This window comes from Brevundimonas sediminis (genome assembly GCF_048799765.1).
Taxonomy (GTDB): Bacteria; Pseudomonadota; Alphaproteobacteria; order Caulobacterales; family Caulobacteraceae; genus Brevundimonas.
In genome coordinates this window covers 1-108,293 of record NZ_JBLYQK010000002.1, presented here as the reverse complement: position 1 = coordinate 108,293, position 108,293 = coordinate 1, and the positions used below count along the sequence as shown (strand labels likewise).

Annotated in this window: 114 protein-coding genes and 1 tRNA gene (1 of these 115 running past the window's edge); 61 read left to right on the top strand and 54 right to left on the bottom strand. The window is 68.0% G+C overall.

Features of this window, described 5'->3' with window-relative positions; genetic code table 11:
• The 3 genes in view from ACLQ7T_RS02040 to ACLQ7T_RS02030 are tightly spaced (at most 55 nt apart) and all read right to left on the bottom strand, a layout consistent with a single transcriptional unit that may run on beyond the window.
• Positions 1-307: the start of a hypothetical protein gene (locus tag ACLQ7T_RS02040; protein ID WP_420477899.1), read on the bottom strand. 728 nt of this gene lie to the left of the window's left edge; the window shows 307 of its 1,035 coding nt (coding positions 1-307); it begins with the start codon at positions 305-307; the stop codon falls past the left edge of the window.
• Positions 308-362: 55 nt separating this feature from the next.
• The gene (locus ACLQ7T_RS02035; RefSeq protein WP_420477898.1) at positions 363-1,130 is read right to left on the bottom strand and encodes an ABC transporter permease; all 768 of its coding nucleotides are present in this window, start codon (positions 1,128-1,130) and stop codon (positions 363-365) included.
• Positions 1,130-2,068 (bottom strand): ABC transporter ATP-binding protein, encoded by a 939-nt coding sequence (locus ACLQ7T_RS02030; protein WP_420477897.1) that lies wholly within the window; start codon positions 2,066-2,068, stop codon positions 1,130-1,132. The genes ACLQ7T_RS02035 and ACLQ7T_RS02030 overlap by 1 nt, the downstream gene beginning before the upstream one ends.
• Before the next feature lie 107 nt (positions 2,069-2,175).
• On the opposite strand from ACLQ7T_RS02030, the gene ACLQ7T_RS02025 reads away from it, so the two are divergent.
• On the top strand, positions 2,176-2,724 hold the full coding sequence (locus ACLQ7T_RS02025; RefSeq protein WP_420477896.1) for a lipocalin family protein: 549 nt from the start codon (positions 2,176-2,178) through the stop codon (positions 2,722-2,724).
• A 10-nt stretch (positions 2,725-2,734) separates the two neighbouring features.
• Entirely contained in the window at positions 2,735-4,054 is a 1,320-nt protein-coding gene (locus ACLQ7T_RS02020; protein ID WP_420477895.1) for a PQQ-dependent sugar dehydrogenase, read from the top strand.
• Positions 4,055-4,101: 47 nt separating this feature from the next.
• On the opposite strand, the gene ACLQ7T_RS02015 is transcribed toward ACLQ7T_RS02020, so the two are convergent.
• Positions 4,102-4,632: a hypothetical protein gene (locus ACLQ7T_RS02015; protein WP_420477894.1), complete on the bottom strand. Its 531-nt coding sequence runs from the start codon at positions 4,630-4,632 to the stop codon at positions 4,102-4,104.
• Positions 4,633-4,936: 304 nt separating this feature from the next.
• On the opposite strand from ACLQ7T_RS02015, the gene ACLQ7T_RS02010 reads away from it, so the two are divergent.
• The 6 genes from ACLQ7T_RS02010 (at position 4,937) to ACLQ7T_RS01985 (ending at position 11,178) form a co-directional block, all read left to right on the top strand.
• Positions 4,937-6,736 (top strand): long-chain-acyl-CoA synthetase, encoded by a 1,800-nt coding sequence (locus ACLQ7T_RS02010; protein ID WP_420477893.1) that lies wholly within the window; start codon positions 4,937-4,939, stop codon positions 6,734-6,736.
• Between the two features lie 80 nt (positions 6,737-6,816).
• Positions 6,817-7,683 carry a flagellar motor stator protein MotA gene (gene motA, locus ACLQ7T_RS02005; protein ID WP_420470468.1) on the top strand — a complete coding sequence of 289 codons (867 nt, stop codon included), beginning with the start codon at positions 6,817-6,819 and terminating at the stop codon, positions 7,681-7,683.
• 112 nt (positions 7,684-7,795) lie between these two features.
• Positions 7,796-8,086, top strand: coding sequence for a hypothetical protein (locus ACLQ7T_RS02000; RefSeq protein ID WP_420477892.1), 291 nt, complete (start codon positions 7,796-7,798; stop codon positions 8,084-8,086).
• Positions 8,087-8,132: 46 nt separating this feature from the next.
• Positions 8,133-9,947, top strand: a complete 1,815-nt coding sequence (gene mnmC2 / locus ACLQ7T_RS01995) for a tRNA (5-methylaminomethyl-2-thiouridine)(34)-methyltransferase MnmC2 (RefSeq protein ID WP_420477891.1) — start codon at positions 8,133-8,135, stop codon at positions 9,945-9,947.
• Between the two features lie 25 nt (positions 9,948-9,972).
• On the top strand, positions 9,973-10,389 hold the full coding sequence (locus ACLQ7T_RS01990; RefSeq protein WP_420477890.1) for a DUF6491 family protein: 417 nt from the start codon (positions 9,973-9,975) through the stop codon (positions 10,387-10,389).
• An 84-nt stretch (positions 10,390-10,473) separates the two neighbouring features.
• The gene (locus ACLQ7T_RS01985) at positions 10,474-11,178 is read left to right on the top strand and encodes a glutathione S-transferase N-terminal domain-containing protein (protein WP_420477889.1); all 705 of its coding nucleotides are present in this window, start codon (positions 10,474-10,476) and stop codon (positions 11,176-11,178) included.
• A gap of 127 nt (positions 11,179-11,305) precedes the next feature.
• Here the strand turns inward: ACLQ7T_RS01985 and ACLQ7T_RS01980 are convergent, their stop codons facing one another.
• A complete protein-coding gene (locus tag ACLQ7T_RS01980; RefSeq protein WP_420477888.1) occupies positions 11,306-12,004 on the bottom strand; it encodes a pirin family protein in 699 nt (232 codons plus the stop codon).
• A 111-nt stretch (positions 12,005-12,115) separates the two neighbouring features.
• On the opposite strand from ACLQ7T_RS01980, the gene ACLQ7T_RS01975 reads away from it, so the two are divergent.
• The 3 genes from ACLQ7T_RS01975 to ACLQ7T_RS01965 all read left to right on the top strand — a co-directional run bounded on the left by ACLQ7T_RS01975 (position 12,116) and on the right by ACLQ7T_RS01965 (position 14,977).
• Entirely contained in the window at positions 12,116-13,045 is a 930-nt protein-coding gene (locus ACLQ7T_RS01975) for a LysR family transcriptional regulator (protein WP_420477887.1), read from the top strand.
• 207 nt (positions 13,046-13,252) lie between these two features.
• The gene (locus ACLQ7T_RS01970) at positions 13,253-14,035 is read left to right on the top strand and encodes an alpha/beta hydrolase (RefSeq protein WP_420477886.1); all 783 of its coding nucleotides are present in this window, start codon (positions 13,253-13,255) and stop codon (positions 14,033-14,035) included.
• A 120-nt stretch (positions 14,036-14,155) separates the two neighbouring features.
• Positions 14,156-14,977, top strand: a complete 822-nt coding sequence (locus ACLQ7T_RS01965; protein WP_420477885.1) for an alpha/beta fold hydrolase — start codon at positions 14,156-14,158, stop codon at positions 14,975-14,977.
• A 33-nt stretch (positions 14,978-15,010) separates the two neighbouring features.
• On the opposite strand, the gene ACLQ7T_RS01960 is transcribed toward ACLQ7T_RS01965, so the two are convergent.
• The 3 genes from ACLQ7T_RS01960 to ACLQ7T_RS01950 all read right to left on the bottom strand — a co-directional run bounded on the left by ACLQ7T_RS01960 (position 15,011) and on the right by ACLQ7T_RS01950 (position 17,053).
• Positions 15,011-15,484 (bottom strand): hypothetical protein, encoded by a 474-nt coding sequence (locus ACLQ7T_RS01960; protein WP_420477884.1) that lies wholly within the window; start codon positions 15,482-15,484, stop codon positions 15,011-15,013.
• Positions 15,485-15,898: 414 nt separating this feature from the next.
• Positions 15,899-16,267, bottom strand: coding sequence for a hypothetical protein (locus tag ACLQ7T_RS01955; protein ID WP_420477883.1), 369 nt, complete (start codon positions 16,265-16,267; stop codon positions 15,899-15,901).
• A 201-nt stretch (positions 16,268-16,468) separates the two neighbouring features.
• On the bottom strand, positions 16,469-17,053 hold the full coding sequence (locus ACLQ7T_RS01950; RefSeq protein ID WP_420477882.1) for a hypothetical protein: 585 nt from the start codon (positions 17,051-17,053) through the stop codon (positions 16,469-16,471).
• Positions 17,054-17,106: 53 nt separating this feature from the next.
• On the opposite strand from ACLQ7T_RS01950, the gene ACLQ7T_RS01945 reads away from it, so the two are divergent.
• Positions 17,107-18,195, top strand: a complete 1,089-nt coding sequence (locus ACLQ7T_RS01945) for a Fic family protein (protein WP_420477881.1) — start codon at positions 17,107-17,109, stop codon at positions 18,193-18,195.
• Positions 18,196-18,723: 528 nt separating this feature from the next.
• Here ACLQ7T_RS01945 and ACLQ7T_RS01940 read toward each other — a convergent pair.
• Complete coding sequence (locus tag ACLQ7T_RS01940) at positions 18,724-19,062, bottom strand: immunity protein Imm33 domain-containing protein (protein WP_420477880.1); 339 nt, start codon at positions 19,060-19,062, stop codon at positions 18,724-18,726.
• Positions 19,055-23,167, bottom strand: coding sequence for an RHS repeat domain-containing protein (locus ACLQ7T_RS01935; protein ID WP_420477879.1), 4,113 nt, complete (start codon positions 23,165-23,167; stop codon positions 19,055-19,057). Before ACLQ7T_RS01935 ends, ACLQ7T_RS01940 begins: the two co-directional genes overlap by 8 nt.
• A 101-nt stretch (positions 23,168-23,268) precedes the next feature.
• On the opposite strand from ACLQ7T_RS01935, the gene ACLQ7T_RS01930 reads away from it, so the two are divergent.
• Positions 23,269-23,793, top strand: a complete 525-nt coding sequence (locus ACLQ7T_RS01930; protein ID WP_420477878.1) for an RHS repeat domain-containing protein — start codon at positions 23,269-23,271, stop codon at positions 23,791-23,793.
• Between the two features lie 299 nt (positions 23,794-24,092).
• Here the strand turns inward: ACLQ7T_RS01930 and ACLQ7T_RS01925 are convergent.
• From ACLQ7T_RS01925 to cpdR, 3 genes are all read right to left on the bottom strand, one after another.
• Positions 24,093-24,167 (bottom strand) — tRNA-Val (locus ACLQ7T_RS01925).
• Between the two features lie 105 nt (positions 24,168-24,272).
• Positions 24,273-24,680 carry a hypothetical protein gene (locus ACLQ7T_RS01920; RefSeq protein WP_420477877.1) on the bottom strand — a complete coding sequence of 136 codons (408 nt, stop codon included), beginning with the start codon at positions 24,678-24,680 and terminating at the stop codon, positions 24,273-24,275.
• Complete coding sequence (cpdR, locus tag ACLQ7T_RS01915) at positions 24,677-25,033, bottom strand: cell cycle two-component system response regulator CpdR (protein WP_420470479.1); 357 nt, start codon at positions 25,031-25,033, stop codon at positions 24,677-24,679. The genes ACLQ7T_RS01920 and cpdR overlap by 4 nt, the downstream gene beginning before the upstream one ends.
• Positions 25,034-25,189: 156 nt before the next feature.
• Between cpdR and ACLQ7T_RS01910 the strand changes: the two genes are divergently transcribed.
• Positions 25,190-26,026, top strand: a complete 837-nt coding sequence (locus ACLQ7T_RS01910) for an N-formylglutamate amidohydrolase (RefSeq protein ID WP_420477876.1) — start codon at positions 25,190-25,192, stop codon at positions 26,024-26,026.
• A 252-nt stretch (positions 26,027-26,278) separates the two neighbouring features.
• Here ACLQ7T_RS01910 and ACLQ7T_RS01905 read toward each other — a convergent pair whose 3' ends face one another.
• Positions 26,279-26,962 carry a DUF599 domain-containing protein gene (locus ACLQ7T_RS01905; protein ID WP_420477875.1) on the bottom strand — a complete coding sequence of 228 codons (684 nt, stop codon included), beginning with the start codon at positions 26,960-26,962 and terminating at the stop codon, positions 26,279-26,281.
• Between the two features lie 166 nt (positions 26,963-27,128).
• Between ACLQ7T_RS01905 and ppa the strand changes: the two genes are divergently transcribed.
• The 3 genes from ppa to ACLQ7T_RS01890 all read left to right on the top strand — a co-directional run bounded on the left by ppa (position 27,129) and on the right by ACLQ7T_RS01890 (position 30,644).
• A complete protein-coding gene (ppa, locus tag ACLQ7T_RS01900) occupies positions 27,129-27,686 on the top strand; it encodes an inorganic diphosphatase (RefSeq protein ID WP_420470482.1) in 558 nt (185 codons plus the stop codon).
• A gap of 106 nt (positions 27,687-27,792) precedes the next feature.
• On the top strand, positions 27,793-29,667 hold the full coding sequence (gene cobT / locus ACLQ7T_RS01895) for a cobaltochelatase subunit CobT (RefSeq protein ID WP_420477874.1): 1,875 nt from the start codon (positions 27,793-27,795) through the stop codon (positions 29,665-29,667).
• Positions 29,664-30,644 (top strand): esterase-like activity of phytase family protein, encoded by a 981-nt coding sequence (locus ACLQ7T_RS01890; RefSeq protein WP_420477873.1) that lies wholly within the window; start codon positions 29,664-29,666, stop codon positions 30,642-30,644. The genes cobT and ACLQ7T_RS01890 overlap by 4 nt, the downstream gene beginning before the upstream one ends.
• A gap of 3 nt (positions 30,645-30,647) precedes the next feature.
• Here the strand turns inward: ACLQ7T_RS01890 and ACLQ7T_RS01885 are convergent, their stop codons facing one another.
• The 3 genes from ACLQ7T_RS01885 to ACLQ7T_RS01875 are packed head-to-tail and all read right to left on the bottom strand — an operon-like array spanning position 30,648 to position 32,401.
• A complete protein-coding gene (locus ACLQ7T_RS01885; RefSeq protein ID WP_420477872.1) occupies positions 30,648-31,265 on the bottom strand; it encodes a demethoxyubiquinone hydroxylase family protein in 618 nt (205 codons plus the stop codon).
• Positions 31,243-31,779, bottom strand: a complete 537-nt coding sequence (locus tag ACLQ7T_RS01880) for a disulfide bond formation protein B (RefSeq protein WP_420477871.1) — start codon at positions 31,777-31,779, stop codon at positions 31,243-31,245. The genes ACLQ7T_RS01885 and ACLQ7T_RS01880 overlap by 23 nt, the downstream gene beginning before the upstream one ends.
• 43 nt (positions 31,780-31,822) lie before the next feature.
• Entirely contained in the window at positions 31,823-32,401 is a 579-nt protein-coding gene (locus tag ACLQ7T_RS01875) for a YqaA family protein (protein ID WP_420477870.1), read from the bottom strand.
• A gap of 145 nt (positions 32,402-32,546) precedes the next feature.
• On the opposite strand from ACLQ7T_RS01875, the gene ACLQ7T_RS01870 reads away from it, so the two are divergent.
• The 3 genes from ACLQ7T_RS01870 to ACLQ7T_RS01860 all read left to right on the top strand — a co-directional run bounded on the left by ACLQ7T_RS01870 (position 32,547) and on the right by ACLQ7T_RS01860 (position 35,526).
• Positions 32,547-32,987 (top strand): VOC family protein, encoded by a 441-nt coding sequence (locus tag ACLQ7T_RS01870; RefSeq protein WP_420477869.1) that lies wholly within the window; start codon positions 32,547-32,549, stop codon positions 32,985-32,987.
• 2 nt (positions 32,988-32,989) lie between these two features.
• Positions 32,990-33,601: a DUF6655 family protein gene (locus ACLQ7T_RS01865; protein ID WP_420477868.1), complete on the top strand. Its 612-nt coding sequence runs from the start codon at positions 32,990-32,992 to the stop codon at positions 33,599-33,601.
• Positions 33,602-33,678: 77 nt separating this feature from the next.
• Positions 33,679-35,526 carry a DUF885 domain-containing protein gene (locus tag ACLQ7T_RS01860; protein ID WP_420477867.1) on the top strand — a complete coding sequence of 616 codons (1,848 nt, stop codon included), beginning with the start codon at positions 33,679-33,681 and terminating at the stop codon, positions 35,524-35,526.
• A gap of 3 nt (positions 35,527-35,529) precedes the next feature.
• Here the strand turns inward: ACLQ7T_RS01860 and ACLQ7T_RS01855 are convergent, their stop codons facing one another.
• Positions 35,530-35,769 (bottom strand): zinc-finger domain-containing protein, encoded by a 240-nt coding sequence (locus ACLQ7T_RS01855; RefSeq protein WP_420477866.1) that lies wholly within the window; start codon positions 35,767-35,769, stop codon positions 35,530-35,532.
• 101 nt (positions 35,770-35,870) lie between these two features.
• Here ACLQ7T_RS01855 and ACLQ7T_RS01850 point away from each other — a divergent pair, with 101 nt between their 5' ends.
• Positions 35,871-36,845 carry an ATP-binding cassette domain-containing protein gene (locus ACLQ7T_RS01850; RefSeq protein ID WP_420477865.1) on the top strand — a complete coding sequence of 325 codons (975 nt, stop codon included), beginning with the start codon at positions 35,871-35,873 and terminating at the stop codon, positions 36,843-36,845.
• Between the two features lie 99 nt (positions 36,846-36,944).
• Here ACLQ7T_RS01850 and ACLQ7T_RS01845 read toward each other — a convergent pair whose 3' ends face one another.
• Both ACLQ7T_RS01845 and ACLQ7T_RS01840 read right to left on the bottom strand, forming a co-directional pair.
• A complete protein-coding gene (locus ACLQ7T_RS01845; protein WP_420477864.1) occupies positions 36,945-37,346 on the bottom strand; it encodes a Tat pathway signal protein in 402 nt (133 codons plus the stop codon).
• A 35-nt stretch (positions 37,347-37,381) separates the two neighbouring features.
• The gene (locus tag ACLQ7T_RS01840; RefSeq protein ID WP_420477863.1) at positions 37,382-38,005 is read right to left on the bottom strand and encodes a YncE family protein; all 624 of its coding nucleotides are present in this window, start codon (positions 38,003-38,005) and stop codon (positions 37,382-37,384) included.
• A 79-nt stretch (positions 38,006-38,084) separates the two neighbouring features.
• On the opposite strand from ACLQ7T_RS01840, the gene ACLQ7T_RS01835 reads away from it, so the two are divergent.
• Both ACLQ7T_RS01835 and ACLQ7T_RS01830 read left to right on the top strand, forming a co-directional pair.
• Positions 38,085-38,720 (top strand): alpha-ketoglutarate-dependent dioxygenase AlkB family protein, encoded by a 636-nt coding sequence (locus ACLQ7T_RS01835; RefSeq protein WP_420477862.1) that lies wholly within the window; start codon positions 38,085-38,087, stop codon positions 38,718-38,720.
• 57 nt (positions 38,721-38,777) lie between these two features.
• Entirely contained in the window at positions 38,778-39,680 is a 903-nt protein-coding gene (locus tag ACLQ7T_RS01830) for a dienelactone hydrolase family protein (RefSeq protein WP_420477861.1), read from the top strand.
• Between the two features lie 81 nt (positions 39,681-39,761).
• On the opposite strand, the gene grpE is transcribed toward ACLQ7T_RS01830, so the two are convergent.
• From grpE to ACLQ7T_RS01815, 3 genes are read right to left on the bottom strand one after another with little or no spacing between them, the layout of a single operon-like run.
• Positions 39,762-40,358: a nucleotide exchange factor GrpE gene (gene grpE, locus ACLQ7T_RS01825; protein ID WP_420478003.1), complete on the bottom strand. Its 597-nt coding sequence runs from the start codon at positions 40,356-40,358 to the stop codon at positions 39,762-39,764.
• A 32-nt stretch (positions 40,359-40,390) separates the two neighbouring features.
• Positions 40,391-41,479 carry a heat-inducible transcriptional repressor HrcA gene (gene hrcA, locus ACLQ7T_RS01820; protein WP_420477860.1) on the bottom strand — a complete coding sequence of 363 codons (1,089 nt, stop codon included), beginning with the start codon at positions 41,477-41,479 and terminating at the stop codon, positions 40,391-40,393.
• Positions 41,476-42,141 carry a DUF1287 domain-containing protein gene (locus ACLQ7T_RS01815; protein WP_420477859.1) on the bottom strand — a complete coding sequence of 222 codons (666 nt, stop codon included), beginning with the start codon at positions 42,139-42,141 and terminating at the stop codon, positions 41,476-41,478. Before ACLQ7T_RS01815 ends, hrcA begins: the two co-directional genes overlap by 4 nt.
• 46 nt (positions 42,142-42,187) lie before the next feature.
• Between ACLQ7T_RS01815 and rph the strand changes: the two genes are divergently transcribed.
• The 5 genes from rph to ACLQ7T_RS01790 all read left to right on the top strand — a co-directional run bounded on the left by rph (position 42,188) and on the right by ACLQ7T_RS01790 (position 45,711).
• Positions 42,188-42,913, top strand: a complete 726-nt coding sequence (rph, locus tag ACLQ7T_RS01810) for a ribonuclease PH (protein WP_420477858.1) — start codon at positions 42,188-42,190, stop codon at positions 42,911-42,913.
• A 96-nt stretch (positions 42,914-43,009) separates the two neighbouring features.
• Positions 43,010-43,375, top strand: coding sequence for a hypothetical protein (locus tag ACLQ7T_RS01805; protein ID WP_420477857.1), 366 nt, complete (start codon positions 43,010-43,012; stop codon positions 43,373-43,375).
• A 36-nt stretch (positions 43,376-43,411) separates the two neighbouring features.
• Positions 43,412-44,521 carry an acyltransferase family protein gene (locus ACLQ7T_RS01800; protein ID WP_420477856.1) on the top strand — a complete coding sequence of 370 codons (1,110 nt, stop codon included), beginning with the start codon at positions 43,412-43,414 and terminating at the stop codon, positions 44,519-44,521.
• Positions 44,522-44,635: 114 nt separating this feature from the next.
• On the top strand, positions 44,636-45,118 hold the full coding sequence (locus ACLQ7T_RS01795) for a CHAP domain-containing protein (RefSeq protein WP_420477855.1): 483 nt from the start codon (positions 44,636-44,638) through the stop codon (positions 45,116-45,118).
• A 77-nt stretch (positions 45,119-45,195) separates the two neighbouring features.
• Positions 45,196-45,711: a COG3650 family protein gene (locus ACLQ7T_RS01790; RefSeq protein ID WP_420477854.1), complete on the top strand. Its 516-nt coding sequence runs from the start codon at positions 45,196-45,198 to the stop codon at positions 45,709-45,711.
• On the opposite strand, the gene mmcB is transcribed toward ACLQ7T_RS01790, so the two are convergent.
• Positions 45,712-46,170, bottom strand: a complete 459-nt coding sequence (mmcB, locus tag ACLQ7T_RS01785; protein WP_420478002.1) for a DNA repair putative endonuclease MmcB — start codon at positions 46,168-46,170, stop codon at positions 45,712-45,714.
• A gap of 391 nt (positions 46,171-46,561) precedes the next feature.
• On the opposite strand from mmcB, the gene ACLQ7T_RS01780 reads away from it, so the two are divergent.
• Positions 46,562-46,732, top strand: a complete 171-nt coding sequence (locus tag ACLQ7T_RS01780; protein ID WP_420477853.1) for a hypothetical protein — start codon at positions 46,562-46,564, stop codon at positions 46,730-46,732.
• On the opposite strand, the gene ACLQ7T_RS01775 is transcribed toward ACLQ7T_RS01780, so the two are convergent.
• The 3 genes from ACLQ7T_RS01775 to hslV form a co-directional block, all read right to left on the bottom strand.
• Positions 46,726-47,247, bottom strand: a complete 522-nt coding sequence (locus tag ACLQ7T_RS01775; RefSeq protein ID WP_420477852.1) for a lipocalin family protein — start codon at positions 47,245-47,247, stop codon at positions 46,726-46,728. The genes ACLQ7T_RS01780 and ACLQ7T_RS01775 overlap by 7 nt on opposite strands.
• A 62-nt stretch (positions 47,248-47,309) precedes the next feature.
• Positions 47,310-48,611, bottom strand: coding sequence for an ATP-dependent protease ATPase subunit HslU (gene hslU, locus ACLQ7T_RS01770; RefSeq protein WP_420477851.1), 1,302 nt, complete (start codon positions 48,609-48,611; stop codon positions 47,310-47,312).
• 119 nt (positions 48,612-48,730) lie between these two features.
• Positions 48,731-49,291: an ATP-dependent protease subunit HslV gene (hslV, locus tag ACLQ7T_RS01765; protein WP_420477850.1), complete on the bottom strand. Its 561-nt coding sequence runs from the start codon at positions 49,289-49,291 to the stop codon at positions 48,731-48,733.
• 141 nt (positions 49,292-49,432) lie between these two features.
• On the opposite strand from hslV, the gene ACLQ7T_RS01760 reads away from it, so the two are divergent.
• Positions 49,433-49,822 carry a BLUF domain-containing protein gene (locus ACLQ7T_RS01760; RefSeq protein WP_420477849.1) on the top strand — a complete coding sequence of 130 codons (390 nt, stop codon included), beginning with the start codon at positions 49,433-49,435 and terminating at the stop codon, positions 49,820-49,822.
• Between the two features lie 44 nt (positions 49,823-49,866).
• Positions 49,867-50,628: a HesA/MoeB/ThiF family protein gene (locus ACLQ7T_RS01755; protein ID WP_420477848.1), complete on the top strand. Its 762-nt coding sequence runs from the start codon at positions 49,867-49,869 to the stop codon at positions 50,626-50,628.
• A gap of 39 nt (positions 50,629-50,667) precedes the next feature.
• On the opposite strand, the gene ACLQ7T_RS01750 is transcribed toward ACLQ7T_RS01755, so the two are convergent.
• Positions 50,668-52,701: an alpha/beta hydrolase family protein gene (locus tag ACLQ7T_RS01750; RefSeq protein ID WP_420477847.1), complete on the bottom strand. Its 2,034-nt coding sequence runs from the start codon at positions 52,699-52,701 to the stop codon at positions 50,668-50,670.
• Between the two features lie 65 nt (positions 52,702-52,766).
• Complete coding sequence (locus ACLQ7T_RS01745; protein WP_420477846.1) at positions 52,767-53,753, bottom strand: 2-hydroxyacid dehydrogenase; 987 nt, start codon at positions 53,751-53,753, stop codon at positions 52,767-52,769.
• A gap of 68 nt (positions 53,754-53,821) precedes the next feature.
• Here ACLQ7T_RS01745 and ACLQ7T_RS01740 point away from each other — a divergent pair, with 68 nt between their 5' ends.
• The 6 genes from ACLQ7T_RS01740 (at position 53,822) to ACLQ7T_RS01715 (ending at position 58,663) form a co-directional block, all read left to right on the top strand.
• On the top strand, positions 53,822-54,385 hold the full coding sequence (locus tag ACLQ7T_RS01740) for an SH3 domain-containing protein (RefSeq protein WP_420477845.1): 564 nt from the start codon (positions 53,822-53,824) through the stop codon (positions 54,383-54,385).
• Between the two features lie 118 nt (positions 54,386-54,503).
• The gene (gene fabA / locus ACLQ7T_RS01735) at positions 54,504-55,025 is read left to right on the top strand and encodes a 3-hydroxyacyl-[acyl-carrier-protein] dehydratase FabA (RefSeq protein WP_420478001.1); all 522 of its coding nucleotides are present in this window, start codon (positions 54,504-54,506) and stop codon (positions 55,023-55,025) included.
• 62 nt (positions 55,026-55,087) lie between these two features.
• Positions 55,088-56,323, top strand: coding sequence for a beta-ketoacyl-ACP synthase I (fabB, locus tag ACLQ7T_RS01730; RefSeq protein ID WP_420477844.1), 1,236 nt, complete (start codon positions 55,088-55,090; stop codon positions 56,321-56,323).
• A gap of 93 nt (positions 56,324-56,416) precedes the next feature.
• Positions 56,417-57,214, top strand: a complete 798-nt coding sequence (locus tag ACLQ7T_RS01725) for an enoyl-ACP reductase FabI (protein ID WP_420470589.1) — start codon at positions 56,417-56,419, stop codon at positions 57,212-57,214.
• Between the two features lie 17 nt (positions 57,215-57,231).
• Positions 57,232-58,392 (top strand): benzoate/H(+) symporter BenE family transporter, encoded by a 1,161-nt coding sequence (locus tag ACLQ7T_RS01720; RefSeq protein WP_420477843.1) that lies wholly within the window; start codon positions 57,232-57,234, stop codon positions 58,390-58,392.
• Positions 58,393-58,486: 94 nt separating this feature from the next.
• Positions 58,487-58,663 carry a YegP family protein gene (locus ACLQ7T_RS01715; protein WP_420477842.1) on the top strand — a complete coding sequence of 59 codons (177 nt, stop codon included), beginning with the start codon at positions 58,487-58,489 and terminating at the stop codon, positions 58,661-58,663.
• On the opposite strand, the gene rimM is transcribed toward ACLQ7T_RS01715, so the two are convergent.
• The 4 genes from rimM to ACLQ7T_RS01695 form a co-directional block, all read right to left on the bottom strand.
• Complete coding sequence (gene rimM, locus ACLQ7T_RS01710) at positions 58,660-59,184, bottom strand: ribosome maturation factor RimM (protein ID WP_420477841.1); 525 nt, start codon at positions 59,182-59,184, stop codon at positions 58,660-58,662. The two genes, ACLQ7T_RS01715 and rimM, sit on opposite strands and share 4 nt — an antisense overlap.
• Before the next feature lie 122 nt (positions 59,185-59,306).
• The gene (gene rpsP, locus ACLQ7T_RS01705; RefSeq protein ID WP_420477840.1) at positions 59,307-59,852 is read right to left on the bottom strand and encodes a 30S ribosomal protein S16; all 546 of its coding nucleotides are present in this window, start codon (positions 59,850-59,852) and stop codon (positions 59,307-59,309) included.
• 24 nt (positions 59,853-59,876) lie between these two features.
• Positions 59,877-61,400, bottom strand: coding sequence for a signal recognition particle protein (gene ffh / locus ACLQ7T_RS01700; protein WP_420477839.1), 1,524 nt, complete (start codon positions 61,398-61,400; stop codon positions 59,877-59,879).
• A gap of 201 nt (positions 61,401-61,601) precedes the next feature.
• Positions 61,602-61,991 carry a hypothetical protein gene (locus tag ACLQ7T_RS01695; RefSeq protein WP_420477838.1) on the bottom strand — a complete coding sequence of 130 codons (390 nt, stop codon included), beginning with the start codon at positions 61,989-61,991 and terminating at the stop codon, positions 61,602-61,604.
• Between the two features lie 161 nt (positions 61,992-62,152).
• Here ACLQ7T_RS01695 and ppc point away from each other — a divergent pair, with 161 nt between their 5' ends.
• The gene (gene ppc / locus ACLQ7T_RS01690) at positions 62,153-64,849 is read left to right on the top strand and encodes a phosphoenolpyruvate carboxylase (protein ID WP_420477837.1); all 2,697 of its coding nucleotides are present in this window, start codon (positions 62,153-62,155) and stop codon (positions 64,847-64,849) included.
• Between the two features lie 135 nt (positions 64,850-64,984).
• Positions 64,985-65,284: a UrcA family protein gene (locus ACLQ7T_RS01685; RefSeq protein WP_420477836.1), complete on the top strand. Its 300-nt coding sequence runs from the start codon at positions 64,985-64,987 to the stop codon at positions 65,282-65,284.
• A 60-nt stretch (positions 65,285-65,344) separates the two neighbouring features.
• Here ACLQ7T_RS01685 and ACLQ7T_RS01680 read toward each other — a convergent pair whose 3' ends face one another.
• Positions 65,345-67,480, bottom strand: a complete 2,136-nt coding sequence (locus ACLQ7T_RS01680) for a M3 family metallopeptidase (protein WP_420477835.1) — start codon at positions 67,478-67,480, stop codon at positions 65,345-65,347.
• Between the two features lie 162 nt (positions 67,481-67,642).
• On the opposite strand from ACLQ7T_RS01680, the gene ACLQ7T_RS01675 reads away from it, so the two are divergent.
• Complete coding sequence (locus tag ACLQ7T_RS01675; RefSeq protein WP_420477834.1) at positions 67,643-68,500, top strand: glutamate racemase; 858 nt, start codon at positions 67,643-67,645, stop codon at positions 68,498-68,500.
• A gap of 49 nt (positions 68,501-68,549) precedes the next feature.
• Complete coding sequence (locus ACLQ7T_RS01670; protein WP_420477833.1) at positions 68,550-69,077, top strand: SRPBCC family protein; 528 nt, start codon at positions 68,550-68,552, stop codon at positions 69,075-69,077.
• On the opposite strand, the gene ACLQ7T_RS01665 is transcribed toward ACLQ7T_RS01670, so the two are convergent.
• Both ACLQ7T_RS01665 and ahpD read right to left on the bottom strand, forming a co-directional pair.
• Complete coding sequence (locus ACLQ7T_RS01665) at positions 69,037-69,693, bottom strand: DUF2306 domain-containing protein (protein ID WP_420477832.1); 657 nt, start codon at positions 69,691-69,693, stop codon at positions 69,037-69,039. The genes ACLQ7T_RS01670 and ACLQ7T_RS01665 overlap by 41 nt on opposite strands.
• Positions 69,694-69,812: 119 nt before the next feature.
• A complete protein-coding gene (ahpD, locus tag ACLQ7T_RS01660; RefSeq protein WP_420477831.1) occupies positions 69,813-70,346 on the bottom strand; it encodes an alkylhydroperoxidase, AhpD family in 534 nt (177 codons plus the stop codon).
• A 186-nt stretch (positions 70,347-70,532) separates the two neighbouring features.
• On the opposite strand from ahpD, the gene ACLQ7T_RS01655 reads away from it, so the two are divergent.
• Both ACLQ7T_RS01655 and ACLQ7T_RS01650 read left to right on the top strand, forming a co-directional pair.
• Positions 70,533-71,444: an SIMPL domain-containing protein gene (locus ACLQ7T_RS01655; RefSeq protein ID WP_420477830.1), complete on the top strand. Its 912-nt coding sequence runs from the start codon at positions 70,533-70,535 to the stop codon at positions 71,442-71,444.
• A gap of 44 nt (positions 71,445-71,488) precedes the next feature.
• Complete coding sequence (locus ACLQ7T_RS01650; RefSeq protein ID WP_420477829.1) at positions 71,489-71,917, top strand: HIT domain-containing protein; 429 nt, start codon at positions 71,489-71,491, stop codon at positions 71,915-71,917.
• On the opposite strand, the gene ACLQ7T_RS01645 is transcribed toward ACLQ7T_RS01650, so the two are convergent.
• Complete coding sequence (locus tag ACLQ7T_RS01645; protein ID WP_420470525.1) at positions 71,914-72,465, bottom strand: hypothetical protein; 552 nt, start codon at positions 72,463-72,465, stop codon at positions 71,914-71,916. The two genes, ACLQ7T_RS01650 and ACLQ7T_RS01645, sit on opposite strands and share 4 nt — an antisense overlap.
• Before the next feature lie 36 nt (positions 72,466-72,501).
• Positions 72,502-72,666 (bottom strand): hypothetical protein, encoded by a 165-nt coding sequence (locus ACLQ7T_RS01640; RefSeq protein ID WP_420477828.1) that lies wholly within the window; start codon positions 72,664-72,666, stop codon positions 72,502-72,504.
• A 6-nt stretch (positions 72,667-72,672) separates the two neighbouring features.
• Between ACLQ7T_RS01640 and sdhC the strand changes: the two genes are divergently transcribed.
• The 7 genes from sdhC to ACLQ7T_RS01605 are packed head-to-tail and all read left to right on the top strand — an operon-like array spanning position 72,673 to position 77,563.
• Positions 72,673-73,134 (top strand): succinate dehydrogenase, cytochrome b556 subunit, encoded by a 462-nt coding sequence (gene sdhC, locus ACLQ7T_RS01635; RefSeq protein WP_420477827.1) that lies wholly within the window; start codon positions 72,673-72,675, stop codon positions 73,132-73,134.
• Positions 73,131-73,535: a succinate dehydrogenase, hydrophobic membrane anchor protein gene (gene sdhD / locus ACLQ7T_RS01630; RefSeq protein WP_420477826.1), complete on the top strand. Its 405-nt coding sequence runs from the start codon at positions 73,131-73,133 to the stop codon at positions 73,533-73,535. Before sdhC ends, sdhD begins: the two co-directional genes overlap by 4 nt.
• A gap of 3 nt (positions 73,536-73,538) precedes the next feature.
• A complete protein-coding gene (gene sdhA, locus ACLQ7T_RS01625; RefSeq protein WP_420477825.1) occupies positions 73,539-75,323 on the top strand; it encodes a succinate dehydrogenase flavoprotein subunit in 1,785 nt (594 codons plus the stop codon).
• A complete protein-coding gene (locus ACLQ7T_RS01620) occupies positions 75,323-76,126 on the top strand; it encodes a succinate dehydrogenase iron-sulfur subunit (protein WP_420470530.1) in 804 nt (267 codons plus the stop codon). The genes sdhA and ACLQ7T_RS01620 overlap by 1 nt, the downstream gene beginning before the upstream one ends.
• Positions 76,127-76,143: 17 nt before the next feature.
• Positions 76,144-76,464, top strand: a complete 321-nt coding sequence (locus ACLQ7T_RS01615; RefSeq protein WP_420477824.1) for a 2Fe-2S iron-sulfur cluster-binding protein — start codon at positions 76,144-76,146, stop codon at positions 76,462-76,464.
• Positions 76,461-77,243: a kinase gene (locus tag ACLQ7T_RS01610; protein WP_420478000.1), complete on the top strand. Its 783-nt coding sequence runs from the start codon at positions 76,461-76,463 to the stop codon at positions 77,241-77,243. The genes ACLQ7T_RS01615 and ACLQ7T_RS01610 overlap by 4 nt, the downstream gene beginning before the upstream one ends.
• Positions 77,240-77,563 (top strand): PilZ domain-containing protein, encoded by a 324-nt coding sequence (locus ACLQ7T_RS01605; protein ID WP_420477823.1) that lies wholly within the window; start codon positions 77,240-77,242, stop codon positions 77,561-77,563. Before ACLQ7T_RS01610 ends, ACLQ7T_RS01605 begins: the two co-directional genes overlap by 4 nt.
• 76 nt (positions 77,564-77,639) lie before the next feature.
• Here the strand turns inward: ACLQ7T_RS01605 and ACLQ7T_RS01600 are convergent, their stop codons facing one another.
• From ACLQ7T_RS01600 to ACLQ7T_RS01590, 3 genes are all read right to left on the bottom strand, one after another.
• Positions 77,640-78,614, bottom strand: coding sequence for a dienelactone hydrolase family protein (locus ACLQ7T_RS01600; protein WP_420477822.1), 975 nt, complete (start codon positions 78,612-78,614; stop codon positions 77,640-77,642).
• Between the two features lie 70 nt (positions 78,615-78,684).
• Positions 78,685-79,542 carry an HAD family hydrolase gene (locus tag ACLQ7T_RS01595; protein ID WP_420470534.1) on the bottom strand — a complete coding sequence of 286 codons (858 nt, stop codon included), beginning with the start codon at positions 79,540-79,542 and terminating at the stop codon, positions 78,685-78,687.
• Between the two features lie 37 nt (positions 79,543-79,579).
• The gene (locus ACLQ7T_RS01590) at positions 79,580-81,901 is read right to left on the bottom strand and encodes an ATP-binding protein (protein WP_420477821.1); all 2,322 of its coding nucleotides are present in this window, start codon (positions 81,899-81,901) and stop codon (positions 79,580-79,582) included.
• 155 nt (positions 81,902-82,056) lie between these two features.
• Between ACLQ7T_RS01590 and ACLQ7T_RS01585 the strand changes: the two genes are divergently transcribed.
• The 5 genes from ACLQ7T_RS01585 to ACLQ7T_RS01565 all read left to right on the top strand — a co-directional run bounded on the left by ACLQ7T_RS01585 (position 82,057) and on the right by ACLQ7T_RS01565 (position 85,741).
• Positions 82,057-82,461 (top strand): metallopeptidase family protein, encoded by a 405-nt coding sequence (locus ACLQ7T_RS01585; protein WP_420477999.1) that lies wholly within the window; start codon positions 82,057-82,059, stop codon positions 82,459-82,461.
• Between the two features lies 1 nt (position 82,462).
• A complete protein-coding gene (locus ACLQ7T_RS01580; RefSeq protein WP_420477820.1) occupies positions 82,463-83,032 on the top strand; it encodes a tyrosine phosphatase family protein in 570 nt (189 codons plus the stop codon).
• Positions 83,033-83,086: 54 nt separating this feature from the next.
• Positions 83,087-84,238: a dual-specificity RNA methyltransferase RlmN gene (gene rlmN / locus ACLQ7T_RS01575; RefSeq protein ID WP_420477819.1), complete on the top strand. Its 1,152-nt coding sequence runs from the start codon at positions 83,087-83,089 to the stop codon at positions 84,236-84,238.
• A 233-nt stretch (positions 84,239-84,471) separates the two neighbouring features.
• Positions 84,472-84,915, top strand: a complete 444-nt coding sequence (locus ACLQ7T_RS01570) for a DUF350 domain-containing protein (RefSeq protein WP_420477818.1) — start codon at positions 84,472-84,474, stop codon at positions 84,913-84,915.
• Positions 84,916-84,919: 4 nt separating this feature from the next.
• Positions 84,920-85,741 (top strand): S1 family peptidase, encoded by an 822-nt coding sequence (locus tag ACLQ7T_RS01565; protein WP_420477817.1) that lies wholly within the window; start codon positions 84,920-84,922, stop codon positions 85,739-85,741.
• Positions 85,742-85,749: 8 nt separating this feature from the next.
• On the opposite strand, the gene ACLQ7T_RS01560 is transcribed toward ACLQ7T_RS01565, so the two are convergent.
• The 5 genes from ACLQ7T_RS01560 to ACLQ7T_RS01540 form a co-directional block, all read right to left on the bottom strand.
• Positions 85,750-86,790, bottom strand: a complete 1,041-nt coding sequence (locus tag ACLQ7T_RS01560; protein WP_420477816.1) for a tetratricopeptide repeat protein — start codon at positions 86,788-86,790, stop codon at positions 85,750-85,752.
• A gap of 52 nt (positions 86,791-86,842) precedes the next feature.
• Positions 86,843-89,686 carry a M16 family metallopeptidase gene (locus ACLQ7T_RS01555; RefSeq protein WP_420477815.1) on the bottom strand — a complete coding sequence of 948 codons (2,844 nt, stop codon included), beginning with the start codon at positions 89,684-89,686 and terminating at the stop codon, positions 86,843-86,845.
• Between the two features lie 85 nt (positions 89,687-89,771).
• Positions 89,772-90,659 carry a hydrogen peroxide-inducible genes activator gene (locus ACLQ7T_RS01550; RefSeq protein ID WP_420477814.1) on the bottom strand — a complete coding sequence of 296 codons (888 nt, stop codon included), beginning with the start codon at positions 90,657-90,659 and terminating at the stop codon, positions 89,772-89,774.
• A gap of 205 nt (positions 90,660-90,864) precedes the next feature.
• Entirely contained in the window at positions 90,865-93,075 is a 2,211-nt protein-coding gene (gene katG / locus ACLQ7T_RS01545) for a catalase/peroxidase HPI (RefSeq protein ID WP_420477813.1), read from the bottom strand.
• Positions 93,076-93,167: 92 nt separating this feature from the next.
• On the bottom strand, positions 93,168-93,959 hold the full coding sequence (locus ACLQ7T_RS01540; protein ID WP_420477812.1) for an EcsC family protein: 792 nt from the start codon (positions 93,957-93,959) through the stop codon (positions 93,168-93,170).
• A 107-nt stretch (positions 93,960-94,066) separates the two neighbouring features.
• Here ACLQ7T_RS01540 and mdh point away from each other — a divergent pair, with 107 nt between their 5' ends.
• Positions 94,067-95,029: a malate dehydrogenase gene (gene mdh / locus ACLQ7T_RS01535; RefSeq protein ID WP_141625442.1), complete on the top strand. Its 963-nt coding sequence runs from the start codon at positions 94,067-94,069 to the stop codon at positions 95,027-95,029.
• Between the two features lie 125 nt (positions 95,030-95,154).
• Here mdh and ACLQ7T_RS01530 read toward each other — a convergent pair whose 3' ends face one another.
• The gene (locus ACLQ7T_RS01530) at positions 95,155-95,715 is read right to left on the bottom strand and encodes a type III secretion system chaperone family protein (protein ID WP_420477811.1); all 561 of its coding nucleotides are present in this window, start codon (positions 95,713-95,715) and stop codon (positions 95,155-95,157) included.
• 59 nt (positions 95,716-95,774) lie between these two features.
• Positions 95,775-96,869, bottom strand: coding sequence for a cell division protein ZapE (gene zapE, locus ACLQ7T_RS01525; protein ID WP_420477810.1), 1,095 nt, complete (start codon positions 96,867-96,869; stop codon positions 95,775-95,777).
• A gap of 212 nt (positions 96,870-97,081) precedes the next feature.
• Between zapE and ACLQ7T_RS01520 the strand changes: the two genes are divergently transcribed.
• Both ACLQ7T_RS01520 and rarD read left to right on the top strand, forming a co-directional pair.
• Positions 97,082-98,128, top strand: coding sequence for an aspartate-semialdehyde dehydrogenase (locus ACLQ7T_RS01520; protein WP_420470547.1), 1,047 nt, complete (start codon positions 97,082-97,084; stop codon positions 98,126-98,128).
• A 41-nt stretch (positions 98,129-98,169) separates the two neighbouring features.
• Positions 98,170-99,108, top strand: a complete 939-nt coding sequence (gene rarD, locus ACLQ7T_RS01515) for an EamA family transporter RarD (RefSeq protein ID WP_420477809.1) — start codon at positions 98,170-98,172, stop codon at positions 99,106-99,108.
• On the opposite strand, the gene ACLQ7T_RS01510 is transcribed toward rarD, so the two are convergent.
• The 6 genes from ACLQ7T_RS01510 to ACLQ7T_RS01485 are packed head-to-tail and all read right to left on the bottom strand — an operon-like array spanning position 99,105 to position 105,399.
• Positions 99,105-100,241, bottom strand: a complete 1,137-nt coding sequence (locus ACLQ7T_RS01510) for a serine hydrolase domain-containing protein (RefSeq protein ID WP_420477808.1) — start codon at positions 100,239-100,241, stop codon at positions 99,105-99,107. The genes rarD and ACLQ7T_RS01510 overlap by 4 nt on opposite strands.
• Before the next feature lie 31 nt (positions 100,242-100,272).
• On the bottom strand, positions 100,273-101,904 hold the full coding sequence (locus ACLQ7T_RS01505) for a M20/M25/M40 family metallo-hydrolase (protein WP_420477807.1): 1,632 nt from the start codon (positions 101,902-101,904) through the stop codon (positions 100,273-100,275).
• 17 nt (positions 101,905-101,921) lie between these two features.
• Positions 101,922-103,145, bottom strand: coding sequence for a BaiN/RdsA family NAD(P)/FAD-dependent oxidoreductase (locus tag ACLQ7T_RS01500; RefSeq protein ID WP_420477806.1), 1,224 nt, complete (start codon positions 103,143-103,145; stop codon positions 101,922-101,924).
• A gap of 38 nt (positions 103,146-103,183) precedes the next feature.
• On the bottom strand, positions 103,184-104,035 hold the full coding sequence (locus ACLQ7T_RS01495; RefSeq protein ID WP_420477805.1) for a metallophosphoesterase family protein: 852 nt from the start codon (positions 104,033-104,035) through the stop codon (positions 103,184-103,186).
• Positions 104,035-105,006 (bottom strand): diacylglycerol/lipid kinase family protein, encoded by a 972-nt coding sequence (locus tag ACLQ7T_RS01490; protein ID WP_420477804.1) that lies wholly within the window; start codon positions 105,004-105,006, stop codon positions 104,035-104,037. The genes ACLQ7T_RS01495 and ACLQ7T_RS01490 overlap by 1 nt, the downstream gene beginning before the upstream one ends.
• A 54-nt stretch (positions 105,007-105,060) precedes the next feature.
• Complete coding sequence (locus ACLQ7T_RS01485) at positions 105,061-105,399, bottom strand: hypothetical protein (RefSeq protein ID WP_420470554.1); 339 nt, start codon at positions 105,397-105,399, stop codon at positions 105,061-105,063.
• Between the two features lie 137 nt (positions 105,400-105,536).
• Here ACLQ7T_RS01485 and ACLQ7T_RS01480 point away from each other — a divergent pair, with 137 nt between their 5' ends.
• From ACLQ7T_RS01480 to ACLQ7T_RS01470, 3 genes are all read left to right on the top strand, one after another.
• Complete coding sequence (locus ACLQ7T_RS01480; protein WP_420477803.1) at positions 105,537-105,893, top strand: YMGG-like glycine zipper-containing protein; 357 nt, start codon at positions 105,537-105,539, stop codon at positions 105,891-105,893.
• A gap of 91 nt (positions 105,894-105,984) precedes the next feature.
• A complete protein-coding gene (locus ACLQ7T_RS01475) occupies positions 105,985-106,434 on the top strand; it encodes an OmpA family protein (RefSeq protein WP_420477802.1) in 450 nt (149 codons plus the stop codon).
• A 95-nt stretch (positions 106,435-106,529) separates the two neighbouring features.
• Positions 106,530-108,293: protein-disulfide reductase DsbD domain-containing protein (locus tag ACLQ7T_RS01470; RefSeq protein ID WP_420477801.1), on the top strand; the 1,764-nt coding region annotated here is incomplete at its 3' end.

Below are 108,293 nucleotides of genomic sequence, written 5' to 3'. Positions count from 1 at the left end.
GCGCCCGGGGCGGCGTCGGTTCCGCCGGCGCAACGCGCGGGATCAGCGAGCCTGTCAGGATGGACCCCGTCGGTCCCGGCGGGATCGGACGGGGCGGGCGGGGCGCAGGCGGGACGGGATGCGGCGCCGCGGACGAGCCGCGGCCGGACGGCAGGCTGCCGGCCCGGAAGACGGCGGCCGGCGGCCGCCCCCAGGTCACGGCGCGCCGGAACGGTTCCGGCCGAACCTCGCCGATCACCGGAGTTCCGTTCGCTTCCGGGGTCTTCCGCTCGCTCAATATCGCCTCCCGCACCTGCTGGCGCGCCATCCAAACGTTCCGGGACGCGGAAGGTGGCGGGTGATCTGGCCGGTTTCGTGACGCCCTAGTTCTTCAGGCGGTAACCGGTGCGGAACATCCAGAAGACGATCGCCAGGCAGGTCAGGAAGAAGCCCAGCGTCGCGCCCAGACTGACGAGGATGGACACATCGCCGATACCGAAGAAGGCCCAGCGGAACCCGGAGATCAGATACACCACCGGATTGAACAGGCTGACCAGCCGCCAGCCGTCCGGCAGCCAGATCGTCGGGTAAAAGGCCCCGCCGAGGAAGGTCAGCGGCGTGACGATCAGCATCGGGATGAAGTTCAGCTGTTCGAAGCTCTGGGCCCAGACGCCGATGATGAAACCGAACAGGCTGAAGGTGGCCGAGATCAGCACCAGGAAGGCCAGCATCGCGAACGGATGCAGGATCTGCAGCGGCACAAAGAACGCCGCCGTGCCCAGGATGATGAGCCCCAGAATGACCGACTTGGTCGCTGCCGCGCCGACGTAGCCGAGCACCGTCTCGAAGGGCGATACCGGCGCCGACAGCAGCTCATAGATCGTCCCGGTGAATTTCGGGAAGTAGATGCCGAACGATCCGTTGAAGATCGAGTTGGTGAACAGGCTCAGCATGATCAGGCCGGGAACGATGAACGCCCCGTACGGCACACCGAACACCTCCTCGATCCGGCCGCCAATGGCCGTGCCGAAGACCACGAAATAGAGCGCCGTCGTCACCACGGGCGTGATGATCGATTGCCAGAAGGTGCGCAGGGCGCGCGCCATCTCGAACCGGTAGATGGCCCAGACGCCGTAACCGTTGAACGCCATTACGCCGCCTCCGTCCGCGACTGGTGGACGAGGCCCACGAAGATGTCTTCCAGAGAGCTCTGCTTCGTGGACAGGTCCTTGAAGCCGACCCCGGACGCCTCGAGCCTTCGCAGCAGGCCGGGCACGCCGGTCTCCTCCGCATTGGCGTCAAAGACGTACTCGAGCTCGGAGCCGTCATTCTTCAGCTCGACCTTCCAGTCGGCCAGTTCGGACGGGATCGCCGCCAGCGGTTCCTGCAACTGCAGGGTCAGAGTCTTGCGACCGAGCTTCTTCATCAGGGCGGTCTTCTCCTCGACGAGGATCAGCTGCCCCTTCAGGATCACCCCGACCCGATCGGCCATCTCCTCGGCCTCCTCGATGTAGTGGGTGGTCAGGATGATGGTCACGCCGCGCTCTCGCAGCTTGCGGACCATCTCCCACATGTCCTTGCGCAGTTCGACGTCCACGCCGGCGGTGGGCTCGTCGAGGAAGAGAATATCGGGTTCATGGCTCAGGGCCTTGGCGATCATCACCCGGCGCTTCATCCCGCCGGACAAGGTCATGATCCTGGCGTCCTTCTTGTCCCACAGGCTCAGATCCCGGAGAATCTGCTCGATGTAGGCGGGATTGGGGGATTTCCCGAACAGTCCCCGGCTGAAGGTCACCGTCGCCAGCACGGTCTCAAACGCGTCTGTGGTCAGTTCCTGCGGCACCAGGCCGATGGCCTGCCGGGCCTTCCGGTAATCCTTGCGGATATCATGACCGTCGGCCAGGACCGTTCCGGTCGAGGCCGTGACGATGCCGCAGATGATCGAGATCATCGTCGTCTTGCCGGCTCCGTTCGGACCCAGAAGCGCGAAAATCTCACCCTTGCCGATGGTCAGATCGACAGGCTGAAGGGCGTGCACGCCCGATTTGTAGGTCTTTGTCAGACCCTTGATAACGATTGCCGGCTGCATGCGCCCTCTCCCGTGGCGCCCGCAGATATGTGCGCGCCCGGGCCCCCACAAGTCCAGGCGGGGAACAGCGACGTATCAGTGATGTTCAAGTCGCTCCGGAGGTTTCCATGTCCCTGCGCCCCCTCGTCCTCACCCTTGTCCTGGGCTCCGCCCTCTCGGCCTGCGTGACCGCGCCCTCGCCCTCCGACTATCGCGCGCCGCAGCCGGCACGACCGGTCGACGCCGATCGGTTGTGGTCCGGCCGATGGCTTGAGGTCGCCCGCCTCCCCGATCGTCTGACAGACGGCTGCGTGGCCGGCGCGTCGAACTATGTGCTCGTTTCGCCCGACCGGGTGGATGTTCGCGACACCTGCGAGGAAGGTCAGCCGGGTGGTCGCGAGAAATCCATCGGCGGCCGGGGCGAGATCCTTGACCCCGGTACGAACACCAAGCTGAGGGTCCGCTATTTCGGCGGACTGGTCACCTGGGACTACTGGGTTCTGGATCACGACGACGCCTATACCTGGTTTATCTCGGCCGATCCGACCTTCGAACGACTGTTCATCTTCACACGCGACGTGCCGACCCCCGCGCAGGTCGAGACGCTGACTGGCCGGGCGCGCGGCCTCGGGTATGATGTCAGCCGTCTGGAGTTCCCTGCCCTGCCCCCTCGCTGAAGGAGCCCGAATGCGCCCGGCCGCCCTCGTCGTTCTGACCGTTCTGGCCCTCGCCGCCTGCAGCACGGACTCGACACTCGATCCGGCGGAGGGCTTCGGCCCGACCCCGACCCTGCCCGGTCCTCGCACGACCCTGCTGCCGACGGTGAACATCGCAGACGCCACCCATTGGCCCGAGGGACGTACGCCGACGCCCGCACCGGGCTTCCGGGTGCAGGCTTTCGCCTCAGGCCTGGACCACCCGCGCTGGCTGTATCGTCTGCCCAACGGCGACATTCTTGTCGCCGAGAGCAACGCGCCGCCCAAGCCCGAGGGGCTGGACAACGGCGCGGGCGGCGGGTTCCGGGCCTGGGCGCAGAAGCTGATCATGAGGCGCGCCGGCGCACGGGCGGAAAGCGCGGACCGCATCACCCTGCTGCGCGACGCCGACGGCGACGGCGTCGCCGAGACCCGCACGGCCCTGCTGGAAAATCTGACCTCGCCCTTCGGCATGGCCCTGGTGGGTGAGACCCTGTACGTCGCCAACGCCGACGCTGTCGTCGCCTTCCCCTACCGGACCGGCGACACGCGGATCACGGCCGCGCCGCGAAAGGTGGCGGATCTTCCGGCCGGCCGGAACCATCACTGGACCAAGAGCCTGGTCGCCAGTCCCGACGGTTCAAGGCTCTACGTGGGGGTCGGCTCCAACTCGAACATCGGCGAGAACGGGATGGACGAGGAGGTCGAACGCGCCGCCATTCTCGAGATCGATCCCGCGACAGGCGCCCGGCGCGTCCATGCTTCGGGACTGAGAAATCCGGTGGGCCTGGCCTGGCAGCCCGATAGCGGCAAGCTCTGGGTCGCCGTCAACGAACGGGACGAACTGGGCAATGACCTCGTCCCCGACTACATGACCTCGGTCACCCCGGGAGGCTTCTACGGGTGGCCCTACAGCTACTATGGCCAGATCGTCGATGAGCGCGTCGAGCCCCGGAACCCCGCGCTCGTCGCCCGCGCGCTCAGGCCGGACTACGCCTTGGGGGCCCACACCGCATCGCTCGGGCTGACCTTCGGGGAAGGCGATCTGTTTCCGGCCCGGTATCGGGGCGGAGCCTTCATCGGCCAGCACGGCTCCTGGAACCGGAGACCCCGCAACGGCTACAAGGTCATCTTCGTCCCCTTCGCCCGAGGCGTTCCGGACGGAGCGCCGCAAGATATCCTGACCGGGTTCCTGAATGACGAGGGACAGGCCATGGGTCGCCCGGTCGGCGTCCAGTTCGACGCCCGCGGCGGTCTGCTTGTCGCGGACGACGTCGGGAATGTGATCTGGCGGGTTTCGCCTGCGGCCTGACACAGCAAAAGCCCCGGCGCCGGCCGGAGCTTTCACCTGTGTTCCGATCAGTCCAGCGGCTGGACCACGATCGACGGCGGCGGGGTCGTCGGCGTGGTGGTGACCGACTCCTCGGGACCGGTCCGAACCGGGGCCGCATTCAACGCCGAGGTTTCCGGCGATGAGGGGGCCACGGTCACCCGCGCGGCCGGCTCCGCCGGGATCTGCGGTCGGGCCGTCGGCGATCGACGAACCGGCGCTGCCTCACGACGGACGGGAGCCGGAGTCGCCGCAGGTTCAATCGACGGCGCGGCCTCGACCGGCGTCATGGCGTCCGCAGCCGGCGCGGTCAGGGGTGTGGAGGCGGCCGGAACCACCGGGGCGGTCGCGGCGGGCTCGACCAGCGGCGCCGTGTCCTCGCCGCCGCCCATCATCATGGCCGCAGCCGCGCCCCCGACGAGCAGGACGCCGACCGGCGCCAGGATCATCCAGGTCTTCACGCCGCCCTTGCTGCGGCCGCTCGAGCGCTTGCGGGCGTAGACGGGGACAAAGGCGTCCTCACGCACTTCAGCGCGATCTTCGGTATAGGTCACGGACATCGTGTTCCTCCTCTTTGCGTGGCGTCCAGAACCCGACGCAGAGATCGCGGTTCCGCCAACCGTCGCAATGTCCTGAAGAAACACCGTTCCCGACACAGTTGCGGCGGAAGCGGCGCCGGACAAGGGCGGTCCCATGACCGGGACGTGACCCTGCGTCACCGCCGCAAAGGCGCCACGCACGGTCGCAAATCGCTCGCAAACTGTTCGCAAGCCTTCAAAAACACGCTCCGGATTCCCCCGCCGGTTGACCCGGCTCTCTGGCTTGTTCATCACCACAGGGGGCTTCTGACGAGTGGACGTGACTATGGGTCTGGTAGCGAACATCCGACGCGACATGCGGTTCGTGAAGAGCCTGCGCCTGCTGCTCGGACGCATCAAGCCGATCACCATGGACAGCCCCGATCTGGTCTGTGACGACTGGGAAGAGGCCGTCGATCGGTTCGCCGACAACATCGCCGTCCAGGACGACCGTCGCAGCGTCAGCTATCGCGAGCTGGACGCCATGGCGAACCGCTTCGGCCACTGGGCCGTCAGCCGACGGCTGAAGCGGGGCGATACGGTCGCCCTGGTGATGCAGAACCGGGCCGAGTACATCGCCGCCTGGATGGGGTTCGCCAAGGTCGGGGTCGGCACGGCCCTGATCAACACCAATCTGACCGGCCACGCGCTGGCCCACTGTCTGGCCATCTCGAACGCCTCGCAGGTGGTCACGGACGAGGACTGCTGGCGGGCGGTCGAGGACGCCCGGCCGCTGGTCGAGCGCAACATGATGCTGTGGGTCCTCGGCCTGGCTGACGCGGATGAGGCCGACGAACGCCGCGGCCTCGACAAGCCGGTGCGGGGCGGCTCCTCGGTGCGTCCGGCCCGGTCGATCCGCTCGGGGCTGACGAACCGGGACACAGCCCTGTACATCTATACCTCGGGCACCACCGGCCTGCCCAAGGCGGCCAAGATCACCCACGCCCGGGCCCGGACCTACATGCGCGCCTTCGCCGGCGCCACGGCCAGCGGCGAGAAGGATGTGACCTTCAACGTCCTGCCCCTCTACCACTCGACCGGCGGCCTGGTCGGCATCGGTCCGGCCCTGCTGAACGGCGGCAAGCTGGTGCTGCGCAAGCGGTTCTCCGCCTCCAGCTTCTGGCCGGACGTGAAGGCCTCGGGCGCCACCCTGTTTGTCTACATCGGCGAGCTGTGCCGCTATCTCGTCAACTGCCCTGAAAGCCCTGATGAGCGCGCCCACAAGCTGCGCCTCGCCTTCGGCAACGGCCTGCGGCCGGATGTCTGGGAGGATTTCCAGAAGCGGTTCGCCGTGCCGAACATCATGGAGTTCTACGGCTCGACCGAGGGCAACGTCTCCCTGTTCAACTTCGACGGAAAGCCGGGCGCCATCGGTCGGGTCCCGGGCTTCCTGAAGAAGCAGATCAACTGCAAGCTGGTACGCTTCGACCTCGACACCGAACTGCCGGTACGCGGGTCGGATGGCCTGTGCCAGCTGGCCAGGCCCGGCGAGGTCGGCGAGGCGATCGGCCAGATCGGCGACGACACCCGTCACGCCTTCTCGGGTTACGCTGACAAGGCGGCGTCCGAAAAGAAGATCCTGCGCGACGTCTTCGTTCGGGGCGATCGCTGGTTCCGCACCGGCGACCTGATGAAGCAGGATTCCGACGGCTATCTCTATTTCATCGACCGGATCGGCGACACCTATCGCTGGAAGGGCGAGAATGTCTCGACCGCGGAGGTCGAGCAGCGCCTGGCCGACGCACCGGGGATCAAGGAGGTCATCGCCTACGGCGTGCCGGTGCCCGGACAGGAAGGCAAGGCCGGGATGGTGGCGCTGGTCGTCGACGGCCGCTTCTCGGCCAAGGCCTTCGCGGAGTGGGTCGACCAGGAGCTGCCCTCCTACGCCCGCCCGGCCTTCATCCGGCTGATCAAGGCGGCCGAGACGACCGGCACCTTCAAGTACCGGAAGGTCGACCTGGTCGCCGACGGCTTTGATCCGGACAAGGTCGACGGCGCCCTTTACGTCAGGGGTGGCAAGAGCGGCTACACCAAGCTGACCGACACCGGGCGCGCCGCCATCCTGAGTGGTGAAACCCGCCTCTAGCCGCGCCCCCGGCAATCGCCGGTTAATCATTAACCACGAAGATCAGGGCCTCTCGCGCGCGTTGGGGCTTACCGTCTTCCATGTTCCAGATCATCGGCATCGTCCTGCTGTTCGGCCTCGTGTTCGGCAGCTACGCCATCTCGGGCGGCAAGTTCGAGGTGATCATGCACGCCGCGCCGCACGAGCTTATGGCGATCGGCGGCGCGGGCATTGCGGCCTTTCTGATTTCCAACAGCGTGCCGGTGATCAAGGCGTCGCTGGGCGGACTGGGCAAGACCTTCGCCGGCCCGAAGTGGAAGAAGCAGGATTACAAGGACCTGCTGTCCCTACTGTTCCAGTTGACCAAGACGATGAAGTCCAAGGGCGTCATCGCGCTTGAGAGCCATATCGAAAAGCCGGCCGAGAGCACCATCTTCCAGAAATATCCGAAGGTGCTGAAGGACCACTTCGCCACGGACTTCATCTGCGACACCCTGCGCATGATGACCATGAACCTCGAGGATCCGCATCAGATCGAGGACGCCATGGAGAAGCAGCTGGAGAAGCACCACCACGAACACCTCGGCGCCCCGCACGCCCTGCAGAACCTCGCCGACGCCCTCCCGGCCCTCGGTATCGTCGCGGCCGTGCTGGGCGTGATCAAGACCATGGGATCGATCACCGAACCGCCGGAAATCCTCGGCACCATGATCGGCGGCGCCCTGGTCGGCACCTTCATGGGCGTGTTCCTGGCCTATGGCCTGGTCGGTCCGCTGGCCGCACGTCTGAAGTCGATCGTCGACGAGGAAGCCGCCTACTACAAGATCATCCAGTCGGTGCTGGTCGCCCACCTGCACGGCAACGCGGCCCAGATTTCGGTTGAAATCGGTCGCGGCGACATTCCCTCGCCCGCCCAGCCGTCCTTCGCCGAAATGGAAGAAACGCTCGCCGCCGCACCGACCGAGTAAGGTCCCTCGCCGGCGGGCGACATGGCCGGGTTTTAACTTGCGCGGCTTCTCCCGCTCCCTTTAGCTCGAGTCCTGCCGGGGCTCGCCCCGAACGTATTGGAAGGATCGCCCCATGCGCATCATCCCCCTGATCGCCGTCGCCACGACCGCGCTGTCCCTCGCCGCCTGCGGCGCCGCCGAAACCGAGGCGCCCGCCCATTCCTCGGATGCCGAGGCGGCGTCCGAAGCCTCCCTCGAGGCCGCGACGGTCTCGACTGAACAGGCTGCGGCCGACGCCCGCGCCGCCGCCGATTCCGCCGCCACAACCGTGATGGCGCAGCAGGCCGGAGCCGAAGCCGCCGCGCCTTCAGAGACCGCCGCTCCGGCTCCCGCCGAAGAGCATCACGAAGACGCAGGCCACTAGGCAGGGCGCCGTTTGATCGCCCCGCCACCGCGTGTAGGGGAGGGCGATGACCGACGATCGTTCGCCCCGCCTGCTCTGGACCGATGACGGTGCGCCCCGTTCGGGCCGTTTCGACGACGTCTACTTCTCCCGCGAGGATGGTCTGGCCGAAAGCCGCGCCGTCTTCCTCTCGGGATGCGGTCTTCCCGACATCTGGCGGGAACGCCGGCGTTTCACCGTCGCCGAACTGGGCTTCGGGACCGGGCTGAACATCGCCGCCCTCCTGGACCTGTGGCGACAGGAACGACCGCAGGGCGGCCGTCTGCACATCTTCTCCGTCGAGGGGTTTCCGCTCTCCCGCGACGAGGCGGCCCGCGCGCTGGCCGCCTGGCCGGAGATCGCCGACGCCGCGCAAGCGCTGCTGGCGGCCTGGCCCCGGGCCACCCCGGGCCTGCACCGGCTGGACCTGCCCGCCTTTGATGCGGTGCTGGACCTTTACGTAGGCCCCGTCGAGACCGCTCTGGCCCAGTGGGCCGGACAGGCCGACGCCTGGTTCCTGGACGGCTTCGCCCCCTCGACCAATCCGGACATGTGGTCGGACACCGTGATGGACCTGATCGCCGCCCGGTCCGCGCCGGGCGCCCGGATCGCAACCTTCACGGTCGCCGGGCAGGTCCGGCGAGGCCTCGCGGCCCGGGGCTTCCGGGTCGAGAAACGGCCGGGTCACGGCCGCAAGCGGGAACGGCTGGAGGCGTGGCGGGAAGACGTCGACGTCGAACGGGCCCCGCCCTCCGTCGCCATCATCGGCGCGGGCATCGCCGGGGCGGCCCTGGCCCGCGCGTTCGGGGCCCTCGGCCTCCATCCGACCGTGGTCGAGGCCGATCGGCCCGGCGCGGGCGCCTCAGGGTTCGACGCCTCGCTGGTGACCCCCCGACTGGATGCGGGCGATCGGGAGATCGCGGCCCTCTACGCCACCGCGCTGGAGCGGGCCGGCGCGCTTTACGCCGCCACGCCCGGCGCCGTCCTCGCCGGAGGCGTTCTGCAACTCGAGCAGATGCCGCGTGATGTGAAACGGCACCTCAAGATCGCCGCGCAGGATGTCTGGAGTGACGGCGGCATGACGGTGCTCGACGCCGACGCCTGCGCCGGCCATCTCGCCGAGCCCTGCGAGACCGGCGGGTTGCTGATGCGCGATGCCCTCGCAATTCGCCCGCAAGCCGTACTGGACGACTGGCTTTCAGCGGTCGATGTGAAATCCGCGACCGTTGTCGACCTCCAGCCTGGCGAAGACGGGTGGCGGTTGATCGACGGGTCAGGCGGCACGATCCTGAAGGCCGATGTGGTCGTGCTCGCAGCGGGTTGGGGCAATGCGGCGCTCCGGACGAGCATGCCCCTGGCGCCGGTGGCCGGGCAGGCGGATGTCGCGGCGGGCGTCGACAGCCCTCCCGTCGCCTGGGGAGGGTATGCCGTCCCTACCGGAAGCGGACTTCTGTTCGGGGCGACCCACGACCGCGGCGTCACCACCCCGACACCGTCCGGAGACGCGACCGCCCGCAATCGCGCCACCCTTGCCGGGCGCCTGCCGGAACTGGGCCGTCGGGTCGACGCTTCCGGTCAGACCCGCTCCCGCGTCGCGGTGAGGGCGACGACTCCCGATCGGCTGCCGGTGGCCGGTCCGCTGGGCGACGGACTGTTCATTCTGGGGGGGCTGGGGTCGAGAGGGTTCTGTGTCGCCCCCCTGCTCGCGGAGCACATCGTCGCGCTCGCGTGCGCCGCCCCGTCCCCGCTCACCCGGGATCTGGCGGCGCGGATCGCGCCGCAGCGCTTCATTTCACGCGAGGGACTTGCGCAACCCGACGGGACGTCCGACGCTGATCTCTGACGGGGGTCAGAGAGGGAAGATTGTCATGCGTATGCCTGTCCTCGCCTGTGTCGGCGCCTCTGCCGCCCTGATGATCGCATCCTGCGCGCCCACCGCTTCAACGGACGGCGCGTCCGCCACGCCGCGGGCCCGTGAATGCTTCAGCGTCCAGCAGGTCACCAATTTCCGTCAGGGCCGCTCGAACGAGGTCTACCTGCGCGTCGGCCGGGACGACGTCTACGAGCTGAGCGCCGCCGGCGGATGTCGCGATCTGGATTTCGCCAACCGGATGGCCATTCTTCCGGACTTCGGCGGCGTCGGCGGTTCAAGATTGTGCACGACCGACTGGGCGCGTCTGGTGGTGCCCGGCTCCACGTCCGCCGCCGAGGTCTGCCGCGTCCGGATCAGCCGCAAGCTGACCGCGGAGGAAATCGCCGCCCTCCCCGGCGCGTACAGGCCCTGACCCCGGGGCACGGGCTCTCCCTCCGTTGTCTTTCGGGGCAGACGTCACAACATGGGCGAGATCACTCCAACCGGAATCCCGCCCATGGCCGACCTTTCCAGCTTCCCGATCACCCGACGCTGGCCTGCCGCGCACCCTGACCGGCTGCAGCTCTATTCGCTCAACACGCCCAACGGGGTGAAGGTCTCCATCATGCTTGAGGAGATCGGCCTGCCGTATGAGCCGCATCTGATCGACATCACGAAGAACGAGACCTGGGGCCCGGAATTCCTGTCGCTGAACCCCAACGGCAAGATTCCGGCGATCATCGATCCGGACGGGCCGGACGGAAAGCCGATCGCCCTGTTCGAGTCCGGCGCCATCCTCGTCTATCTGGCCGAGAAGACCGGCCAGCTGATCCCGGCCGATCCGGCGGGCCGCTACGAGACCCTGCAGTGGGTCATGTTCCAGATGGCGGCCATCGGGCCGATGTTCGGGCAGGTGGGCTTCTTCCACAAATTCGCCGGCAAAGCCTATGAGGACAAGCGTCCGCTTGAGCGCTACGTCGGTGAGGCGACCCGCCTGCTGAAGGTGCTGGACGACCGACTGGAGGGCCGCGACTGGATCATGGGCGACGCCTACACCATCGCCGACGTCGCCACCCTCGGCTGGGTCCGCAATCTGGTCGGCTTCTACGAGGCGGGCGAACTGGTGAAGTTCGATGAACTCAAGAACGTCCCGGCATGGCTGGAGCGCGGTCTGGCCCGTCCTGCGGTGCAACGCGGGTTGAACATTCCGTCGAAAGGCTGAGGCCGGAAGACAGCATGAAAGAAGGGGCGGTCCGGAGGGACCGCCCCTTTTCAGTTTCGGGGAAGATATGCGAGCCCGCGGCGTCGGGGGGAGGACAGGGCGCCGCGGGCCCGATCCGGCCGGAGGCTTACGCCGCGTCGACCAGAACCAGTTCGGCGTCGGTCAGGGCCGTCACGGTGATCGTTTCGACCTCGGCGATGGCCACGCCGTCGCGGGCCTTCGCCTTGACGCCATTGACCTCGATCTCGCCGACCGCCGGAACCAGATAACCGCGACGGGTCGCGCCCAGCGGGTATTCGGCGGTTTCACCAGCCTTCAGGGTCGCGGCGACCACACGGCCTTCCGTGCGGATCGGCAGAGCGTCGCCGTCGCCATCGAAGCCGGAGGCCAGAACCACGAACTGGCCGGCGCGATCACCCTTCGGGAAGGGGCGCGAACCCCAGGACGGCTTCTCGCCGCGGCGGGTCGGCTCGATCCAGATCTGGAAGATCCGGGTCAGCTCCGGCTCGGCGTTGTACTCGGCGTGACGGATGCCCGTGCCGGCGCTCATGACCTGCACATCGCCCGCTTCAGTGCGGCCCTTGTTGCCCAGGCTGTCCTCGTGGGTGATGGCCCCTTCGCGGACATAGGTGATGATCTCCATGTCCGCATGGGGGTGGGGCGGGAAGCCGGTGCCCGGTGCGATCTCATCGTCGTTCCAGACGCGCAGTCCGCCCCAGCTCATCCGCTTCGGGTCATAGTAGTTGGCGAAGGAGAAGTGGTGCTTCGCGTTGAGCCAGCCGTGGTTGGCGCCACCCAGGCTCTCGAACGGTCGCAGCTCGATCATGGTCTTGTCTCCGCGCCCCGCCGTCGGGGCGCTCTTGCTTGACGCCAAGATAGCGATCGGCTTCGGATCCAAAATAGAAACAGCTGAAACTCATCGTTTCGCGGAGCGTCCATGCCGAAATTGCCGGATCTTGAGGCCCTGGCCATCTTCTCCAAGGTCGCCGAGACCCAGTCCTTCTCGCGTGCGGCCGAGGCCCTGGCCCTGTCCAAGGCGACGGTCTCAAAGGCGGTCAGCCGCCTGGAGCTGCGGCTGGGCACGACGCTCCTGCACCGGACGTCGCGGCGTTTCTCCCTCACCGACGCCGGGCGGACCCTGGCTGCGCGGGCGAGCCAGATGCTGTCGGAGGCCGAGGCCGCCGAGGGCGAGATGCTGGATCAGGCCTTGAAGCCTCGCGGTCTGGTGCGCCTCGCCGCGCCCATGTCCTTCGGCATGGCCTATGTCGCGCCCGCCCTGCCGGAGTTTCTGGCCACCCATCCCGATGTGTCGGTGGACCTGCATCTGTCCGACGAGGTGACGGACCTTGTCGGAGGCGGCTTCGATTGCGCGCTTCGCATCGCCGCGCTTCCGGATTCGTCCCTGACCGCGCGGAAGCTGCGCCCCATCCGACGGCATCTGGTGGCGGCGCCGGACTATCTCGAACAGCGGGGCCGGCCGGAGCACCCCTCCGATCTCGTTCGCCATGCCTGCCTCGGCTACGCCTACCTGCCCAATGCCGAGCTCTGGCGGTTTGTGAACAGCAAGGGCGACGAAGTCGCCGTCCGCCCTCTGGGCCCCATGCGGGCCAATAACGCCGATGCCCTCACCGCGGCCCTGTGCGCCGGCCTCGGCCTCGCGCCGCAGCCGGACTTCATCTACTGGCGGGACGTGGCGGCCGGGAAGCTGGTCACCGTCATGACGGACTGGACCCCGCCGCCGATCGACCTGCATCTGGTTGCGCCGGGCGGCGGTCCGCGCCCGGCCCGGGTTTCAGCGCTCATGAGCTATCTGACGGCGAAATTCTCGGCGCCGCTCTGGCCGGGGGACACGGTGGGGCGAGGTTAGAGCGCCCGTTCACCACGAATGACACCGGTAACATCTTTCACAGAACAACGATCCATGTCTTGATAGCGACCAGCGCACCGGCGTCGCCTCCCCCACGTCCCTGCTGTTCCTGATCCAGTCCTTGCGTCCGCGTTCGCCGTGCCGTCCACGACGATGACCCCGTTTGAACGCGCGGCCGAGACGTCGCGCCCGAACCTGAGGCCGACCATGACCCGGACCATCATGCTGATCCACGGCGCCTGGCTGAACTCGGCCAGCTGGTCCGGCTTCAGATCCCGCTACGAAGCCCGGGGCTATACCGTCGCCGCCCCGGACTGGCCCCACGACGATCGCAGCCCTGCCGAGTTGAGGGAATTTCCGGAGAAAGCCCTCGCGAAAATCGGCCAGATGGATTTGTTCAACCATTATGACCGACTGATCCGGGCCCTGCCCGAGCCCCCCATACTGATCGGTCACTCGCTGGGCGGGGTCGTGGTCCAGCATCTTCTGGACCGGGGCCTCGGCGTGGCGGGCGTCGCCATTGATCCGGCCCCGACGCCGGGCGTTCCGCTTGGTCCCCACGCCATCGCCTCGGCCCTGCCGGTCTTTCTGGATCTTCTCAGTTGGAGGAAGGCCAAGACCATGTCGCGGGCCTTCTTCGCCAGCCGCTTCGCCCAGACCGCGCCGCGCGACAAGGTCACCGCCCTCTACGACGCCTACATCGTACCGACCCCGGGCAAGGTCTATTGGGACGGCGTGACCGGAGCCTCGGGCCGGATCAACTGGAAGAACCCCGGCCGCGCGCCCCTGCTGCTGATCGGTGGCGAGCTGGACCTGATCGCCGACGCCTCCATGACGGCAGCGATCTACAAGCGGCAGAAGAAGGCCCCCTCCCGCACAGGCCTCAAGATCTTTGAGGGCCGGTCACACTGGACCTGTCTGGACGCCGGTTGGGAGACCGTCGCCGACTACGCCCTGGACTGGGCCGTCGAACATCAGATCGCACGCTGACGTCTATCAATTCCGGAAAGGTTGAGTTTCGATCGTTTCCATTTTTGTTCGATCAATCCGGAGCGATGATCCTCCCGTCAAACACACGCCGGCGCCGCCGGTCCCCCAGGAGAGACGACAATGGCCTTCATCACGGCGAACGACGGCGCCCGGATTTTCTACAAGGACTGGGGCAGGGGGCAGCCGGTTCTGTTCAGCCACGGCTGGCCGCTGAGCGGCGACGCCTGGGACGCCCAGATGCAGTTCCTCGGCACGAACGGCTACCGGGTTATCGCCCATGACCGCCGCAGCCACGGTCGCTCGGACCAGACCTGGGACGGCAACCACATGGACCAGTATGCCGATGACCTGCACGCCCTGATCGAAGAGCTGGACCTCAAGGACCTGGTCCTGATCGGCCACTCGACCGGCGGCGGCGAGGTCGCCCACTACATCGGCCGTCACGGCACCGGCCGGGTCGCCAGGGTGGTGCTGATCGGCGCCGTGCCGCCGCTGATGCTGAAGACCGAGGCGAATCCGGGCGGCCTGCCGATCGACGTCTTCGACGGCATCCGCGCGGGGACCTATGCGGACCGCAGCCAGTTCTACAAGGACCTGACCATCCCCTTCTACGGCTACAACCGGCCGGGGGCGAAGGTCTCGGAGGGCGTCCGCGAGAGCTTCTGGCTGCAGGGCATGATGGGCGGCATCAAGGGCCAGCTGGACTGCATCCGCGAGTTCTCGGAGGTCGACTACGGCCCGGATCTCGAGAAGTTCGACAGGCCGACCCTGATCATCCACGGCGACGACGACCAGATCGTTCCGATAGACGCCTCGGCCCGCAGGTCGCACGAGATCATCAAGGGCTCGATCCTGAAGATCTACGAAGGCTCCTCCCATGGTCTGGCGACGGTCGAGCAGGACCGGTTGAACGCCGACCTGCTGGCCTTCATCCGCGGCTGATTTCCGGCTTTCCGCCGACCAGGGCGTTCCGTTCTACTGCGGAGCGCCCTGCCCCCGGCCGTCAACGCAGAGCGCGCCATGCTCCCGCGATATACCCGGCCCCTCGGGAGACCAGCGCAGTTCCCGAAGCTGGCCGGGCTCGAAACAGGCCTTGCCGGTCCGGAGGTTGAAGCCGGTCATGGCGCGGACCAACGGCTCCTTGCCTGGCCGGTTCTCGACCACCAGCGCCAGACGATAGGGTCGGATCCACGGCGAGCCCATTTCGACCCGTGCGGCGAACGCTTCCGCCAGCCGCGGCCCGGCCACCGTCACGGCCTCACCATAGCGGCCCAGGAACAGGGAGGTGCAGTTCGGTCGATCGCACAGCGGCTGCGGATCTGTCTCGGACACGGTCGTCGCGATCACCAGGCTCAGACGCTCGGGAACCGGCGCCGGCAGGGCGCCCGGCGGCGAATAGGCGGGCACGCTGAGGGCCTGTACCGCCAGAAGAGCCAGAAATCCGTTCATTGCCGCCTCCCGCCGCAAATGCTCCGCACCCAGCCTCTCACAGCTTGGGGCATCGAACCAGAGCAGCCGGGATCGCGCCGCAAATGCGGCTCCCGATCAGCTGGACTGTCAGGAGGGAATGGTGGGGCAAACGGCGCAAAACTCGTCGAAACGGGGCGAGACATTTCGTCGTGTTTCACCGCAGTTTGCCGTGCGGCCAGGCGCTGATCCAGGCTCCTGAGGAGTCTGGCGGCCGAACTCGCCGAACTACGTCGCCCGCGCAAGAATGAGATCGCGCACCTGCGCTGGCGGGAGGTGGCCCTACTCGTCGGGTATTTGCCAGGGGGAGATCGGCCGCAGGTCGTCCTCGTTGTAGTCCAGCCCCGACACCGGGGTCGGCGTAAGCGGGTCGATGCGGTCGGCATGGCGCTGTGCCTATTCGATCCAGAGGACGTCCGCCGGGGCGAGCTCGCCTCGCTCATCGCGCCTGGTGGTCGCGTAGGCGGAGATGAATGCCCTTATCGCTTGCGCCCGGCTCCATGCGGCGCTCTGGAGCTCGAGGGTCTCAAGCTGCTTCAGGGCCGAGGCCCTTTCCGCCCTTAGTTCGGCTCTCCGAGCGTTCTCCTCGTCCGCGCGGTGTTGCCGCAGTTCGCCCCTGCGGCGCGCAACGGCGGCCGCATGGGACGCCCGGTACAGGCCGACCATGATGTCATTGAGGTTATCCTCCACGGGCCTGGTCTTGCCGTCCTTCCAGACGCTGCGGACGCCATCCCGGTAGGTGGCGGTGGAGATCTGCACGGTCATGACGCCGCTGGGCAGGAAGTCGTACAGGGGGGCGGAGGAGTATCCGAACCGGCGTGTGTGGGCCTTCTCGCCGTCTGTCGAGCGATGGATCGTCCTGCGGGACGCTTCTTCAATGGTCAGCCTTTCGGCTTCTCAGGCGATGATAATTCCCGGTTTGATCCCGGATGCATCACCGGTTCTTATTTCCAGCCCGCGGCGGTCTCAGGCCTGCGCGAGAGCCTCCACCAGACGAATGGCGCGGCTGATGGACGCCGGTGGTACGCGGACCCTGAACGGCTCGGGACCGTCGTAGACGACGGCGCCGTACTTGTCCGGGGTACAGGCTTTCAGAACCTTGGCGATCCGCCTTGCGACTGGGTGCCTCGGATCCTGATCCTCCGACACCTTGATCCGCCGGTCAGGTCGGTCCTCCGCTTCGATGAGAGGATCGTAGACGTCCCGCATCAGGTCAGTGGCGAATTGCGGCGCGACAGGCAGCGCGGGAAACTCGATCGTCACCGGTTCGCTCTCATGCGGCAACGGTGTCGGGTTGGGCCTGCGGCCTGAGTGAATCCTCTGCCGATAGCCTTGGGGTGGCAGGGGAATGTCGTGCCGCTGACAGATCTTTCTCAGCCCGACATCCGAAATGCCGAAGGATTTGGCCGACCGGGTCAGCGGTTCCGCCCACACCCGCGCGTAAAGTTCGGCCCTGCTGATCGTCCGGTTTGGCGGGTTCACGTTTCTTCGCCTTTCGCCATGTTTCAGTCCTGTGCGCAGGGTTCCGCCCGGCCGGACCGGATTTAACATGTCGATCCGGACGTGTTAAAAACAACGAAAATAACGAACACGTCTGGTCGGTCATGTTAAAGCCTACCTATCGCATTCCCCGTCTTCCGCCGGACTGCGAGCTGGAGACGGCCGCCGTGCTTCGCGAAGCGGCGCGTGCTCACCGTCATCTGGCGGAGTTGAAGGGGCGCGCCCGGAGCATGCCCAACCAGGCCATTCTCATCGACACGCTCGCGCTTCAGGAGGCGAAGGCCAGCTCGGAGTTGGAGAATATCGTCACGACCCAGGACGAGCTGTTTCAGGCGAGCCTGCACTGGGATGGCGCGGGGTCGGCCGCCGCCAAGGAAGTGGCCAGCTATCGCGACGCCCTCAAGAGAGGGTGGGACCAGCTTCACGTCAACCAGGGGCTCCTGACCAATAACGTCATCGTCGAGATGTTCCAGGTGCTCAAGCGGACGGACGAAGGCTTCCGCGCGCCCCCCGGGACGGCGCTGCGCCACCAGGCGACAGGGGAACTCGTCTACGTGCCGCCGCAGGATCGGCGGGAGATCGAAATCCAGATGACGGCGCTTGAAGCCTTCATCAACGACGATGCGGCCAGCGACCTGGATCCGCTCGTGAAGATGGCGCTCATCCATCATCAGTTCGAAAGCATCCACCCCTTTTCGGACGGCAACGGCCGGATCGGTCGGATCCTGAACGTCCTCTATCTGACGCGGACCGGATTGCTGGACATCCCGGTGCTCTATCTCAGCCGCTATGTGACGGCCAACAAGGCGGACTACTACCGGATGCTGCAGAGCGTCCGGGACGACGGCGACTGGGAGCCCTGGCTGGTCTACATGCTCCGCGCCGTGTCTACGACCTCCCGCCAGACGTTGGCCCTGATCGACGGCATGAGCGCCCTGATGGCCGACTACAAGCACAGGCTCCGGGCGCATGCGACAATCCGCTATTCGCAGGACCTGCTGAACAACCTGTTCCGGCACCCCTACACGCGCATCGAGTTCCTCCAGAACGATCTGGACGTCACGCGCCAGACCGCCGCGAAATACCTCGACCAGCTGGCGCTCGCCGGCTTCGTCGAGAAGCATCAGGCGGGGCGCAACAACTACTACATCAACCGGCCCCTCGTGGACCTGCTGATGCGGGCGTCGAAATGATCGGCGAGCCTCGGCCCCTCGCCTTCGCGCTCAAGGGTGTCTGCGACTTCGCCGATCCCGTAAAAAGGTGACGACGCTCGGGAACACGTCGCCCCTATGATCACCGGCGTCCTCAAACTTCTTCTCGAAACCCATGGCTCCTTGCTCATGCCCCGATCGGCCGGCACTAGGGCGCGACGACAAAACAGCTCAGCGATGCCAAGGTTAGGATTGGGCTCTCGAATGCGGTCATCACGAACCGCCGCTTTGCGTCACAGGCGGACCTAGACCTCCGCGCCAACGCTTAAACCAAGCGAGGCTCAGGGGCGACACCGATGCGGGCCCGCCCGCGTTGCGCCCGCCCTCGCGGCCTTACGGCTGCTAACTGACACCCGGGGCGACCTGAAGCACCGCGCAAATGACGCTTCCGAACCAGCAAGTCACCAGTCGATCGGGTTCATCTGTAAAATGACCCAAAAAATGAAGCAAATAGGCGTCGATCTGTTTCATTTTCTTGCCGTATGCCGACATCCGTCAAAATTTTCTGGATCAGTTTTGAGCGACATTGGCGTCAAACCAAACGTCTACGTAATCAGGTGCTAGCAACCATCTCCAACCCGGCTCCAAGGAAAGATATTGGCGGAAATTTACGCCAATGAATTCGACATGATTTAGATGAATAGGTTTAAAAAAATCACTCTCTCCAGGCAGATTTTCCCCCCACCATATATACCAGCCTGAGTAACCTTTGGACGGTTGATGTCTGAGGCCGTTAAGGGGCCAAAGTCCCGACTTTATTGATGAGTACCCAATTATATCTCGCTCAGATACAGGCGAAAAACCTGATCCATACGTACGACAGATTTCTTGGTTTTGGCTTTTAATCATCGGGGAGTTGCGCTCGCTGTTGTCTAGAATAGTGACTCAAACGTCCACCTTCTGCTGCTGAACAGGTCGGACATTCCGGGCGGACAGCTTCGATCGACCGCATACGCTGAGTGTCAATGCTCCCCGTTTCAAAGTGCTCGCGTACCAAAGGATCTCGGTGCCCGGCAACTTGTCTCGGTGTCGTAACGCCGCAGATTTCACAAGGTCGACCTTGCACGCTAGCCCTTTGTTGAGGAGTCGTAGCATTGGACGGGCGGCGGTACGGAGCAGTGGCGACAGGTCCCTGCCTGGTCGGAGTAACCGGGACCGATGTTGTTAAGGGCCGATCTACGCCGGACATTTGTCGCAGAGGACGGGTGAATATAGATGAACGCCCTCTAGTTACTAAATTAAGGCCCTGCTCAGCGACATTGGCCATGAACCTGACAATTGCTCGCTGCGCTCGAATATCGGCCGCCGAGATTTGTCTCGATCCACACTGGCTCGGCCCATACATGCATGCGGCCTCTTCGCCCGTCGGATCAATCATATTGGCCGGATCGTTTCCGGCATATGCATACAGATTCAGCCCCTGCTCGTATCCGACCGGGTCCGTCTGCATGAACCGGCCCAGCTCCGCGTGGTACCCCCGCGCCTTGTAGTGCTGCAGGCTGAAGTCCGGCAGCATCATCTGGCCAGTGTACTGGAAGCGGCCGAGGTTGCCCGCGCGGGGGCGGCCGTATTCGTCATAGGCCAGGGTGGCGGTCGCGGCGCCCGTGGCGTCGGTCAGGGCGATGATCGATGCCTGGTGGTTCTGCAGCGGCCACTGCGGCGTCGCGGTCGTCGCGCCAGTGTAGATCACGGCCCATTCGTCCGGGGACGGCCCGCCGACGTAGCGTTCGGTGACCCCGCCCGCGCCGTTGTAAACCGTGGCCAGTTGGGCGCCGTCATACTGGAAGCGACCGCCGTCGGTTCCCGTCTTCTCGAGCAAACGATCCAGGGCGTCATAGGTCAGGATCGAGCCGGTCGTTCCCGTCAGGCGATTGGCGGCGTCATAGGTGAAGGTGTGCGTCCCGTCCGAGGTCAGATTGCCCTGAGCGCTCCAGGTCAGGCTCGCCCCTGCCACCGTGGTGGACTGGTTCAGGCCGTTGTTGACGTAGGCGGCGGCGAGGGCTGCGGGGACGTAGTCATAAGCCGGGTTGGAGGCGGTGCGACCGACCATCTGGCCGGCCGGACTCCAGCTGAAGCCGAGAGCCAAATCATGGGCGGTCCCGGTCGGGTTCTGATCCAGCGCCGTCAACTGAGAGGCGTCATCCCAGCCGTAGGTGGTGGCCGCGCCGTTGCCGCGGGTGATGCCGGTTCGGCGACCCAGATCGTCATAGGTATAGGCGGTGACCGGATTGGCGGCGGCACCCTCGGTGATCGACCGCATCTGGTTGTCCAGGTCCCAGGCATAGCTGACGTAGACCGCGTCCGGCCAGGTCAGGCGGGTGCGGCGCCCCGCGAGATCGTACTGCATGCTCATGGCGCCCAGGACGCTGGTCTCGGACGTCTGACGCCCGAGAGCGTCCCAGGTTGTGGAGATCGTGCTGCCGGCGATGCCGGGCCGCCACGCGGCGGTGCGGCGATCCAGATTGTCGTAGGCGAACGCTCGCTCGATATCCACGCCCGGGGCGTCGATGACGAAGATGCGATTCAGCCGGTCGAAGGTGGTGACGAAGCTGAGGCCCGCGCGGCTGATCTTGCCGGTCGGATTATCGGCGGCGTCATACTCATAGTATTCGTAGTCCGCCGGGTTTGCCGCATGGGCGCCCACTGTCGGCATGGGGAAGTAGAGCCGCTGAAGCCGGTCAAAGCCGTCGTAGGCGTAGTCCGAGCGGTTGCCGAGCGCGTCCTCGACCCAATCGACCTTGCCATTGGCCGTCCAGGCCTGGGTCAGGGCGGTGCGCTGGACCGGGGTCCCCAGCGCCTCGATGGTCGAGGTCAGCTGATCGGCGGCGTCATAGGCGTTCTGACTGATGCGGTCCGGGCCGAAGGTGCCCGTGCTGGCGGGCGCACAGGCGGAGGGTGGCAGGGCGCCGAAGGTGGTGGGGTTCATCCGCACGGCGGTGCAGATCAGACGCCCCTCGGCGTCGTAGGCGTACTGGGTGATGCGCGGGGCGACCGAACCGGCCGCCGCCGTCTCCCGGGTGACACGGCCTTGTGCATCATAGGCCGTGGTCGCGGTTTGCAACGTTGAGAAGGCCGCCCAGGCGGGATCCGTCTGGGCCGTGGTCGTCCCCTGCTCGACCACGGTCGGCTGGCCCTCGGCGTTGTAGGTGGTGCGCGTCGCCGGATAGAGGCGGCCGCCCGCCCCGTCGGGGTCCGGACCGATGACGCCGACAGTCTGGCGCATGGCGTCATAGAGGGTCCGAGTGGTGTCGGCGGCGCCCGGCAGCGGGCCGTCGACGTACTCGGCGTCCCCGTTGGCGGTCCAGCTGGTGGTGGTGGTGGCGGTCAGCAGGCCGTCGCCCGACCCGCCCGACTGGACAACCGGCAACAGGTTGCTGAAGGCGCTCGTGCTGCCCGCCTGATAGCTGGTGGAAGTGACGACCTCGTTCGCCGCCCCGGCGCATGTGGTTCCGGTGGTGCAGGCCGAGGTCCCGGTAAGACGCCAGACGGGCGCCGGCGCCTGAACAATGCCGGTGGCGTCGCGATACCAGGCGTAGAACTGGCCATAGGTGGAGCGGGTCTGGGGGCGAACCCCGCCAGCCGCGGGCGCGGGCCGGGTCACGGTCAGCACGCCGCCATGCGAGGCGTAGGTGTAGTCGGTCACATATCCGCGCGCATCGGTGACCGCCGTGGGACGGCCACACAGGATGGGAGTGGAGCAGTCGCCATAGGTGGCGGTGACCACCGTATCGGCCAAAGGCGAGCCGGGCTTGGCGCTGCGGGTGATCGTCTCGATGTCGCCGCGCGTGTTGCGGAAGACGACGACGCCATTGCCCTCGGGGTAGGTAACCTGACGCAGGCCGCCGCCGTCCTGGACCACCTGTGTGGTGCGGTTCAGCGCATCCTTGATCCAGCGCAGCTCCGGCAAGGGCGGACCGGCGTCCGGAACCTGCCAGGCGAAGTGGTACTGGGTGTCGTCGTTGTTGGGATCGGTGATGGTTGTGGTCGCCTCTTTCGTCACCGGGTCACGCGGCGGCACATGGTACTGCCAGGTTCCGACGCCGTCAGAGACCGAGGATCGGGTCGGATCGCCGCCGATGTTGCGGACGACGCTGTAGCTCCAGCCCGTGGTTTGGGCAGGAGTGGCCCAGGACGAGACCTTGCCGTTGGTCAGGCCGATCCGGAGCGTGCGGCCCAGAGCGTCGGTCGCATGCCGTTCGTTAGCGGTGGGCTGGGTGAAGGTCAGGGACGGCCAGGACCGGCTGAACGCGCAGGTCGCCGCCGTAGGCGCACAGGCGTCCACACCGTTGTTCAGGGCCGTGACGGTGAAGCTCGAGGCGGAGGTCCAGTCGAAATGGATCTGGTAACCTAGGGTGTTGCTGACCGACAGCGGGCGCAGGTCGGAGCGGGTTCCTGTGTAGGTGAAGGTGATCCGCTCGCCGTCAGGCCGGACGATTTCCTGGATCACGCCCTCATTGGCCAGATTAGGGAAGTCGGTCGACTGGCTCTTGAGGAAGGTCGCGACCGTGCCGTCCAGGGCCGTGAAGGTATAGACCCCGGCCGAGAAGGTCAGCGCGCCGTAGCCGTCCACGGCCTGGAAGGCGCCCGAGGTCCCCAACCGTTCGAACGCCACGGACTGGCCCATGACGGTGACGGTGAAGGACGGGAGGGGGGCGGTGGGGTCGTTCGCCGGCTCGCGCTGGATTCCGCCCCAAGTGCTGTGCCGCCAGCCGAACGCGCCGGTGTCATAGGTGGCGCTGTAGAACAGGCCGCCGGCGCCCTTCTGGCCCAAGCCGATCTCGACGGTGGAGACGGTGACGCCACCGGTGGCGAGGTTCACGCCGTGGGCGTCGGTCGGCTGATAGGGGGCGGGCGGCTCAAGCGCCTGGCCGTCAGCCGCAGTCGCAAACAGCGACAGATCTAGGGCGATAAGCGGGGCGCACCAGACCTTCACACTCCAAAAGCTGCACCTCATGCCTCACCTCCGGGTTGCGGCCGCGACCATGATCCACCTGCCTCGCCTTGACAACACTGAAGAGAATACCCCTGATAACACCCTCTAAGCGAGATTGGCGAATGACCCCCAAAGGCGTAATCCGCACGGCCTGCGTATTGGCCACCGTCGGCGCGCTTGTGACGCCATCACTGGGTTTGGCGCAATCGATCACCTACGGCTATGACGCTCTGGGCCGTTTGACCGCCGCCGCCTACCCCGGCGGTCAGTTGGTGACATACAGCTATGACGCCGCCGGCAACCGGACCGAGGTGACGACGAGCGCACCACCGCCTCCGGTGCCGCTGTCGGCTTCCGTGACCGCGACGAGCTACACCCGGACAGCCGGCTCCGTGCCCTCACTAATCACCTGTAAGGGCAACGGCGGGACGGTGCCGTATACCTACTGGTGGCAGTTTGTTAGCGGCGTCTCCGTCACTAAGCTGACCACGGATGGCTCGGCGGTCGCGACCGGTTGGTATCATACCGTCCCCTCCACCAGCTTCCGCATTTCGACCTGGCGTTGCCGGGCGACGGACCCCACGTCGGCTACGGCTACGGCTACGGCGACCAGCCCGACCGTAGCGGTTTCGATCCGGACAAATTGAGCCAGCGCGCTTCAGGCCGACTTCCCTTGAAAGACAGATCGTTCGTCGTGGCAGGCCTCCGCGGCTGAAGCGACGTCAAGGGCGTACGCAAAGCCCGGGTCGCCCCCCGCAGACAGGTCCCAAGCCGGTACCTTGGTGTAGCAGGTTGGTGTAGCAGTCCGGGCCGGCTGAAGCCGTTGATCCAGAACTGTTTTTCGACCTTTCCAGATGCTGCTGGTGTAGCAAGCTGGTGTAGCAAACAGGCGTTTTCGACCGCCCGAGAGCGGTTTCCTCAACGCTTGCAATGTGTTGGGAAGAAATGGTGGACGCGACAGGGATTGAACCTGTGACCCCTACGATGTCAACGTAGTGCTCTCCCGCTGAGCTACGCGTCCGCCTTGACGGCCCTGGAGACAAGCCCCGGGGCGGGAAGGCGCGGTCTATAACCCGGGGGCCTCGCAAACCGCAAGGGCCAAAGAACGGGTTTTGCCGCACAAATGTCAGAGGCCGCCCAGGAGCTCGGCGATGCGGACCTCAAACTGCGCATCCGTATCCGCGGCCCGGGCCAGGAAGGAGGGCAGATCGCGTGCGGTCGCGTTACACGCCTCACGCAGCGAGGTCTTGAGGGCGGCGGCGTCGCGACTGGCCCGGAACGCCGCGAGCATGCCGTCGATCTCGGCGTTGGCCGCCTCGACGCCCCCGCTGATCAGGACCTGGACCTGGGCGTCCGTCTGCTCGGGGTGGCTGTCGAGATAGATCTGGGCCTGGGCGACGATCTGATCCTGGCTGCTGACCCACCCCAGACTCGAGCAAAGGCCCGCATAGACCGAGGCATGCCCCATCTGCCGGGCGGTCGGACCGGACTGGGGCGCGGCGACCAGAGCGACCGTCGCGAGGAGTGTGATCACGCGGCGACCATGCGTTCGACCTCACCCACCAGATCACGCAGGTGAACGGGCTTGGACAGCACCTTCGCCTGGGGGCTGGCCTGGGCGGCCGACAGGGCGACGGCGGCGAAACCGGTGATGAACATGATGCGGATGCCCGGCTGGCGAGCGGCCGCGATACGCGCCACCTCGATGCCGTCCGCGCCCGGCATGACGATGTCGGTCAGCAGCAGGTCCCAGGGGCCCTGGTCGAGGGCGTCGATGGCGTCGTCGCCGTTCTCGCAATCGACCACGGAATGGCCGGCGCGCTCGAGCGCCCGGGTAAGGAAGCCGCGAAGCGAGGTGTCGTCTTCGGCCAGAAGAATGCGCGCCATAGGTCCTTCGTCGTCCGCCCGGGGTCGTCCTGAAACGCGACGCTACGCCGCCACTGGTAAACCCGCCATGAAAAACGCTGTACGGGCGATCCCCGCCCCTGTGGATGGGACAGCGAAACAGGTTATGCCGTCGCCATGGACACTGCAGGCGACACGATGACGGGAGCGACCGGGGCCGTCCTGATCCTGCGACCCGCCACGCCCGGCCGCCTGATCTTCGCCTCGCCCCACTCCGGCGTCCTCTATCCGGACGACATGGCCCCGGACCCCGGCCTGGACCAAACCAGCCTGCGCAGCGCCGAGGACGCCCTGGTCGATCAACTGATCGCCGCGGGGCCGTCGCAGGGCGCGACGACCCTGCTGGCCCGCTATGGTCGGGCCTACGTCGATCTGAACCGGGACCCGGCGGATCTTGACCCGGGCCTGATCGAAGGACTGGACCATCCCGCCTCGCCCCGCTCCGCGGCCGGCTACGGCGTCATTCCGCGTCTGGCCGGCGACGGCCGGCCGCTCTACGCCAGGCGCCTGTCGCTTGAGGAGGCCCACGCGCGTCTCGCCCGGGTCCATGCCCCCTGGAATGCAGCCCTCGACGCGGCCGTGACCGGGGCGCTGGACCATCATGGCCAGGCGCTTCTGGTTGACTGGCACTCCATGCCCGAACGGGCGACCCGGGCGCCGGGCGGACCGCGCGGCCCCGATGTGGTGCTGGGCGACCGGCACGGCTCCTCCTGTTCGCCGGAATTGACCCGGGCCCTGCGCACGGCCTTTGAAGCGCTGGGCTGGCGCGTGGCGCTGAACCATCCCTACGCCGGCGGCTGGACCACCCAGAACCGGGGACATCCGGACAAGGGGGTGCACGCGATCCAGATCGAACTGAACCGCGCCCTGTATTTCGATGAGGCCGCCCGTACCCCGTCCCGGGGCTGGTCCCGCACGCTGAAGGGCGTCAGCCGCGTGATTGCGATGCTCGGCGCCCTGCGCCTCGGCACATAAAAAAAGCCGCGCCCGAGGGCGCGGCATGAAAAGTCTATAGGGAGGAAACGCCCAGGAAGGGCATGACGCCTCGCGGCGTCGAAAATGAAGCTAGTGTGCACTGCACAAATGGTCAAGCAGGTATTTCGCGCCTGCGTTCACGCCGTGTAACGGCATGCGTCTGCCACGTTCAGGCAAGGTAACCGTTTCCAGAGAAAAAATTCACCCTGAGCACAACGCGACTGCGAACGGACTTGGCCGTGAGGCGGGGATTCAGGGCTCCAGAAGGCGGCGGGCGCTCCGGATGGCGCGTGCGGCCGGAGAGCCGGACTGCCGCCAGATCAGCAAGCAGACGGAGGCCGTGACTCCCGCCGCAAGCCACCCGGGCCCGAAAAGCCAGGCCGCTGCGGCCAGGGCGAAATAGTAGCCGCGAACCCCCTGGCTGAAGGCGCCCAGGGCCGGATTCAGCAGATTGGTCGCCGCCTCGCCGAGCGCCACGCGATCCGCCTCGGTATGGACTTCCGGGGCCGCACCGATGAGGGCGAGGGCGTAGTTCATCTGGCGCAGGGCCCAGATGAAATCCAGAAGACCGCGGACGAGGCAGATCAGGATCAGCGCCAGCTTGGCTTCCAGAACGCGGATCGGCACCGCCTCGGCGCCCACCGAGGCAAACCCTTCCAGAGCCGCCTGGCCGCCGAACAGGATGCCGCCGACCGCCGCGATCAGCAGCAGGTTGGTGGAGGCGAAGAAGCTGGCCGAGTTGATCGAATGCCCCATCAGCTGGCTGTCCACCAGCCGGATTTCGCGATGGGTCATGGCCGTCATCCAGACCCGCCGGATCAGGCTCATGTCATCGTTCAGCGTGCCCAGACGATGCGCCAACAGCCTCAGCAGCGGGTCGTATCCCAGCCAGCAGACGAAGAAGAGGCCCAGCGCCACATAGTCCAGGGTCGTCATTCGTGCTCCTCGGCTTCTTCATCCATGGTCGCCCGCATCGCCCGCCGGCTCAAGCCATGACCCGCCGGGCGGTCGATCTTAACGACGCCCCCGCCTTGCTTCGGGCGCCGTGCAGGCTTATCACCCCGGCCTCTCCGTTCGCAGTTGCAACATAGCCGAGCCCGTCATGAACCTCGACGCCATCCCCGTCGGCCCGAACCCGCCCTGGGACATCAACGTCGTCATCGAGATCCCGCAGGGCGGCCTGCCGGTGAAGTACGAAATGGACAAGGAGTCGGGCGCGCTGTTCGTCGACCGCTTCCTGCACACCGCCATGTACTACCCGGGCAACTACGGCTTCGTGCCCCACACCCTGTCGGACGACGGCGATCCCTGCGACGTGATCGTGCTGAACCCGACCCCGGTCGTTCCGGGCTGCGTCATCCGCTGCCGCCCGATCGGCGTGCTGAAGATGGTCGATGAAGCCGGCGGCGACGAAAAGATCCTGGCCGTGCCGGTCGACAAGCTGAACCCGTATTACACGGACATCGCCAGCTACCGTCAGCTGCCCGCCATCCTGGTCGAACAGATCGAGCACTTCTTCACCCGCTACAAGGATCTGGAGAAGGGCAAGTCGGTCACGGTCAAGGGCTGGGGCGACGCCGGTGAAGCCGCCGAGCTGATCGCCGCCGGCATCAAGGCCGCCGACGAAAAGAAGAAGGCCAAGGCCGCCAACGCGGCCTGATCGTTCAGATCAGATATTGCGAGGCCCCGGCGGAGACGCCGGGGCCTTTTGCATTCCCGATGCGCCACGCCTTCTCCCGAACGGCCTGACGGGTTATCTGCCTCAGATGGCCGCCGCCGAGACCCCCACGGAATTGTTCAAACGCGCCCTGGCGCACGCCGCCCGCGCGCTGGCCGAGCAATCGGAGCTGGAAGTCGTGTTCGGCTCGGACGGACCGAAGCTGTCGAACGGCGTCCTGACGCTGCCGCACCCCCCGCGCGATCCGGGGGCGCCTGAAAGCGCCAGCCTGCGTGGACAGGCCGACCGGCTGGCCCTCCGCCTCGCCAATCACGACGAGGGCGTCAGCGCCCGCCTGCGGCCCATCGACAGCAAGGCGGCCGAGGTGTTCGACGCGGTCGAGCAGGCGCGGGTCGAAGCGGTCGGCTCGCAATCGCTGGCCGGCGTGCGCGCCAATATGAACTCGGCCCTGCTGACCCGGCTGGAGAAGTCGGGCGCACTGCGCATCACAGACCCCGAACGCGTGCCGGTGGCCGAGGCGGTGGCCCTGCTGGTGCGCGAGCGGCTGACGGGTCTCCGCGCCCCTGACGGGGCCGGAACCCTGCTGGACCTCGTGCGGACCGAGCTGGAGAACAAGGCAGGACGCAAGCTCGACGCCCTGACAGATGTAGCCCACGATCAGGCGGCCTTCGGCGAACGGCTGAGGGATGTGCTCAAGGCCCTGGACATGGACCCGGGCGATGGGCGTGGCGACGACGTGTCGGAAGATCCCGGCGAGGAGGAGCCTGACCCACAGGATCCGGACGCCGCCGACGAGGAGGATCAGGAAGACGAGGAGGACGCCGGCGGCGGCGAGGGCCAGTCGATGGACGGCTCCACCGACGACCAGACCGCCAGCGACGAACGGGACGCCCGCCCCGACGGCTCGCCCGCCGATCCGAACGGCGAGGCCACCGAGGACGGCCCGGAACTGAACGAGGGCGCCCAGCCCAATCGCCAGCAGACCACGGACGACGGCCGCGCCATCGACGCCTATCGCGTCTTCACCACCGCCTATGACGAGATCGTTGATGCGGCGGACCTGTGCGACCCCAATGAACTGGAGCGGCTGCGCGGCCTGCTGGACCAACAACTGACCGCCCTGTCGTCCGTCGTGGCCCGACTGGCCAACAAGCTGCAACGCCGCCTGATGGCCCAGCAGAACCGCAGCTGGCATTTCGATCTGGAAGAAGGGGTGCTGGACACCGCCCGCCTGACCCGGATCGTCACCGACCCGACCAGTCCTCTCAGTTTCAAGGCCGAGAGCGAGAGTCCGTTCCGCGATACGGTCGTGACCCTGCTGCTGGACAACTCCGGCTCCATGCGCGGCCGCCCGATCATGGTCGCGGCCGTCTGCGCCGACATCCTGGCCCGTACGCTGGAGCGCTGCGGGGTGAAGGTCGAAATCCTCGGCTTCACCACCCGGGCGTGGAAGGGCGGCCTGTCGCGCGAGGCATGGATTACCGCCGGAAAGCCCGCCAACCCGGGCCGCCTGAACGACCTGCGCCACATCATCTACAAGGCGGCCGACGCGCCCTGGCGCCGGGCCAAGAAAAACCTCGGCCTGATGATGCGCGAGGGCCTGCTGAAGGAAAACATCGACGGCGAGGCCCTGCTTTGGGCGCACGACCGGCTGATGGCCCGACCCGAGCAACGTCGCATCCTGATGGTCATCTCGGACGGCTCGCCGGTTGACGACTCGACCCAGTCGGCCAATGCGGCCCTCTATCTGGACAAACATCTGCGGCAGGTGATCGAGCAGCTGGAGACGAAATCCTCCGTCGAGCTGCTGGCTATCGGCATCGGCCACGACGTCACCCGCTGGTACCGCCGCGCCCTCACCATTGTGGACGTCGAACAGCTGGGCGGGGCCATGATCGAAAAGCTGGCCGAACTGTTCGACGCCCAGGACAGCGCACCCCGACGCCGGAGGAAGGCCGCATGATCGCCCTGCGCCGCGGCATCGCCGCCCTCGCCCTGCTCGCCCTGTCGGCGTGCGCCACCGTCACCACCCTGCCGCCGACGCCCGCGCCCCTGCCGGGCTGGACAGCCGCCGCGGCGGGAACCCGGCCGATCAATCTGGGCCTGCCGGGCGGAGCGGTTCTGGCTGACGGCGTCCGCTTCGCGGGGGGGATCGAGATCGTTCTGGACGATGCCTCTCCCCTGCACAGCCTGTCGGACCTCAAACTCATTGATGACACGAACGGCTTCGTCAGCGTCAGCGATGCGGGCGACCTGGTGCGCGGTCGGCTTGTGCTGGACCGACGCGGCCGCCTGACGGGCGTGGAAGGATTGCAGTATCGCCGCCTGACCCTGCTGGACGGCGCTCCGATCGCCGAGAAATTCGACGGTGACGCCGAAGGACTGCTCATCACCCGTCAAGGCGATCTGTTCGTCAGCTTCGAACGCCATCACCGCATCTGGAACTACGGCGCGCCGGACGCCCTGCGGACACAGCCCACGCCGGCGCGTCACCCGGCGGTCGAGTTCCCGCTGAACGACGGCATGGAAGGCATTTCGGCCGGGCACGACGGCGAGTGGCGCGTAACGGGCGAGAACGGCGGGGTCTGGGACTGCCGTCCTGACGCCTGCGCCGTCGTGATCCCGGTCCCGGACATTCCCGCCACCGATGAAGACTTCCGCGTCACGGGGCTCGATCGCGACCCCGGCGGCCCCGGCTACTATGTGCTCCAGCGGATGTTCCGACAGCCCGCCGACGTCCGCGCCCATGTGCGCCATATGGCGGCCGACGGCACACTCGGCCCGGTGCTGGTCGAACTGAAATTTCCCGGCGCCACCGACAATTTCGAAGGACTGGCGGCGATCGCCCACAACGGCGGGACCCGCCTCTATCTCCTGTCGGACGACAACAGCTCGAAGAAGCAGCGCACGCTGCTGCTGGCGTTCGACGTCAGCCGATAGGGCTCAGACCCGCTCCGACACCTTGATCGCGACCTTGCAGCCCGCCTTGATGACCGCGCTCAGCAACCCGTACCCCGGGGCCTCGCGACTGCCGTGTTCGACCGCGTGGTCGTGGTGGGCCAGCTCCTCGTCGCGAAAGACGGTCAGCTCGGCGGCCAGGGCCGGGTCCTGATCCCGGAGCTCGGCGATCTGGTCGGCGTAATGTTCCTCGATCACGGCCTCGACCGCCTCGGTGCAGGCGTGGGCGGCCTTTTCCCCGAGCAGGGCCGTGCCGGCGCCCAGGGTCAGGGCGGCCAGGCGCCAGATCGGCGTCATGACGGTCGGCCGCACGCCCTCAGCGTTCAACAAGGCATTGAAGCGGTCCAGATGCACCTGCTCCTGGCGGCCCATCTCGGCCATATCGGCCGCGATGGCCTCCTTGCCCTTGCGGCCTTCAAACACCGCCTGCTGGGCGCGATAGATGTGAACGGCGGCATATTCGCCGGCGTGGTCGACACGCAGAATCTCACCCCGACGTCGCCGGCTCGCGCCCCGGCCCGGCCTGGGCAACGGAATACGGCGGGTGTCCCCGGTCAGGGCGTCGACGGGCGGAACGGGATCAGGGTCGCGGAGCGCGGGCATCCTTGGGCCTCTTTGCGGCGAGCAGGCTGAACACCGCCAGCACGGCGGCGATCAGGGCGTTCCATCCTGCCATGCTGAGGCCCAGGAAGCTCCACGTCACCGCGTCGCACATGGCCACGCGCTGGACGGGGCCGGTCCCCATGGCGAGGGAGGCCATGCTGGCGAGGTCCACGCCGCCGCCTCCGGCCACGCAGGTCGCCGGCAGGGCCCACCACTTCAACTCTCCGCCCATGTGGAAGAAGGAGGTGACGGCGCCGGTGGCGAAGATCACGGCCAGCAGGAAGGCGGCGATGCGGGGCGTGCCGCGGCTGCCACGGCTCAACAGGTGCCACAGGGTTGCGACGAGGGCGACCGCAGCCGCGCCCCAGTAAACCTCGCGCGCCTTGAGGCACAGGTTGCAGGGCGCGATGTCCCAGATCACCTCTGACGCATGGGCAAAGCCCAGCAGGGCCAGAGACGCCAGCAGGGCGAAAGCGGTCCACCACCGCGTCAGGAGTCGATACAGGCCTTTCATCGGACGATGTTCATAGCCCGGCCCGAGCCGTCCGTCGATGCGTTCAGAGCACGACCTTCAGCAGGACGATCGCCCCGATCAGGACGGCCAGTCCGATCAGGGTCCAGAGGGCCAGGCGCTTCTCGACCCGTTCCCAGACCGCAGGCCCCCAACGCTTGATGACATAGGCCACGGCGAAGAAGCGGCCGCCCCGGGTGATCACCGAGGCGATCAGGAAGACCGGGAAGCTGAACTGGGCCAGGCCGGAAGCGATGGTCACCAGCTTGTAGGGGAAGGGGGTCAGCCCCTTGATCAGGATCACCCAGAGACCGAACCGGTCATACCAGTGCTGGAAATGCTCCTGGGCGTCGGCGCTGCCGATGAAGCCGAGGATCGCCTCGCCGACGCCGGTCAGAAAGTAGCCGATGGCGTAGCCCAGAATACCGCCCAGCACGGAGGAGACCGTGCAGACGGTGGCGTAGAAATAGGCGCGGTCGGGACGCGTCAGCACCATCGGAGCCAGCATGACGTCCGGCGGGATCGGGAAGACCGAGCTTTCGGCGAAGGACACGGCGGCCAGGGCCGGCGTGGCGTGCTTGCTGCGGGCCAGAGAGAAGACCCAGTCGTAAAGCTTGCGAAGCATCAATCCTCCGGCGGAACGGCCGAACCCACGCCTCTAGCCGATCCCGACCGCCGACGCACCCGCCGAAACGCCTGTTGAGTCGCCGTCGCGGCGATCCGCCGCTATAAGGCCCGCCTCCGCCCTACTCCCCACGGATCGGAACGCCATGCGCTATCTGCACACCATGGTCCGCGTGACGGATCTCGACGCCTCCCTGCGCTTCTGGTGCGACCTGCTCGGTCTGCAGGAGATGCGGCGCATGGAGAATGAGAAGGGGCGCTTCACCCTGATCTTCCTCGCCGCCCCGAAAGACGCAGCACGGTCCGGGGCCGAGCGCTCCCCGGAAGTCGAACTGACCTGGAACTGGGACCCCGAGACCTATACCGGCGGCCGCAATTTCGGCCATCTGGCCTACAAGGTCGACGACATCTACGCCGCCTGCCGGACGCTGGCCGACGGCGGCGTGACGATCAATCGCCCGCCCCGGGACGGCCATATGGCCTTCGTGCGGTCGCCGGACGGCATCTCCATCGAACTGCTGCAGGAAGGCGAGCCGCTCGCCCCCGCCGAACCCTGGGCCTCGATGCCCAACACCGGGAGCTGGTGAATTTGAAAGCCCTCGCCCTACTGCCTGTCGCCCTGCTGGGCCTCGCGGCCTGCGCCTCGACCACCGAGACCAATCCGTCGCGGTCGGCGACCGAACAGCTGCTGATCGCCCGCGCCGCCGACCGGGCGGTCGAGGGCCTGACCCTGCCGATCCCGGCCGGCTCGCGCGTCTTCGTGGACGACACCTATTTCCGCGCCGAAAGCAGCCCCTACGCCATCAGCGCGATCCGGAACGCCCTGTCGGACGCCGGGTACGCCCTCGCGCCGAACAAGGCCGAGGCTGACGCCGTCTTCGAACTGCGCGTCGGCGCCCTGTCGCTGGAACAGATGCGCCGGGTCTTCGGCCTGCCGGACATGCGCGTGCCGATCAACGAGACCTTCAACGTCGTCTCGATCCCCGAACTTTCGGTCTACAGCCGCCGCGACCGGATCGGCGTGGCCGAATTCTCGGGCTTCCTCTACGAACCCCGGACCGGCGCCCCGCTGGGCGGCGTCCTGCCGATGACCGGTCAGTTCCGCATCCGCAGCCACAAGCTGTTCATGATCCTGACCTTCGGCCAGCAGAGCGTCGACCCCGGTGAACGCGACCCCGGCGACAGCTGGCGGCAGTTCTAGAACATCTGACGCTTCCGTAACTTGCGTCCCTCCGCCGGAGCGTCGAAGGTCCGGGCCGCACGTTCCGGGAGGGTTTCATGCGTCGCCTGCTCATCTCCACCGCCGTTGTCGCCCTGCTGGCCGGCAGCCCCGCCCTGGCCTTCGCCCAGTCTCCCGCGACGGCTGAAGCCCCCGCGCAGAGCGAGGACGCCCGGCTGAACGCCTTCTTCGAGGCGGCCTTCCAGCAGTCGATCGCCCTCAGCCCGGAATCGATGACCTCGCTGGGTCTGAAGACCGACTACGACAAGCTGGACGACTATACCGACGCGGGCGCCGAGCAGGCGCAGGCGCTGGGCGAGGCGCAGCTGGCGCGGATGAAGACGGAGTTCGACTTCGACGCCCTGAGCCCGCAGAGCCAGGTCAGCTGGCGGCTGTTCGAGCACGCGGTGGTCGAGGGCCGACTGCAGCAGCAGTGGCGCGGGTGGGGCTATCAGTTCGCCGCCAACCGCAATCCGACTACCGGCCTGCCGGTCTTCCTGATCAATGAACACGCGGTCGACAGCGTCTCGGACGCCGAAGCCTATGTGGCGCGCATCCGCGAGGGTGAGCGTGTCATGGGCGAAATCGCCGCCGAGTTGCGCGAACGCGCCGCCGCGGGCGTGGTCTCACCGAATTTCGTCTTCGCTCCCTCCATCGCCAACACCCGGCGGGTCATCTCGGGCGCCCCGTTCGATGACGGCGACGACAACCCGGTCTGGGCCGACTTCAAGGAGAAGGTCGGCGAACTGGACGCCGATCAGGCAACGAAGGATCGGCTGCTGGCCGAGGGCTCGGCGGCCCTGACCGGGGAATGGAAGCGCGGCTATGAGACCGTGCTGGCCGCCCTGGCCGAGGTGCAGCAGCAGGCGGCGGCCATGCCGGACCGCGACGGCGGCGTGTGGCGGCTGCCGGAGGGCGAGGCCTACTACAACGCCCGCCTGAGGCTCTCGACCACCACCGACCTGACCGCCGACCAGATCCACCGGATCGGGCTGGACGAGGTGGAGCGCATCCACGGCCTGATGCAGGGCATCATGGATCGGGTGGGCTTCACCGGCACGCTGCAGGAGTTCTTCGTCCTGCTGAAGACCGATCCGCGCTTCCAGTATCCGAACACGGACGAAGGCAAGGCGCAGTATCTGGCCGACGCCCGGACCTACATCGCCCAGGTGATGGAGGTCGCGCCGCGCTGGTTCAGCGACCTGCCGGAGGCCGCCCTGGAAGTGCGGGCCGTCGAGGCCTGGCGTGAATCCACCGCCAGCATCGCCTTCTACAACGCCCCGGCGCCGGACGGCTCACGTCCCGGCATCTTCTACGTGAACCTGTCTGACATGACCCAAGTGCTGAAGCCCCAGATCGAGGGTATCACCTACCACGAGGGCGCGCCGGGCCATCACTTCCAGATCGCCTATGCGCAGGAGATGCAGGGCCTGCCGTCCTTCCGCCGCTTCGGCGGTTACGGCGCCTACGCCGAGGGCTGGGGTCTGTACGCCGAGCAGCTGGGCAAGGAGATGGGCTTCTATCAGGACCCTTATTCCGACTTCGGCCGCCTCTCGACCGAGCTGTGGCGCGCGGTGCGTCTGGTGACCGACACCGGCCTGCACGCCAAACGCTGGAGCCGGGAACAGGCGATGGACTATTTCCGCCAGAACTCCCTGCTGAGCGAGCGCGACATCCAGAAGGAGGTCGAGCGCTACATCACCAATCCGGGCCAGGCGACCAGCTACAAGATCGGCGAGCTGAAGATCATGGAGCTGCGCGCGCGGGCGCAGGCGGCGCTGGGCGACCGCTTCGACATCCGCGACTTCCACGCGGTGGTGCTGGGTTCAGGCTCGGTGCCGCTGGACGTGCTGGAGACGCAGGTCGACGCCTGGATCGCGGCCGGCGGGGGCGCGCCGAGGCTGTAGACGTCAGTGCGCTTCCGGCGGGCGGGCGGCCGGGCTGTGGTATTCGCTCTCGGCCTTCTTCTTTTTGCCGAGGGTGAATTTGCGGTCGCAGTAGCCGCACTCGACGAAGTCGTCCTCGCCCATGTCCATGTAGACGAGCGGGTGGCCGAGCGCGCCGCCGCCGCCGTCGCAGGCGACACGCTTGGTCGTCACCACGATCTCTTCCGGCGGGGGGACGATCACGGAGGTGGGGCGCGACGACATTCGACAGGCTCTGACTTGGCGATTGGGGCAGGCGCACATAGGTATGCGCGCGGGCTCCTTACCGTCAAACGGAGCCGCCTGAAACACCCGAAAGCGCCCGAATGACCGAGACCGACGCCCTGCCCGTGAACGCCATTGAGGTTCGGGGGCTGGAAAAGACCTATGCCGGCACCCGGAAGGCCGCGCCCAAGACGGCCCTGCGCGGCGTTGATCTGGTCATTCCGCGGGGCTCGATGTTCGGTCTGCTGGGCCCGAACGGCGCCGGGAAGTCCACCCTGATCAACATCATTTCGGGCATCGTCAACAAGACCGGCGGCACGGTCTCGATCTGGGGCCGGGACATCGATAAGTCCCCGCGTGACGCCGCCGCGGCGCTGGGCGTGGTGCCGCAGGAAATCGTCGCCGACGTCTTCTTCACCCCGCGCGAGGCGCTGGAGGTGCAGGCGGGCTTCTACGGCGTGCCGAAGAACGAGCGCCGTTCGGATGAGCTGCTGGCCGCCCTGGGCCTGTCCGACAAGGCCAACGCCTATGTCCGCGCCCTCAGCGGGGGGATGAAGCGCCGCCTGATGGTCGCCAAGGCCCTGGTGCACAATCCGCCGATCCTGATCCTGGACGAGCCCACCGCCGGCGTGGACGTCGAACTGCGCCGCCAGTTGTGGGAGTACGTCCGCAAGATCAACGCCGAGGGCGTGACCATCCTGCTGACCACCCATTACCTCGAGGAGGCGCAGGAACTCTGCGACACCATCGCCATCATGAACCGGGGTCAGGTCGTGGCCTGTGAACCGACGCCGCAACTGCTGCGCCGTCTGGACACCCGCAATGTGGTGGTGACGCCCGAGGGCGAGCTGAGCGGCCTGCCGACGGTGGAGGGTTTCGATGTCGTGCCGCGCCCCAACGGCGCCTTCGCCGTCAGCTACAGGAAAGGCCAGTCGTCGGTTGAGCACGTTCTGGCCGCAGTCCGCGCGGCGGGGGTGACGATCGCCGACATCTCGACCGAAGACCCGGACCTGGAAGACGTCTTCCTCGCCCTGACCTACGGCGACGAGAACCAGGTCGATCCGACCAGGGACTGAAGGGAAGGACGCAGGGTTTGGGAACCGGGAACCTGCGGAACGGCTCCTACGGCGTCGCAGCGCGCCCCTGATTCCCGATCCTCAAGCCCTGCTCCCTTCTCAAACCACCATCACGGTCCCGATCAGCAGTCGGGCGCCGGCCCGTCCCATGACGGTGTTGGTCGCCGCCTGAAGGGCGCTGACGAGGCGTTCGATATCGGGCGGTGCGCCGGGCAGGAGGGTGGCGGCCTGCTGGCGGACGACCTGGGCATAGGCGGCGCGCAGCCGGGGCGCGGACTGCGCAACGCGGGTGCGCAACGCCGCGTCCGGCGTGTCCACCCCCACCTCGACGGTCATCACGCCGGTTCCGCCGCCGGGACGGCGCACATTGCCCGTGACGGTCGGCAGGCCAAGGTAGCTGTTGCCGGACGACCCTCCTCCTCCGCCCGAAGAGGCGCTGGCCGGCGAGGCTGCGGCGGCTGTGGCGACGGCGGCGAGGCCGAGAAGGGCGCGACGATCCATAGACCCCTTCTGGCACACCCGGTTTTAAAACCCGGTTACGTCGCCGACAGTTCGGGATGACGCGCACGCGCCTCGTCAGCGGGCAGGGCCTCCAGCACCCGACCGTCCTGCATGTCGACCACCGCCACGAGGCTTGAGACCCGGTCCCAGGCGCAGTCCCCGGTCTGGCGCCGCACCTCGGCCAGGACGTAGAGTTGATCCCCGTCGGCGGCCCAGGCCAGTCCCCCGGTCGCGACGTCGCTCCCGGGCGCCGCCACGCAGCCGTTCATCCGGATGAGCGCCTCCACCGCCAGCCGATGCGGCTCTGTCCGCTCACGCCCCACGCCGCTCGACGAGACATCGAAGACACGCACGGCGCCCAGCGCCGCATTGTCCGGATCGTTGACGAACAGCCGCCCGGAATCCGGAGACCATGCCGCCCGGGCCGGCAAACCGACGTAGGCCATTTGATTGCGGTTGAAGAAACCGGCGCTCAGCAACAGCTCTCCGGTACCGGTCGACACAAGCCGCATGGAGCTGTTGGGGGCCAGAACCGCGCTCTCCCCGTCCGGGGTCAACACGGCCAGTTCCGTTGGTCGTGGCGCCGCCGCTCCCTCCGGTTCGCGTCCCTCGCAGGCGGCGAGCGACAACAGGATCAGGGGGACGAGGGCGCGCTTCATGCCCAAGGCTTAGCTTGCGATCCGGCGCTCGTCATCCGTCCTGCTTTCGCTCGTCCGGCCGACTTCCTACAACCACCCCATGCCTGCGCCGCGCGAGATCGACACCGGACTGGACGGCTTCCGCTGGTGGCCCGGCGCACTGGACCTCGCCGCACAGACCGCCCTTCTCGCCGAGGTCCTTCGGGCAATCGAGCCCAGCCCCTTCTATCGCCCGGTCACCCCGGGCGGACGGCCCTTCTCGGTGCGGATGACCAATCTCGGCCCGCTCGGCTGGGTCTCGGACCGCGACGGCTACCGCTACCAGCCGACCCACCCCGAAACCGGCGCGGCCTGGCCGCCCATGCCGCAGGGCCTCCTCGACCTCTGGAATGCGCTGACCGGCTGGCCCGAGCCGCCCGACGCCTGTCTGGTCAACCTCTATCGTGAGAACGCGAAGATGGGCCTGCATCAGGACCGGGACGAGGCCGATCTGAACGCCCCGGTGCTGTCGGTCTCGTTGGGCGACACCGCCCTGTTCCGGATCGGCCCGGCGGCGGGCGGACCGACCAGGAGCATCCGGCTGGCCTCCGGCGACGTCTGCGCCCTGACCGGTCCGGCGCGACTGGCGCGGCATGGGATCGACCGGCTGCTGCCCGGCTCCTCGAGCCTTCTGGATGGCGGCGGCCGGATCAACCTGACCCTCCGGAGGGCGGGGCCGTCTTCACGGCAATCGTGACTCGACGCCGGATGGGGCCGCGCCCACTGTCCGGCCACCACAGGAGGAAGACCACCCATGACGCTGATCCGCCCCGAAGGTCCGCAGGCTGAAGACATGGTCCTGAACCGCCGCACCCTCGGCGCAGGCGCGGTCGGAGGCCTGTTCTTCGCCGGCTATGCACCGGCCGCACTGGCGGCGCAGGCGCGGCCCGTCACCACGGACAGCACGGGTCTGGTCAGCGAGGACGTCGCCTATCCGGCCCCGGATGGGTTCGACCTGCCCGCCTTCGTGGCCCGTCCGGCGGGTGAAGGCCCCTTCCCGGTGGTGATCGTCGTATCCGAGATTTTCGGCGTCCACGAGTACATCCGCGACATCTGCCGCCGCCTCGCCAAGGCCGGTTATGCCGCCGTCGCCCCAGGCTTCTTCAACCGCGTCGAGGATCCGGCCCCGCTCTCGGACATGAGCCGCATCATGCAGATCGTCTCGGCCGCCAACTATGAGCAGGTCATGGGCGACGTTTCGGCCACCCTCGACTGGGTCAGCCAGCAGCTCTGGGCCGACGGCGACAAGGTCGGCATCACCGGCTGGTGCTGGGGCGGCAAGGTGGTCTGGCAGGCCTGCGCCCGCTTCGCCGTGCTTGACGCCGGGGTCGCCTGGTATGGTCGTCTGGCCCCCGCGCCCAACGCCACATCGGAACAGACCGCCGCCGGCCAGCCCTGGCCCGTCGATCTGGCCGATGATCTGAAGTCCCCGGTTCTGGGCCTGTACGGCGAGGCCGACACCGGCATTCCCCTGCCCAGTGTCGAGGCCATGCGCAGCGCCCTGGCCCGCGCGGGCCAGACCTCCAGCCAGATCATCGTCTATCCGGCCGCCCCACACGGCTTCCACGCCGACTACCGCGACAGCTACCGCGCCGACGCCGCGACCGACGGCTGGTCGAAGCTGCTGGCCTTCTTCGAGGCGCGACTGAAGGGGTGAGGCGATCGAAAAGTGCTAGTGAGTCGTGAGTAGAAAACGAACGACTGCGGCCGGCACGGCCTCCTACTCACGACTCACTCTTCACGCCTGTCCGTCGAAATTCCCGCCGGTCTGCGCGGCGGCCTGATAGGCCGCATTGCCCGCGGCGGCGCCGGAGCCCTTGGAGGCGACCACCACCATGGCGGGACGCACGGTGCGGCCGAACAGGGCATAGCCGGCCTGAAGGGTCTGGATCACCTGGCCGCCCTGAACAGTGTCGGACGGCTGCTCCATCATCGCCTGATGCAGGTGCGGATCGAAGACCTCGCCCGGCTCGGGCGCGACGCGCTTCAGGTTGTTCGCCTCGAAAGCCGAGAACAGGGCCTTCTGGGTCAGCTCCAGACCCGAGACCAGGCCGGCGGCGGCCCCGTCGGCGTCCCCCCCTTCACGAACCTTGGGCGCGGCCTGGATGGCGCGTTCCAGATTGTCGGCCACCACCAGAAGATCACGGGCGAATTTCTGGATGGCGTAGGCGCGCGCGTCGTTGTTTTGCGTCTCGGCCCGTCGCTTGATGTTCTCGGACTCGGCGACCGCGCGCAGGGCGCGGTCCTTCCACTGGTCGCGCTCGGCGATCACGGCGTCGAGCGGCGCCAGATCGTCGCCCGCAAGGCCCTCGGCCTCGCCGATGTCAGCGTCCAGTTCGGTTTCCGGTTCGTAGTCGGGGGTGTCGTTCACGTCTCTTGTCCGTCCAGCATCCGGCCCAGCACCCGGGCGGTATAGTCCACCAACGGGATGACACGGGCGTAGTTCAGTCTTGCAGGTCCAATCACGCCGATGGCGCCCAGAACCCGTTGTCGGCCGCTCATATAGGGCGCCGCGATGACGGCGGAACCCGAAAGTGAGAACAACCGTGTTTCAGCGCCGATGAAGATGCGGACGCCCTGGGCCGCGGATACCCCGTCCAGCAGTCCGATCAGTTGCTCCTTCTGCTCCAGATCGTCGAACAGGACACGGACCTTCTCCAGATCCTCCATCGCCCCGGCGTCCTGCAAAAGGTTGGCGCGCCCCCGCACGATCAGGGCCCGCTCGCGCTCTGCGCCCCCCGACCACGCCGCCAGTCCGTCCTCGACCAACCGGGCGGCGGTCTCGTCCAGCTCCCGTCGAGCCACATCCAGTTCGGTGCGCATCTCGGTGCGTGCCTCGTGCAGCGGACGACCGCGCAAACGAGCGTTCAGGAAGTTCGACGCCTCCTGCAGGGTCGAGGGCGTCACTCCGGCCTTCAGCGGCATCAGCCGGTTCTCGACCGTGCCGTCGTCGCCGACCAGCACCGCCAGCGCCTGGTCATGGCCCAGGGCCACGAACTCCACATGCTTGACCCCGGCGTCGCGCACCGGGCTGGCCACGATCGAGGCTCCACCCGCCAGTCCGGACAGCAGGGACGACGCCTCGTTCAGCGCCTCCTCGAAACTGCGTCCGCGCCCTGCCAGCCGCGCATCGATCTCGCGGCGCTCCTCCGTCGGGATGTCGCCGACCTCCAGCAGGCCGTCGACGAACAGACGCAGGCCCGCATGGGTCGGGATACGCCCGGCCGAAGTGTGCGGCGAAGCCAGCAAACCCGCCAGTGTCAGGTCCTGCATCGTGTTGCGGATCGAGGCGGGCGACAGGCTGATCCCGCTCAGCGACAGGGTCCGCGACCCCACCGGCTCGCCGGTCTGCAGATAGCTCTCGACGATGCGGCGGAAGATGTCGCGCGCACGCTGGTCCAGCCCGGCCAGCCCGCCGGCTTCCAGCGCGGTCGAGGTCAGAAGGGGCGGCTTCATGCGATGCCCCCCGACCAGCGGTAATGACCGTGCGCGGCCCGCCACAGCCCCATCAGCCAGAGCGGATGCTGCATGGCGCCAGACCCCGCATTGTGCAGCAGCAGGGGCGACTTTCCGCCCCGCGTCACGATGCCGATATGCGGCGCATCCTTGTCGCTCCGCCAGGTCAGGATATCGCCGACCCTCAGAGGTTTCGGAAAAGATGCCCCCCCGGTCTTCTTCGTCGCCGTCCAGAGTTCGCCGCCCTGCCGGGCGAAGTACGTCTCCAGATTGGGCACGCGGCGGTGGTCGATGTTGGCGTCGGGTCGCTTCAGTCCCCAACGGTCGGGATAGGCGTCGAAATGCGCCGTCATGTCCTCATGGATCAGCCGTTGCAGATCGACCCCCAGACCGTCACGCGCCGCGCGGATGACCACATCGGCGCACACACCGGTCTTCCTGGGCACATCTCCGCCCGGATAGGTCAGGCCGACGTAGGCGGGATCATACTCCTTGGTCACGCCCAGTTGCTTCTGCGCCGCCGAAGCCAGTTTCGACGCACCGCCCGCGCTGTCATCCACGTCGATCACGCCGGTGCAGGCGCCCAGCGGCAACAGGCCGGCCAGCCCCCCGGCCAGCAGGAGACGTCGATCGATGCTCGGGGCAGGGGCATACAGGGTCACGGTTTCAGGATAAGCAGCGCCGCGACGGCTTCCAAGGACCACGATCATGACCACGCCCCGCCCTTCCGACCGCACCCCCGAACAGCTCCGCACTGTGACCTTGGAGACCGGGGTAAACCGCTACGCCGAGGGCTCCTGCCTCGTGACGTTCGGGAATACGAAGGTTCTGGTCACCGCCTCGGTGGAGGAGAACGTCCCGAGCTGGATGCGCGGCAAGGGTCAGGGCTGGGTCACCGCCGAATACGGCATGCTGCCCCGCGCCACCCACACCCGCGGGCGTCGCGAAGCCGCCGCCGGCAAGCAGACCGGCCGCACGCAGGAAATCCAGCGCCTGATCGGCCGCTCACTGCGCGCCGTCGTGGATCTGAAGGCGCTCGGCGAACGTCAGGTGGTGCTGGACTGCGACGTCATCCAGGCCGACGGCGGCACCCGCACCGCCGCCATCACCGGCGCCTGGGTCGCCATGGCCAGCGCGTTTGACTACCTGCGCGCCGAGGGTGTGATGAAGACCGATCCGATCCTCGATCAGGTCGCCGCCGTCTCCTGCGGCGTCTGCAACGACCAGCCGGTGCTCGACCTCGACTACGAAGAGGATTCCTCCGCCGAGGCCGACAGCAATTTCGTCCTGACCGGCTCGGGGACCATCGTCGAGATCCAGGCCACGGGCGAAAAGCGCGGCTTCTCCCGCGTCGAGTTCAACCGCCTGTTCGAACTGGCCGAAATCGGCTGTGGCGAACTGTTCGCCCTGCAGCGGGCTGCGCTGGGCCGTTGATCCGCCGCTGAAGCTTCGCCGTTCAGGCGTGCGGGGTTTCATCGTTCTCCGAAAGCGGGCATCGTCGTTTTTCACCGTCCCTGGGGAGAGACGACGATGCGCCTGCCGATCCTTCTGACCGCCGCCCTGCTGATGGTGGCCGCCTGCGACCAACTGCCCGCATCCAAGGCGCCTGACGCCACGGCCCCGTCCGCCGAGACCACGTCCGATCCGGTCATGCCCGCCGACGCCCCCCCGCAGGAAGAGGCGGTCGCGCCGGTCGAGGCCTCGTCAATGTCCTGCACCCTGGATCAGGGCTCGGACGCGGCGATCGAACTGGCCAGCCGCTGCACCCGCGTCAGCCCGGCCAGCCACCCGCCGTGCAACCCGGAAAACCCCTGCCAGATGATCCAGGACGAGATCGACCGCTCCTGCGCGATGTACAAGCCGGGTGAGACCAAGCCTGCGGAGTGTGCTGGTTAACGGTTTCGCGACCGGGGCGGGCGTACGGTCACGCTCATGACGCCCGTGGCCACGCCCCCCGACCTCCGCGCGCTGACGACGCTGCGCTTCCTCGCCGCCGCCTGGGTGGTGCTCTACACCGCATGGGAGCACCTCGACATCGGCGTCACGCCGACGCTGGTGACCAAGGGCTACCTCGGGGTCGAGGTCTTCTTCGTCCTCTCCGGCTTCATCCTCAGCCACGTCTATCTCGAGGCCGCCGGGACGAAGCGCTATTCGCACGGCGGCTTCCTGTGGGCGCGGATCGCGCGGGTCTATCCGCTGCATCTGGTGACCCTCGCCGGCATGGCGATCCTCGGAATCGGGGCCGGCGTGGCGGGCCTCTCGGTCAGTGACAGCCTGACGGACTGGCGGGCCCTGCCTGCCCACCTGACCATGACCCACGCCTGGGGCCTTGCCCCGTCGTCGGCCTTCAACCACCCGTCCTGGTCGATCTCGGCGGAGTGGTTCGCCTATCTCAGCTTCCCGGCCTACGCCTTCGTCGCCTGGCGGCTGAAGGATCGTCCGGTCGTGGCGACAGTGCTGGCCGCCGTCGCGGCGCTGGGCATCTACGCCGCCTTCCAGCCGCTCGCGGGCTTCTCCCTGACGGAGGCCACCTTCCGCTGGGGCGCGCTGCGGATCGTGCCCTGCTTCATGCTGGGCTGCGCCCTGTATCTGATCTACCGCCGCGCCCCCATTCCGCACGCCGGGCCGGTCGCCCTGTTCAGCGGCGCGGGCGTCGTCGTCAGCGCCTCGCTGGGTCTGTGGGACCCGATCATCGTTCTCTTCGCGGGGGGCCTCATCCTCGCCCTCGGCTCCCTGGCCAACGAAAGGGCCGGCGTTCTGGCCTCGCCGCTCGGCGTTTATCTGGGGGAGATCTCCTATTCGATCTATATGGTCTGCGCCCCGGTCCTGCTGGTCATGACCAATCTCGCGGCCCGGCTCACCGGCGCCGATGACAAACGCTTTCACATCATTGTGTGGTTGGCTGTGGTGGCGGCCATTCCGGTGGCGGCCATGCTGACCTATCACCTCGTCGAACGCCCGGCCCGCAAGGCGTTGCGAGGCTTCGCGGTGCGAAACCGCACAGGTCAAGCCCCCATCGTCGCGGACGGCCCACTCGCCTGATTGGGGACTTCACCCCCGCGAAACTATCGGTTACGGTTTGTTTCAGCGTCGTCGGGAACAAGACTCAGCATGATCAAACGGCTCAAAGCCGCTGCGGTTGCAGCGACCCTCGGAATGTTTGCGCTGGGCCTGACCGCCCCCGCAGCAAATGCCGGAGAGCCGTACTGGCAGTGCGTGACCTTCGCCCGCATGTTCTCGGGTATCCAGATCTTCGGCGACGCCGTCACCTGGTGGCGTCAGGCGCAGGGCCGGTTTGAAACCGGCCAGACCCCGCGCACGGGATCTGTTCTTTCGTTCGCCTCCAACGGCCGCATGAGCCGGGGCCATGTCGCCGTGGTGTCGGAAGTCCTGACGCCCCGCGTGATCCGCGTCACCCACGCCAACTGGGGCGGCAGCCGCGGCAAGGTCGAGGAGAATGTGACCGTGGTCGACGTCTCCGACACCAATGACTGGACCGCCGTGAAGGTCTGGTACAATCCGATCAACGACCTCGGCACGACGGTCTATCCGACCAACGGCTTCATCTATCAGCAGGCGCCCGGCGTCGCTGACGGGGTGCAGATGGCTGCTGTTCCCACGGCCACCGACCACAACTGAGACCGCCGGACCCTGCGGCGCTTGACGGACGCCGTTCTTCCGGGGCCTCTTTCCCGCCCTGTTGCCGGAGTTACGTCATGCGTCCGCATCTTCTCGCCGTCCTGTCACTGACCGCCCTGGCCGCCTGCTCGCAGGGGTCCGAGCCGACCAAGGGCGGCGCAGAGCCGGCGCCGAACGCGCCCGTTCTCTCCGGTGTCGATCTTTCGCAACCTGTCCGACTTCTCGGGACCGAGCCCTTCTGGGGCATCGAACTGACAGGATCCGAACTCGTCTATTCGGGTCTCGACCGCCCCGAACAGCGCGCGCCGCAGCCGCAAGCCACCCTCCAGGGCAACGTCGCGACCTTCCAGACAAGGTCCGACGCCGGCACGATCTTCAACGTCACCCTGACCGCGACCGAATGCAGCGACGGCATGAGCGACCGGACCTATCCGCTGACGGCCATGGTCAAGGTTGGTGAAGAGACCCTGATGGGTTGCGCGGCCGCCTCCGCCGTCTTTGCGGGAGCCAACGAGACGGGCCCGATGACCACGCCTGCACCGGCCGCCACGCCCGCGCCGACTCCGGGCGAAGCCGCAACTCCGGCGACCTGATCAGTCCGACCGGACGTCCCGGAAGGTCCGCATCGCGCCCAACCGACCGAATGCGATCGTAAGGGCTTTCCGGCGCGCCGGCGCCAGTCGGCTGGACACCGCTTCCCGCACAACCGACCCGTCGAAGGCGTCTGCGACGATCAGGCCAGGCTCGATCGGAAGGATTTCCCGTGGGAATTCCGGTGCGACAGCGAAATAGAAGGCGTCGCAGAACGGCCCGTACTCGTGCCATTTGTGATCGACCCGAAAATCGTCGATCCCCGATTTCACCTCGACGATGACGACGTCGCCCCTGGGTCCGAGCGCCATCACGTCCGCACGCCGCCCGTTTGGAAGTCCGACTTCCAGCAGGGGCGCATAGCCCATGTTCAGCATCAGGCGCGCCGCGCCGCGCGTCACGGCCAGCGTCGTGTCGGGTCGGCTGAAAACCAGATCGATCTGATGGACGTCCAAAGCCATGGCGGCACTTATGTTCCGCATTCGTTCACGGCACAACCCCGCTTCGCGCATGCAGCGCAGGACGGTGCTATGATCGGCCGGTGACGGCGCGAAAGGATCGGGTCGATGCGCGAGGACAGGATCGCGAGGCGCAACCGGGGCAGCAAGGCGGGGCTTTGGCTGCTGGCGGTGATGGCGTTGGCGGCCGGGCTTCTGGTGCTCGCCGCCCTGCTCAAGTCCAGCGCCACAAGCCAACGGGCGCGACTGGAGGTCGAGCGCGCGAGAGCTCTGCCGGCGGAGAAATCATCCACTGTTTCCCGAACGGCGCCCCGCCCTCACGCCTTGCCGCTCAAATAACATCGTCCTACGAAACTGCTCATCAAGCCGAAGCCGCAGAAGGCGGAGTGAGCCGATGCAGGAGGATCGAGGCGCGCGCCGCAATCGGAACGAGGGCGGCCTGTGGTTGATCAACGCCCTGCTGGCGGCGCTCGTGGTCCTGCTCAGCCTCTACGTCTTCCGAACGCCCGACAGCTCGGTCACCGCCCCGCTGGAGGTCACCGGCCGTCAACCGACGACCTACTGACCCGTCTGGACCACCTGCCCGGTCGGCAGCCCCAGGGCCGCCGCCCGCCGGATCAGGTCAGCGCGGATCGCCGGCGAAGGGCTCTGGTCCCGATGCCAGATCCACCAGTCCGACCGGTTCGGCAGGGACAGGATCGCCCAGCTGTAGTCGTCCGCATGCGCCTGCACACGGTAGTTCTGCCCGGCCAGTCCGCCAAAGCTGAGCAGGCCCGTCAGGCTGAAGCGAAGATTCCGGTTGGTTCCCGGATCCGTCACCCGGGCGTTGGCGCGCAGGGTCTCAACCGCTCCGTCCGCACGCCGTGTGCAGGTCACGACGATGCCGTAGCGATTGGCCCGCCCCTGCGGATTGAAATCGATCTGCGCCCGGCGACAGTCCTTCTGGAGATCATTGGGACTGCGAACGATCTCGAACCATCGTCCGTCAAACCGGTCCATGTCCACCGCCTGCGCCGAGGCGCTTCCGGCGATCAGACACAGACCAAGCGCCACAACGGGGGCGAGCAAACGGTTGGCCATGGGCGATCCTCCTCAAACCCCGACAGCGTTGATACGCGCCGAAGCCCGGGTCGGATGCGGGATCAGAGGATGTAGCGGCTCAGGTCGGCGTTCTTCGCCAGCTCGCCGATCCGCTCGCGCACCTGATCACCGTCGAAGGTGATCGTCTGCCCGGTCAGGTCGGAGGCCTTGTAGCTGGTTTCCTCCAACACCCGCTCCAGCACCGTCTGAAGGCGGCGGGCGCCGATGTTCTCGACCGTCGAATTGGCGGCCACAGCCGCATCCGCCAGCGCCTCCACCGCATCGTCGGTGAAGACCAGCGTCACCGCCTCGGTCGCCAGAAGCGCCTGGTTCTGACGGATCAGATTGGCTTCCGGCTCGGTCAGGATGCGTTTGAAGTCGTCACGGGTCAGGGCCTTCAGCTCCACCCGGATCGGCAGACGCCCCTGCAGCTCAGGCAGCAGGTCCGACGGCTTGGCCACGTGGAAGGCGCCCGAGGCGATGAACAGCACATGGTCCGACTTCACCGGCCCGTATTTGGTCGACACCGTCGTGCCCTCGATCAGCGGCAGCAGGTCGCGCTGCACGCCCTCGCGCGACACATCTGCGCCGCGCGCTTCGGAGCGGGCCGCCACCTTGTCGATCTCGTCGATGAAGACGATGCCCTCGTTTTCGGCCAGCGACAGGGCCTCGGCGGTCAGGCTCTCCTGATCCAGCAGCTTGTCGCTTTCCTCGGTCGTCAGCGGCGCGACCGCGTCCCGGACCGTCAGCTTGACCTTCCTGGTTCGCCCCCCGCCCAGCTTGCCCAGCATTTCGGACAGATTGATCATCCCGACATTGCCGCCGCCCGGCAGGTCCATGCCCTGCATCGGCGAGGCGTTGTCGGCCAGTTCGATCTCGATTTCCTTGTCGTCCAGCTCGCCCGCCCGCAGCTTCTTGCGGAAGCTGTCACGGGTCGCCGGCTGCGAGCCCGGCCCGACCAGCGCGTCCAGGATGCGCTCCTCGGCGGCGCCCTCGGCCTTGGCCTTCACGCCCGACCGGCGCTTGTCCCGCACCATCACCAGCGCGGCCTCGACCAGATCGCGCATGATCTGGTCCACGTCGCGCCCGACATAGCCGACCTCGGTGAATTTGGTCGCCTCGACCTTCAGGAAGGGCGACCCCGCCAGCTTGGCCAGCCGCCGGGCGATCTCGGTCTTCCCGACGCCGGTCGGCCCGATCATCAGGATGTTCTTGGGCGTCACCTCGTCGCGCAGGTCATCCGGCACGCGCTTGCGCCGCCAGCGATTGCGCAGGGCCACGGCCACGGCGCGCTTGGCGTCATCCTGACCGACAATGAAGCGGTCGAGTTCGGAAACGATTTCGCGGGGAGAGAGATCAGTCATGGGATGCAGATGGGGGAGCCAGGGTGCGTTGGCGAGAGGTGAAACGTGACTCGTGAGCCGTGAGTAGTGGCGTCAGAAAGTCGCGTCGTGCGCGCCATTCACAACTCACCACTCACTCTTCAGTCCCCCAGCGTCTCCACCGTCAGGTTGCCGTTGGTGTAGACGCAGATCTCCGCCGCGATCGCCATGGACCGCCGCGCAATCGTTTCAGCGTCCAGATCCGTGTTGTCGATCAGGGCCCGCGCCGCCGACAGGGCGTAGTTGCCGCCCGAGCCGACCGCCGCCACGCCGTACTCCGGCTCCAGCACATCGCCCACACCGGTGACGGTGAAGATCGAGTTCCGGTCGGCCACCAGCAGCATCGCCTCCAGTCGCCGCAGGTAGCGGTCGGTCCGCCAGTCCTTGGCCAGATCCACGCAGGCGCGGGCCAGCTGGTCCGGATACTGCTCCAGCTTGGCTTCCAGCCGTTCGATCAGGGTGAAGGCGTCAGCTGTCGCGCCGGCGAAACCCGCCAGCACCTTGCCACCCGCCAGCGTCCGGACCTTGCGGGCCGCGCCCTTGACGATGGTCGGCCCCATCGAGACCTGGCCGTCGCCGGCGATAACCGTGCGCCCATCCTTACGTACCGCAAGGATCGTTGTGCCGTGCCAATCGGGGAATGAGGATGCGGTGTTCATCATCTCTTTCAGATGGAGACCGAAATGCGGCGCGGCAAGGGAATCCTGTTGGATTTCAACGATACGCAAGCGCCACATTGTTACCAATGTAACCCGTTACATAGATAGATTAAGCCCCTTGGGGGACATTGTTGGGGTTGGATCGTGCTGCATCGTGTGATTTACGCCAGTGAAGCCGTCGGCGCGACCGGCGTCTCGACCATTTCGCTCGCCCATATTCTCGGCGCGGCGGAGGCCAACAACCGGCGCGACGCCATCACGGCCTCGATCATGTTCCACCGGGGTCAGATCCTGCAGGCCCTTGAAGGCTCCCGCGCGGATCTGGACCGGTTGATGCGACGGTTGCTCGAGGACCGCCGCCACACCGGGCTGCGCATTCTGGTGGATACCCCGATCGCCGATCGCGCGCTGAGCGAGCCCATCAGCGTTTGCCCCGACCCGGACGCCATTCTGGAGAAATTCGGCGCGTCGGAAATTTCCCGCCTGACGGCAAACGAGGCCGAGGCCATCCTCGAGTTCAAGGCCGCCGCCTGACGCCGGGAGGTGACGTTCATCGCTCCAGCGCCTAACTGGAGCGGGTGACCTTCTCCGAAGATGAAATTGAACGCTACGCCCGCCATCTGGTGCTGTCCGAGGTGGGCGGCCCTGGTCAGCAAAAGCTGAAAGCCGCGCGCATCGGCCTGATCGGCCTGGGCGGCGTCGGCGCCCCCGCGGCGCTGTATCTCGCCGCCGCCGGCGTCGGAACCCTGCGGTTGATCGATCACGACCAGGTCGCCCTGTCCAACCTGCAACGCCAGATCCTGTTCAACACCGCCGACACCGGACGATCCAAGGTCGCCGCCGGCGTGGAGACCTTGGCGGCCCTCAACCCGCACGTCGGCCTCGAGCCTCGCGCGGAACGGCTCTCGGCGGACAATGCCGCCGACCTGATCGCGGATTGCGACGTGATCATCGACGGAACCGACGACTTCGGCGCCCGGTTCTGCGTCAACGCCGCCTGCGTCCGGCAGGGGATTCCGCTTGTCTCCGGCGCACTGGGCCGCTGGGACGGCCAGGTCGGAGTGTTCCAGGGCCGCCCCTGCTACCGGTGCCTTGTCCCGGAAAGCCCGCCGGACGCCGAGACCTGCAGCCGCGTCGGCGTCGTCGGCGCCCTGGCCGGAGTCATCGGCGCGATGACGGCGCTCGAGGCGATCAAGCTGATCACCGGCGCGGGCGCGCCCCTGACCGGCCGCCTGCTGCTCTACGACGGCCTGGCCGGCGCCACCCGGACCGTCCGGGTCGCCCCCGACCCCGACTGCCCGGTCTGCCACCCTCCGTCCCCTATCGCCGCCTCCGGCTGAAGCGTGATCACCTCGGGACCGGCGAGCGCTCGAACCGGATCAGCCGAAAGCCTGGCGGAACAGGGCGACATAGCGGGTCATCAGTTCCTGCTCCCGGACATCCTCCCAGTCCGCATGCCCGAAGTTCTCCACCTCGATCAGATCGACGGTCTTCCGCGCGGCGCGCAGGGCGTCGCGCATACGTCGTGACTGGATCAGCGGCACGATGCCGTCGTCCTCCCCGTGCACCAGCAGCACGGGACAGGCGATCTCCGCCGCCCGACGTCGCGGCGAGGCGGATTCCAGTTCAGGCCCGACGACCGACCGATCGCCGATACGTTTGGTCCAGAATTCGTAGATCGGTTGGCCCGGCGTATCGTCCTCTCGCTGCTCCCACGCCAGCATGTCCGGCAGGTCGTACACGCCGCAGATGCCGATGGCGGCCTTGTAGAGGTCCGGGCGCTTCACCGCGCCCATCAGGGCCGCATAGCCCCCGTAGCTGGTGCCGATGATGCCGACCCTTGAGGCGTCCAGGCCCCTTGTGGCGATCGCATGGGCGACGGCGTCCTCGACGTCCTCCTGCATGCGCGTGCCCCAACGGGTCCAGCCCTGCTCGGCGAAGGCCTGGCCGTAACCGCCCGACCCGCGGAAATTCGGCCGCAGAACCCACCAGCCCTGGGCGGCGAATACCTGGGCCTGCCGGTTCCAGTCGGCGGTGTCACGCACTTCCGGCCCGCCATGGGGCAACACGATCAGCGGTCCCGGCGCGGCGCCGGGAGGCGCCGTCAGGTAGGCCTCGATGGTCGCGCCGTCCCGTGTCGGAACCTGCAGGATCTCACCGGCGCCCAGCCGCGTCGGGTCCAGTTCGCGGGACTGCCCGACGTTGACGATCACCCGCGCCGTCTTGTCATAGAAGAACCACGCGCCCGGCTCGTTCGGACCATTCACATAGGCGATGAAGCGGTTCCTGGACCGGTCCACGTCGGTGAGGAAGACGTCACAGGTGTTGTCGAAGAACCGGTTGAGCGCACGGTGGTGGGCCGCCAGCGCCGGCTCCGCGAACTCATACTCCAGTCGCTCGCCGTAATAGGCAGCGCCCAGATAGTGCCCCGCGGAATCCAGCAGACCGCCCAGAACATCCCGCCCCGGGCGGGCGTTCAGGGGCGGACCCAGGCGGGTCGTCGCCAGATCCATTTCACGGACGCTCTGGACATCCTCGCCGTCCAGGCGGGCGATGACCAGAACCACGCCGTCGCGTCCGGTTTCACCGACCCACGCGAACTCGGGCGCATCGCGGATACGACTGCGGCGAGCCAGCTTCCATTCCGTTTCACCGGGCGCCCGGACCATGATGCTCTCCATGGTGCCGCGGCTGTTCACATCGTGGCGCATGACCGGCACGCCGTTGACCGTCCGCCACGTGTAGGTCCCCGCCCCGCCGCGCTCCAGCCGGGTGGCCGCTCCGGTATTCACATTGACACGGTGCAGCGCCAGGACCCCGTCCGCCTCCCACGCCGCCATCAGAATGTTGTCCGGATCGTTCGGCAGCATGTCGATGATGCGCCCCATGTCGAACGAACCGCGCATCCGCGTCCGCTGGTCCGCGAAAAGAACGACCGGATCCCCCCGCGTCGCGTCGATCGAAACCACGCGGCGCATGAAATATTCGATGCTGTCGCTGCGGATATTGGTCCCCGCCTGCGATCGCCGGCCCGTTTCGCCCCGGATGATCACGCTGACGAGCACACGATCGTTGCTGGCCCACTGGATCGAGCTGATCCAGACCGGCCCCAGCTCGATGCGGCGACGCTGGCCTTCCGGATCGGCGGCGTCGATGAAGTCGACGGCGCTGCTCGGCGCGACATCCGTGCCCTGATTCTCACCGACGGCGATCCGGTTGCCGTCCGGCGACAGGCCGACGCCCACTGACCGGGTCGGTTCGAAGAATTTGCTGAGAGGATAGGCGCCCGGCGCGCCCTCTGCGCGCGCGGCATGCGGCGCGATCAGCATCGCGCCCGCAAGCCCACCCGCGCCGAGCAGCATGGCGCGACGGGACACGGCGGCCGGCGCCGTCCTGGTCCAATTCGATTTCATCAGAATCCCCCGATACTTGTGCCGGGAAACAACCGAAGCGTGGTCAGCCCGTCAAGACCGTTCGTTCAGAACATCGCCGGGATCACCCGGTCCGGCGGGCGGTGCCCGTTGGCGAAGGTCATGATGTTGGCGATGACCCGGTCGCCCATGTCCTGACGCGCCTCGATGGTGGCGGAGCCCAGATGAGGCAGAAGCACCACATTGGGATGTCCGATCAACCCCGGATGCACCTTCGGCTCGTGCTCGAACACATCCAGCCCGACTCCCGCGATGCGACGTTGGTCCACAGCATCGGCCAAGGCCGCCTCGTCGATCAGCTCGCCCCGCGCGGTGTTGATCAGGATGGCCTCGGGCCGCAGCCTCGCCAGCCGTTCCGCCGACAGCAGATGGTGGGTCTCGCGCGTCGCCGGGCAGTTGAGCGAGATCAGGTCCATGCGGGACAGCATCTGGTCGAGATCGTCCCACCAGGTCGCCCCCAGCTCCTCGGCGATCATCGGCGAGACCGGCTTGCGATTATGATAGTGCACCTGCATCCCGAAGGCCTTCGCCCGACGGGCCAGGGCCTGTCCGATCCGCCCCATGCCGACGATGCCCAGCCGCTTGCCCCACAGCTTCCGCCCGGTCATCCACGTCGGCGTCCAGCCCTCGAACCGGCCCTCCTGCATCACCTGCGCCCCCTCGACGATCCGGCGGCTGACCGCGAGGATGAGGGTCATGGCCAGGTCCGCCGTATCCTCCGTCAGAACGCCCGGCGTGTTGGTGACGATCAATCCCCGACCGACCGCGGCGTCGATATCGATATGATCCACGCCCGCGCCGAAATTCGCGATCATCCTGAGCTGCGGCCCGGCCTTCGCGATCAGGTCCGCGTCGATGACATCGGTGATCGTCGGCGACAGCACGTCGGCCCGCTGCACCGCCGCCTCCAGCGCCGCGCGATCCATCGGCCTGTCGGTCAGGTTGAGCTCGGCGTCGAACAGCTCGCGCATCCGCGTTTCCACGGCGTCGGGCAAGCGTCTGGTTAATACGACCTTAAGCCTGGGAGCGGACATTCGGAGCCTTCGGTTTCTCGTCTCCGGCTTTAATGGTCCTCCCGGTGTCTGGCAAAGCGTCTGACAAAGTGTCTGGCAAGACGGGTCGCTTCAAGCGGGCGATCCTGGCCTTGGGTGTGGTCGGCTGCGCCGTACTGGCGGGCGCGGCGAACACCATGCCCGACGGACGTCCGACGCCCAGCGGGCAGCCCGTTCCCCGCTGGCTTTCTCTCAAGTCCAGCAAGGTATTCGCGCGTCAGGGCCCCGGTCTGGATTACCCGATCCTGTGGCAATACCGGGTGTCGAACCTGCCGGTTCAGGTGGTCGCCGAGACCGAGGGCTGGCGCAAGATCTGCGATCCGGAGGGCGCGGTCGCCTGGGTTCATCGCAGCGTGGTGTCCAGTGGACGGAGCCTGCTGAACCTCACCGACGAGGAGGTCGCCATCCATGCCGGACGGTCCGCGACCTCGCCCGTGCGGGCGCGACTGTCCGCCCGGTCTCTCGTGTCCCTGAGCGAGTGCGTCGACCAGTGGTGCGAGGTGCGCGTGCGCCGGCTGCGCGGCTGGGTGCCGCAGACCGCGGTTTTCGGCGCACAGGAGCAACCGCTGTGCGACGCCAATCGCCCCGCAGGGGCAGGACGCGGCCGACTTTAGCCGCGTCCGGCGAAGACCGTTCCGTTAAAAAGTTGAGCCTCGAAGCGGGCTCGTGTAACCCGGCGGCAACATCCGGGCGCGTCTCGCGTCCGTCACCACGAGAATGTCTTTGTCCGAACTGAAATATCCGTCGTCGTTCGACTATGAGGCCCTGCTGGCTTCGGGCCGGGGCGAGCTGTTCGGCCCGGGCAACGCCCAGCTGCCGGCGCCGCCGATGCTGATGTTCGACCGGATCACCCGGATCAACGCGGACGGCGGCGAGCACGGCAAGGGCTACGTCGAGGCCGAGCTGGATATCCACCCGGACCTCTGGTTCTTCCAGTGCCACTTCATCGGCGACCCCGTCATGCCGGGCTGCCTGGGTCTGGACGCCATGTGGCAGCTGGTCGGCTTCTATCTCGGATGGATCGGCGGGCCGGGCCGCGGTCGCGCACTGGGCGTCGGCGAGGTGAAATTCACCGGGCAGGTCCAGCCGGACGTGAAGAAGGTGACCTACAAGATCAACCTGAAGCGGGTCATCAACCGCCGTCTCGTCATGGGCATTGCGGACGGGGTGATGGAGGCCGACGGCGTTCCCATCTACACCGCCACCGACATGCGTGTCGGCCTGTTCGGCGGCGCTGAAGCGACCGGCGAATAGACTCCCTATATCCCCCCAGACCGCGGACAACGCGGCGAGTGAAATATCGGAAGGAATCCAGCATGCGGCGTGTCGTCGTCACCGGCTTGGGCATCGTCTCCTCCATTGGCACCGGCGCCGCCGAGGTCACTGCGTCGCTGCGCGACGCGAAATCGGGGATCCAGCACGCGTCGGACCACGCCGCGCACGGCTTCCGCTCACAGGTCTGGGCGCCGCCGGCGCTGGGCCACACCGCCGAGGACTGGGCCCCGCACGTCGATCGTCGCGCCGCCCGCTTCCTGGCCAACGGCACCGCCTGGGGTCACATCGCCTTTGAAGAGGCGCTGAAGGATTCCGGCCTGACCCCGGAAGAGATCAAGGACCCCCGCATCGGCCTGATCGTCGGTGAAGGCGGCCCGTCGACGCAGGTCATCCTGCAGGCGGCCCAGACCACGATGGAAAAGGGCTCGCCCAAGCGCATCGGGCCGTTCGCCGTGCCCAAGGCCATGGCCTCCGGTCCGTCCGCCGTTCTGGCCACCTGGTTCGAGCTGAAGGGCATCAACTATTCGATCAGCTCGGCCTGCGCGACCAGCGCCCACTGCATCGGCGCCGGCGCCGAACAGATCGCCTGGGGCAAGCAGGACGTGGTCTTCGCCGGCGGCGTCGAGGACATCGACTGGTCCATGTCGAACATGTTCGACGCCATGGGCGCCATGTCCTCAAACTTCAACGACGCTCCGTCGAAGGCCAGCCGCGCCTATGACAAGGACCGCGACGGCTTCGTCATCGCGGGCGGCGCGGGCATCGTGGTGCTGGAAGAATACGAACGCGCCGTGGCGCGCGGTGCCAAAATCTACGCCGAAGTCACCGGCTACGGCGCCAACTCGGACGGCTACGACATGGTCGCCCCCTCGGGCGAGGGCGCCGAGCGCTGCATGAAGATCGCGCTCGAAATGGCCGGCAATCCGAAGATCGACTACCTGAACCCGCACGGCACCTCGACCCCGGTCGGCGACTCCAAGGAAATGGGCGCCGTCCGCAACGTCTTCGGCGACCAGATGCCGATGATCTCCTCGACCAAGTCGCTGACGGGCCACTCGCTCGGCGCCGCGGGCGCCCAGGAGGCCATCTACTGCCTGCTGATGATGGACAACGACTTCGCCGCCGAAAGCGCCCACATCGAAAACCTCGATCCCGAGTTCGAGGGCATGCCGATCCTGCGCCAGCGCCACGACGGCCCGCTGAAGCACGTCATGTCCAACAGCTTCGGCTTCGGCGGCACCAACGGCACGCTGATCCTCAGCAAGATCGAAGCCTAAGACACAAACTTCGGCCTCAAGCAGCGAGCGACCGCGTCGCGAGCGATAGGCCACTCAAGGAGAGCCAAGATGGCCGCTGAAACCACCTGGGACATGCCCAAGGGCGACCTCATGAAGGGCAAGAAGGGCCTGATCATGGGGGTCGCGAACTCCAGCTCCATCGCCTGGGGCATCGCCTCCCAGCTGGCCGCCCAAGGCGCCGAGCTGGCCTTCACCTACCTCGGCGAAAGCCTTGAGCGCCGCGTGCGCCCGCTGGCGGAGAGCGTCGGCGCCAAACTGCTGATCCCGGCCGACGTCACCGACGACGCCTCGATGGACGCCGCCTTCGCCGAGCTTGAAAAGACCTTCGGCACGATCGACTTCGTCGTCCACTCGGTGGCCTTCGCCAACAAGGACGAGCTGAAGGGCTCCTTCGTCGATAACACCACCCGCGACAGCTTCCTGCTGGCCATGAACATCTCGGCCTTCAGCTTCGTCGACGTGTCGCGCCGCGCCGCCAAGCTGATGCCGAACGGCGGCAGCCTGATCACCCTGACCTACCTCGGGTCCGAGCGGGTCATCCCGAACTACAACACCATGGGCGTGGCCAAGGCCGCGCTGGAAGCCGCGACCCGCTACATCGCCCGCGACCTCGGCCCGAAGAACATCCGCGTCAACGCCATCTCGGCGGGCGCCATGCGCACCCTGTCGCTGGCCGGCATCTCGGGCGGCCGGGGCCTGCACTCCAAGTCGGCCCAGTTCTCGCTGATCAAGGAAGAGACCTCGATGGAAGGCGTCGCCGGCGCCGCCCTGTGGCTCTGCTCGGATCTCGGCCGCTCCACCACCGGTGAAGTCGTCCACGTCGACGCCGGCTTCCACGCCGTCGGCCTGCCGGAAGACATCGAGGGCTGAGTCCCGGGCGCCGGCGGATGATCGCCCTGCGTCTGCCCGTTTCCGCCCTGTCGGCGGCCGCCGTCGGAACCGTGATCGGCTTCGGCGGCACCGTCGCGCTGGTGGTGCAGGCCGGGCATGTGCTCGGCGCCTCGCCCGACCAGATCGTGTCGATGGTGACGGCGCTCTGCCTCGGCATCGGCCTGCCGGGGATTCTGCTCAGTTGGCGACTGAAGGTCCCGGTCATCCTGGCCTGGTCCACCCCCGGCGCGGCCCTGCTGGCCGCCTCGACCCTCGGGGTCGGCTGGCCGACCGCCGTCGGGGCCTTCGTCATCGCGGGCGCGCTGATGGTGATCACCGGCCTCGTCCCCGCCCTGGGGCGGCTGGCGGCGCGCATTCCCGGCGGCATCGCCTCGGCCATGCTGGCGGGCGTCCTCCTGCCCTTCTGCCTCAAGCTCTTCCTCGTCTTCCCGACCGATCTCGCGCTGGCGGCGGGCCTGTTCGCCGTCTTCCTGATCATGCGACGGCTGGCCCCGACCTGGGCCCTGCCCGCCGTGCTCATCGGCGCCTTCGCCGTTCTGGCCCTGCGCGGACAGGTGACCCTGCCGCCCGGGACCGGCCTGTTGGGCCAGCTGTCCCCCGTCGTCCCGGCCTTCGACCTCAAGGTCGCGGTCAGCCTTGCCCTGCCGTTGTTCCTCGTCACCCTCGTCTCGCAGAATCTGCCCGGCCTCGTGGTGCTGAAGGCCGCGGGCTATGAGCCGCCGCCGGGCCCCCTGCTGCTCTCGACGGGTCTGGCCACCGTCGTCCTCGCCCCCTTCGGCGCCTACGGAATCAACATGGCGGCCATCGTCGCGGCCATCTGCACCGGCCCGGACGCCCATCCCGATCCGCAGCGCCGCTGGATCGTGGGGGTCCTATACGGCGGTCTCTATCTGGTCGTGGCCCTGTTCGCGGCGCCGCTGGCGGGCCTGTTCATCGCCATGCCGCCCGCCGCCCTCGCCGTCCTGACCGGCCTCGCCCTGATCGGTCCCCTGACCGGCGCCCTGCAGGGCGCCATGGCCGAACCGGACCACCGCGAGGCCGCCGTCATCGCCTTCGCGGCCACCGCCTCCGGCATCGCCCTGTTCGGCATCGGCTCGGCCTTCTGGGGCCTGCTGGCGGGCTTCGTCGCCCTCGCCGCCCTGCGCTGGAAGCGCTGACCTCACGCGCCTGTGTCCGGTCGCCGACATGGACCGGATTGACGCCCGCCCCGCTTCCGGCCCAGCGTGGAGCCATCTCACAGGGAGGACCGCCATGGCCCACAAGTTCGAGATCTACAAGGACAAGGCCGGAGAGTTCCGGGTCCGCTTCAAATACAACTCGGAAATCATCTTCTCGACCGAAGGCTACTCCGACAGGTCGGGCGCCAAACGGGCGATCGAGTCGATCAAGGCCCACGTCGGGGACGCCGAGATCGTCGACGCCGACTAGTCCGGCTCGCGCTCGCCGACCTCGTTGGGCCGCACCGCCAGCACCCAGCTGTCGGCGAGATGCAGCTCGGGCACGGCGTCCCTGGTGAAGGGCAGGTACCAGGTCGGACCACCGGCGGCCGGGGCGATCTCCAGCATGTCGGAGGCGCCGAAATTCTGGACCGACTTCACCGTGCCCAGCACGACGCCCTCGGGATCGCGGGCCTGAACCCCGACCAGGTCGGTCAGGTAGAACTCGTCCTCGTCCGGTTCGGGCAGGCGGTCGCGCGGGATGAAGAGCTTCAGCCCGCGCATCGCGTCGGCCTGCTCCTTGGTGGCGATCTCCTTCGCCCGGCCGACCACGCCGTTCTTGTCCGGCCGCGCCGAGGTCAGGGTCAGGCCGGTCGATCCGTCGGCGCGCAACAGGTCGCGATAGGTCAGCAGGGCCATCGGCTCGGCGGTGTAGGCGGTGACGCGCACCTCGCCCCGCACGCCGAAGCCGCCGGCGACCTGTCCGACCAGAATGAGCTTGTCCTGCGCCACGGGCGACCTCGCTTGGGTTTGCGCCTCAAGTAGCGCGAAGCGCCGTAGGCGCCTTCAAAAAAGAAAGGCGGCGCCCGTCGGACGCCGCCCTCCTCAGATCAGATCCGGCGAACCGGAAACAATCAGGCTTGCTCTTCGGTCGCTTCGGCGGCCGGGGCTTCCTCAGCAGCGGCTTCAGCAGCCGGGGCTTCTTCAGCCGGAGCCTCTTCAGCGGCCGGAGCCGCGGCGGCGGCGGCGGCAGCGGCAGCGGCTTCTTCCTTGGCGCGGGCGGCCGCTTCAGCGGCTTCGGCCTTGGCGGCGGCTTCGGCTTCAGCGCGGTCGGCTTCGCGCTGGGCGCGTTCGGCGGCGCGCTCTTGCGCCTTCTTGCCCGGCTGGGCCTTGTTCGGGTTGTTGCCCTGGGTCCACTTCACCTTGCCGGCCAGCGCTTCGTCCTGCGACAGGAAGCGGGCGACGCGGTCGGTCGGCTGCGCGCCCTTGGCCAGCCATTCAGCGATACGGTCGGCCTTCAGCACAACGCGCTTCTGCTCGCCGTCGCGCGGCAGCATCGGGTTGTACGAGCCAACGCGCTCGATGAACTTGCCGTCGCGCGGAGCGTGCGAGTCAGCAACGACGATGTAGTAGTACGGGCGCTTCTTGGCGCCACCACGGGCCAGACGGATCTTCAGCATTTCAGGTCTCTTTCAGGGGTCGTTCTATTTCTTGGGAGGGAAGCCCGGCAGGCCCGGAAGGCCCCCCGGAAGTTGTCCGCCGCCCAGACCCGCCATGCGGTCCTGAAGGGCTTTCAATTCATCGGCGCTCGGCTCGGGCATCTTGCCTCCGCCCATCGCCTTGAGGCGGGCCATGTCCGGACCGCCCATTCCACCGCCGCCGAGGCCGCCGAGCATGGCGGCCATCTGCTGCATCTTTTTCGGCCCGCCGCGCGACAGCGACTTGACCATGTCGGCCATCTGCCGGTGCTGCTTGAGCAGGCGATTGATGTCCTGGACCTCGACACCGGCGCCCGCGGCGACACGGCGCTTGCGGCTGGCGTTCAGCAGGTCCGGCTTCTTGCGCTCGGCCCGGGTCATCGAGGAGATGATCGCTTCCTGGCGGGCGATCATGCGGTCGTCGATGTTGGCGTCAGCCATCTGCGACTTCATCTTCGCGACGCCGGGCAGAAGGCCCATGATGCCCTGCAGACCGCCCATCCGCTTCATCTGCTGAAGCTGGCCGGCCAGATCATCCAGGTCGAACTGGCCCTTGGCCAGCTTGCGAGCCATCTTCTCGGCCTTGGCCTGGTCCAGCTCCTGGCTGGCCTTCTCGACCAGGGCCACGATATCGCCCTGGCCCAGAATGCGGCCGGCGACGCGCCGGGCGTCGAAGACGTCCAGCTGGTCAACCTTTTCACCGGCGCCCAGATATTTGATCGGCAGGCCGGTGACGGCCCGCATCGACAGCATGGCGCCGCCGCGGCCGTCGCCGTCGGCGCGGGTCAGCACCAGACCCGTCAGCGGAAGGCGTTCATGGAAGGCGCGAGCGGTGCGGACGGCGTCCTGGCCGGTCAGGCTGTCGGCCACGAGCAGGGTTTCGACAGGCTTGGCGATCGAGGCGACGTCCGCCACCTCGGCCATCAGGGCCTCGTCCAGGGTGATCCGGCCGGCGGTGTCGAGGATCAGGACGTCGAAGCCCTGCAGCCTGGCGGACGTCATCGCCCTCTTGGTGATCTGGACCGCGCTCTCGCCCTTCACGATCGGAAGGGTGGCCACCTCGATCTGCTTGCCGAGGGTTTCGAGCTGCTCCATGGCCGCCGGACGACGCGTGTCCAGCGAGGCCATCATGACCTTCTTGCGGTCGAACTTGGTCAGACGCAGCGCCAGCTTGGCCGAGGTCGTCGTCTTGCCCGAACCCTGCAGGCCGGCCATCAGGAAGACGGCGGGCGGCGTGGCGTTCAGGTTCAGCGGGACCGGCTCTTCGCCGCCCAGCATTTCCACCAGGCCGTCGTAGACGATCTTGATGACCTGGTCGGCCGGCTTGACCGACCGGATGACCTCTTCACCCGTGGCGCGCTCGGTGGCGAAGGCGATGAAGTCCTTGACGACCGGCAGGGCGACGTCGGCCTCGAGCAGGGCCACGCGCACCTCGCGCATGGCCTCCTGCACGTCCTTTTCGGACAGGGCGCCGCGACCGGTGATCCGGTCGAAAACGCCTGTAAGCCGCTCGTTCAGAGCCTCGAACATCAAAACCTCATTTGGCGTGAACCGAGGGCCCCATAGAGAAATGGCCTCTGGCGACGATCACGTCGGCAGAGGGTTCTCGCCGGGCTCGTCCTGTACGAAACAGGGGTCGTCCCGGTGGAGACGCAGGGTTCACTTGCGCCGGAAGCGGCGGCTTATGAAGGAAAGTCGGGCGTTTGTCGACTCAGGGCCCGCAGAGGCCGGTCAGACCATGATGTCCAGGAGGACCGCCTGCGTTTTTCCGCTGCGGACAGCGTCCTGCATCTGCTGCTGCAGGGTCTCTTCCAGCTTTTGCCGGACCAGCCGGGCGATCTCGTCCTCGATGGAGGCCCCCTGGTCCTCGGGCAGGGCGGCGACACCCTGCTCGGTCAGGCCCTTGCCGGACAGGATTTCGGACCGCAGCTTTTCGCGGAGCGCCTCCATCTTCTGTTCGCGCGCCCATTCCGTCAGCCCTTTCTGGCGGATTTCCTCAACCTCCGAACGGACCGCGGTCGGGGCGGAATCCGGGGCGGACGGCGAATTCTGCCGGGTCGGGTCCGTACCGGTCAGACCGGCGATGCCGCTCAGCAGACTGCTAACCAACGAAATGGACATGACATTTCCTCTGCGCGGCCGGCGGGTGGGGCGGGCCTCGGCCGGGAAACTGCAAGCCGTGCGCCGAACGCACTTTCGGTTTCGGCGTTGGCCTCAGGCGTAGCCAGTTCGGGAACCCCTGATACGGTGACGCTCCAGGACTCCCCGGAGAGAGACCCGACATGATCCAGGCCGCCGACGATCGCTTGCGTGAAGAAGTCCGTCTTCTCGGCGGGCTCTTGGGCGAGGTGATCCTCGCCGAGGGCGGACAGACGCTCTACGACCGGATCGAGGCGGTGCGGCAGGCCTCGGTCGCCTGGCATCGCGACGCCGGCGAGACAGACGCCCGCCGGCTGGAAACCCTTCTGGGTGATCTTTCCCTGGACCAGGCCGTGGGGCTGGCGCACGGCTTCGCGGTCTTTTCGCTGCTCGCCAATGTCGCCGAGGATCGGGCCGGCAAAAGGCGGGCCCAGGAACAGACCGCTTCCGGCGCCCGGCCCGATACGCCCGAAGGCGCCCTGGAACGCCTGAAGATCGTGGCGCAACCCGCCGAAGCGGCCCGGGATCTGTTGAAGACCGCGCTCATCTCGCCGGTGCTGACCGCCCACCCGTCCGAGGTGCGGCGCAAGAGTGTGATCGACCGCATCGCGGCGGTCTCGGACCTGCTGGACGCCTGCGACCAGACCGGCGCGGCCTGTGACCTCGCGACGCGGGATGCCGGCCTGCGGCGGCAAACCACCATCCTGTGGGCCACCCGTCTGGTCCGGCAGGCCGGGCTGGTGGTTCAGGACGAAATCGACACGGTTGTCTCCTTCCTTGAGCGCATCTTCCTGCACGTCGCCCCGGCCCAGCTGGCGGACTGGCGCAAGCGGCTGGACGCGCCCGACCTGGAGCCCTTCATCCGCATCGGCACCTGGGTCGGGGGCGACCGTGACGGGAATCCGAACGTCAACGGCGAGGTGCTGACGGCCGCCTTTCGGACGCAGGCGCGGGCTGTCCTGCGGTTTTACCTGGACGAGGTGAACGCGCTCGGGGCGGAACTGAGTCTGTCCGGATCGATGAGCGTGATCTCGCCGGAGCTGGCCGCCCTTGCGGACGCCTCGGGCGACCATTCGCTGCATCGGGCCGACGAACCGTATCGGCGCGTGCTGAGCCAGATCTACGCCCGCCTGGCCGCAACCCATCCCGTCCTCACCGGACAGCCCGCGCCCCGCGCCGCCGCATTTCCCGCCGAGCCTTATGACGGACCGGACGCCTTCCGCGCCGATCTGGCGGTTCTCCGGGACAGCCTGATCGCCAACCACGGCGCCGTCTTCACCGACGACCGCCTCGAGCGACTGATCACCGCCGCCGACATTTTCGGCTTCCACATGGCCACCCTCGACCTGCGCCAGAACTCGGACGTGCACGAGCGGGTGGTCGCCGACCTGCTCCGGGTCGCGGGGGTCGTCGAGGACTATGCCGCCCTCGACGAGGAGGGACGCCTGCAGGTCCTGGCCGCCGAACTGGCGTCGGGTCGCCTGTTGTTCAACCCCTACGAAACCTACTCGGAGGAGACCCTGAAGGAGCGGGCGATCCTGCAGGCGGCGGCCGAGGCGCTGCGGCTGTTCGGCCCCCAGGCGATCCGCACCCACATCGTCTCCAAGACCGACGCCGCCTCCGACTTGCTGGAGGTGTACCTGCTGCTGAAGGAGGTCGGGCTCTTCCGGCCGGAGACGCCCGGCGACTGTCCGGTTCAGGCCGCCCCGTTGTTCGAGACCATCGGCGACCTGCGCGCCGCCCGGCCGACGCTGGAACGGCTCCTGCAGGAGCCCTCCGCCCTCGCCGTCGCCCGGTCGCGGGGCGTGCAGGAGGTCATGATCGGCTATTCCGACTCGAACAAGGACGGCTCCTATCTGACCTCGACCTGGGAGTTGCACGAAGCCTCCCGCGCCCTGCTGCAGGTCACGGATGCGGCGGGACTTCGCTTGCAGCTCTTCCACGGACGCGGCGGCGCTGTGGGGCGCGGCGGAGGGTCCAGCTTCGCCGCCGTGCTGGGCCAGCCCCAGGGCACCGTCGCCGGTCGCATCCGGGTGACCGAGCAGGGGGAGGTCATCGCCAACAAGTACGGCGAACCCGAGGTGGCCCGGCGCAACCTCGACGCCCTGACCTGCGGGGTGCTCCTGCAGTCGCTTCAGCCGCCGGCGGACGAGCGGATGAGCGATCGCCACGGAACGACCCTGAGCGCCATGTCGTCCGCCTCGATGGCCGCCTATCGCGCCCTGGTGTACGAGACCCCGGGTTTTGTCGACTATTTCCGCGCCGCCACCCCGATCGCCGAAATTGCGGACCTGAAGATCGGCTCGCGGCCGGCGTCGCGCACCCGCTCGACCGCCATTGAGGACCTGCGGGCCATCCCCTGGGTGTTCAGCTGGAGCCAGAGCCGGGTGATGCTGCCGGGCTGGTTCGGGTTCGGCTCCGCGGTCCAGGGCCTGCCGATGGGAGAGCTCCAGGCCATGCACCAGGACTGGCCGTTCTTCCGCACCCTGATCCAGAACATGGAAATGGTGATGGCCAAGTCGGACATGACCATCGCCCGGCGCTACGCCGGTCTGGTGCCGGACGCCGGCCTGGCGGACGCTATCTATGCCGCCATCAGGGCCGAATGGGATCGGACCCATGACGCGCTGCTGGCCGTCACCGGCCAGTCGAACCTGCTCGGAGGACAGCCCGAACTCGACCGGCTGATCCGGCTGCGCATGCCGTATGTCGAGCCCCTGAACCATGTGCAGATCGAGCTCATCCGGCGACGTCGGGCAGGCGATGATGATCCCCGCGTCCGGGAAGGCATCCTCCTGGCCCTGAACGGCGTCGCCGCCGGGCTCCGCAACAGCGGCTGAGGACCGGCCGGATGTCGGCGATTTAATGCGACGTCTCGATTTCGCCGCGGAAGTCTCACGGGCCTGAAACGGGCGCGGCTCATAGGGCTGTCCGTCGCCGCCCCCGAGCGACGCAGCGCTCCACAGGAGACCGCCATGAAGACCCTCGCTTCCCTGACCGCAGTCCTTGTCCTCGCCGGCGCCGGCGCCGCCTCGGCGCAGGAGGCCCGCATCAGCTGGGCGGACCTGAACCTGTCGACCGCCGCCGGCGCGGCGGCCTTCGATCAACGGGTTGAGGCCGCTGCGCGCGAGCTTTGCCGCCACGCCCGCCGTCCCGGCAGCCGCCTCGGCGACCGGGGCTTCTGCCAGGCGGCTGTCCGCCGCGAAGCGATCCGGCAGTTGCCGGGCGCGGCGCAGGTCGACTACGCGGCCAGCCGCACCGCCGTCGCCTACTGAACCCGATCCGGAAAAGACGAAGGGCCCCGCGGATCTCGCCGCGGGGCCCCTTGCCGATCATCAGTTGGTCGGGAAGCCCCGGACCCTCAGAAGGGCCGCCACGTCAGGATCGCGACCCCGGAAGGCGCGGTAGGCCTCGCCCCGGTCGGTCGTGTTGCCCGGCGCCAGGATGATTTCCTTGTAGCGGCGGCCGATCTCCGGATTGAAGACGTCACCCGACTCCTCGAAGTAGGCCCAGGTGTCGGCGTCCATCACTTCCGACCACAGGTAGCTGTAGTAGCCGGCCGAGTAGGCGTCGGACGTGAACAGGTGGTTGAACTGCGGCAGGCGGTGCCGCATCACGATTTCCTTCGGCATGCCGTAGCGCGCCAGGCTGTCCCGCTCGAAGGCGTCGATGTCGGTCGGCGGCGTGGCCTGGGTGTGCAGGTCCATATCGACCAGGGCCGAGGACAGATAGCTGACCGTGGCGTAGCCCTGGTTGAAGGTGGAGGCGCGCTCGACCTTGTCCACCAGCGCCTGCGGCATGGGCTCGCCGGTCTGGTAGTGCTTCATGAAGCCGTCGAGGATCGGGCGCGACAGCACCCAGTGCTCGTGCACCTGCGACGGATATTCCACGAAGTCGCGCGGCGTGCCGCCCAGGGCCGGATAGTTCACCGTCGAGTTCAGCGAGTGCAGGGCGTGGCCGAACTCGTGGAACAGGGTCTCGGCGTCGTCGAGCGAGATCAGCAGGGGCTCGCCTTCACCCGGCTTGGTGAAGTTGTTGTTGTTCGAGGCAAGCACGTTCTTGCGACCGTCGTAGGTCGAGTGCGAGCGGTAGCTGGTCGCCCAGGCGCCCGAGCGTTTGCCCGGGCGGGCGAAGTCGTCCGAGTAGAACAGGCCGACATTGCGGCCGGTCGCCTTGTCGTTGACCTCGAACACCTCGACGTCCGGGGTGAAGCCCGGAACCGTGCCCTTCGGCAAGGCCTTGAACTCCAGACCGTACAGGCGCTCGGCCATGTAGAAGGCGCCGCGCTTGACCGCGCCCAGCTCGAAATAGGGCTTCAGCTCGTTCTGATCGAGGTCGTACTTCTGCTTCTTCACCTTCTCGGCGTAGTACAGATAGTCCCACGGCTCGATGTCGTGACCGGCGATGGCGCGCATGTCCGCCACTTCTTCGGCCACTCGCGCCTTGGCCGGCGCCCAGACGCGGTTCATCAGCGCCATGGCCGCCGCCGGGGTTTTGGCCATGGTGTCCTGCATGCGCAGTTCGGCGTGATTGCGATAGCCCAGCAGCTTGGCGCGCTGGTCCCGCAGGCGGACAATCTCGGCGATGGTCGCATTGGTGTCGTTGGCGTCGCCGTTGTCGCCACGGTTCACGAACTTGCGCCAGACGACCTCGCGTTGGCCCCGGTCGTCGGCGAAGGTCAGGAAGGGATCCACGCTGGACCGGGTGTTGACGATGGCCCAGCCTTGGACGTTCCGGCTGCGGGCGGCGGCGGCGGCGGCGGCCTTGTTCGAGGCGGGCAGGCCGGCGACCCCGGCCTCGGTGGCGATGACCGTCCAGGTGTTTTCGTCGGCGACGACCTTCTGACCGAAACTGGTGAAGGCGTTGGACAGGGCGGTGTTGATCCGGCCGAGTTCGGCCTTCTTCGATGCGTCGAGCGCGGCGCCGCCACGGATGTAGGCGTCGCGGCTGCGGGTGACGATGCGGGTCTGCTCGGCGGTCAGTCCGGCGGACTGAGCGTTGTCGGCGATGGTCCGGATGCGGTTGAAGAGCTTTTCGTTGAAGGTGATCTCGTCGCCGGCGGCCGACAGCAGCGGCGAGACTTCACGGTCCAGCGCCTGGTATTCAGCCGAACCGATGTTCGAGGTCATCACGCCGAACAGGGCCATCGCGCGGCCCAGAGGCTCGCCCGACATCTGCATCGCCACCGAGGTGTTGGCGAAGGTCGGGGCGTCCGGATTGTCGGCGATCGCATTGATCTCGGCGCGGCGCAGCTCGATGCCTTCCAGAATGGCTTCGCGGAGCTTGGGCGCGGTGACCTTGTCCCACGGGGGCACGCCTTCATAGGGGCCCGTCCAGACCTGCAGCAGCTCGGCGCGCGGGGTCTGGGTCGGCAGCACGGCGCGGGCGACGCGCGCGTCTTCCGCATAGCTCGCAGCCGAAGAGCCGGAACCGCCGACGGTGGCGCAGCCTGCGGTGGCGGAAAGGGCCATGAGGCTGCCTCCGGCGATGAGAAGATGGCGTCTGTGCATGGGAACTCCGTAGCGTCGCTTCGTTTCCCCGGACCCTAGGCCCGGAGCGGCCGGACTGTCACATGAACGCGACGTAACCTCCAGCCATGGACGACGGGAAGCGGCGCGGCTAAATCGCCCCCCATGGCCATTGGCGTTTTTGACTCCGGCGTGGGCGGACTGACCGTCCATCGCGAACTGACCCGGCGCTTCCCCGAGCGGGACTTCGTCTATCTGGCCGACCAGGCCAACGCTCCCTACGGCGGTCGCGGCGGCGAGGAGATCGTCGACCTGACCCGCGCGGGCTGCGAGCGGCTGTTCGAGGCCGGCGCCAATGTGATCGTCCTGGCCTGCAACACCGCCAGCGCCATCGCCCTGCGCCGCCTGCAGCAAACCTGGGTGCCCGAGGCGCGGCGGCGTCACGGGCGTCCGGTCAATGTCCTGGGCATCATCGTCCCGACCATCGAGGCGGCCACAGGCCTGCCCTGGACCTATGAGGCCGAGCATCGGGCCGAGGGCGAGAAGGTCGAGGCCATCGCCGTCAACGGTGTCTTCTGCACCGCCGCCACGGCCATGAGCCGGGTCTATGAGATCGAGATCGACAAGCGGCGCGAGGATCTGGCCGTCTTCTCCGAACCCTGCCCGGGTCTGGCCGGCCTGATCGAGCTGGGCGCCCCGCAGGAGGAACTGGAGGTCGTGGTCCGCGATCACGTCGACGCCCTGCGCCGCCGCATCGGCCGCCATCCGGACAAGGCCATCCTCGGCTGCACCCACTATGAGATCGTGGCCGATATCTTCGCCGCGGCCCTGCCGCCGACGACCTCGATCATCCACCAGCCCGCCGCCGTGGCCGACGCCCTGGACCGCTATTTCGAGCGGCATCCGGAGTACGCCCTCGGCGGTTCAGGCCGCCGGGACTTCCTGACCACCGGCAATCCCGGGCCTCAGTCAGATCGGGTCAGCCAGTTCTGGGGCGCGCCCCTGACCTTCCAGTCCGCCTGACTTGACGCGACCACCTGATCGGCGGCCACTGCGTCCCGGAGGACGGATCATGCTGAAGTCACTGTTCATCGCCGGGGCTCTGGCCCTGCTGGCGAGCCCGGCCGCCGCCGAGGTGGTGGAGCGGAGCGCCGACAGCTTCACCCTTCGCTACGCCAGATCCATGGAGACTTCGGCGGGCGACATCGTCATGGCGCTCGAATCCATCGGTGACTGGTGGGACAGCGCACATACCTACAGTGGCGATGCTTCCAATTTGTCGATCCGGCTTGAGCCCGGCGCCTGCCTTTGTGAACGGCTGGCCGACGGCTCCTTCTTCGAACATGGTCGCGTCATTCTGCTGGATGATGACCATCTGAGTCTGAATGCGCCGCTGGGTCCTCTGAAGGGCCGGACATCCAAGGCCGAACTGACTTTCAGTTGGCCAGACGCCGGCGCCACCGACGTGACGGTGGTCATGACGTTCAGGGTTGAAGGAACGGGCGTCGGCGCCTGGGCTGACGGTGTCGACGCCGTCATGCAAGGGCAATACGCCCGCCTTATCCACCATGTGGAGTACGGCGAGACGCCGGACGCCTGACCCCGGCCCCACTGTCGGCTCCGGTGACCCGCCGGAGCCAGAGCTCCGCGATCAGCAGGTTGGGCAGCCAGCACAGGAACGAAATGGCGCGGTAGGTGTCCTCGAACAGCAGCCCGCTGATGGCCGCGAGCGGCAAAAGTATCCGCAGCGTGACCGCGGCCAGCGTCAGCGAAAGGCTCCGGATCATCCAGCGTCGGTGGCCGCTCAGATCCCACCGGACGGCCTTTCGCCAGCCCATCGCTGTCGTGAAGAACCAGACCACCGCCAGGCCACCGAATCCCACACTGGCGACCGGTCCCGCCGACGTCGTCAAGGCGAGCCAAAGCCCCGCAACCGCACTGGACAGACAGGCGAGGACATAGACCCGTCCGGCGAACCGATGCCACCGCAGGCGAACGCCTCTGCGGGTGATCAGCTGAAACAGGCCGAGCGTCAGGGCGGTGACCCCGCCGGCGACATGGACGATCACCACCCATGGCCGGCATTCCAGATGCGGCATGACCGGCGGGGTGGGGAATGCCGGATCGGGTATCAGATAACGCGCGCTCAGCAGGGCCACGCCCAGCGCCATCAGGACCAGGAGACTGAACCCCGCCACTTTCACCAACCGCTTCATACGACCGCTCCCCGGTTTGAGGAGGGCGGCTTGAACCTGCCGGCAGGGACGTGTCAGCTTCCTGTTCGTGAACGGCGCGGTTCCTGCGCGAACGGAGCCGCGACTACCGCCAAAGAGGCTCAGGACGCCAGAGCCGCCTCCGAAGCCACAATGCGGCTGACCGCATGAACCACCGCGCCGATGCGGAGCGCGCACTGGATCTGCGTGTTGGGCACGGCGTGTTCGCGCAGGGTGTTCTCATGCGCGTCCAGACAGGCGCCGCACCCGTTGATGGCCGACACAGCCAGCGCCCACAGCTCATAGTCCACCCGCTCGACGCCCGGATTGCGGTTCACGTTCATGCGGAGGCGAACCGGAAGCGTGGCGTACTCCTGGTTCTTCATGATGTGCAGGGCGCGGAAATAGACGTTGTTCATCCCCATGATGGCCGCCGCCGACTTGGCTGCGCTCATGGCTTCCGGCGACAGGACAGTCGCGGCCTGGGCCTCGATCGCCTTCACCACAGGGGCGACACCGATACCGTGGGCCGAAGCGAGGAAGCAGCCCCACTTCTGTTGCTCGCTCAGAATGGTCTCCTCGATCAACGAAACCAGATTCTGGGAGATGTCGCGGGCATAGGCCGGGATCTGGTCGCGCAGGACATCGAGGGACATGGAGGGTCTCCGCCGGGAGGAATGAGGATCGTATCGAACCACCGGAACGCCGGTGATCCGCTCGAGGCAGGATACAGGGATTCCCACCCGCCCTCCCAGACCTGACAGGACCTGACGGCAGGGCTCCCCGCCCTTTTCCGGCCCGGCTGCGAAGGTCAGGCTGATCGGACAACAGGGAGTACCGGAATGTCTCGTTTAACCGCCGTCCTGCTGACCTTCACCACCCTCGGATCGGTCCTCGCGCCTTCCGCCGGCCTCGCCCAGACGCCGCCCGCCGCCATTGGAGATCGTTACGTCCCCGCCCCCTGGTGGATGCGCGAGCCGGTCATCGCCTCGGTGGGTTATGTGCGGGCTGAAGTCCCGGCCAACCGGGCCGCCTTCAACGCCACCTTCCAGTCGGTCGAGCGCACGGCCGCCGAGGCCTCCCGCAAGGCCGCCGATCAGGTCCGCGCCCTCAGCCAGGCGCTGGCCGCCTACGGCGTCGATGTGGCCCGCGTGGAGACCTCGATCACCACCCGACCGATCTACGACCAGTATCGCGATGAGAACGGCGTCCTGCGCGACAACGTCCGCGCCGACCGCATCGCCCGCTATCAGGCTGACGCCAGCGTTTCGGTGACCATCCGCGACGTATCGGTGCTGGAGAGGGCCTATGCGACGGTGATCGCCTCCCAACCGACCTCCGTCAGCGCCGTTCGCTTCAATCTGGAGGCGGACAATGTCGTGAAGACCTGGCTGCAGGGCGAAGCGGTCAAGGACGCCGCCCGCCGCGCCCGCGCCGCCGCCGAGAACGCAGGCGCCGGTCTGGGCGGAGTCCGGGTCATCGATCCGACCGGGCGCGCTTGCGAGACGGACGTTCTGGCCGGCTGGCCTTCCTACAGTTCGGGCGCCGAAGGCGCGACGACGGTCGAGGATGTCACGGTGACAGGCTCCCGCGTCCAGCGCGCGCCCGCCGCTCCGCCGCCTCCTCCCCCGCCACCGCCCCCTCCGGGAGCCGCTGCGCCCACCGAGGCCCAGATCGAGGCGGCGAGGCTGGCGCTGCAGCCACCGCTGCGAGAACTGACCGACCGGGCCTGCGTGGTCTACGCCCTGAACTGACCGGATCGCTTGACGCCCGGCCGCCGACAGGCGACCGAGGTGTCATGTCCACTGACTTCAAAGCCGATTCCGCCTTCGACGCGGGTTCCGTCATCGTGATGGACTGGCCCCTGTGTCAGGTGCGGCTTCAGGACGACAGCCGCTTCCCCTGGCTGATCCTGCTTCCGCGCCGCCCCGGCCTTCACGAGCTCGAGGACCTCGCCCCGGTCGAACGGATGGCGCTGATGGAGGAAGTTCTCAAGGCGGGCGACGCCGTGCGGGCGCTGGGCGCCGCGGCGGGCCGGCCGGTCCAGAAGCTGAACGTGGGCGCTCTGGGCAATGTGACCGCCCAGCTGCACATTCATGTGGTCGGGCGACGCCACGACGATCCGGTCTGGCCGGATCCTGTCTGGGGGCGCGGTCCCGCCACGCCCTACGGCGCCTCCGGCCTGCAGGCGGCCGTCTCGCGCCTGAGACTGGGTTCGCAGGCCTAGTCGGGCCGGACGACGGTTACAGCGCGGGAGCGGCCGTTCGACGCGAGGGTTCCGCGCCAGCCCTCGCCGTGACGTTCCAGCGTGAGCACGCCCATGCCTTCAAGGGTGACCGTCCGACCGTTGGCCGTCGCCACGCCGAAACCTTCCGGATTGCGCCAGCCGCCCTCGATGATGCCGCCGCGGGGATCGCTCATCACCAGGCCGAACAGGACGCGTCCGCGATCGTCGGCGACGCGCCAGCTGCCGTCCAGCGGCCCCGCGGTCTGGTCGACCCGACGCTCGGCGTTGGCCACGCCGCGATTGTAGGCCACCTCGACCGTCCCCGGGACGAACTCATACGACCGCGCATAGGCGTCCACCGACACAGACGCCTGAAGGGGCTGTCGCTGGGTCTCGTCGCCGTCGCCCTGGGCGTTCTCGCGCCCGAAGCTCGAGTTCGGCTCGAACGGACGGATCGCCGGCGCCGAATAGAGCACCTGCGAGGACGGGTGGGGGGCGGACTGCTGCAGGAGAGCGCCCGCGAATGCGACGACGAGGAGACCTGACATGCGACCAAGGCTGCCTTGAGAAGGTTTCCAAAGCTACTACAGATTGCCCGCGCTCGAAATCGTGATGAAAAACGTCGGCACGATCGGTCGCGCCCGGCCGAAGTTGTGAACCTTGGCTGCGTTGACCCTCCCGCCGTCGCTGACTAAAGCCTGTTCACCGATTTCGAGCGGCTGTTTTCGCTCAGGTTTTTTGAGAACCATTCGCAAATGTCGAGCTCTCCTACGACGGGCGACCAGACTGGCGACCACACCGGTCGCTTCGTGCGTCAGCCCAACGGCCGCATCACCCCGCTTTCCCCTCACCTGCAGAACTGGCGCTGGCACGTCACCATGACGGCCTCGATCCTGTTCCGGGTCACCATCGGCGCCGCCAGCGTCGGGGCCGTGTTCGGCCTGGCCTGGCTGGCCGCCCTCGCCTGCGGTCCGGAAGCCTACGCCACGGCGCTGGGCCTCGCCGGCTCGCCGCTGGGCCTGTTTGTCGGCTTCGGCCTGACGGTGGTGCTGTTCTCCTTCATCCTGAACGGCGGCCGCCACCTGATCAACGACACCGGCAACGGCCTGACGCTCAAGTCCGCCGTCCTGCTGTCGAACATCGCCGTCTGGGGTCCGGTCCCGCTGGCGATCCTGTTCTGGGCGGCCCTGTTCGCCACCGGGAGGGTTTCGCTGTGAGCGGTCCGGCAAAATTCCGTAAGAACGTCAAGATTTCCGAGCGCCACGGCGCGGGCGAATGGGCCCTGGAGCGCGTCTGCCTGCTGGCGCTGATGCCGCTCGGACTGTGGGTCGCCTGGACCGGCTTCAGCCTCGCGGGCGCCGACCATGCGATGATCGCCGACTGGTTCACCCGTCCGGTCAATGCCGGCCTGCTGATCGCCACCGTGGTGATCTTCTGCACCTTCGCCGCCCTGGCCTGGAAGGTGATCGTCGAGGACTACGTCCACACCGCCGGCGCCAAGCGCCTGTCGCTGTTCCTGGTCAACCTCGTCTTCTTCGCTCTGGCCGCGGCCAGCGTCTTCTTCATCGTGCGCCTGGCGCTGGGCTCGGCCCCGCTCCCGGCCGGTATCGGAGCCTGATCGGTGGCTGCTTACGAATTCGTCGATCACGCCTATGACGTCGTGGTTCTCGGCGCCGGGGGCTCAGGCCTCCGCGCCGCCCTGGGCGCCGCCCAGCAAGGCCTGAAGGTCGCCTGCGTGACCAAGGTCTTCCCGACCCGCTCCCACACCGTGGCGGCTCAGGGGGGCATCTCCGCCTCGCTCGGCAACATGGGCGAGGACAGCTGGCAATGGCACATGTACGACACCGTCAAGGGGTCGGACTGGCTGGGCGACCAGGACGCCATCGAATATCTGGTGCGGAACGCGCCCCAGGCCGTCTACGAACTGGAACACTGGGGCGTGCCCTTCTCGCGGACCGAGGAAGGCAAGATCTACCAGCGCGCCTTCGGCGGCATGACCCGCAACTTCGGTGAAGGCCCGGTGCAGCGCACCTGCGCCGCCGCCGACCGCACCGGCCACGCCATCCTGCACACCCTCTACGGCCAGTCGGTCCGCCGCGAGGTCGAGTTCTTCGTCGAGTATTTCGGCCTGGACCTGATCATGCAGGACGGCGTCTGCACCGGCCTGACCGCGCTGAAGCTGGACGACGGCACCCTGCACCGTTTCCGCGCCAAGCTGGTCATCCTGGCGACCGGCGGTTACGGCCGCGCCTATTTCTCGGCCACCTCGGCCCACACCTGCACCGGCGACGGCAACGCCATGGTGCTGCGCGCCGGCCTGCCGCTGCAGGACATGGAGTTCGTGCAGTTCCACCCCACCGGCATCTACGGCGCCGGCTGCCTGATCACCGAGGGCGCCCGTGGCGAGGGCGGCTACCTGACCAACTCGGAAGGCGAGCGTTTCATGGAGCGCTACGCGCCGACCGTGAAGGACCTCGCCCCGCGCGACATGGTCAGCCGCTCCATGACCATCGAGATCCGCGAAGGCCGCGGCGTGGGCCCCAACAAGGACCACATCTTCCTGCACCTGGATCACCTTGATCCGGCGATCCTGCATGAGCGCCTGCCGGGCATCTCGGAATCGGCCAAGATCTTCGCCGGCGTCGACGTCACCCGGCAGCCGATCCCGGTCCTGCCGACCGTCCATTACAACATGGGCGGCATTCCGACGAACTATCACGGCGAGGTTCTGACCCTGCGCGACGGCAACCCGGACAGCGTGGTGCCCGGCCTGATGGCCGTGGGCGAGGCCGCCTGCGTCTCGGTGCACGGCGCCAATCGCCTGGGCTCGAACTCGCTGACCGACCTGGTCGTGTTCGGTCGCGCGGCCGGTCTGCGCACCGGCGAGATCGTCGACCGGAACAGCGCTGTCCCCGACGCCCCGGCCAGCGCCACCGACGGCCATCTGGCGCGTCTGGACCGCTTCCGTTTCGCCGACGGCTCGACCCCCACCGCCAAGCTGCGCATCGAGATGCAGCGGGCGATGCAGTCGGACGCCGCCGTGTTCCGCACCGGCAAGACCCTCGAGGAAGGCGTCGCCAAACTGCGCGCCATCCACGCCCAGGGTTCGGACATCAAGACCAGCGATCGTGGCCTGATCTGGAACACCGACCTGGTCGAGACCCTCGAGTATGACAACCTGATCGATCAGGCGCTGGTCACCATCGAGGGCGCCCTGAACCGGACGGAGTCGCGCGGCGCCCACGCCCGCGAGGACTATCCGGATCGCGACGACACGAACTGGATGAAGCACACCCTCGCCTGGAAGACGGCCGGCGAGACTGTGAAGATCGACTACCGTCCGGTGCATAATTACACGATGTCCGACGAGGTCTCGTACATCGAACCCAAGGCGCGGGTGTACTAATGGTCCAGCTTGCTCTCCCCCGTGGCTCCAGGCCCACCAAGGGTAAGGTCTACAAGGCCCCGAAGGGCGCGAAGAACGTCAAGACCTACAAGGTCTACCGTTACGACCCCGAGGTCGACGCCAGCCCGCGCTGGGATGTCTACGAGGTCTCGGCCGACGAGCACGGTCCGATGCTTCTGGACGCCCTGATCCACATCAAGAACGAGATCGACCCGACCCTGGCCTTCCGCCGGTCGTGCCGCGAAGGCATCTGCGGCTCGTGCTCGATGACCATCGACGGGCGCAACACCCTGGCCTGCACCAAGGGCATGGACGAGTGCGCCTCGGACACCATCTCCATCGCCCCGCTGCCGCACCAGCCGGTGGTGAAGGATCTGGTGACCGACCTGAGCCTGTTCTACGCCCAGTACGACTCGATCCAGCCCTATCTGCAGTCGGACGAGCCCGATCCGACCACGGAGCGCCTGCAGTCGCCGGAAGACCGCGCCAAGCTGGACGGCCTGTACGAGTGCATCCTGTGCGCCTGCTGCTCGACCTCGTGCCCGAGCTACTGGTGGAACCAGGAAGAGTACCTCGGCCCGGCCGCCCTGCTGCAGTCCTACCGCTGGATCGCCGACAGCCGCGATGACGCGACCCAGAAGCGCCTCGACGACCTTGAGGACCCCTTCAAGCTGTATCGTTGCCACACGATCATGAACTGCGCCCAGGTCTGCCCGAAGGGGCTGAACCCGGCCAAGGCCATCGCCGAGACCAAGAAGCTGATGGTCTCGCCGAGCCGGAAGAAAGGGAAGGCGCCGGCCTGATCGCCGGCGCGTCCTTGATGGCGAAGATCACCTACATCGAGCACGACGGCCGTGAGCATACGGTCGAGGTCAAGAACGGCCTCAGCGTCATGGAAGGCGCGATCCGGAACAATGTCCCGGGCATCGACGCCGACTGCGGCGGCGCCTGCGCCTGCGCCACCTGCCACGTCTATGTGGACGAGGCCTTCCAGGCCGAGACGGGACGCCCGTCGGCGATGGAGGAGTCGATGCTGGACTTCGCCGAGAATGTTCAGCCGAACAGCCGCCTGTCCTGCCAGATCCGCGTCACGGATGATCTGGACGGCCTGATCGTCCGCCTACCGGAAAACCAGCACTGACACCCGACCTGGTCGACCTGATCGGTCGCCTGATCGAGGCGGGTCCGACGGATCGCCCGCCGGTCATCGGTATCGCCGGATCGCAGGGCTCGGGCAAAACGACCCTCGCCCGCGCGGCGGCGCAGGCTTTCGGCGCGGTGCAACTGTCGCTGGACGACGTCTACCTGACCCGGGACGCGCGCGTGGCGATGGCGCGGGACCTCCACCCCCTGTTCGCCACTCGCGGGCCGCCCGGCACCCATGACCTGGACCTGCTGGAGCGGACACTCTCGGCCCTGTCCGCCGCGGGCGCCGGGGACGAGACGCCCCTGCCTGTCTTCGACAAGCGGGCCGATGACCGACGGCCCGAGGCCGAATGGCCCCGATTCCGGGGCCGCCCCCGCGCCATTCTGGTCGACGGCTGGTGCCTGGGCGTCCTGCCCGAGGCGCCGGAAGCCCTGGCGTCTCCCCTGAACCGGCTGGAAGCGGACCGTGACCCGGATGGCGTCTGGCGCAAGGCCGTGAACGCGTTCGCCGGCGGCCGCTATCTCGCCCTGTCGGCCCGGCTGGACGCCCGCCTGTTTCTCCGCGCGCCCGGCTTCGAGGTGGTTCATGCCTGGCGGTGCGAGCAGGAGGAAGGCTTGCTCGGCCGCGTCCTGACGTCCGACGAACGCCACGGGATCGCCGATTTCATCCAGCATTTCGAACGTTTGAGCCGTCGGATGCTTCAGGGCGGCGTGCGGGCGGACGTCATCGCTCAACTGGATCGAAACCGTCTGCCGGTCACTATCACCCCATGAGTTTTGAGGATCGCCGCCTTGAACCGCGCTCGCCCGCCAATGCGCGGGGAATTGTGGTCGCGCCCGGACTGGAGATGCCCTGTCTGATCACCGACGTGTCCGCCTCGGGCCTCAAGGTCAGGCTGGACCGGAAACTGGCCCTGCCCGGACAGGTCCAGATCGTCGACCTTGCGCAAGGCGTCGCCATAGAGGCCGACGTCGCCTGGTCGAAGGGACAGGAGGCCGGGCTCCGGCGCAGGGGCCAGGCCAGCCTGCGGGGCCTGACGCCATCCCGTCTCGCCGCCGCGCGGGCCGCCTATCTGCGCGCCGGCGGGCGCTAGAGCTGGAACGAGATCGGCTGGATCGGACGCGGTCCAGACAGCCCCGGCATCGACGGGATCGCGAAGCGGCTCCGGTTCAGTTGGTCCGGATCTGGTTCAGCGTCCGATCCATGAAGTCCACGACCTTGGGCCAGGCGTCGGCGCGCGCCGCCGCGTCGGCCTCGGGCGTGCCGCCGCTGCGCTCGACCCGACGCACCTCGCCGTCCCCGACCAGATCATGCCCGGCGTCCGGATAGACGGCGGTTTCGGTCCGGAGTCCCGCCGCCGCCCGATCCGCAGAGATCGCCCGCACCGCCCGGGCCGAGTTCCACTGGGCATCCTGTCCGCCTGCGATCAGCAGCAGGGCGCCGGGATAGTTTTCAACCGGGATACGGGCGGCGACGGCCGTCTCCGGATGATCGGCCCGACCGTTCTCATGGATGGCGCGCAGGTCCGCCGCCGGACCGGCCAGCAGGCCTTCGACAAACCCACGATAGGGGACGAAGGGCAGGGGCTGGCCGCCGAACGAGAAGGACGAGCGCGTGCCTTCCGCCTCGACCATTTCCAGCCCCCAGCCTTCCCAGACCACGTCTGTGGGGGTGTAGGCGACGATGCTGTCGATCCACGGATAGCGGCTGCCCGCGATCAGTGCGAACTCGGCCCCCTTGGAGGCGCCGAACAGGCCGAAACGCTCCACATCAGCGCCGGGCATGCCACGCAGGGCCTCGCGCAGTTCGGCGATCTGGTCGACGCGGATGTCGATGAAGCTGCCGGGCAGGTCGGGGAATTTCGGCGGCGGGCCGTACTCGCCCCAGTTCGGCGAATAATAGGGCAGGCCCACAGCGGCATAGCCCATCCGGGCCAGGATCGGGCCGAAGCGGACGCCGGCCTCGTCATTGCCGTCAGCGCCGTGAAGAATGACCACCACCGGCTTGGGCTCGTCGCCCACGGTGTAGAGGACGGCGTGCGGGAAGCCTCCGATCGGGCGTTGGGTCACTTCCTGCGCCAGGGCGGGCCCTCCGAGCAGGAGGGTGGCGATCAGGGTCAGCAGGCCGGTCAGTCGATGCAGCATGGAACTCCTCCGGCGGTCCATCCGCCTTCAGGAGAGTAGTCGCCGCCGGTGACCGTTTCGGATGCGACGGTCAGACGCCCTCGGGCATGGTCCCGGCGTTGATGGCGATGCGGCCGATCAGGCCCTTCACGATCAGGTCCAGGGGCGAGCCTTCCCGGTAGTCCGCGGACGCGACGAAATTGACCCGGTCCTCGGAGATCAGGGAGTAGATCTTCTTCTGGTCCTTCTCGGAATTGCGCGGGTCATAGACCGCGATCGAGAAACCGCCCTTGGTGTGCATCATCTTCATGGTCGGGACGTCGGTGTCGCCGTCGCCGAGGAAGATCATCCGCTCGAAGGGGATCGGGCGGGCGTCGTCAGCCATGAATTTGTTGATCTTGTCGTGCTCCCAGTGGTTCAGCACGCCCTTGTTGATGCGGAACAGATACTGGGTCTTGGTGGTGTAGTTCACCCCCACCGCCGGCCAGATGGCCACGCCGTTTTCATCGTAGACGAATTTCGAGGCGAAGACGTGGTGGAACGCGTCGCGGATCGGACAGCCGTCGATCATCTCTTCCAGTCCGGCGGAGACGATATAGTGCTCGATATCGAGGCCGTATTCGCGGCCCTTGGCGTTGATGCGCTCGAACCAGCCCTTGCCGGTCAGGTCGCTTTTGAGGCCGTCGAACAGCTTCACGTCCTGGCCGTGCTCGCGGAGTCCCTTGCGGGTGATGGGCGCGCCGTTCTGGCGGGCGTGCTGCAGCATCAGCTGCATGTACATCAGGATGCCGTCGCCGTCGGCCTCCCTCGTCAACGTCTCGGCCTCGCCCCAGAAGTCGCCGATGCCCATGCCGACGGACGGGATGAAGCTGACTTCCTGCATATTCCCCCGCGCGAGGGTGCCGTCGAAGTCGTAGATGAGGGCGGTCTTGAGAAGGGCGTCGGCCATGGGGCGGTCCTGAAGTTCTCCGCCGCTCTATAGGAATCTAGCCGAGCCGCAACTCCGGCGCGGCGGCGACGCCCGTCGCCTCCAGCGGCAGGTGAAGGATGAAGGCCGCGCCCTTGCCGGGTTCACTCTCCACCTCCGCCCAGCCGCCGTGCAGCTCGACCAGGGCCTTGACCAGCGCCAGGCCGACTCCCGGGCCGCCCCGCTCGCGCCGGACGAAGCGGTCAAAGACGTGCGCCTGCAGATGATAGGGGATGCCGCGCCCGGTGTCCTCGACCCGGATGCGCACCTCGGACGGCGCGCCCTCGGCGATCAGATGGACCTCGCCCCCCTCGCCCACCGCCCGGGCGGCGTTGTCCAACAGGTGTTCCAGCGCCTGCCCGACCCGCTGGGCGTCCGCCCGGATGGGGCGCAGCCCCGTGGGGCAGGCGACCGTCAGGGCGGCGCCGCGCCCCTCGATCCGGGCCCGGACCTTCTCCGCCGCGGCATCCAGCAGGTCGCTGACCCGGACGTCGCCGAGGGTGAGCTCCATCTCGCCCGCATCGATCTGGGCCATGTCCAGGACATCGTCGATCGAGGTCGCCAGCTGGCTGGCGGCGACGCGGATCGCCCCCGCGTGCTGGCGGCTGCGTTCGGGCAGGTCGCCCTGCAGCTCCAGAAGTTCGGAGTAGCCGACGATGGTGGTCAGCGGGGTGCGCAATTCATAGGAGACGCTGCCGACGAACTCCCGCTTCAGGGCCGTCGCCTCCTCCAGCGCCTGCGCCTTGGCGGCCAGGGCCTGCTCCAGCTCGCGACGCGCGGTCACGTCCGAGAAGGCGACCAGGGTGGCGCCGTCCGGCAGGGGACGGGTCTGCCAGGCGGCGATGCGGCCGTCCGCCGTCCGCCCCTCGCCGGAGATGGGCACGCGACTTTCCGGATCCGGATCGGCCACCCGCGCCTTGAGGCCCAGCCACAGGCTCGGGTCCGGCATGGTGGTCTGGCACAGGGCCGCGACGGCGTCGAAATCCCCCGCCGCGCGCAGCTGTTCGCCGGTCACGCTCCAGAAGGTCTCGAACGCCTCGTTGTGCAGGCGGATACGGCCGTCCGAGCCGAACACGGCCACGGCGTCGTTCAGCTTGTCGAGGGTGGCCGTCTGGACCTGGAGCTGGGCATTGAACCGGCTGCGCAGCTTCAGCTCGTCGGTGATGTCCGAGAACAGCAGCAGGACGCCGCCCAGCGGGTGCGGCTGACGCACGACGCGCAGGGTGCGCCCGTCCGGCAGGGACCAGCTGTCGTCCGGCGCGGCCGCCGCGGCGCCGTAGAAGTCCAGCTCGCGCGCCTTCCAGCCCGCATAGTCGATCACCTCCGGCAGCAGCCGGCGCTGGCGCAGGCGGTCCAGCAGTTCGGCGTGGGTCGGCCGCTCGTCCAGATAGCCGGGATCCACATTGAACATCTGCTGGAAGGCGGTGTTGTGGAAGGCCAGCCGCTTGGACGGGCCGAAGATGGCGACCGCGTCGGCGATGTGGTTCAGGGTCTCGTCGTGAGCCTCGACGTGACGGCGCAGGGTGTCGCGCGTCTCCTCGGCCTCGGTCATGTCCAGGGCGAAGGCCAGGACCCCGCCGCCGGGCGCCGGCTCGGCCACGATCCGCCAGGCGCGACGGCGTCCGCCACCCGTGGTCCAGCGGAAGCCTTCCTGACGCTGATGCAGCCGCCCGGCCTCGGCCACGATGGCGTCGGCGCCGCGGTCAAAGGTGAGAGCCTTGTCACGCGCGGCCTCGACCGTCTCGACCTTCATTTCCGCCAGCCAGGCCCGATTGGCCCAGGCCAGACGCCCGCCCGCGTCGACCACCCAGGTCGGGGCCGGATAATAGTCGGCCAGCAACCCCAGCCCGCTCTCGGCCGCCGTGCCGATCAGGCCCAGTCGCGACAGGCGCAGCCAGGCGGCGCCGGCGGCGCTGCGGCCCTCGACGGCCCAGGCCCCGGATTCGCCTTCCAGCACCGCATCAAACGCCTCGCCGCGTTCGATCAGCCCGTCCAGACGCGGCCCGGCCACGCCGCGCACGGCATCCAGAACCACATAGGCGGGGTCGTCCGGGAAAACCTCCGCGCCCTTCGTCAGATCACGGACAATCAGTTCCCATGTCGCAGGCGAGCCCAGTCGGTCAGCCCCGCCGCCGGGTGTCAGGGCGACACGGACGTCCTCGAACGCCGCCAGCGCGCCGTCCCGGGCGGACAGATCGAGGTTCGCCTTCTGCATGGCGGCCTCGAGCGCGGTGTTCCGTTCGGCCAGACGCGCACGCAGCCGCGCGGCCCAGGCGCTGAGCGCCAGCGCCAGTCCCGCGGCGCCCGCGGTCGCGACATAGGCGATGTCCGCCTCGGCCATGTGTGTCGTTCAGCTCCCGCAGCTTGATTCGGTAACCATACCTGAAGAGGGGCGAGGGACTAGGGTCGAGGGGCGAGGGATGAGAAATGCGGCGAAACCGCCGGAGCCCGCTCGGAGCCTTGACCCTCGACCCCCGACCCTCGACCCTCTTCCCTATGCAGTGGACCAACCAACTCGCCCCCTCCCTCGAGGACTTCGCCCGACTGGCGCGGGAGGCGTTCGACGCCCTCCCCGAGCCGTTCAGGGGGCTGGCCGGGGATGTCGTCATTCGCGTCGACGACTTCGCCGATGACGAGGTGCTGGCGGGCTTCGGCATGGAGGACCCGTTCGAGCTGACGGGCCTGTATCACGGCGTGGACATCGGCCTGCGCGACAGCATGGGCCCGGCGGCCGAACCCTCGCGCATCTTCCTGTACCGCCGCCCCATCCTCGATGAGTGGTGCGAGCGCGGCGACGTCGGGCTGGACGAGATCATCGCCCACGTCCTGATCCACGAAATCGGCCACCACTTCGGCCTCGACGACGACCAGATCCATCACATCGAGGACGAGGCGGACTGACATGACGCCGTCCCCGGGCCAGATCGTCGTCGGAAGCCTTTCGCAGGCCCGCAAACACAAGCGGGCCTTCGGAGCGGTCATCACGCTTGAGGATCCCGGAGCGCGCCCGGCGATCCGGCTGCGCTTTACACAAAAGCCGGCGCCACCACACCTCGTTCTGGCCTTTGAAGACGTTGATGACGATACTTTAGGCTTGTCGGTCGCGACCGAAGAACAGGTCGAGCGCGCCCTGAATTTCGCCAGAGACAACCGGGACACCGCATTGCTGGTGCACTGCTTTCATGGCGTCGGCCGTTCAGCGGCGATTGCGCTGGCCGTATTCGCGGATCGGCTGGGCCCGGGGCGCGAACCGGAGGCTATCGAACAACTCCTCGCCATTCGCCCACAATCCACGCCGAACATCGTCGTGGTCAGACATGCGGATCACCTTTTGGGGCGCGAAGGACGGTTGATCCGGGCCGTCGCCGACTGGGAGAAAACGACCGCTCACATGGCCGACGCTCGTCAGGCTCGGCATCGTTTGGCGACGGAGCGACCCGAGCTCTACGCCCGGCTTCGCCCACCGCCTTAAATCCAGCGCGATCTGTGGTATAAGGCCGTTCTCCCGACCTCGAAGGATGCCGCCTTGAGCCTGACGCTCGACCTTTCGCGCACGACCGCGACCCCGTCTGCAGCCCCCGTCAACCTGTCCGGTCTGACGCGCGCGGAGCTGCGGCAGGCGCTGATCGACGCCGGGGTTTGTCCGCCCGAAAAGGCGAAGATGCGGGCGTCGCAGGTGTGGAGCTGGATCCACCACTACGGCGTCACCGACTTCGCGGCGATGTCGAACGTCGCCAAGGACATGCAGGCCAAACTGGCCGAGGCCTTCACCCTGGCCCGTCCCGAGATCGTCGAGCGTCAGGTGTCCAGGGACGGCACCCGCAAATGGCTGATCCGCACCGCGCCGGGCATCGAGATCGAGACCGTCTACATCCCCGACGTGGGCCGGGCCGGCGCCCTGTGCGTGTCGTCCCAGGTCGGCTGCACCCTGAACTGCACCTTCTGCCACACCGGCACCCAGAAGCTGGTCCGCAACCTGACCACCGCCGAGATCGTGGCCCAGGTCCAGGTCGCCCGTGACGATCTGGGTGAATGGCCGTCGCCCAAGGAAGACCGCCGCCTGTCGAACATCGTGTTCATGGGCATGGGCGAGCCGCTCTACAATCTGGATCACGTGTCGAATGCCATCGACATCATCTCGGACAACGAGGGCATCGCCATCTCGCGTCGCCGGATCACGGTGTCGACGTCCGGCGTGGTGCCCAAGATCGCCGAGCTGGGCGAGCGCACCCAGACCATGCTGGCCATCAGCCTGCACGCCACCAACGACCCGCTGCGCGACGTGCTGGTGCCGCTGAACAAGAAATACCCGCTGGAACAGCTGATGGCGGCGATCCGGGCCTATCCCGGCCTGTCGAACGCCCGCCGCGTGACCTTCGAGTACGTGATGCTGAAGGGCGTCAACGACAGCCCCGAGGAAGCCCGTGCGCTGATGAAGCTGATCGAGGGCATTCCGGCCAAGATCAACCTGATCCCGTTCAACCCCTGGCCGGGGGTTGAGTACGAATGCTCGGACTGGAAGACGATCGAGCGCTTCGCCGCCATCCTGAACAAGGCCGGCTATGCTTCGCCCATCCGCACCCCGCGCGGTCGCGACATCCTGGCCGCCTGCGGTCAGCTGAAGTCCGAGAGCGAGAAGATCCGGGCCTCGGCGCTGCGCAAGGCTGAAGCCGCCTGAGGCCGGAGGGCCTGAAGTGATTGGTGGTTGGTGATTGGTGGCTCGATGCGGCCACGCTGGTGATCGTCCTGTGAGCGCGAACGCCTGATCCAGCCGCCCACCAATTACCAACCACCAATCACCCCTCCCGACACACGCCGTCATCAATCTTGACCGACTGTGACATCCGCGCGCTTGCGGATTGGGGCGAAAAGCGGGCAATCGTTCACGACCCCCTGAGCAGCGGACGCGCCATGGACTCCACGTCCCTTTCCAGAGTGCTCGACAGCGCCGAGGTGCAGGCCTTCGCGACGGGCTTCCCCACGACCATGGCCCATCTGGCCGTGACCCTGGCCCTGCTGCTTGTCGGCGCGGTGATCTACGCCCTGTTCACGCCGTGGAAGGAGATCGCCCTGATCCGCGAAGGCAACGCCGCCGCCGCGGTGGCCTTCGCGGGCGTGCTGGTCGGTCTGGCCATTCCGTTGGCCGTCAGCCTGAGCGTCTCGACCTCGATCAAGGACATCACCCTCTGGGGCGTGGCGACCCTTGTGCTTCAACTGCTCGCCTTCCGTCTGATCGACATGTTGCTGACCGGCCTGCCCCAGCGCATCCGCGACGGCGAAATCTCGGCCTCGGTCCTGCTGGTCGGGGCCAAGCTGTCGACGGCGCTGATCCTCGCGGCGGCCCTGACGGGGTGATGCGATGAGACCGCCCGACTGGCTGATCTACGGGTCCGTCCTCGGCGCGCTCCTGACGGCCTCCCTCCTCCATCGGGAGAACGCGGACGCCCCGCCCGCGCCGCCGCCGCCGGACGAGATCGAGGGCGCCCTGCTGGGCCCGATCACCCCCTTTGATCCGGCGGTGACGGTCAATGCGCCGGACATCCCGTTCCAGCCGAGCACGGGGACCGCCTTCTCCATCGCCCGCACCGGCCGCTGGGTCACCGCGCGCCACGTGGTCGAGGGCTGTCGCCAGCCGGCCATTCTGGTCGGCGGGGGCCGGGCGGTCGCCGCCGACGTGCGGCTGTCGCCCCGCGCCGACATCGCGGTGCTCCAGACCCAGGGCGGCCCGTCCGCCCTGCCGATCGCTCCCGCCGAGGGGATGCACGACAACCAGCGCGGCTTTCATCCGGGATTCCCCCAGGCCCGGGCCGGCGAGGTGACGTCCCGGCTTCTGGGTCGCGAGACGCTCAAGGTCCGGGGACGCGGCCAACGCGATGAACCCGTCCTCGCCTGGGCGGAGGTCGGGCGAACGGATGGACTGGGCGGAACCCTGGCCGGTCTCTCGGGCGCGCCGGTCATGGACCGTCAAGGCCGCGTCGTGGGCGTCACGATCGCCGAAAGCCCGCGCCGGGGCCGCATCTACACCACGGCCCCGGAGACGTTCCAGCCCGCCGTTCGGGGGGTTCAGAAGGCGGATGAACCGCTGATGGGCCGCGTGGTCACCGTCGACAACTACGGCCTCGTCTCCGACGATCTGCGCCGGGACCTGCGGGTGGCGCGGGTGGTCTGCCTGTCAGCCTGACCCGCGTCTCAGCGCGGAGCGCCGTTGGCCGAGATCCATTGCTCGCGCGCCAGACGGACCTTGGCCGGATCGACCGTCGCAATCCGGGCTGACAACTGTCGCAACAGTGTCCGCGCGATCTCGTCGCCGCTCTCGGCCGCCAGTTGCAGATAGGCCGCGCCGGTCGCCAGGTCGACGGGTCCGCCTTCGCCGACCGCCATCATGGCGCCCAGTCCCCGCAGGGCGTGAGCTGACCCTCCACGCGCCGCTCGCAGATACCAGTCCCGGGCCGCGGGAGCATCAACGCCGCCCCCCTGGCCAACCGCCAGCATGACGCCCAGCGAGATCATGCCCTGCTCGTACCCGGCATCGGCCGAGCGTTGAACGTACTGCCTCGCCAGCACCGGATTGGAGGCCACCCCGACGCCGTCGAGCAACATCATCCCAACGTTCCACTGGGCGCGATATTCCCCGGCGTCCGCAGCGATCTTCAGATGGCGATAGCCGGCCTCCGGATCAGGCGGGATGCCCCAACCGTTCTGGTAGGCCCGCCCCAGAAGGAACTGGGCGTCCATGTTGCCGGGCGACTGTTCGACCGCCATTGCCATCAGGCGGGACCCGCGTCCCAGATCCTGCTCCACACCGTTCCCGAACAGATAGGCCCGTCCCAGAGGATAGGCCGCGATCCCCATGAGATCTGGCTCGACATCGCGCAGCATCTCCACCGCCCGCGCGTCATCCCCGGCATCGTCGTTGAGCAGCAGCCGCGTGCCCAGATTCAACCGCGCGCCCTTTGATCCAGCGGCGAATGCCTGCTCCCAGAGCTGCATGGCCCGCGCAGGATCGGCGGAAATCCCCGCCGGCGGATCATTGACGACAATCGCCACCATGTTCATCGCCTCAGCGTCGCCGGCGGCGGCGAGGCGTTCGAGCTCCACCAGGGCCGAAACCGGGTCCTCCTGAAGAAGGTCGATCGCCTTCTCAAGCGGATCGGCCTCCTGCGCCCGGACGGGACCGGCGACCATCAGAGCGACTGCGCCGAAGGCGGCAGCGAGGATGTGCAGCTTCATGACGAGCCCTCCGGCCCCGACGTTCGCCGGAGCCGGAAGGAAGATCAACGCCTTAACGCAGCGCCGCCGTATCAAGGTCCAGGTCCGTCAGCGACAGAACCTCGACGTTCGGGTGTCTGGCCCGGATGGCGTCGATGAATTTCGACGCATCGCCGACGATGACCAGGCTGGCGTTCGCCGCCGGCAGGTGCTCGGCGAAGGCCGATTGAACCTGTTGCGGCGTGATCGCCTCAACCCGCCCGACATAGGCCGCCAGATCGCTCATCGGCAGGTCATAAAGCGCGAGGTTGGCGACCACACCGCCCAGACCGTCGACGGTTTCCAGAGAGTCTCCGAAGGCGCCCGACAGGATGGCCTGACGGGTGGTCATCTCGCTCGCGGTGGGCTCGGTGGTCGACAGGCGATTGATTTCGCCCAGGATCAGGTCGGCGACCTCGGCCGCCGCATCATTGCGGGTCTGGGCAGAGGCGATGAAGGCGCCGTCGTCCTGCCGCACGCCGAGATTCGAGCGGGTGCCGTAGCTGAGGCCGCGCTTGATGCGGATTTCCTGGTTCAGGCGCGAGGTGAAGCTGCCGCCCAGCAGGGTGTTGCCCAGGGTCAGCGGGAAATAGTCCGCATCCGTCCGGTCGATGCTGCGCATGGCGACATAGACCGCTGCCTGACCGGCGCCCGGCTGGTCGATCACCACCACGCGGGGGGCCACGGCGACGCCCGCCGGGTTGGCGCGCGGGGCCGGAGCCGGGCCCGAGGCGCGCCAGTCGCCGAAGGCCTGTTCCGCCAGAGCGCGGGCCTGGGCCACGGTGATGTCGCCGGAGAAGATCAGCCGCGCGGTCTCGGGACGATAGCGCGAGGCGTGGAAGGCGGCGACGTCCGCGCGGGTCAGGCCCGGCAGGGAGTCAGGCGTGCCGCCGCCCGGCGCGCCATAGGCGGCGTCGCCGTACACCAGCCGACCCGCGGCCATGCCGGCGACCGGTCCGGGCGAGCTGAGCGCCACGCGCAGGCCATCCAGCGACTGATCCCGCTGGCGCTCGACCTCCTCGGCGGCGAAGTCCGGACGGCGGACCACATCCGCCATCAGGGTGAGGGCTTGCGGGAAGACGTTTGCGGGCGCGTTGACGGAGACGTTCGAGAAATCGGGCCCCGACGAGGCGCCCAGCCGGGCGCCGAGTTGCTCGATCTCGGCGGCGATCTCGGGCGCCGACCGACCGCTGGAGCCCTGCGTCAGCAACCCGGCGGTGAGAACCGCCAGACCGGTCTTGTCGCCATCATCAGCCGAGCCGGCGGCCAGGCCCAGCCGGGCGGAGATCAACGGCAGACCCGGCTTGCGGGCGACATAGACCTCCAGCCCGTTGGACAGGGTGAAGGTCTCCACCGCCGGGGTGGCCAGATCGACCGCGGGGCCGGCGTCCGGGATCGGCGTGCGATCCGCCTCGGGCAGGAGCTCGAAGATGCGTCCGACCGGCGCCAGGTCCGCGACCCGGACCGGCGCGCTCACCTCGACCGACTGGGCCGTGACCGGGTTCTGGTCGTCGGCGTTCAGATAGCGGATGGCGATGCTGCGGTTGTCCGTCAGATAGCGACGGGCGACCCGCTGGATGTCCGCGGCGGTCACCGCCTGGAGAGCGGCGATCTCGGCGTCGGCCGCGGCGGCGCCGCCCGTATTGATCAGCGACCAGCCGAGGACGTTGGCGCGGTCCTCGACCGTCTCGCGCTCGCGCAGCGCACCGGCGACCAGCTCATTCTTGGCCTCGGTCAGTTCGGCGTCGGTGACCGGCGCGTCCCGCAGGCGGGCGGCCTCGGCGCGCAGCGACGCCAGACCCGCCTCCGGCGTCTCACCTTCAGCCATGATGGCGTAGGTGATGACCGAACCGGCCTGCTGGCTCGCATCGACGTTCGAGCTCGTCTGGGTGGCGATCTTCTGATCATAGACCAGCGACCGATACAGACGGGAGCTCTCGCCCGTCGACAGGATGCCGTCCAGCACCGTCAGGGCCGCGCGGTCGGGATCGTCGTAGCGCACCCCGGGCCAGGCCAGAACGACAGCCGGAAGGGGCACGTTCGGCGCATAGAACGTCGCCTCGCGCGGGCCGGTCGGTTCGGCCTCGCGAACATCATTGGCCGGCAGGGGGCGGTCCGGATTGGTCAGCGGACCGAAATACTGGTCGATCCAGCCATCCAGACGGGCCTGATCGAAATTTCCGGCCACGATCAGATAGGCGTTGTCCGGCCGGTAGTAGGTGGCGTGGAAGCGGCGGACATCCTCGATGGTCGCGGCGTCCAGATCCTCGATCGAGCCGATGGTCGAGCGGCGGTAGGGGTGATCCTGGTACAGGGTCGCGGGAACGAACAAGCTGAACAGGCGGCCGTAGGGGCTGGCCAGCACGCCCTGCCGGTACTCCTCCTTCACCACATCGCGCTCGCTCTCGAACACCGACTCATTGACCACCAGGGAGCCCAGCCGGTCGGCCTCGGCGAAGATCAGCCGCTCCAAATGATTGGCCGGGACGGTCTCGTGGTAGGCGGTCACATCGTCGGAGGTGAAGGCGTTGTTGTTTCCGCCCACATCCTCGGTCAGGCGGTCGAAGGTCTCGTCCGGGAAGTTCTGCGTCGCCTTGAACATCAGGTGCTCGAACAGGTGGGCGAAGCCCGAGCGGCGTTCCGGATCATCCTTGGAGCCGACGCGGTACCAGACCTGTACCGTGACGTTCGAGGTCGACGTATCCCGCGAGGTATAGACCTTCAGCCCGTTCGGCAGGGTCCGTTCCTGGAAACCCAGCGGCGGCACGGCGATCTGACCGGCCGCGGGCGCGGCGGTCTGGGCGAGGGCCGGCGAGGCGGCGGGCAGCCCCAGAAGCAGGGCCGAGGCGGCGACGGTCAGGACAAGACGGGTCTTCATATAAGGGCTCCGGACGCCCGGACGACGGGCGTCGCGACCCTAACAGGGCCGGTCCCGCGCGCACCTTACAGACTCGTAATGAAGCTCAATCCAGCCTCAGCGCCTCGGCCAGCAGCTTCGCCTCGGCCGCCCGGCTCGAGCCCGATCGCCAGGCGACCACGATCTCCCGGCGCGGCGCCCGGGCGGCGATGGGTCGGACCACGACGCCCGGCATGTCGGCCAGCCCCGCCCGCACCGCCATCTCGGGCAGGAAGCTGACGCCCAGCCCGGACGACACCATCTGGACCAGGGTGTGCAGACTGGTCGCGGCGAAGACATCGTCGCCCTTGGGCGCCTCGATATCGAAGGCCGCCAAGGCCTGATCGCGGAGACAGTGGCCATCCTCGAGCAGGATCAGGTCCTCGGCCTTCAGCGACCCCGGCGGGATCGGCCCGTCGCCGGCCAGGGCATGACCGACCGGCGCGGCGGCGAGGATTTCGTCATCCCCGATCCGGGCATGTTCGATACCGGTCGCACTGTAGGGCAGGGCGATCACGGCGGCATCCAGATGGCCGGTCTTGAGAGCGGCGATCAGCCGGGGGGTCAGATCCTCACGGATGAACAGCCTCAGGCTCGGATAATCGGCCTTCAGCGACGGCAGGCGGGCGGGCAGCAGGAAGGGCGCGACCGTCGGGATGACGCCCAGCCGGAACCGGCCCGACAGGGGTTTGCCCGCATTGCGCGCCGCCTCGACCAGATCCTCGGTCCGGGCCAGCACATCCTCGGCGCGGCGCACGGCCTCGGCCCCGACGGCGGTCAGCTGGACATTGCCCCGGGTCCGCTCGACCACCGGGGCGCCCAGAATTTTCTCCAGCTCCTGCACCCCCGCAGACAGGGCAGGCTGGCTGACGTGGGCGGCCTCGGCGGCGCGGCTGAAGGAGGCGTGCTCGGCGAGCAGACGCAGGTACTGGAGCTGACGGAGCGTGGGGAGCATCCGCGCCACATAAGGCGTCGTTATCGACATGGCAAAGTCTATGGAGAGCGCTTTCACGCCTCCTCCCCGTTGCGCAGCAATGGGGAGGTGGTTCCGAGCTTTGCGAGGAGACGGAGGGGTTCTGGACGGCGCGCACCGTCAGGACCCATCCACCGCCTCGCGGTCCTCCTCCCCATCGCGATGCGACGGGGAGGAGACAGCCCGATCAGGCTTTCAGGTCGTATCGGTCGGCGTTCATCACCTTCACCCAGGCGGCAACGAAGTCCGAGACGAACTTCCCGCCGGCGTCGGCCGAGGCATAGACTTCCGACAGGGCGCGCAGCTGGGAGTTGGAGCCGAACACCAGGTCGGTGCGGGTCGCGGTCCACAGCGCCTCGCCGGTCTCACGATCGGTGCCGACGAAGGTTTCGTCGCCCTCGCCGTCGACCTTCTTCCAACCGGTCTTCATGTCCAACAGGTTGACGAAGAAGTCGTTGGTGAGCTGGCCCGGGCGGTCGGTGAAGACGCCGTGGGTCGAGCCGCCGTGATTGGCGCCCAGCACGCGCAGACCGCCGACCAGAACCGTCATCTCCGGCGCGGTCAGGCCCAGAAGCTGGGCGCGATCGACCAGAAGCTCCTCGGTCGGGACGTTGAAGCGGACCTGCAGATAGTTGCGGAAGCCGTCGGCCCGCGGCTCCAGCACCGCAAAGCCCTCGACGTCCGTCTGTTCCTGCGAGGCGTCGGTGCGGCCGGGGGTAAACGGAACCTCGACCGACTGCCCGGCCGCCTTCGCCGCCTGCTCGATCCCGACCGAACCGCCCAGCACGATCAGGTCGGCGATGGAGACGTTCGAGCCGCCCTTGATGCCCTCGTAGACCTTGAGCACCTTGGCGAGACCGGCCGGGTTGTTGACCTCCCAGTCCTTCTGGGGCGCCAGGCGCAGGCGGCCGCCGTTGGCGCCGCCGCGATGGTCCGAGCCGCGATAGGTCGCCGCCGAGGCCCAGGCGGTCGTGACCAGCTCGGCCACCGACAGGCCCGAATCCGCGATCTTGCCCTTCAGCGCCCTGATGTCGGCGGCGGAGAGGGCGGGGCCGGATGCGGCCGGGATCGGGTCCTGCCAGATCAGGTCCTCGGCCGGCACGTCCGGGCCGAGGTAGCGGACCTTCGGCCCCATGTCGCGGTGACACAGCTTGAACCAGGCCCGGGCGAACTGGTCGGCGAACCAGGCCGGGTCCGCCCGGAATTTCTCCATGATGACGCGGTAGGCCGGATCTATCTTGAAGGCCATGTCGGCCGTGGTCATCATCGTCGGGACCTTCTTGCCCGGCGTATGCGCGGCCGGGGCGAGGGTCTCTTCAGGGTTGCCGACCGGCTGCCACTGCTTGGCCCCGGCGGGCGAGCGGACCAGCTCGTAATCGTGGTCCAGCAGCATGTCGAAATAGGTCATGTCCCAGGTGATTGGCGTCGGGGTCCAGGCGCCCTCGATGCCCGAGGTGATGGTGTGGTCGCCGATGCCGCTCTCGTGGCCCGACTGCCAGCCCATGCCCTGCTGGGCGATGTCGGCGCCTTCCGGAGCCGCGCCGACCTTGGACGCATCGCCGGCGCCGTGCGCCTTGCCGAAGGTGTGGCCGCCGGCGGTCAGGGCCGCGGTCTCGACATCGTTCATGCCCATGCGGGCGAAGGTCTCGCGGATGTCGCGGGCCGACTGCAGGGCCTCCGGCACCCCGCCCGGACCCTCCGGGTTCACATAGATCAGACCCATCTGGATCGCCGCCAGCGGAGCCTCAAGCGCCATCTCCTTGTCCGGCTGGATACGGGTCTGGTTGCCTTCGTCGCCGACCCAGTTTTCCTCCGTGCCCCAGTAGACGTCCTTCTCGGGCTCCCAGACGTCGGCGCGGCCGCCGCCGAAGCCGAAGACCGGCCCGCCCATGCTCTCGATGGCGACGTTGCCCGCCAGGATCATCAGGTCGGCCCAGCTCAGTTTGGCGCCGTATTTCTGCTTGATCGGCCACAGCAGACGGCGCGCCTTGTCGAGATTGCCGTTGTCCGGCCAGCTGTTCAGCGGGGCGAAACGCTGCTGGCCCGCGCCGGCTCCGCCACGTCCGTCACCGGTGCGATAGGTCCCGGCCGAGTGCCAGGCCATGCGGATGAAGAAGGGGCCGTAGTGGCCGTAATCCGCCGGCCACCAGGGCTGGCTGTCGGTCATCAGGGCGGTGAGATCCCGCTTCACCGCCGCGAGGTCCAGCGTCTTGAAGGCCTCGGCGTAGTTGAAGCCGTCGCCCATCGGGTCGCCCGACTTTCCCTGCTGGTGCAGGATGTCCATCGTCAGCTGGTTGGGCCACCAGTCGCGGTTGGTGCGGCCCAGCAGGCTGCGCAGCGCGGCCGGTTCCTTCTTCGGGTTGTTGAGGGGCGTGGAGCCTCCGGCGTGTCCGTCCATGGTCGTCGTCTCCCTGATGTTGTGGAAGTCAGCCTATGCCCCCGCAGACGACAGGGAAAATCAATAAACTTTGTCGTTTGGATAAGCCAAGCTTACCTGTCGGTCTCCGCGAACCACCGCATCCGGCAGGCCATGACGGCGGTCTCACCCAGTCGTTCGACCAGTCGCCAGTTGACCACCGCCCCCACGGGCGCGCCGATCAGCGGGATCAGCTGGGCCATCTTCGCGAGATCGATGTGGTCCCGGTACTCGATCTGGAAGGTGCGCCAGTCGTAGTCGGTGAGCGTCTCCGGCTGATCGACATCGCCGATCCACCGCTCCAGATCCGCCAGGGCCTCGGGACGCCTCCGGGCGCTGGCGAAGGCCAGATGGAAGATGTGCAGGACGAACAGCCGCTCGCGCACCGAACCGCCGCCCCAGCCGTAGGCCGCGACGATTTCGCCGAGCATCCGCACCTTGATCGCCATCAGGGCCGGAAAATCGGCGGCCGCCAGGACGAGGCCGCCCGCCCCGGCGACGCCGCCCTCGACGCTGGCGGTGTTCCGATAGGCCCGAATGACGGCTCGCGCCTTTTCCTCCCGCGCCGCCAGGCCCCCCTGCTGAACCGGCTTCGCCTTCAGCAGGTCCGAGCCGAACAGGATGCCCCTGGTCATCGCCTCCACGCCCGTCGTGATGACGGCGTGGACCCGCTCCGGAATGATGTGGTTGATCCGGTCCTGGGTTCCGCGCGTGGCCTTGTCCCACAACCCGGGCCGCTTCAGCACCTTCTCCCGCCAGACCGCCATCCCGGCGCGGATCGCCCGTTCATCGGTGACGACGACAAGCCCTGTCGGCACCTCATCGGGGGCGACGAACTCGGGCAGGGTCTCGGGAGATCGGGTCATGGTCGTTAAGGCCTCACGCGGCGTCACGGTTGCAGGTCGCGCCTCACGGGTCTAGACCGCCGCGCGACGGCGGTATCGCACCGCACAAACCCTCGGAGACTGACAGTATGGCTCGCGCGAAGATCGCCCTTATCGGCGCCGGCATGATCGGCGGCACCCTGGCCCACGTTGCAGCGCGCGAAGCGCTGGGCGACGTGATCCTGTTCGACATCGCCGAGGGCACCCCGCAGGGCAAGGCGCTGGACATCGCCGAAGCCTCGGCGGTCTTCGGCCAGGACGTGGCCCTCAAGGGCGCCAACGACTACGCCGATATCGCCGGCGCCGACATCTGCATCGTCACCGCCGGCGTGCCGCGCAAGCCGGGCATGAGCCGCGACGACCTGATCGGCATCAACCTGAAGGTCATGAAGGCCGTGGGTGAAGGCATCAAGGCCCATGCTCCGAACGCCTTCGTCATCTGCATCACCAACCCGCTCGACGCGATGGTGTGGGCCCTGCAGAAGTTCTCGGGCCTGCCGAAGGAGAAGGTCGTCGGCATGGCCGGCGTGCTGGACTCGGCCCGCTTCGCCTACTTCCTCGCTGAAAAGACCGGCGTGTCGGTTCAGGACATCCACGCATGGACCCTGGGCGGTCACGGCGACGACATGGTCCCGATGGTCCGTCACTCGACCGTCGGCGGCCTGCCGCTGCCGGACGCCGTCGCCGCGGGCTTCCTGTCGCAAGCCGAACTGGACGCCATCGTCGAGCGCACCCGCAAGGGCGGCGGCGAGATCGTCGCCCTGCTGAAGACCGGCTCGGCCTTCTACGCCCCGGCGGAATCGGCCATCGCCATGGCCAAGTCCTACCTGCTGGACCAGAAGCGCGTCCTGCCTTGCGCCGTGTGGCTGTCGGGCGAGTACGGCCTGTCGGACCTGTACGTCGGCGTTCCGGCCCTGATCGGCGCCGCCGGCGTCGAGAAGATCGTCGAGTTCACCACCAACGACGAAGAGAAGGCGATGTTCGCCAAGTCGGTGGAGTCGGTTCAGGGTCTCATCCAGGCCTGCAAGGACATCGAGCCCTCGCTGGCCTGAGCCGGCTGACTGTTCAAAAGACGCAGGGGCCGCGGCGCAAGCCGCGGCCCCTTTTCCTTGGCCTGAAGGCGGGGCGCGCCGACGGCATGGCTTGAACCGGCGGACCGAGGGCCCGGACGGCCGTTCTACTCGCCGGTCGCCGGGGCGGCCGGAGCCGGCGCGACGCTGGCGAAAAGGGTCCGGGCGAAGCGATTCAGGAGCTGCAGCCAGACGTAGGTCGGCTCCTGCAGCTGTTCCGCGCCGTCCGAAAGCAGAAGCACGTCGTACTGGGCCAGGACGGTGGCGTTGCCGCCCGCCGTCGCCGGCGCGACCCAGACGGCCTTGAGGTAACGGTTCTCCCGGTTCCAGGTGGCTACCTGGGCTTCGGTGATCGCGCCGGTGAAGACAGCGTTGTACTGGACGTCGTCGCAGCGGGTCTGGCAGCCGAACAGGCTGAGGCTCCAGGGCAGGGGCTGATCCTGGACGCGCACGAGAAAGCCGCCGTCAACCGCGACCGGATCGGCGACATTCCCGCCCAGTCCGGTGAGCCAGGTCCTGACCTCGGCGCCCGTCACGCCTCGATCGACGGTCGTCGCCTGGGTCGCGACCGGCAACGGGGAAGCTCCGCCCCGATCCCCGGCCATCGCGGTCGGAACACAGAGCACCAGGCCGGAGGCGAGGGCGGCGCAGGCAGTCAGTCGGCGCATTGAAATCTCCTTCTGGCGCACGATCCAGCCGGACCCGCGCAGCGAAAATGTGGCGGACCCTAGCCCGTCCTCTGGTGCGCCAGCCAGTCCGCCGACGACATCTCGTTCAGGCGCGACACCGTCCGCTCGAATTCGAACGCCCCGACGCCCGAGGTGTAGAGCGCCTCAGGTCGCGCCGCGGCGAGGGCGACCAGCCGGGTCTTCGCCTCATAAAGCGCGTCGATCAGGGTCACGAACCGGCGGGCCTCGTGATGGTTCGCCGGACCCAGAACCGGAATCTCATCCAGGAAAACCGTGTGGAATCGCTCGGCGATCGCCAGGTAGTCCTGCGGCCCCAGCGGACGGGCGCACAGGTCCTCGAAGGTCGCCCGGGCCATGCCGCCCGCCGTGCGCTCGATCCCGACCTCGCGGCCCAGCACGGTCAGTCGGGTCGGGCTTTCGGGCTCTCCGCCGCGCAGTTCCAGCCACAGGGTTTCGAACGCCGGGCGCTGATCCGGCGTGAACCAGACCGGCGAGCCCATCAGCCGGTCCAGCCGCCAGTCGCGCGCGCCGTCGATTTCGACCACCGCGCATCGCTTCCGGATCTCGTCGATGAAGGGCAGGAAGAGCTGGCGGTTCAGCCCGTTCTTGTAAAGCTCGGTCGGCGCCCGGTTCGACGTCACCGCCAGCACCACCCGGCGCTCGAACAGGGCCTCGAACAGACGGCCGAGGATCATGGCGTCGGCGATGTCGGTGACCTGCAACTCGTCAAAGCACAGCAGCCGCGCCTCGGACGCGATCAGATCGGCGATCGGTTCGATGGGATCATCGCCCTTGTGGGTGCCGAAGATCGTCTGACGGGTCTTCCGGTCCCCCTTGCGCCACTGGTCGACCAGCTTGTGGATGCGGGCCATGAAGGCGTGGAAGTGGGCCCGCATCTTGCGCGGCTCGGGCGAGCTTGAGACGAACAGGTCCATCAGCATGGACTTGCCGCGCCCCGGCGGCCCCCAGATGTAGATGCCCTGCACCGCCGGCGGCTTTCCGAACAGGCTCTTCTTCGCCAGGGCCCGCTCAAGCCGCTCCAGCGCCGCGATCAGCGGCTCCTGCGCCGGGTCCGGCGTCAGGACGCCCTCCTCGATGCGGATGTCATAGGCGGAGCGGATGCGGGAAGTCATCGCCCCACGGTCTAGCCTCGCCCGCCCGGCGAGGAAAGCGTCCCCATAAGGCCAATGTATGGGAAACGGCGTCGTTCTCGGGCTGGATCGTCCGCCCGCCCTCGCAAAACCGATTGCTTCGCAGCCGCGAAGGACTACATCGCATCCTGCATTTTCGCGTTCTCGACCGGCTCCTCTCCGCCGCGGCCGGGACGCCATCAGGGAATACGCAAATGGGCTATCGCGTCGCTGTCGTAGGCGCCACCGGCAATGTCGGTCGGGAGATGATGAACATCCTCGAGGAGGTCGACTTCCCCGTCGACGAAATCCACGCCATCGCCTCGCGAAAATCCAAGGGCGTCGAGGTTGCTTTCGGCGACCGCACGCTGAAGTGCCAGGATCTTGAGCAGTTCGATTTCTCGACCGTCGACATCGTGCTGATGTCGGCCGGTGGAAGCGTGTCGAAGGAATGGTCCGAAAAGATCGGCAAGGCCGGTCCGATCGTGATCGACAACTCCTCGGCCTGGCGCATGGACCCCGACGTGCCGCTGATCGTGCCGGAGGTGAACCCGGACGACGTCAAGCTGGCGACGAAGAAGAACATCATCGCCAACCCCAACTGCTCGACCATCCAGCTGGTGACCGCCCTGCGGCCGCTGCACGACGCCGCCAAGATCAAGCGCGTCGTCGTCTCGACCTACCAGTCCGTCTCCGGCGCCGGTAAGGAAGGCATGGACGAGCTGTGGAACCAGACCAAGGCCATCTACGGCCTGGGCGACGCCACGCCGAAGAAATTCCCGAAGCAGATCGCCTTCAACGTCATCCCCTTCATCGGGTCGTTCAACGACGACGGCTACACCGATGAGGAGACCAAGATGTGGAAGGAGACGCACAAGATGCTGGATCCGGACATCAAGCTGACGGTCACCTGCGTGCGCGTCCCGGTCTTCGTCGGCCACTCGGAAGCCGTGACGGTCGAGTTCGACCGTCCGATCAGCCCGGACGAGGCCCGCGCCATCCTGCGCGACGCCCCGGGCGTGCAGGTGGTCGATAAGCAGGAAGCCGACGGCTACATCACCCCGGTCGACGCCGCCGGCGAGTTCGCCGTCTACGTCAGCCGCATCCGCAAGGACCACACGGTCGAGAACGGCCTGTCGTTCTGGGTGGTGTCGGACAACCTGCGCAAGGGCGCGGCCCTGAACGCCGTCCAGATCGCCCAGTTGCTGGACGAGACGGGCACGATCAAGTCGTCCTCCGGCTACCGCACCCTGACTGTCTGACCCCTTCCGTCTCGCCGCTCCCCCGGCGATGGAGCCCCTCGATGACAATGCCCACCGGCTCCGACGCGAGCCGCCCCGCCCTGCTGTCCGCCTTCGGCTGCTATGTGATCTGGGGGCTGATGCCCCTGCTGTTCATGGGCCAGCACGCCATCGGCTTCGACGCCTTTGAAATCCTCGCCCACCGCGCCCTGTGGGCGGTCCTGGTCGCGGGCCTTCTGGTCGTTCTGGCGAAACAGGGCGGACAGGTTCTGGCGGTCTTCCGCTCACCGAAGACCTTGCTGTGGCTGATGCTGTCCACGGTCCTGATCGCGGTGAACTGGGGCCTCTACGTCTGGGCCACAACCCATCACGCCACGCTGGAAGCCAGCCTCGGCTACTACATCAACCCGCTGCTCAACATGATCGTGGGCCTGTGGCTGTTCCGCGAGAAGATCGACAAATGGGGCTGGGTCGCCATCGGTCTGGCGGCGGTCGGGGTTCTGTTCCAGGCCCTGGCCCTGGGCCGTCCGCCATGGATCTCCATCGCCCTGGCCATTTCCTTCGCCAGCTACGGCGTGATCCGCAAGCGCGTGCCAATCGAGGCGCAGGCGGGCCTGTTCATCGAGTGCCTGCTCCTGGCCCCGCTGGGCCTGCTTTGGGTGCTGTGGCTCCAGCACTCCGGCGCGGGCGTCGCCTTCGACAGCCCGGTGAACACCCTGTGGGCCCTGGCCAACGGTCCGGCGACCGTCCTGCCCCTGGCCCTGTTCGCCTGGTCCGCGCGCCGCCTGCCCCTGTCGACCATCGGCTTCATCCAGTTCCTGGCGCCGACGATCCAGTTCGCCATCGGCGTCTGGTCGGGTGAGCCGTTGACCGGCCTGCGGATCGCCTCCTTCGCCTTCATCTGGACCGGCGCCGGCGTCTTCGCAGCGGCGGCCTTCTTCCGCCAGCGGGCGGCGCGGCTGGCGCTGAAGAACAGCGCCAATGAGGTCGTGAACGGCTAGAGGGCGCCGTACAGCGCCCCGATCAACCGCTGCGCCCGCGGGTCGCCGATCAGGTGGGGCGACTGCCGCGTCATGACGTAGGCGGCAGACAGGCCTCGCGCCGGATCGGCGAAGACGCATGAACCGCCCCAGCCGCAGTGGCCGACCGCGTCCGGGTTGGTCCCGAAGATGTTCAGCCCCGCATTGCGCGTGAAGCCGGCGGCCCAGCTCATCTCATAGGGCAGCACACGGTCCTGACCTTGGATGCGCTCGCGCGTCGCGGCGGCCAGCACCTCGGGCGACAGCACAACGCGGCCCTCGAAGGCGCCGCCGTCCGCGAGGATGCCCGCGATCCGCGCCAGGTCCAGCGCCGTGCCGTGCAGATTGGCCGAGGGAATCTCGATCATCCGCCACTCCGCCGATCCGCGCCCGCCGGGCGACGAGCCCTTGTCGAGGAAGGCCGCCTTCTTGATCGCGTCGATCTCGCCGAGATTGGTGGCCTTGGCCGGCTTGCGCATCTGGGCCACGCGGTCATGCTCGGCCTCCGGCAGGCCGATCCACAGGTCAAGACCGGGGAAGTCCTGACGCAGGGCCGCGCCCATGGTCCGACCGTCGACGAGACGAAACAGCTCGCCCGCCAGATAGCCGATGACGATGGGGCTGTAGCCCGAGGCCGTGCCCGGCGCCCACATCGGCGCCTGGGCGCACAGCCGGGCCAAGGTCGCCTCGCGGTCGAACCAGATGGCCGGGTCCTCGGGCGTGTCGAAGCCCGGCAGGCCCGCCTGATGGCTCATCATCTGGCCGACGGTGATCTCCGCCTTGCCCGCCTGACCGAAGGCCGGCCAGTAGCTGGCGACCGTCGCCTCATAGTCCAGCAGGCCCCGCTCAACACAGCTCGCGATCAGCAGGGCCATCACCGCCTTGCCGGTCGAGAAGACCGGGGTCAGGGTCCGCTCGTCGAACCGGACGGTCCCCGCCGCATCGGCTGATCCGCCCCACAGATCGATGACGGTCTCGCCGCCCACGCGAACGCTGAACCGCGCCCCCTGTTCGTTCAGCCCTTCGGGCGCATCGGTGAAATTGGCCGCGAAGGCATCCTTCACGGCGGCGAATTCAGGCGGGCAGACGCCATGGATGTCGGAAGCGGAGGTCATGCGCCGGGTCTAGACCCGGCGCTCGCCTCTGTCACCGCCGCCGATCCGCCGAGGCCTCCCGCGCCGCTTCGAACTCGGCGCCCGCGTTCCAGCGCGGCCACTCTCGGCTGTCGGCCAGGTCGCGGCCGACGGCGTAGAGCAGGTTCACGTCCACGGCGGCGGCGTCCATCACCCAGTCCGGCGTCCATTCGTCCGAGGGCTTGTGATAGCGGTTCTGGACGTAGTCGCGGCTGGCGTCGTTGTGGCCGGTGAAGCCCGCCGCGGCGAACAGGGCGGGCACGCCCATGCGGGCCAGCGGGAAGTGGTCGGACCGGTAGAAGCCGCCCGCCTGCGGGGCCGGATCGGGGATCAGACGGCGGCCCTGTTCGGTGGCGCGACGCTCGACCCAGCGGTCCGTCTCGCTCTTGCCCGCGCCGATGACGACGATCTCGGGCGAGACCTCCGTGCCCGGCAGGAAGCTGTCCATATTGATGTTGGCCACCGTGGTCTCCAGCGGCCAGACCGGATTGGCGGCATAGTATTCGGCGCCCAGCAGGCCCGCCTCCTCGGCGGTCCAGGCGGCGAAGACCACCGACCGCTCGGGCGCCGGGCCCTCCTTGAACATCCGCGCCAGCTCCAGAACCACGGCGACGCCGGTCGCGTTGTCCACGGCGCCGTTATAGATGTCGTCGCCGTTCTGCGGCGTGGCCCGGCCATAGGCGTCCCAGTGGGCCCCGTAGAGCACGGTCTCGTCCGGATACTCCGAACCCGGAATACGGGCCAGGATGTTGCGGCTTTCGATATTGGCGTGGGTCTGGCCGAAATCGATCGACATCGTCACCCCCGGCAACTCCACCGGGACGAAAGCCTCGCTGCGGGCCTCGTCCCGCAACCGGGCGTAGTCGAGGCCGGCGTCGCGTATCAGGGCCTCGGCGACATCGCCCTGGATCCAGCCCTGGGCCGAAACCCGCTCCCCCTCCCAGTTGGTGCGCACGATGTCGAAGTCCGGCGCCGTGGACGACCCCTCCAGAACGCTCCAGCCGTAGCCCGCGCCCGGGGTGTCATGAATGACCAGCACCCCGGCCGCGCCCCGGCGCGCCGCCTCCTGGAATTTGTAGGTCCAGCGGCCGTAGAAGGTCATGGCGTTGCCGTCGAAACGCCCGGCCACAGGATGCCCCTCGGGCGCGCCGAAATCCGGATCGTTGACGATGACGAGGATGATCTTGCCCCGCACGTCCACGGCCTTGAAGTCATCCCAGCCCTTCTCGGGCGCATCCACGCCATAGCCGGCGAAGACCACCGGGACGTCGGTCAGGGCAACGCGGTCCACCGGCCGGTCGCTGGCCACGAGAATCTGCGGGCCACGCTCCAGCGTCCGGACCTGCCCGTTCACCGTGGCGGTGATGGTCGCCGGACCGGACTGCTGGGTCCGGCTCAGATGGGCGACCTGCACCCACTGACCGTCCGGCCCGCCGGGCTCCAGCCCCAGGGCCTGGAACCGGCTGACCAGATAGTCGACCGTCTTCTGTTCGCCGGGCGTGGCGACGCCGCGACCCTCGAACTCATCCGAGGCCAGGACGCGGGTGTATTCGTTCAGCCGGGCCGGATCGGCCTGCTGGGCGTGAGCTGCGCCCGCGAGACAGAGCAGCGCCGTGGTCGAAACGAGGATCGATTTCAGGCGCATGGACTTACTCCGGACAGTCAGGGAAGGGGGTCACCCTGCCCCGCGAGACCCAGCCAGTCCAGCGCGCCCTCCGCCGCCACCACGCCCGAGGCGAAGCTGGCCTGCAGCAGATAGCCGCCTGTCGGCGCCTCCCAGTCCAGCATCTCGCCCGCGACGAAGACGCCGGGCAGGGCCTTGAGCATCAGATCATCCGTGACCTGATCAAGCCGTATCCCCCCCGCCGATGATATGGCCCGCTCCAGCCCCTGCACCCCGGTCAGGGCCAGGCGAACCGCCTTGATCCGCCGCGCCAGCTTGTCCGCCCCCTCCGGGATCGGGCCCGGAATTTCCCGGAGCAGTCCGACTGCGGCGGGAGACAGGCCGCCCGCCTTGCGCAGCCAGTTGGTCACGCTGTCCTTGCCGCGCGGCTTCGTCAGGCGGGCCGCCAGAGCCTCAATCGACAGGTCGGGTCTCAGATCGACGACCATTTCGGCCGCTCCATTCTGCTCGATCGCATCCCGCAGGGCGGCCGACAGGGCGTAGACCGCCCCGCCTTCCAGCCCGTAGCGGGTCAGCATCAGGTCGCCGCGCACGGATTGGCCGCCATGGCTCAGTCCGATGGTCTTCAACGGCTCGCCCGCGAAGCGCTCGATCAGCACCGGACTCCAGTCGACGTTGAAGCCGACATTCGACGGCCGGAACCCCGCTACCTCGACTCCCGCCGACCGCAGTTCATCCGCCCAACGGCCGTCCGATCCCAGCCGGGGCCAGCTGGCCCCGCCCATGGCCAGAACCACGACATCAGCCTGTTCGACCGTCTCGCCCCCGGGCCCCGCAAAGACCCAGCCGCCGTCCTGACGGCCGATCCAGCGGGAGCGCGTCCGGACCGCGACGCCGAGATCCGACAGCCGCGCCAGCCAGGCCCGCAGCAGGGGAGAGGCTTTCATCGTCTTCGGAAACACGCGCCCGGAACTGCCGGTGAAGGTCGGCTGCCCAAGACCCTCGACCCAGCCGATCAGCCGGATGGGCGAAAAGCGCTCCAGCCATCCGGCGACAACAGGCGCCGCCTCGCTGTAACGGGGTACAAAGCCGTCCATCGGCTCGGAGTGGGTCAGGTTCAGCCCGCCCCGCCCCGCCATCAGGAATTTGCGCGCCACCGACGGCATGGCCTCATGCACGACGACCCGAACGCCGTTGCGGGCCAGCCGCTCCGCGGCCATCAGGCCCGCGGGGCCGGCGCCGATCACATGGACGATCTTCATCCGCCGACCTCAAGCGCGGTTCGCACGCGGTGGCAACCTCAGACCGCGGCCGCCTCGCGTTCGCCGGGCACATCGGGGTCCGGCGCCGTCGCGGTCCTGCGGGTGTCCTGACGACGGGGCAGCCGCCAGACCTGCTTGTCCTCGAACCGGTCCCCCGTCCAGGCCACGGCCGTCACGGTGATCGTCCTTGCGTCCCATTCGATCCGGTTGAATCCGGGCGCCGCGCCCCGCTCCCGGTGGGACAGGGTTCCGCACCCGACGGCATAGGAGCAGTGGTCTCCCAGCTGGATCGGCAGGGCGAAAGGAACGTGGACATGTCCCGTCGCGATCAGATCGACGCCGGCCTCGGCGAAGATCAGGGCCGCCTCGTCGCCGCGCTTCACATCTCCGGTCATCGGCGTGCCGATCATCTCCACCAGCGGATGGTGACAGGCCAGCACCCGCAGGGCGCCCACCGGCGCCTGGCGAAGAGCCGCGGCGGCCTTGCGGGTCTGGTCCAGATCGATGACCCCCTTCGACCAGTTCGGACGCGCCTGCCAGCCGCGCGCGGTGACGACGCCCCGCACCATCAGATCGGGGCTCAGGAACTGGTGGTCGTGGGCCGGATGGCCGGTGGCGCGCTCAAACGCCTTCCACGGATGGAACAGCCGGGCCGGCAGGCTCCAGTAGGGAACATCGTGGTTGCCGACGATGACGAAGGTCGGCTCGGGCATGCGCCGGATCCATTCACCCGCCGCGCTGAACTCGTCCGGAAACCCCTGCTGGGTGATATCGCCGGTGATCAGGATCAGATCGGCCGGGTTGGCGTAGGCATAGTCGAGGGCGGCCGCGCAGGCGTGTCGATGCTCGCAACCGAAATGGATGTCGGAGAACTGGAGAATACGCCCCACTAGACCGTGTCCTCCGCCGCGGGCGGCCGGGGGGCAAGGGCCCGGAACGCCTTCGGCAGAAACTTGACCCGGGCTTCGTGATGCAGCTGGACCGGCTCTCCGTCGATCACGGCCGGGATGCGCGAACGGGCCCGGATCGCCACGCGTTGCGTCGCCCGCGTCGTCACCGCCGGGTCCTGACGCCAGTCATCCATGACCGCATGCGCGGCCAGGCGGAAGGCCTGCATGGCGTCGCTGGGATTCATCGCCGCCGCTTCGAGCCCGGTATTCTCGTCCATGGCCCGCGAAATCATCGGACTGATCAGGACCAGGGCCTCGGCCCGGCGCGACTTGCGTCCATCCAGCGAAAACCGCAGACGGCCGCTGAAGGCCCGCCTGAGCGCACGACGCGCATGCAACCAGGCCAGCTTCAGCTTGCCGGTCCGCATCGCCTCCCGCGCCGGCGCCCACAGGGCCGGCGAGCCGAAGATGGCCGCGCAGTAGAAGGACTGGCAGAGATCACCATCCCGGACCTCGCCGCCGGCCACCGGTTGCGGCACACCGTCTTCAAGCGCCCGACGCAGGGCCAGCTTCCAGTCGGCCGTTCCGTACAACGCCTTGGGCAGCATATTCATCGTCCCGCCGGGAAGCGGCGCGACGAGGGGACCATCCGGGCCGGCCCGGGAGGCGATCGTTCCCGCCGTGCCGTCGCCGGCCAGGACAAGGAGCACATCAGGTTTTGCCTCGAGGGCCGCATTGATCTGGCTGTCGAACAGGTCGCCCTCGAGCGCGACGACCGACGCCTCACAACCGTACCCGGCCAGTATCGCCTCGGCCTCGCCTGCGGCGCGGGGACCGACGCTGCCGGACAACGGGTTGACCAGCATGATGATGCGGGAAATCGCGACATGCGGGGTCAGGGAACGGGTCTCGGCGGCCACGTCCGAAACCGTGACCGCCTCATCATCAACCTTGACCATTGCTTCGCCCATGCCGCCCGAACGCCCCGCACTCGCGCGAGGTTCCGATCCGGAACGAGCGAGCGGTTACTTCTTCAGCTCTTCCGTCGCAGCCGCGGCGCCGGCCTGCGCCGCGTCGCCCGCCTTGCCGGCCGCAGCGCCCGCCGCATCGACCGCCTCGTCAGCGACGCGAGGCGCCTCGCCCTTGACCATGGCGACGCCGGCCGAGATCCAGCCGTCCATGATGGCGCCCCCCTCGGCGAGCGACCGTTCCTTGATGCCCAGGACAGCCGTCAGGACACCGAACACCGCCAGCAGGGTCACCAGGACGCCGACCAGCGGATTGGCCCCGCGACGACGCTTGGTCCGCGCCCACACCGGGCTGTGATCATCGTCCGCCATGCGGACCGGCTCAGAAAAACGCATACGAAACCCCCGTCTGCCGATGCCGGCGCCACCCTCCGCAGCGCCGGTGAGAAGCCTAGTACAGGCCTGACACTCATCATAGGCCAAGGAACCGCGCAGCTTATCCAGCGTTCTCACCCCAAGGGGGAAACCCAGGGATGAAGGACTTGATCATGAAGAAGGCGATCATCGCGATTGCAGCGGCCGGTCTGATGGCTTCGGCCTGCGCCAGCGACCCTTACAGCAACAGCAACGAAACCGTCCGTCAGGGCGCTATCGGCGCCGGCATCGGCGCCGTCGCCGGCGCCATCATCGGCAACAACGTGGGTGACGGCAACGCCGGCACCGGCGCGGCCATCGGCGCCGTCGTCGGTGGCGCCGCGGGCGCCATCCGCGGCTCCAGCCAGGACCGCGCGAACCAGCAGCGCTACCGCGACAGCCAGGGCCGCTACTACTACTGCTACGATGGCCGCCAGACTGAATGTTACTGGGAAAACGGCCAGCGCCGGTATTGATCGGCGGGGCTGAGGCCCGGACCTGGGGGGCGGTTCGTCGAAGGACGGGCCGCCCCCTTTTCATGGGGGAAGGATGCGGAAGGGGATGCAGATGAAGCGGATTGTGGTGATCCTGGCGGGCGCGGCCGCGCTGGCGGGCTGCGGGTGGACCCCGGGCCTGCGCGACCGGGCGGAGATCGTCGCCGAGCCGTCGCCCTGCGGCGTGAAGCGGTTCGACGTCTATTTCGCCGAAAACGAGGCGCGTCTCACCAGCGCCGCGCTGCAGGCGATCGGCCTGACGGCGACCCAGTTGCAGGGCTGCGACATCCGCCGGGTGCAGGTGGTCGGCCTGGCGTCGGCGACCGGAACCGTGGCGACCAACCTGAACCTGTCCGAGCGCCGCGCCCTGGCGGTGGCCGAGGCCCTTGAGGCCGCCGGCTGGCCGGCGCCCGCGTTCGAGCTGGGCGCCGTGGGCGACGCCGGCGCCACCACGGCCGCCGGGACCAATGAGCCCCTGCGCCGGCGCACCGAAGTGGTCGTGGAGGCGGTCGAGCGGCGCTGACGCCCGCGCCGGGGCGACCTGACGCGGACGGCGGACCGTGACGACGCCCCCCTCGGGCGGCTAAGGTCCGCGGGTTCCGAACGAGAGACCCTCGCGTGCGCCGCCTGTTCCGCTTTCTGATCCTCCTGACCCTCCTCCTCGCGCCGGCGGGCCTGGCCGCGGCGCAGACGGGCCCCCGGCACACCGACGAGATCGAGGCCGAACTGGTCCCGATGAGCCGCTGGGCGGTTCCCGGCGGCGTCGCCGTGGTCGCCGTTCGACAGAAGATCGCGCCGGGCTGGCACACCTACTGGCGCAATCCCGGCGACTCGGGCGGCCCCACCACCCTGACGTGGTCCCTGCCCGCCGGGACACGGGCCGGCGACATCGTCTGGCCCCTGCCGGAACGCCAGCGACTGCAGGGACTGGTCAACTACGGCTACGAGGGCGGTGTCTATCTGCCTGTGCCGATCGAGGTCCCCGCCGACGCCCGTCCCGGAACCACCCTGCCGCTGAGGGTCAGGGCGCTGTTCCTCGTCTGCAGCGACGAGATGTGCATCCCGCGCGAGATGACGCTGGGGCTGGACCTGCCCGTCCGCGACGGCGTGGCGCCCCATGACCGCGCCCACGGCGACGCCATCGCCCGCGTCCTCGAACAGGCGCCGCGCCCCGCCGGGATCGAGGCGCGCGTCTCGCTCGAGAACGGGGTCCTGACTCTCACCGCCACCGGCGGGCCGCTGGCCGGCGGCGACCCCGGTCCCGCCTATTTCTTCCCGTTCGAGAGCGGAACCCTCGACCACGCCAGCCCCCAGAGCGGCCGATGGGGGCCGCGCGGAGCCACCCTCATCCTGAACGCCGGCCGGCGGCTGTCCGCCGAAGGCCTGACCGGCCCCGTCGCCGGCGTCCTGGCCACCGCCCGGGGCGCGTTCGAGATCCGCGCCGTTCCCGGTCCGCCCCTGCCGGGCGCAAGCGGCTCGGGCGTGCTGGCGCCGCTGGATGACGCCGCCCCGGTCCCCGGCGGTTCACCCGCCCCGACCGGGGCGGGAGTCTTCGTCCAGGCCCTCCTGTTCGCCCTGCTGGGCGGACTGATCCTCAACCTGATGCCCTGCGTCTTCCCGATCCTGGCGATGAAGGCCGCGGCCCTGGCCGCATCCGCCCATGACGCGAGGCAGTCCCGACGCGACGGTCTGGCCTTCCTCGCCGGCGTCCTGACGACCTTCCTGCTCCTCGCCGTCGCCCTGCTGGGCCTGCGCGCGGCGGGCGAGGCCGTGGGCTGGGGCTTCCAGCTGCAATCCCCGCCGGTGACCGCCGGTCTGGCCCTGCTGATGCTGGCGGTGGCCCTGAATCTGTCCGGGGTCTTCCATGTCGGCGCCGGTCTGCAGGGCGCGGGCTCCGGGCCGCTGTCCCGCCTGCCCGGCGGCGTCGGCGCCTTCTTCACCGGGGCGCTGGCGGTCGTGGTCGCCGCGCCCTGCACGGCCCCCTTCATGGCCTTCGCCCTGGGCGCGGCCCTGCTGATGCCCTGGCCGATGGCGCTCGCGGTCTTCGTCATGCTCGGGCTCGGCCTGGCCCTGCCCTATGTGGCTGTCAGCCTGACGCCGCGCCTGCTGTCGAAACTGCCCCGGCCGGGCGCCTGGATGGACCGGCTCAAGGCCCTGCTGGCCTTTCCCATGTACGGCGCCGCCCTTTGGCTCGCCTGGGTTTTCGGCAACCAGACCGGGGCCGAAGGGCTGGGCCTTCTCTTCGTCGCCGGTCTTTGCGCGGCGACCGGCCTGTGGCTGGTCGGCGCCGGGCAGGGCGAGCGGACCCTGGGCCGCCGGGGCGTGATCCACACCACCGTCGGCGCCGCCGCGCTGCTCGCGGCCCTGGGCGCGGCGACCCTC

Bases quoted from the DNA above. Each gene is read 5' to 3' on its own strand.
- ACLQ7T_RS02035 (WP_420477898.1), bottom strand. From the start codon at position 1,130: ATGGCGTTCAACGGTTACGGCGTCTGGGCCATCTACCGGTTCGAGATG.
- ACLQ7T_RS02030 (WP_420477897.1), bottom strand. From the start codon at position 2,068: ATGCAGCCGGCAATCGTTATCAAGGGTCTGACAAAGACCTACAAATCG.
- ACLQ7T_RS02025 (WP_420477896.1), top strand. From the start codon at position 2,176: ATGTCCCTGCGCCCCCTCGTCCTCACCCTTGTCCTGGGCTCCGCCCTC.
- ACLQ7T_RS02020 (WP_420477895.1), top strand. From the start codon at position 2,735: ATGCGCCCGGCCGCCCTCGTCGTTCTGACCGTTCTGGCCCTCGCCGCC.
- ACLQ7T_RS02015 (WP_420477894.1), bottom strand. From the start codon at position 4,632: ATGTCCGTGACCTATACCGAAGATCGCGCTGAAGTGCGTGAGGACGCC.
- ACLQ7T_RS02010 (WP_420477893.1), top strand. From the start codon at position 4,937: ATGGGTCTGGTAGCGAACATCCGACGCGACATGCGGTTCGTGAAGAGC.
- motA (WP_420470468.1), top strand. From the start codon at position 6,817: ATGTTCCAGATCATCGGCATCGTCCTGCTGTTCGGCCTCGTGTTCGGC.
- ACLQ7T_RS02000 (WP_420477892.1), top strand. From the start codon at position 7,796: ATGCGCATCATCCCCCTGATCGCCGTCGCCACGACCGCGCTGTCCCTC.
- mnmC2 (WP_420477891.1), top strand. From the start codon at position 8,133: ATGACCGACGATCGTTCGCCCCGCCTGCTCTGGACCGATGACGGTGCG.
- ACLQ7T_RS01990 (WP_420477890.1), top strand. From the start codon at position 9,973: ATGCGTATGCCTGTCCTCGCCTGTGTCGGCGCCTCTGCCGCCCTGATG.
- ACLQ7T_RS01985 (WP_420477889.1), top strand. From the start codon at position 10,474: ATGGCCGACCTTTCCAGCTTCCCGATCACCCGACGCTGGCCTGCCGCG.
- ACLQ7T_RS01980 (WP_420477888.1), bottom strand. From the start codon at position 12,004: ATGATCGAGCTGCGACCGTTCGAGAGCCTGGGTGGCGCCAACCACGGC.
- ACLQ7T_RS01975 (WP_420477887.1), top strand. From the start codon at position 12,116: ATGCCGAAATTGCCGGATCTTGAGGCCCTGGCCATCTTCTCCAAGGTC.
- ACLQ7T_RS01970 (WP_420477886.1), top strand. From the start codon at position 13,253: ATGACCCGGACCATCATGCTGATCCACGGCGCCTGGCTGAACTCGGCC.
- ACLQ7T_RS01965 (WP_420477885.1), top strand. From the start codon at position 14,156: ATGGCCTTCATCACGGCGAACGACGGCGCCCGGATTTTCTACAAGGAC.
- ACLQ7T_RS01960 (WP_420477884.1), bottom strand. From the start codon at position 15,484: ATGAACGGATTTCTGGCTCTTCTGGCGGTACAGGCCCTCAGCGTGCCC.
- ACLQ7T_RS01955 (WP_420477883.1), bottom strand. From the start codon at position 16,267: ATGACCGTGCAGATCTCCACCGCCACCTACCGGGATGGCGTCCGCAGC.
- ACLQ7T_RS01950 (WP_420477882.1), bottom strand. From the start codon at position 17,053: ATGTTAAATCCGGTCCGGCCGGGCGGAACCCTGCGCACAGGACTGAAA.
- ACLQ7T_RS01945 (WP_420477881.1), top strand. From the start codon at position 17,107: ATGTTAAAGCCTACCTATCGCATTCCCCGTCTTCCGCCGGACTGCGAG.
- ACLQ7T_RS01940 (WP_420477880.1), bottom strand. From the start codon at position 19,062: ATGATTAAAAGCCAAAACCAAGAAATCTGTCGTACGTATGGATCAGGT.
- ACLQ7T_RS01935 (WP_420477879.1), bottom strand. From the start codon at position 23,167: ATGAGGTGCAGCTTTTGGAGTGTGAAGGTCTGGTGCGCCCCGCTTATC.
- ACLQ7T_RS01930 (WP_420477878.1), top strand. From the start codon at position 23,269: ATGACCCCCAAAGGCGTAATCCGCACGGCCTGCGTATTGGCCACCGTC.
- cpdR (WP_420470479.1), bottom strand. From the start codon at position 25,033: ATGGCGCGCATTCTTCTGGCCGAAGACGACACCTCGCTTCGCGGCTTC.
- ACLQ7T_RS01910 (WP_420477876.1), top strand. From the start codon at position 25,190: ATGACGGGAGCGACCGGGGCCGTCCTGATCCTGCGACCCGCCACGCCC.
- ACLQ7T_RS01905 (WP_420477875.1), bottom strand. From the start codon at position 26,962: ATGACGACCCTGGACTATGTGGCGCTGGGCCTCTTCTTCGTCTGCTGG.
- ppa (WP_420470482.1), top strand. From the start codon at position 27,129: ATGAACCTCGACGCCATCCCCGTCGGCCCGAACCCGCCCTGGGACATC.
- cobT (WP_420477874.1), top strand. From the start codon at position 27,793: ATGGCCGCCGCCGAGACCCCCACGGAATTGTTCAAACGCGCCCTGGCG.
- ACLQ7T_RS01890 (WP_420477873.1), top strand. From the start codon at position 29,664: ATGATCGCCCTGCGCCGCGGCATCGCCGCCCTCGCCCTGCTCGCCCTG.
- ACLQ7T_RS01885 (WP_420477872.1), bottom strand. From the start codon at position 31,265: ATGCCCGCGCTCCGCGACCCTGATCCCGTTCCGCCCGTCGACGCCCTG.
- ACLQ7T_RS01880 (WP_420477871.1), bottom strand. From the start codon at position 31,779: ATGAAAGGCCTGTATCGACTCCTGACGCGGTGGTGGACCGCTTTCGCC.
- ACLQ7T_RS01875 (WP_420477870.1), bottom strand. From the start codon at position 32,401: ATGCTTCGCAAGCTTTACGACTGGGTCTTCTCTCTGGCCCGCAGCAAG.
- ACLQ7T_RS01870 (WP_420477869.1), top strand. From the start codon at position 32,547: ATGCGCTATCTGCACACCATGGTCCGCGTGACGGATCTCGACGCCTCC.
- ACLQ7T_RS01860 (WP_420477867.1), top strand. From the start codon at position 33,679: ATGCGTCGCCTGCTCATCTCCACCGCCGTTGTCGCCCTGCTGGCCGGC.
- ACLQ7T_RS01855 (WP_420477866.1), bottom strand. From the start codon at position 35,769: ATGTCGTCGCGCCCCACCTCCGTGATCGTCCCCCCGCCGGAAGAGATC.
- ACLQ7T_RS01850 (WP_420477865.1), top strand. From the start codon at position 35,871: ATGACCGAGACCGACGCCCTGCCCGTGAACGCCATTGAGGTTCGGGGG.
- ACLQ7T_RS01845 (WP_420477864.1), bottom strand. From the start codon at position 37,346: ATGGATCGTCGCGCCCTTCTCGGCCTCGCCGCCGTCGCCACAGCCGCC.
- ACLQ7T_RS01840 (WP_420477863.1), bottom strand. From the start codon at position 38,005: ATGAAGCGCGCCCTCGTCCCCCTGATCCTGTTGTCGCTCGCCGCCTGC.
- ACLQ7T_RS01835 (WP_420477862.1), top strand. From the start codon at position 38,085: ATGCCTGCGCCGCGCGAGATCGACACCGGACTGGACGGCTTCCGCTGG.
- ACLQ7T_RS01830 (WP_420477861.1), top strand. From the start codon at position 38,778: ATGACGCTGATCCGCCCCGAAGGTCCGCAGGCTGAAGACATGGTCCTG.
- hrcA (WP_420477860.1), bottom strand. From the start codon at position 41,479: ATGAAGCCGCCCCTTCTGACCTCGACCGCGCTGGAAGCCGGCGGGCTG.
- rph (WP_420477858.1), top strand. From the start codon at position 42,188: ATGACCACGCCCCGCCCTTCCGACCGCACCCCCGAACAGCTCCGCACT.
- ACLQ7T_RS01805 (WP_420477857.1), top strand. From the start codon at position 43,010: ATGCGCCTGCCGATCCTTCTGACCGCCGCCCTGCTGATGGTGGCCGCC.
- ACLQ7T_RS01800 (WP_420477856.1), top strand. From the start codon at position 43,412: ATGACGCCCGTGGCCACGCCCCCCGACCTCCGCGCGCTGACGACGCTG.
- ACLQ7T_RS01795 (WP_420477855.1), top strand. From the start codon at position 44,636: ATGTTTGCGCTGGGCCTGACCGCCCCCGCAGCAAATGCCGGAGAGCCG.
- ACLQ7T_RS01790 (WP_420477854.1), top strand. From the start codon at position 45,196: ATGCGTCCGCATCTTCTCGCCGTCCTGTCACTGACCGCCCTGGCCGCC.
- mmcB (WP_420478002.1), bottom strand. From the start codon at position 46,170: ATGGCTTTGGACGTCCATCAGATCGATCTGGTTTTCAGCCGACCCGAC.
- ACLQ7T_RS01780 (WP_420477853.1), top strand. From the start codon at position 46,562: ATGCAGGAGGATCGAGGCGCGCGCCGCAATCGGAACGAGGGCGGCCTG.
- ACLQ7T_RS01775 (WP_420477852.1), bottom strand. From the start codon at position 47,247: ATGGCCAACCGTTTGCTCGCCCCCGTTGTGGCGCTTGGTCTGTGTCTG.
- hslU (WP_420477851.1), bottom strand. From the start codon at position 48,611: ATGACTGATCTCTCTCCCCGCGAAATCGTTTCCGAACTCGACCGCTTC.
- hslV (WP_420477850.1), bottom strand. From the start codon at position 49,291: ATGATGAACACCGCATCCTCATTCCCCGATTGGCACGGCACAACGATC.
- ACLQ7T_RS01750 (WP_420477847.1), bottom strand. From the start codon at position 52,701: ATGAAATCGAATTGGACCAGGACGGCGCCGGCCGCCGTGTCCCGTCGC.
- ACLQ7T_RS01745 (WP_420477846.1), bottom strand. From the start codon at position 53,753: ATGTCCGCTCCCAGGCTTAAGGTCGTATTAACCAGACGCTTGCCCGAC.
- fabB (WP_420477844.1), top strand. From the start codon at position 55,088: ATGCGGCGTGTCGTCGTCACCGGCTTGGGCATCGTCTCCTCCATTGGC.
- ACLQ7T_RS01725 (WP_420470589.1), top strand. From the start codon at position 56,417: ATGCCCAAGGGCGACCTCATGAAGGGCAAGAAGGGCCTGATCATGGGG.
- ACLQ7T_RS01720 (WP_420477843.1), top strand. From the start codon at position 57,232: ATGATCGCCCTGCGTCTGCCCGTTTCCGCCCTGTCGGCGGCCGCCGTC.
- ACLQ7T_RS01715 (WP_420477842.1), top strand. From the start codon at position 58,487: ATGGCCCACAAGTTCGAGATCTACAAGGACAAGGCCGGAGAGTTCCGG.
- rpsP (WP_420477840.1), bottom strand. From the start codon at position 59,852: ATGCTGAAGATCCGTCTGGCCCGTGGTGGCGCCAAGAAGCGCCCGTAC.
- ffh (WP_420477839.1), bottom strand. From the start codon at position 61,400: ATGTTCGAGGCTCTGAACGAGCGGCTTACAGGCGTTTTCGACCGGATC.
- ACLQ7T_RS01695 (WP_420477838.1), bottom strand. From the start codon at position 61,991: ATGTCCATTTCGTTGGTTAGCAGTCTGCTGAGCGGCATCGCCGGTCTG.
- ppc (WP_420477837.1), top strand. From the start codon at position 62,153: ATGATCCAGGCCGCCGACGATCGCTTGCGTGAAGAAGTCCGTCTTCTC.
- ACLQ7T_RS01685 (WP_420477836.1), top strand. From the start codon at position 64,985: ATGAAGACCCTCGCTTCCCTGACCGCAGTCCTTGTCCTCGCCGGCGCC.
- ACLQ7T_RS01680 (WP_420477835.1), bottom strand. From the start codon at position 67,480: ATGGCCCTTTCCGCCACCGCAGGCTGCGCCACCGTCGGCGGTTCCGGC.
- ACLQ7T_RS01675 (WP_420477834.1), top strand. From the start codon at position 67,643: ATGGCCATTGGCGTTTTTGACTCCGGCGTGGGCGGACTGACCGTCCAT.
- ACLQ7T_RS01670 (WP_420477833.1), top strand. From the start codon at position 68,550: ATGCTGAAGTCACTGTTCATCGCCGGGGCTCTGGCCCTGCTGGCGAGC.
- ACLQ7T_RS01665 (WP_420477832.1), bottom strand. From the start codon at position 69,693: ATGAAGCGGTTGGTGAAAGTGGCGGGGTTCAGTCTCCTGGTCCTGATG.
- ahpD (WP_420477831.1), bottom strand. From the start codon at position 70,346: ATGTCCCTCGATGTCCTGCGCGACCAGATCCCGGCCTATGCCCGCGAC.
- ACLQ7T_RS01655 (WP_420477830.1), top strand. From the start codon at position 70,533: ATGTCTCGTTTAACCGCCGTCCTGCTGACCTTCACCACCCTCGGATCG.
- ACLQ7T_RS01650 (WP_420477829.1), top strand. From the start codon at position 71,489: ATGTCCACTGACTTCAAAGCCGATTCCGCCTTCGACGCGGGTTCCGTC.
- ACLQ7T_RS01645 (WP_420470525.1), bottom strand. From the start codon at position 72,465: ATGTCAGGTCTCCTCGTCGTCGCATTCGCGGGCGCTCTCCTGCAGCAG.
- ACLQ7T_RS01640 (WP_420477828.1), bottom strand. From the start codon at position 72,666: ATGGTTCTCAAAAAACCTGAGCGAAAACAGCCGCTCGAAATCGGTGAA.
- sdhC (WP_420477827.1), top strand. From the start codon at position 72,673: ATGTCGAGCTCTCCTACGACGGGCGACCAGACTGGCGACCACACCGGT.
- ACLQ7T_RS01620 (WP_420470530.1), top strand. From the start codon at position 75,323: ATGGTCCAGCTTGCTCTCCCCCGTGGCTCCAGGCCCACCAAGGGTAAG.
- ACLQ7T_RS01615 (WP_420477824.1), top strand. From the start codon at position 76,144: ATGGCGAAGATCACCTACATCGAGCACGACGGCCGTGAGCATACGGTC.
- ACLQ7T_RS01605 (WP_420477823.1), top strand. From the start codon at position 77,240: ATGAGTTTTGAGGATCGCCGCCTTGAACCGCGCTCGCCCGCCAATGCG.
- ACLQ7T_RS01600 (WP_420477822.1), bottom strand. From the start codon at position 78,614: ATGCTGCATCGACTGACCGGCCTGCTGACCCTGATCGCCACCCTCCTG.
- ACLQ7T_RS01595 (WP_420470534.1), bottom strand. From the start codon at position 79,542: ATGGCCGACGCCCTTCTCAAGACCGCCCTCATCTACGACTTCGACGGC.
- ACLQ7T_RS01590 (WP_420477821.1), bottom strand. From the start codon at position 81,901: ATGGCCGAGGCGGACATCGCCTATGTCGCGACCGCGGGCGCCGCGGGA.
- ACLQ7T_RS01585 (WP_420477999.1), top strand. From the start codon at position 82,057: ATGCAGTGGACCAACCAACTCGCCCCCTCCCTCGAGGACTTCGCCCGA.
- ACLQ7T_RS01580 (WP_420477820.1), top strand. From the start codon at position 82,463: ATGACGCCGTCCCCGGGCCAGATCGTCGTCGGAAGCCTTTCGCAGGCC.
- ACLQ7T_RS01570 (WP_420477818.1), top strand. From the start codon at position 84,472: ATGGACTCCACGTCCCTTTCCAGAGTGCTCGACAGCGCCGAGGTGCAG.
- ACLQ7T_RS01565 (WP_420477817.1), top strand. From the start codon at position 84,920: ATGAGACCGCCCGACTGGCTGATCTACGGGTCCGTCCTCGGCGCGCTC.
- ACLQ7T_RS01560 (WP_420477816.1), bottom strand. From the start codon at position 86,790: ATGAAGCTGCACATCCTCGCTGCCGCCTTCGGCGCAGTCGCTCTGATG.
- ACLQ7T_RS01555 (WP_420477815.1), bottom strand. From the start codon at position 89,686: ATGAAGACCCGTCTTGTCCTGACCGTCGCCGCCTCGGCCCTGCTTCTG.
- ACLQ7T_RS01550 (WP_420477814.1), bottom strand. From the start codon at position 90,659: ATGCTCCCCACGCTCCGTCAGCTCCAGTACCTGCGTCTGCTCGCCGAG.
- katG (WP_420477813.1), bottom strand. From the start codon at position 93,075: ATGGACGGACACGCCGGAGGCTCCACGCCCCTCAACAACCCGAAGAAG.
- ACLQ7T_RS01540 (WP_420477812.1), bottom strand. From the start codon at position 93,959: ATGACCCGATCTCCCGAGACCCTGCCCGAGTTCGTCGCCCCCGATGAG.
- mdh (WP_141625442.1), top strand. From the start codon at position 94,067: ATGGCTCGCGCGAAGATCGCCCTTATCGGCGCCGGCATGATCGGCGGC.
- ACLQ7T_RS01530 (WP_420477811.1), bottom strand. From the start codon at position 95,715: ATGCGCCGACTGACTGCCTGCGCCGCCCTCGCCTCCGGCCTGGTGCTC.
- zapE (WP_420477810.1), bottom strand. From the start codon at position 96,869: ATGACTTCCCGCATCCGCTCCGCCTATGACATCCGCATCGAGGAGGGC.
- ACLQ7T_RS01520 (WP_420470547.1), top strand. From the start codon at position 97,082: ATGGGCTATCGCGTCGCTGTCGTAGGCGCCACCGGCAATGTCGGTCGG.
- rarD (WP_420477809.1), top strand. From the start codon at position 98,170: ATGACAATGCCCACCGGCTCCGACGCGAGCCGCCCCGCCCTGCTGTCC.
- ACLQ7T_RS01510 (WP_420477808.1), bottom strand. From the start codon at position 100,241: ATGACCTCCGCTTCCGACATCCATGGCGTCTGCCCGCCTGAATTCGCC.
- ACLQ7T_RS01505 (WP_420477807.1), bottom strand. From the start codon at position 101,904: ATGCGCCTGAAATCGATCCTCGTTTCGACCACGGCGCTGCTCTGTCTC.
- ACLQ7T_RS01500 (WP_420477806.1), bottom strand. From the start codon at position 103,145: ATGAAGATCGTCCATGTGATCGGCGCCGGCCCCGCGGGCCTGATGGCC.
- ACLQ7T_RS01490 (WP_420477804.1), bottom strand. From the start codon at position 105,006: ATGGGCGAAGCAATGGTCAAGGTTGATGATGAGGCGGTCACGGTTTCG.
- ACLQ7T_RS01485 (WP_420470554.1), bottom strand. From the start codon at position 105,399: ATGCGTTTTTCTGAGCCGGTCCGCATGGCGGACGATGATCACAGCCCG.
- ACLQ7T_RS01480 (WP_420477803.1), top strand. From the start codon at position 105,537: ATGAAGGACTTGATCATGAAGAAGGCGATCATCGCGATTGCAGCGGCC.
- ACLQ7T_RS01475 (WP_420477802.1), top strand. From the start codon at position 105,985: ATGAAGCGGATTGTGGTGATCCTGGCGGGCGCGGCCGCGCTGGCGGGC.